General features: G+C 71.1%; 79 protein-coding genes (1 of these 79 cut by a window edge). 55 read left to right on the top strand and 24 right to left on the bottom strand.

Annotation, left to right across the window (positions count from 1 at the left end):
* Both carB and pyrF read left to right on the top strand, forming a co-directional pair.
* Window positions 1-1,985, top strand: the 3' portion of a protein-coding gene (gene carB / locus OOZ19_RS19215; protein WP_266091508.1) for a carbamoyl-phosphate synthase large subunit. Its footprint begins 1,333 nt before the window's first position; 1,985 of the gene's 3,318 nt are visible here — the last part of the coding sequence; its start codon lies beyond the left edge, outside the window; the stop codon is at window positions 1,983-1,985.
* Window positions 1,982-2,824 carry an orotidine-5'-phosphate decarboxylase gene (pyrF, locus tag OOZ19_RS19220; RefSeq protein WP_266091509.1) on the top strand — a complete coding sequence of 281 codons (843 nt, stop codon included), beginning with the start codon at window positions 1,982-1,984 and terminating at the stop codon, window positions 2,822-2,824. Before carB ends, pyrF begins: the two co-directional genes overlap by 4 nt.
* 69 nt (window positions 2,825-2,893) lie before the next feature.
* Here the strand turns inward: pyrF and OOZ19_RS19225 are convergent, their stop codons facing one another.
* The 7 genes from OOZ19_RS19225 to OOZ19_RS19255 all read right to left on the bottom strand — a co-directional run bounded on the left by OOZ19_RS19225 (window position 2,894) and on the right by OOZ19_RS19255 (window position 7,940).
* On the bottom strand, window positions 2,894-3,079 hold the full coding sequence (locus OOZ19_RS19225; protein ID WP_266091510.1) for a hypothetical protein: 186 nt from the start codon (window positions 3,077-3,079) through the stop codon (window positions 2,894-2,896).
* Between the two features lie 70 nt (window positions 3,080-3,149).
* On the bottom strand, window positions 3,150-3,821 hold the full coding sequence (locus tag OOZ19_RS19230; protein ID WP_266091511.1) for a hypothetical protein: 672 nt from the start codon (window positions 3,819-3,821) through the stop codon (window positions 3,150-3,152).
* A gap of 567 nt (window positions 3,822-4,388) precedes the next feature.
* Window positions 4,389-5,672, bottom strand: a complete 1,284-nt coding sequence (locus OOZ19_RS19235) for a WXG100 family type VII secretion target (RefSeq protein WP_266091512.1) — start codon at window positions 5,670-5,672, stop codon at window positions 4,389-4,391.
* Complete coding sequence (locus tag OOZ19_RS19240) at window positions 5,669-5,968, bottom strand: type VII secretion target (RefSeq protein WP_266091513.1); 300 nt, start codon at window positions 5,966-5,968, stop codon at window positions 5,669-5,671. Before OOZ19_RS19240 ends, OOZ19_RS19235 begins: the two co-directional genes overlap by 4 nt.
* Window positions 5,969-5,987: 19 nt before the next feature.
* Entirely contained in the window at window positions 5,988-6,398 is a 411-nt protein-coding gene (locus OOZ19_RS19245) for a YbaB/EbfC family nucleoid-associated protein (RefSeq protein WP_266091514.1), read from the bottom strand.
* Window positions 6,399-6,630: 232 nt separating this feature from the next.
* Window positions 6,631-7,560 (bottom strand): DUF6346 domain-containing protein, encoded by a 930-nt coding sequence (locus OOZ19_RS19250; RefSeq protein WP_266091515.1) that lies wholly within the window; start codon window positions 7,558-7,560, stop codon window positions 6,631-6,633.
* Window positions 7,561-7,727: 167 nt separating this feature from the next.
* Window positions 7,728-7,940: a hypothetical protein gene (locus tag OOZ19_RS19255; protein WP_266091516.1), complete on the bottom strand. Its 213-nt coding sequence runs from the start codon at window positions 7,938-7,940 to the stop codon at window positions 7,728-7,730.
* Window positions 7,941-8,098: 158 nt separating this feature from the next.
* Here OOZ19_RS19255 and OOZ19_RS19260 point away from each other — a divergent pair, with 158 nt between their 5' ends.
* Window positions 8,099-8,950 (top strand): helix-turn-helix domain-containing protein, encoded by an 852-nt coding sequence (locus tag OOZ19_RS19260; protein ID WP_416309464.1) that lies wholly within the window; start codon window positions 8,099-8,101, stop codon window positions 8,948-8,950.
* Complete coding sequence (locus OOZ19_RS19265) at window positions 8,947-9,174, top strand: DUF397 domain-containing protein (RefSeq protein ID WP_266091518.1); 228 nt, start codon at window positions 8,947-8,949, stop codon at window positions 9,172-9,174. The genes OOZ19_RS19260 and OOZ19_RS19265 overlap by 4 nt, the downstream gene beginning before the upstream one ends.
* A 102-nt stretch (window positions 9,175-9,276) precedes the next feature.
* On the opposite strand, the gene OOZ19_RS19270 is transcribed toward OOZ19_RS19265, so the two are convergent.
* Window positions 9,277-9,615, bottom strand: coding sequence for a hypothetical protein (locus OOZ19_RS19270; protein WP_266091519.1), 339 nt, complete (start codon window positions 9,613-9,615; stop codon window positions 9,277-9,279).
* Window positions 9,616-10,049: 434 nt separating this feature from the next.
* Between OOZ19_RS19270 and OOZ19_RS19275 the strand changes: the two genes are divergently transcribed.
* Entirely contained in the window at window positions 10,050-12,122 is a 2,073-nt protein-coding gene (locus OOZ19_RS19275; RefSeq protein WP_266091520.1) for an NACHT domain-containing protein, read from the top strand.
* 63 nt (window positions 12,123-12,185) lie between these two features.
* Here OOZ19_RS19275 and OOZ19_RS19280 read toward each other — a convergent pair whose 3' ends face one another.
* Window positions 12,186-12,926 (bottom strand): SDR family oxidoreductase, encoded by a 741-nt coding sequence (locus OOZ19_RS19280; RefSeq protein ID WP_266091521.1) that lies wholly within the window; start codon window positions 12,924-12,926, stop codon window positions 12,186-12,188.
* Between the two features lie 95 nt (window positions 12,927-13,021).
* Here OOZ19_RS19280 and OOZ19_RS19285 point away from each other — a divergent pair, with 95 nt between their 5' ends.
* The 13 genes from OOZ19_RS19285 (at window position 13,022) to metK (ending at window position 24,788) form a co-directional block, all read left to right on the top strand.
* On the top strand, window positions 13,022-13,582 hold the full coding sequence (locus OOZ19_RS19285; protein WP_266091522.1) for a TetR/AcrR family transcriptional regulator: 561 nt from the start codon (window positions 13,022-13,024) through the stop codon (window positions 13,580-13,582).
* Between the two features lie 100 nt (window positions 13,583-13,682).
* The gene (locus OOZ19_RS19290; RefSeq protein ID WP_266091523.1) at window positions 13,683-14,486 is read left to right on the top strand and encodes a glycosyltransferase; all 804 of its coding nucleotides are present in this window, start codon (window positions 13,683-13,685) and stop codon (window positions 14,484-14,486) included.
* Window positions 14,483-14,872 carry a glycosyltransferase gene (locus OOZ19_RS19295; RefSeq protein ID WP_266091584.1) on the top strand — a complete coding sequence of 130 codons (390 nt, stop codon included), beginning with the start codon at window positions 14,483-14,485 and terminating at the stop codon, window positions 14,870-14,872. Before OOZ19_RS19290 ends, OOZ19_RS19295 begins: the two co-directional genes overlap by 4 nt.
* A gap of 272 nt (window positions 14,873-15,144) precedes the next feature.
* A complete protein-coding gene (locus tag OOZ19_RS19300; RefSeq protein WP_266091524.1) occupies window positions 15,145-15,369 on the top strand; it encodes a hypothetical protein in 225 nt (74 codons plus the stop codon).
* Window positions 15,370-16,696: 1,327 nt separating this feature from the next.
* On the top strand, window positions 16,697-18,028 hold the full coding sequence (locus OOZ19_RS19305; RefSeq protein WP_266091578.1) for an amino acid permease: 1,332 nt from the start codon (window positions 16,697-16,699) through the stop codon (window positions 18,026-18,028).
* Between the two features lie 139 nt (window positions 18,029-18,167).
* On the top strand, window positions 18,168-19,229 hold the full coding sequence (locus OOZ19_RS19310) for a serine/threonine-protein kinase (RefSeq protein WP_266091525.1): 1,062 nt from the start codon (window positions 18,168-18,170) through the stop codon (window positions 19,227-19,229).
* Window positions 19,226-19,894 carry a hypothetical protein gene (locus OOZ19_RS19315; protein ID WP_266091526.1) on the top strand — a complete coding sequence of 223 codons (669 nt, stop codon included), beginning with the start codon at window positions 19,226-19,228 and terminating at the stop codon, window positions 19,892-19,894. The genes OOZ19_RS19310 and OOZ19_RS19315 overlap by 4 nt, the downstream gene beginning before the upstream one ends.
* 200 nt (window positions 19,895-20,094) lie before the next feature.
* Entirely contained in the window at window positions 20,095-20,403 is a 309-nt protein-coding gene (locus OOZ19_RS19320) for a hypothetical protein (protein ID WP_266091527.1), read from the top strand.
* A 584-nt stretch (window positions 20,404-20,987) separates the two neighbouring features.
* On the top strand, window positions 20,988-21,305 hold the full coding sequence (gene mihF, locus OOZ19_RS19325; protein WP_184484996.1) for an integration host factor, actinobacterial type: 318 nt from the start codon (window positions 20,988-20,990) through the stop codon (window positions 21,303-21,305).
* Window positions 21,302-21,904 (top strand): guanylate kinase, encoded by a 603-nt coding sequence (gene gmk / locus OOZ19_RS19330; protein ID WP_266091528.1) that lies wholly within the window; start codon window positions 21,302-21,304, stop codon window positions 21,902-21,904. The genes mihF and gmk overlap by 4 nt, the downstream gene beginning before the upstream one ends.
* 106 nt (window positions 21,905-22,010) lie before the next feature.
* Window positions 22,011-22,304, top strand: coding sequence for a DNA-directed RNA polymerase subunit omega (rpoZ, locus tag OOZ19_RS19335; RefSeq protein ID WP_184478180.1), 294 nt, complete (start codon window positions 22,011-22,013; stop codon window positions 22,302-22,304).
* 13 nt (window positions 22,305-22,317) lie between these two features.
* Window positions 22,318-23,571 (top strand): bifunctional phosphopantothenoylcysteine decarboxylase/phosphopantothenate--cysteine ligase CoaBC, encoded by a 1,254-nt coding sequence (coaBC, locus tag OOZ19_RS19340; protein ID WP_266091529.1) that lies wholly within the window; start codon window positions 22,318-22,320, stop codon window positions 23,569-23,571.
* Window positions 23,572-23,606: 35 nt separating this feature from the next.
* Entirely contained in the window at window positions 23,607-24,788 is a 1,182-nt protein-coding gene (metK, locus tag OOZ19_RS19345) for a methionine adenosyltransferase (protein ID WP_266091530.1), read from the top strand.
* Here metK and OOZ19_RS19350 read toward each other — a convergent pair whose 3' ends face one another.
* Window positions 24,789-25,220, bottom strand: coding sequence for an NUDIX hydrolase (locus OOZ19_RS19350; protein WP_266091531.1), 432 nt, complete (start codon window positions 25,218-25,220; stop codon window positions 24,789-24,791). It abuts the gene before it with no gap.
* 534 nt (window positions 25,221-25,754) lie between these two features.
* On the opposite strand from OOZ19_RS19350, the gene hisG reads away from it, so the two are divergent.
* Window positions 25,755-26,615, top strand: a complete 861-nt coding sequence (gene hisG, locus OOZ19_RS19355) for an ATP phosphoribosyltransferase (protein WP_266091532.1) — start codon at window positions 25,755-25,757, stop codon at window positions 26,613-26,615.
* Between the two features lie 53 nt (window positions 26,616-26,668).
* On the opposite strand, the gene OOZ19_RS19360 is transcribed toward hisG, so the two are convergent.
* The gene (locus OOZ19_RS19360; RefSeq protein ID WP_266091533.1) at window positions 26,669-27,127 is read right to left on the bottom strand and encodes a tRNA (cytidine(34)-2'-O)-methyltransferase; all 459 of its coding nucleotides are present in this window, start codon (window positions 27,125-27,127) and stop codon (window positions 26,669-26,671) included.
* 104 nt (window positions 27,128-27,231) lie between these two features.
* Here OOZ19_RS19360 and OOZ19_RS19365 point away from each other — a divergent pair, with 104 nt between their 5' ends.
* On the top strand, window positions 27,232-29,253 hold the full coding sequence (locus OOZ19_RS19365) for a primosomal protein N' (RefSeq protein WP_266091534.1): 2,022 nt from the start codon (window positions 27,232-27,234) through the stop codon (window positions 29,251-29,253).
* Window positions 29,254-29,528: 275 nt separating this feature from the next.
* On the opposite strand, the gene OOZ19_RS19370 is transcribed toward OOZ19_RS19365, so the two are convergent.
* On the bottom strand, window positions 29,529-30,557 hold the full coding sequence (locus tag OOZ19_RS19370) for a polysaccharide deacetylase family protein (RefSeq protein WP_266091535.1): 1,029 nt from the start codon (window positions 30,555-30,557) through the stop codon (window positions 29,529-29,531).
* A 247-nt stretch (window positions 30,558-30,804) separates the two neighbouring features.
* On the opposite strand from OOZ19_RS19370, the gene OOZ19_RS19375 reads away from it, so the two are divergent.
* From OOZ19_RS19375 to OOZ19_RS19410, 8 genes are all read left to right on the top strand, one after another.
* Entirely contained in the window at window positions 30,805-32,337 is a 1,533-nt protein-coding gene (locus OOZ19_RS19375) for a putative glycoside hydrolase (RefSeq protein ID WP_266091536.1), read from the top strand.
* A 287-nt stretch (window positions 32,338-32,624) separates the two neighbouring features.
* Window positions 32,625-34,013, top strand: coding sequence for a TrkH family potassium uptake protein (locus OOZ19_RS19380; RefSeq protein WP_266091537.1), 1,389 nt, complete (start codon window positions 32,625-32,627; stop codon window positions 34,011-34,013).
* Window positions 34,003-34,677, top strand: coding sequence for a potassium channel family protein (locus tag OOZ19_RS19385; RefSeq protein WP_266091538.1), 675 nt, complete (start codon window positions 34,003-34,005; stop codon window positions 34,675-34,677). Before OOZ19_RS19380 ends, OOZ19_RS19385 begins: the two co-directional genes overlap by 11 nt.
* A 124-nt stretch (window positions 34,678-34,801) precedes the next feature.
* Window positions 34,802-36,589 carry a gamma-glutamyltransferase gene (gene ggt, locus OOZ19_RS19390; protein WP_266091539.1) on the top strand — a complete coding sequence of 596 codons (1,788 nt, stop codon included), beginning with the start codon at window positions 34,802-34,804 and terminating at the stop codon, window positions 36,587-36,589.
* A gap of 271 nt (window positions 36,590-36,860) precedes the next feature.
* Window positions 36,861-37,406: a peptide deformylase gene (gene def / locus OOZ19_RS19395; protein ID WP_266091540.1), complete on the top strand. Its 546-nt coding sequence runs from the start codon at window positions 36,861-36,863 to the stop codon at window positions 37,404-37,406.
* A 2-nt stretch (window positions 37,407-37,408) separates the two neighbouring features.
* Window positions 37,409-38,335 (top strand): methionyl-tRNA formyltransferase, encoded by a 927-nt coding sequence (gene fmt / locus OOZ19_RS19400; RefSeq protein ID WP_266091541.1) that lies wholly within the window; start codon window positions 37,409-37,411, stop codon window positions 38,333-38,335.
* Window positions 38,332-39,756 carry an RsmB/NOP family class I SAM-dependent RNA methyltransferase gene (locus OOZ19_RS19405; RefSeq protein WP_266091542.1) on the top strand — a complete coding sequence of 475 codons (1,425 nt, stop codon included), beginning with the start codon at window positions 38,332-38,334 and terminating at the stop codon, window positions 39,754-39,756. The genes fmt and OOZ19_RS19405 overlap by 4 nt, the downstream gene beginning before the upstream one ends.
* Before the next feature lie 7 nt (window positions 39,757-39,763).
* Window positions 39,764-40,216: a nucleoside deaminase gene (locus OOZ19_RS19410; RefSeq protein ID WP_416309465.1), complete on the top strand. Its 453-nt coding sequence runs from the start codon at window positions 39,764-39,766 to the stop codon at window positions 40,214-40,216.
* 3 nt (window positions 40,217-40,219) lie between these two features.
* Here the strand turns inward: OOZ19_RS19410 and OOZ19_RS19415 are convergent, their stop codons facing one another.
* A complete protein-coding gene (locus tag OOZ19_RS19415; protein WP_266091544.1) occupies window positions 40,220-40,936 on the bottom strand; it encodes a zf-HC2 domain-containing protein in 717 nt (238 codons plus the stop codon).
* A gap of 64 nt (window positions 40,937-41,000) precedes the next feature.
* Here OOZ19_RS19415 and OOZ19_RS19420 point away from each other — a divergent pair, with 64 nt between their 5' ends.
* The 9 genes from OOZ19_RS19420 to OOZ19_RS19460 all read left to right on the top strand — a co-directional run bounded on the left by OOZ19_RS19420 (window position 41,001) and on the right by OOZ19_RS19460 (window position 48,770).
* Window positions 41,001-41,561, top strand: a complete 561-nt coding sequence (locus tag OOZ19_RS19420; protein WP_266091545.1) for a sigma-70 family RNA polymerase sigma factor — start codon at window positions 41,001-41,003, stop codon at window positions 41,559-41,561.
* A gap of 258 nt (window positions 41,562-41,819) precedes the next feature.
* Window positions 41,820-42,233: an OsmC family protein gene (locus OOZ19_RS19425; protein WP_266091546.1), complete on the top strand. Its 414-nt coding sequence runs from the start codon at window positions 41,820-41,822 to the stop codon at window positions 42,231-42,233.
* Window positions 42,234-42,345: 112 nt separating this feature from the next.
* On the top strand, window positions 42,346-43,761 hold the full coding sequence (locus OOZ19_RS19430; protein ID WP_266091547.1) for an amino acid permease: 1,416 nt from the start codon (window positions 42,346-42,348) through the stop codon (window positions 43,759-43,761).
* A 115-nt stretch (window positions 43,762-43,876) separates the two neighbouring features.
* Window positions 43,877-44,542: a ribulose-phosphate 3-epimerase gene (gene rpe / locus OOZ19_RS19435; protein ID WP_266091579.1), complete on the top strand. Its 666-nt coding sequence runs from the start codon at window positions 43,877-43,879 to the stop codon at window positions 44,540-44,542.
* 38 nt (window positions 44,543-44,580) lie between these two features.
* Window positions 44,581-45,576, top strand: coding sequence for a bifunctional diaminohydroxyphosphoribosylaminopyrimidine deaminase/5-amino-6-(5-phosphoribosylamino)uracil reductase RibD (gene ribD / locus OOZ19_RS19440; RefSeq protein ID WP_266091580.1), 996 nt, complete (start codon window positions 44,581-44,583; stop codon window positions 45,574-45,576).
* 11 nt (window positions 45,577-45,587) lie between these two features.
* Window positions 45,588-46,199, top strand: a complete 612-nt coding sequence (locus OOZ19_RS19445; RefSeq protein WP_266091548.1) for a riboflavin synthase — start codon at window positions 45,588-45,590, stop codon at window positions 46,197-46,199.
* Between the two features lie 143 nt (window positions 46,200-46,342).
* Complete coding sequence (locus OOZ19_RS19450; RefSeq protein ID WP_266091549.1) at window positions 46,343-47,632, top strand: bifunctional 3,4-dihydroxy-2-butanone-4-phosphate synthase/GTP cyclohydrolase II; 1,290 nt, start codon at window positions 46,343-46,345, stop codon at window positions 47,630-47,632.
* Window positions 47,629-48,105: a 6,7-dimethyl-8-ribityllumazine synthase gene (gene ribH / locus OOZ19_RS19455; RefSeq protein ID WP_266091550.1), complete on the top strand. Its 477-nt coding sequence runs from the start codon at window positions 47,629-47,631 to the stop codon at window positions 48,103-48,105. Before OOZ19_RS19450 ends, ribH begins: the two co-directional genes overlap by 4 nt.
* Before the next feature lie 95 nt (window positions 48,106-48,200).
* Window positions 48,201-48,770, top strand: a complete 570-nt coding sequence (locus tag OOZ19_RS19460; RefSeq protein ID WP_323055155.1) for a PH domain-containing protein — start codon at window positions 48,201-48,203, stop codon at window positions 48,768-48,770.
* Window positions 48,771-48,926: 156 nt separating this feature from the next.
* Here the strand turns inward: OOZ19_RS19460 and OOZ19_RS19465 are convergent, their stop codons facing one another.
* Together OOZ19_RS19465 and OOZ19_RS19470 are read right to left on the bottom strand one after the other, a co-directional pair.
* Window positions 48,927-49,187: a GlsB/YeaQ/YmgE family stress response membrane protein gene (locus tag OOZ19_RS19465; protein ID WP_184478201.1), complete on the bottom strand. Its 261-nt coding sequence runs from the start codon at window positions 49,185-49,187 to the stop codon at window positions 48,927-48,929.
* A gap of 158 nt (window positions 49,188-49,345) precedes the next feature.
* A complete protein-coding gene (locus OOZ19_RS19470; RefSeq protein ID WP_266091551.1) occupies window positions 49,346-50,542 on the bottom strand; it encodes an MFS transporter in 1,197 nt (398 codons plus the stop codon).
* 311 nt (window positions 50,543-50,853) lie between these two features.
* Here OOZ19_RS19470 and OOZ19_RS19475 point away from each other — a divergent pair, with 311 nt between their 5' ends.
* The 3 genes from OOZ19_RS19475 (at window position 50,854) to OOZ19_RS19485 (ending at window position 57,069) form a co-directional block, all read left to right on the top strand.
* Window positions 50,854-51,876 carry a beta/alpha barrel domain-containing protein gene (locus OOZ19_RS19475; protein WP_266091552.1) on the top strand — a complete coding sequence of 341 codons (1,023 nt, stop codon included), beginning with the start codon at window positions 50,854-50,856 and terminating at the stop codon, window positions 51,874-51,876.
* Between the two features lie 91 nt (window positions 51,877-51,967).
* Window positions 51,968-55,846: an AAA family ATPase gene (locus OOZ19_RS19480; RefSeq protein ID WP_266091553.1), complete on the top strand. Its 3,879-nt coding sequence runs from the start codon at window positions 51,968-51,970 to the stop codon at window positions 55,844-55,846.
* A gap of 143 nt (window positions 55,847-55,989) precedes the next feature.
* Complete coding sequence (locus OOZ19_RS19485; protein ID WP_266091554.1) at window positions 55,990-57,069, top strand: glycoside hydrolase family 172 protein; 1,080 nt, start codon at window positions 55,990-55,992, stop codon at window positions 57,067-57,069.
* Between the two features lie 153 nt (window positions 57,070-57,222).
* Here OOZ19_RS19485 and OOZ19_RS19490 read toward each other — a convergent pair whose 3' ends face one another.
* On the bottom strand, window positions 57,223-57,633 hold the full coding sequence (locus OOZ19_RS19490; RefSeq protein ID WP_266091555.1) for a DUF7144 family membrane protein: 411 nt from the start codon (window positions 57,631-57,633) through the stop codon (window positions 57,223-57,225).
* 251 nt (window positions 57,634-57,884) lie between these two features.
* On the opposite strand from OOZ19_RS19490, the gene uvrC reads away from it, so the two are divergent.
* Genes uvrC through whiA form a run of 4 tightly spaced genes read left to right on the top strand, consistent with a single transcriptional unit; the run spans window position 57,885 to window position 62,789 of the window.
* Window positions 57,885-59,933: an excinuclease ABC subunit UvrC gene (gene uvrC, locus OOZ19_RS19495; RefSeq protein ID WP_266091556.1), complete on the top strand. Its 2,049-nt coding sequence runs from the start codon at window positions 57,885-57,887 to the stop codon at window positions 59,931-59,933.
* Window positions 59,930-60,808, top strand: a complete 879-nt coding sequence (rapZ, locus tag OOZ19_RS19500; RefSeq protein WP_184478207.1) for an RNase adapter RapZ — start codon at window positions 59,930-59,932, stop codon at window positions 60,806-60,808. Before uvrC ends, rapZ begins: the two co-directional genes overlap by 4 nt.
* Window positions 60,809-60,849: 41 nt before the next feature.
* Window positions 60,850-61,812 carry a gluconeogenesis factor YvcK family protein gene (locus OOZ19_RS19505; protein WP_266091582.1) on the top strand — a complete coding sequence of 321 codons (963 nt, stop codon included), beginning with the start codon at window positions 60,850-60,852 and terminating at the stop codon, window positions 61,810-61,812.
* A complete protein-coding gene (gene whiA / locus OOZ19_RS19510) occupies window positions 61,803-62,789 on the top strand; it encodes a DNA-binding protein WhiA (RefSeq protein ID WP_266091557.1) in 987 nt (328 codons plus the stop codon). Before OOZ19_RS19505 ends, whiA begins: the two co-directional genes overlap by 10 nt.
* A 92-nt stretch (window positions 62,790-62,881) precedes the next feature.
* Here the strand turns inward: whiA and OOZ19_RS19515 are convergent, their stop codons facing one another.
* On the bottom strand, window positions 62,882-63,856 hold the full coding sequence (locus OOZ19_RS19515; protein ID WP_266091558.1) for a glycoside hydrolase family 16 protein: 975 nt from the start codon (window positions 63,854-63,856) through the stop codon (window positions 62,882-62,884).
* A 357-nt stretch (window positions 63,857-64,213) separates the two neighbouring features.
* Here OOZ19_RS19515 and gap point away from each other — a divergent pair, with 357 nt between their 5' ends.
* The 9 genes from gap (at window position 64,214) to OOZ19_RS19560 (ending at window position 71,583) form a co-directional block, all read left to right on the top strand.
* Window positions 64,214-65,224, top strand: a complete 1,011-nt coding sequence (gene gap, locus OOZ19_RS19520) for a type I glyceraldehyde-3-phosphate dehydrogenase (protein ID WP_266091559.1) — start codon at window positions 64,214-64,216, stop codon at window positions 65,222-65,224.
* A gap of 304 nt (window positions 65,225-65,528) precedes the next feature.
* Window positions 65,529-66,731: a phosphoglycerate kinase gene (locus OOZ19_RS19525; protein ID WP_266091560.1), complete on the top strand. Its 1,203-nt coding sequence runs from the start codon at window positions 65,529-65,531 to the stop codon at window positions 66,729-66,731.
* A complete protein-coding gene (gene tpiA, locus OOZ19_RS19530; RefSeq protein WP_266091561.1) occupies window positions 66,731-67,516 on the top strand; it encodes a triose-phosphate isomerase in 786 nt (261 codons plus the stop codon). The genes OOZ19_RS19525 and tpiA overlap by 1 nt, the downstream gene beginning before the upstream one ends.
* Before the next feature lie 225 nt (window positions 67,517-67,741).
* On the top strand, window positions 67,742-67,975 hold the full coding sequence (secG, locus tag OOZ19_RS19535; protein WP_184478213.1) for a preprotein translocase subunit SecG: 234 nt from the start codon (window positions 67,742-67,744) through the stop codon (window positions 67,973-67,975).
* 85 nt (window positions 67,976-68,060) lie between these two features.
* The gene (locus OOZ19_RS19540; RefSeq protein WP_266091562.1) at window positions 68,061-68,402 is read left to right on the top strand and encodes an RNA polymerase-binding protein RbpA; all 342 of its coding nucleotides are present in this window, start codon (window positions 68,061-68,063) and stop codon (window positions 68,400-68,402) included.
* 156 nt (window positions 68,403-68,558) lie between these two features.
* Window positions 68,559-68,900 carry a Rieske 2Fe-2S domain-containing protein gene (locus tag OOZ19_RS19545; protein WP_266091563.1) on the top strand — a complete coding sequence of 114 codons (342 nt, stop codon included), beginning with the start codon at window positions 68,559-68,561 and terminating at the stop codon, window positions 68,898-68,900.
* A 140-nt stretch (window positions 68,901-69,040) separates the two neighbouring features.
* Window positions 69,041-69,793 carry a hydrogenase nickel incorporation protein HypB gene (gene hypB, locus OOZ19_RS19550; RefSeq protein WP_507028816.1) on the top strand — a complete coding sequence of 251 codons (753 nt, stop codon included), beginning with the start codon at window positions 69,041-69,043 and terminating at the stop codon, window positions 69,791-69,793.
* A 188-nt stretch (window positions 69,794-69,981) separates the two neighbouring features.
* Window positions 69,982-70,455: a ribonuclease E activity regulator RraA gene (gene rraA, locus OOZ19_RS19555; protein ID WP_266091564.1), complete on the top strand. Its 474-nt coding sequence runs from the start codon at window positions 69,982-69,984 to the stop codon at window positions 70,453-70,455.
* Window positions 70,456-70,638: 183 nt separating this feature from the next.
* Entirely contained in the window at window positions 70,639-71,583 is a 945-nt protein-coding gene (locus tag OOZ19_RS19560; RefSeq protein ID WP_266091565.1) for a phosphotransferase, read from the top strand.
* 3 nt (window positions 71,584-71,586) lie between these two features.
* On the opposite strand, the gene OOZ19_RS19565 is transcribed toward OOZ19_RS19560, so the two are convergent.
* The 7 genes from OOZ19_RS19565 to tkt form a co-directional block, all read right to left on the bottom strand.
* Window positions 71,587-72,261 carry a pyridoxamine 5'-phosphate oxidase family protein gene (locus OOZ19_RS19565; RefSeq protein WP_266091566.1) on the bottom strand — a complete coding sequence of 225 codons (675 nt, stop codon included), beginning with the start codon at window positions 72,259-72,261 and terminating at the stop codon, window positions 71,587-71,589.
* Window positions 72,262-72,388: 127 nt separating this feature from the next.
* A complete protein-coding gene (pgl, locus tag OOZ19_RS19570; RefSeq protein ID WP_266091567.1) occupies window positions 72,389-73,153 on the bottom strand; it encodes a 6-phosphogluconolactonase in 765 nt (254 codons plus the stop codon).
* Complete coding sequence (opcA, locus tag OOZ19_RS19575) at window positions 73,150-74,142, bottom strand: glucose-6-phosphate dehydrogenase assembly protein OpcA (protein ID WP_266091568.1); 993 nt, start codon at window positions 74,140-74,142, stop codon at window positions 73,150-73,152. Before opcA ends, pgl begins: the two co-directional genes overlap by 4 nt.
* Window positions 74,139-75,674 carry a glucose-6-phosphate dehydrogenase gene (gene zwf, locus OOZ19_RS19580; protein WP_266091569.1) on the bottom strand — a complete coding sequence of 512 codons (1,536 nt, stop codon included), beginning with the start codon at window positions 75,672-75,674 and terminating at the stop codon, window positions 74,139-74,141. Before zwf ends, opcA begins: the two co-directional genes overlap by 4 nt.
* Entirely contained in the window at window positions 75,671-77,305 is a 1,635-nt protein-coding gene (locus tag OOZ19_RS19585; protein ID WP_266091570.1) for a phosphoglucose isomerase-related protein, read from the bottom strand. Before OOZ19_RS19585 ends, zwf begins: the two co-directional genes overlap by 4 nt.
* A gap of 158 nt (window positions 77,306-77,463) precedes the next feature.
* Complete coding sequence (tal, locus tag OOZ19_RS19590; RefSeq protein ID WP_266091571.1) at window positions 77,464-78,564, bottom strand: transaldolase; 1,101 nt, start codon at window positions 78,562-78,564, stop codon at window positions 77,464-77,466.
* A 14-nt stretch (window positions 78,565-78,578) separates the two neighbouring features.
* Window positions 78,579-80,678: a transketolase gene (tkt, locus tag OOZ19_RS19595; RefSeq protein ID WP_266091572.1), complete on the bottom strand. Its 2,100-nt coding sequence runs from the start codon at window positions 80,676-80,678 to the stop codon at window positions 78,579-78,581.
* Between the two features lie 643 nt (window positions 80,679-81,321).
* Here tkt and OOZ19_RS19600 point away from each other — a divergent pair.
* Together OOZ19_RS19600 and OOZ19_RS19605 are read left to right on the top strand one after the other, a co-directional pair.
* A complete protein-coding gene (locus OOZ19_RS19600; RefSeq protein WP_266091573.1) occupies window positions 81,322-82,266 on the top strand; it encodes a heme o synthase in 945 nt (314 codons plus the stop codon).
* Between the two features lie 96 nt (window positions 82,267-82,362).
* Complete coding sequence (locus OOZ19_RS19605) at window positions 82,363-83,355, top strand: DUF2157 domain-containing protein (RefSeq protein WP_266091574.1); 993 nt, start codon at window positions 82,363-82,365, stop codon at window positions 83,353-83,355.
* The last annotated feature ends 93 nt before the right edge of the window (window positions 83,356-83,448 follow it).

Consider the following 83,448-nt stretch of genomic DNA (forward strand, 5'->3'; position numbering starts at 1 on the left):
CGAGCGCGGCGCAGGTGCACGAGGCCTCGGGCATCGACCCGTGGTTCGTGGACCAGATCGCCGCGCTGGTGGAGCTGCGCGCGGAGCTCTCGGCCGCCCCGGTGCTGGACGCGGACCTGCTGCGGCGGGCGAAGCGCTCCGGCCTGTCGGACCGCCAGCTCGCCGCGCTGCGCCCGGAGCTGTCCGATGAGGACGGTGTGCGGTCGCTGCGGCACCGCCTGGCCGTGCGGCCGGTGTACAAGACGGTGGACACCTGCGCGGCCGAGTTCGCGGCCCGCACCCCGTACCACTACTCGGCCTACGAGCTCGACCCCGACGCGGAGTCCGAGGTCACCGAGCAGCGCGACCGCCCCAAGGTGATCATCCTGGGTTCGGGCCCGAACCGCATCGGCCAGGGCATCGAGTTCGACTACTCCTGCGTGCACGCGGCCACCTCGCTGCGCGACGCCGGGTTCGAGACCGTCATGGTCAACTGCAACCCGGAGACGGTGTCCACGGACTACGACACGGCGGACCGGCTGTACTTCGAGCCGCTGACGTTCGAGGACGTGCTGGAGGTCGTCGAGGCGGAGCGCGCGTCCGGTGAGGTCGCGGGCGTGATCGTGCAGCTCGGCGGCCAGACGCCGCTGGGATTGGCGCAGCGCTTGGCCGACGCCGGGGTGCCGATCGTGGGCACGCCGCCGGAGGCGATCCACCTGGCGGAGGAGCGCGGCGCGTTCGGCGACGTGCTGCGCAAGGCGGGCCTGCCCGCGCCGAAGTACGGCATGGCGACGTCGTTCGACGCGGCCAAGCGCATCGCCGACGAGATCGGCTACCCGGTGCTGGTGCGCCCGTCGTACGTGCTCGGCGGTCGCGGCATGGAGATCGTCTACGACGAGGCGTCGCTGGAGAACTACATCGCCCGCGCCACCGAGGTCACCCCCGAGCACCCGGTGCTGGTGGACAACTTCCTCGACGACGCCATCGAGATCGACGTGGACGCGCTGTGCGACGGCACCGACGTGTACCTGGGCGGCGTGATGGAGCACATCGAGGAGGCCGGCATCCACTCCGGCGACTCGGCGTGCGCGTTGCCGCCGATCACCTTGGGGCGCCAGGACATCGAGAAGGTGCGCGAGTCGACGAAGGCCATCGCGCACGGCATCGGCGTGCTGGGCCTGCTCAACGTGCAGTACGCGTTGAAGGACGACGTGCTCTACGTGCTGGAGGCGAACCCGCGGGCCTCGCGCACGGTGCCGTTCGTGTCGAAGGCGACGGCGGCTCCGCTGGCGAAGGCCGCGTCCCGCATCATGCTGGGCGCCAGCATCTCCGACCTGCGCGGCGAGGGCGTGCTGCCCGCGACGGGCGACGGCGCGGACCTGCCGATGGACGCTCCGGTGGCGGTGAAGGAGGCGGTCCTGCCGTTCCACCGCTTCCGCACCCCGGAGGGCCACGGCGTGGATTCGCTGCTGGGGCCGGAGATGAAGTCCACCGGCGAGGTGATGGGCATCGACGTCTCCTTCGGGCAGGCGTTCGCGAAGTCCCAGTCCGCCGCCTACGGTTCGCTGCCCACCTCGGGCACCGTGTTCGTGTCGGTGGCGAACAAGGACAAGCGCTCGATGGTGTTCCCGGTCAAGCGCCTCGCCGACCTGGGCTTCGAGATCCTCGCGACCGCCGGGACCACGGATGTGCTGCGGCGCAACGGGATTCCGGCGAAGGAGGTCCGCAAGCACAACGAGAAGGGCGAGGACTGCGACGTCATCGACCTGATCCGCGCCGGCGAGATCGACATGGTCGTGAACACCCCGTACGGCAACCCCGGCCCGCGCGTCGACGGCTACGAGATCCGCACGGCCGCCGTGTCGCGCGACATCCCGTGCATCACCACGGTGCAGGGCGCCGCTGCGGCGGTGCAGGGCATCGAGGCCGGGATCCGCGGCAGCATCGGCGTGCGCCCGCTGCAGGCGCTGCAGGCCGCGCTGCGCCAGGGCGGTGAGCGGCGGTGACGGTCCGGGCCGGTTTCGGTCGGCGGCTCGCCGAGTCGATCGCCGCGCGCGGCGCGCTGTGCGTGGGCATCGACCCGCATCCGGCGCTGCTCAACGCGTGGGGCCTGGAGGAGAGCCCCGCCGCGTTGGAGCGGTTCGCGATGACGGCGGTGGAAGCGCTGGCCGGTGAGGTCGCGGTGCTCAAACCGCAGTCGGCGTTCTTCGAGGTCTACGGTTCGGCGGGCGTGGCGGTGCTGGAGAAGGTCGTCGCCGCGTCCCGCGAAGCCGGGGCGCTGGTGCTGCTGGACGTGAAGCGCGGCGACATCGGCTCGACGATGACGGCCTACGCGAACGCCTACCTCGACGAGCACTCGCCGCTGGCGGCGGACGCGCTGACGGTGTCGCCGTACCTCGGTTTCGGTTCGCTGGCACCGGCGCTGGGCATCGCGGAGCAGACCGGCCGCGGCGTGTTCGTCCTGGCGCGCACCTCGAACCCGGAGGGCGCGGCGTTGCAGCGCTCGAAGGCGGAGGACGGCCGCACCGTCGGCCAGTCCATCGTGGACGCGGCGGCGGAGAACAACGCGGGCGCGGATCCCTACGGCTACGTGGGCGTGGTCGCCGGGGCGACGATCAAGCCGGGCGAGCTGGACTTCTCCCGCTTGAACGGCCCGATCCTGGCCCCGGGCCTGGGTGCCCAGGGCGCGACCGTGCAGAGCCTCCGCGCCACGTTCGGCGCGGCCCTGCCCTCGGTCCTGCCCGCCACGGCCCGCGACGTCCTCCGCCACGGCCCGTCGGTCGCGGACCTTCGCTCCGCGGCCCGCCGGGTGCGCGACGAACTGGGTGTGCTGCTGGAGGCCTGACCCGGGTGGTGCGGCCCGCTCTCGTTCAGGGAGCGGGCCGCACGGCCTCGTCGCACGGATGCGATCCGGTCAGCCCCGTGCCTTGTCCTCGAGCTCCTCGGTGGCAGCCACGAACTTGTCGTGTGCCTGGCCGCTCATGTCGTAGAAGTGGAACGGGCCAACCGGATTGGTCTTCGCAAAGCGCGTGACGTGGTCGTTCCCCATCCCCACGTAGCGGTAGGCGGAACTCGCCGCCCGTATCGCGTTCGCCTGCAAATGCTGCTCCCGCTGCTTCTCGAGTCGCTTCGCCTTGGTGTACTCGGCGTCGGGTGCAGCCGCGACGGGTTCATTCCCCCCCGGCCGCCCAGATGTCGTTGATGAAGGCCTTGATGTAGGCCATGAGCGCCTCTCGATGCTCGGCGAGGCCCTTCGCGTCGGCGATGCTGCGGCCGTCCTTGAGGCCTTTGACGAACTTCTCCAGGCCCTTCTCGTCCTGGTGCACAGCGATGAACCGCTTCCGCTCCGGCGCCATGTCGGAGCCGGGCTCCTGGCCGAGGTCCTTGCCGTACTTCCAAGCCAGCTTCAGGGAGCGTTGCAGTATTTCCCCCATGCGGTCGTCGAGGATCCCGACGTTCCGCTCTTCCAGGCGCGTGTACAGGATGTTCAGGGCCTGCGCCAGCTTGGGGAAGATCGATTCGCCGCCGTGCTTGCTCAGGTCCTGCTTGGGCACGCCGAACTTCTTCCGCATCGGCTCGGCGGACTTCTCGTACGCCTTGTTCATGCTGGGGAACGCGCTGAGGTCGTCCGAAGCGAACGCTTCGTAGACGAAGCTGCTGGAGCCGACCGCTGTGATGACGTGGTCGAACGTGACCTCCGCGTGGTTCTCGCCGAGCACGTTCGTTCCGGTGGGGGAGAACCGGACCCAGGTCCCCTCGCCGGGCTTGGGCAAGGTTCCCAAGTAATCGGTCTTCCCGTCCGCGTGCCCCGTGAACTCCGCGTCGTCCTCGTACTGGCGCACGGTGCGGTCGCGTGCGAACTTCTCCTGCGCCTTGCTCAGGCCCGGTCGATCCGGCTCGACCTTCTCCTCGCCGACGAAGGCGAGCGCTGGACCGCGGTGCGCGGCTCGGATCGCGGCCCCGATGAGGCGGGTCGCGGGCTCTTCGGCGGCGACTCGACGGGGGCGTGCTCCGCCGAGTTCCGGGCGCGCGCGACCAGCTGAGCCACCACCGCGTTCCCCACCGATCGTTGCAGTTCCTGCAGAAATCCGTGCTCCGGCACCGGTGGTGGCCGATGGGTGGCGTGCCGTGACTCGGGCTCGGCGCAATGATGGCGCGCGCGCATGGATACCTCCCCTCGGCGGCACGCCCCACCGGTCGAGAAGTGTGAGACGCAGCCGCGTCATCGGTTTCCCGCGCACCTCCGCCCGTCACCAGCACCTCCGCGCGGCGCCGGAGGCAGACCCGCTGCCCTGGCAGGCAAGGAGCGGTTCCCCGGGCGCCGCGCGCACGAGCGTGCGGCGATCTTCTGGCGAACGGTCTTGTCAGGCCGGCGCGGCCTGCCGTTCACTCCCGTCGGGAGCTCGACGTCACTTCGGGATGTGCTCTTCGGCGGTGGGGATGGTGCCGGAGAGGCGGTGCGAGGTGTCGTAGTAGTTCGTTCCGTTGTCCTCGTCGTAGGTCTGCTCGTGGTACTGCTCCGAGCCGAACGCGCCGCGCGCGATCTGGCTTTCCGCCTTGCGCACGTCGGACACGGTCTCCGCCGTTTCACGGGCGGCGGCGTTGTTGATGCCGCCGCCTTCCCGCCACAGCGTGGCGTCGTCGACGAAGGACTTGGTGGCGTTCTGCGCCGACCGGCCCAGGTCGTCGGCGTTGCCCATCATCCCGACGCCGCGTCCGCCCAGTTGTTCGGCGCTCTTGCCCAGTCCTGCCGCCGCGTCGGCGCCGCGCGTCCCGGCGCTGCCGAGCGCTTCGCCGCCCTTGCCGACGGCGCTCGCGGTGGAGCCCAACGCGTCCGAAGCGCGGGAGGTGGCCTGCCCGGCTGCGGTCGCGGCCCCGCCCAGCGTCGGCGAGGCCGGGAACGCCTTCGCGCCACCGGTGGTGAGCTTGGCGCCGACCTTCGCGCCCGCCTCGGCCATGTCGTCGAGGGCCTTGGCCAGGTGCGTTCCGGCTTTGCCGAGCTTGCCGAGCAGCTGGCTGATCTTCGTGGCGATCTTGGACAGGGTCATCCCGATCCGCCCGGCCGCGTAGCCGAGGTAGCCCGCGACGGTCGCGCCGAAGCTGATGACGGAGCCCGCGAGCGCGGCCAGCGCGCCCTTGATGAGTTCGGCGACGATGGCGGCGATGATGTCCCGGATCAGGCCGCGGCAGGTGGCGACCATGGTGCCCGCGGTCGCCATCGCGCCCGAGGCGGTGCCCGCGCTGACCGACATGGCTTCGACGCCTTCGGCGAGTTCCGCGGACCGCTGCCGGTAGGCGTCGCAGGCCTGGCCTTGCCACTCGGCGCAGTCCGACTGGACCTGACCGGGGATCTCCGCGGCCAGCTTCTCCAGGTCCGCCTTCACCTGCTGCCAGGTGTCCGCGCCCGCTTTGATCGCGTTCGGGTCGCCCGCGAGGAAGTCGAGCACTTCGCGCAGCGGCGCGAAGTGCTCCATGAGCCAGCCGACTCCGGCGGCCAGCGCGGAACCGATCGGGTCGATGGCGGTGATCAGCCCGTCCAGCGCGAGCACTCCGGCGCTGGCGGCGAATTCGCCCCAGTCCTCGTTGTTGAACGCGGTCCAGGTCGCCCGAGCGGAATCGACGATCCCGGCGCCCGCGGTCACCGCACCGGATTGGACCGCCGCGCTGTCGGTATCGGTGAACATCCCGGTCATATCTGCACCTGCCCGAGATCGTCGGAGTTCTTGTCGTCGATGTCCTGGTAGTCCGCCGCGGTCGCGCTCACCCGATCACCGAGGTCCGCGGTCAGCTCGGAGAACTTCTGGATCTCGGCGGCGGCCTGCTGCGAGGTCTGCCGGGCCTGATCGGCGAACAGCTGGCCCACCAGGCCGAAGCTGTCGGCGCCGAACGAGACTCCCGCGCCCTGCTGGCCCGCCGCGGCGATGTCGCCGGCGAGTCCGGCGAGCCACTGCGAATGCGTGGTCAGCCGCGATGGCATGACGTTGAACATGGTTGCTGCTCCCCAGTGATCAGCGAAGGTAGCTTCGCGGCGGCTCGTCGTCGAAGTCCGGATCGTCGTTCCGACTCGCGGCGCCCTCGTCTGGTTCCGCCGGGAGCTGAGTTCGCAGGAATTCCATCGCGGAGGCGCCCGCGAACGGCTCCACGGTCTGCGCGACCTTGTGCGCGACCGCGCCCTGCGCTTGCGCGGACAGCCGCAGGATCGCGGCGCGCAGCTCGGACGGGCCGCGCTGCATCGAGCTCCGGTCGAACTGCACGTCCTGGAGCGCGCCGTTGGAGCCGACGGTGACCGAGACGCCGTCCTCGGTGGCGGTCTCGGCGAGGGAACCGAGCTGTTCCTGGATCTGCTGGGACTGCTGGACCATCTCGTCGGCGCGGCTTTGCAGCGATTCGAGGAACTGCTGCGGTGACTGCTGATTCACGTCATTACCCCCAGGTGCGGTGCTTGGTGCGGCGCGGAGTGCGCGGTCTCGTGCCGGTCGAGATCAGACCGGGGCCACCGAGATCGACGATCCGAGGTGCCCGGACGGTTCCATCCGCATTCCCGGACACGAATCCTCGGAACTCTTCGCAGGAGGGCGAACCCACCGGCACGAGCGCCCCCAGCGCTCGCCCCCCATCTTCATGCCACGGCTGAACGGGCGTGCTCCGGGGTCAGCTCAGGTCGCGCAGGCGCCCGGCGACGAGTCGGCCGCGGACGCCGAATCCGGCGGCGACCAGGGGCAACGCGGTGAGCGCGGCGATCCCGGCCGGGGGCTGCCCGCTGAGCAGCCCGCCCACGACGCCTAGGACGCCGAGGCCGAGCAGCAGGTTCGCGCGCAGCAGCAGCCCGCCGACGGCGACGGGCGGTTCCCGGTCCGGGTAGCCGTGGCGCCGCCTGGCGATGGCGAACGCGGCGCCGACGGCGAGGAACACGTGACCGGCGACGATCACGACCACCGGGAGCCAGGCCAGGACGTCGAGCCGCCCGCTGCCCAGCCCGCCCGCGATGACCAGCCACCACCCGGCGGCGAGGATCGCGGGCGGCCAGATCCCCAGCCGCGCCCGCCTGCGGCGCTCCGGATCCGGGCCGCGCGGCGGGACGCCGGGGATGCGAACTCCGAGCAGGGCGAGCCCGAGCAGCGGGACGAACAGCGCCCAGCCCAGCGCGGCGGGCGCGGTGGGGTCGGCGATGACGACGTTGCTGCCGCGGTTGTCGAGCTCGCGGCGTTCGACCGGGGCCGGTGTCGTGCGGTTGTCCGGGGTGAGGTCGGAGAACTTGAAGGTGCGCTGCTCGCTGGAGCCGTCCTCCCAGGTGACGGTGGCGTCGCAGACCCACCACCAGCCCAGGCCGGACATGCTGACCGGGCCGACCTGCTCGCACCGGGTGGCCAGCGCCGTGCCGCGCTCGGTGGGCGTGCCGTCGGTCGTCGTGATCCCGGTGGCGCCCATGACCGTGTGGAACACCAGCAGCACCAGCAGCCGGACCACGATCTGCGAGGCGATGTACCCGAGGCGCGAGCCCCGCCCGGCGGAGCCGTCCGGCTCGCGCGGAGCGCGCCGGGGCTCGGTGTGTCCGGGCAGCATGTCGTCGGAAGGTGCCACGTTCGCGTCCTGTTCCCCCAGTGTCGCCTGCGGCGCGAACGTAGCAGGGCAGCGTCCGGGATCGGTGCGGGACCTGCGCGATCACCGCAGTGCGGGCTGGTCCGGTGGCGTTTCGGCGAGGCCTCCGCCGCACGCCGGGGCCCCGCCGAACGCTTTCGAGGACCGGATCAACGCGCGCAGAGGGCTTCGACGATCGTCTCCGCGTCGGCTTGGAACGCCATGTCGAGGAAGTAGAGCTTGTCGGCGACCTCGCCGAGCTGCTCCTTCATGATCTTGACCTCCGTGTCCCCTTGGGTGACCGAGATGCTCTGGCAGCCGAGCGAGATGGTGATGCCTCCCGCTTTCGCCGCCGCCGGAATCTCCCAAGTGGTGTCGGACATTGCGCCTCCCGATGAGTCGAATCCTGTTGGTGCGGAGGACTCTCCCGAGCCTCCGTGGCGGCACACAACGATTCTTTCGGGTGATCAGGGTGGTTTGCCACGGTGGAGACCCGGCACAGTCCTCCTGGAATCAACGCGATCGATCATCGGGGGTGAATGTGTTGGGGCACAAGGGAATGCCGGTCCGGGTCCGGCGCGTTTCCAGCGAGCTCAAGGAGCTCCGGCTGCGCAGTGGCCTGTCCGGTGAGGAGGTCGCTGCTGCGCTGGGCATGTCGATGAGCAAGCTCAGCCGCATGGAAACGGGCCAGCGCGGGCTGTACGCGGACGACGTGTCAGCGCTGCTGGGGCTGTACCGAGTACCGGCGAAGCGCCGCGAGGAGATCCTCGCGCTGGTGCGAAACGGGATGGACCGCAATTGGTGGCAAGTGCGGGACGGCGGATTGCCACGAATGTGGCAGGACCTGATCCGCTTCGAGAAAGAAGCCACGTCGATCTGCAACTACGAGTCGATGTTCATTCCGGGATTGCTCCAAACATCCGAGTACGCGGCGACGATCGCTGAAGCGACGGACCCTGACCTGACACCACCGCAGGTCGATTCGCTGGTCACCGCGCGCATGACCAGGCAGACGCTGCTCCACGCCGCCGGCCACCCGACCTTGGAGTTTTTAGTGGAGGAGAGTGTGCTCCGGAGGCCGGTCGGAACCGGCGGGCTCATGTACCGCCAGCTCCGGCACGCGATCACCGCGGGGAGCCGAGCGAACGTAGCGATCAGAGTGCTGCCCTCGGCAGCAGGCGCACATCCTGGGCTGGAAGGGCCGTTCGTGCTGCTGGATTTCGGCCAGCAGCCGTCGCTCGTCTACCTGGAGAACCGGTGGAGCAGCGCGTTCCTGGAAGAGGCCGAACACGTCGTCGCAGCGAGGGAGTCCTTTCGCTTGCTGCGGGACGTTGCCCTGCCGGAATCGGCTTCTCTAGAGTTCATGGCACGCGTAGCCGACGAGTTGGCATGACGACCGGCGAGGAGCACTTCGTGGCACAACCCGATTTCTCCGGCCTCCCGTGGCGGAAGAGCAGCCGCAGCAGCAACTACGGCAACTGCGTAGAGGTGGCCCACACCGGCCACGCCGTCGCGGCCCGCGACTCGAAGGCTCCCGATGACGAAGTCCTGCTGGTGAGTGCCACGTCTTGGTCGTCGTTCCTGCACGGCATCCGCGAAGGCCGCTTCGACGGTTGATCTCCCCGCTCGGGAGGCGGCGCTTCCTTCCACCTGGGCGTGCCCGCTCACCGGCGAGGCAACTGGGCGATCAGCTGCCGGTGCTGGTGCGGAGTTCGTCGGTCACTCGGAGCCCGGTTTCAAGCCGAGGGCGAGTTGGCCGCCGTCGAGGGCGACCAGCGGTGTGAACGGATCTTGACCGCCCGCCAGGCAGCGGGCGCAGTCGACGGGGGCGGTCACCGCCTCCGAGTCCCCGGCTACGGCCGGGGTGTCCAGCGGTTGGTGGCACGCGGGTCCGGGGAGCTTCAGCCCGCCGACCCAGTCCTGGAGCTCGACCCGGTGCACTCGTCGTCGGCGGCCCGGTTGGCGCAGGTTGCGGTTGCGGAACCGCGCGCACTCGCGTTCGGACAAGCCGCGCAGTGCCACCGAGGTCGGGTCGGTGCCGTGCTCGATCGCTGACACGCCTTCCAGCGTTCTGATCAGCGTGAACGACGCATACCGCAGGAGCGGTGATCCGACTGCGGCGAACGGGTGGGGTCGGCCGCGCACTCATCGGAAGAAGCGGGGGGTGGTGCCTGCTCCGGGCGGGTCAAGTGGAGGCGGACCAGAAGCGTGGCCGCGTCGTCGGTGCTCAGCAGACGGTCGGTCTCCGGATTGCCGGAGAGAAGGCGACATGGCAGGGCGGGACCTCCGCGTCGCTCGCCCCGTCCAGGCCTTCGCGATCAGCGAATCCGTGACCCCGCGCTGCCTCCTCCCAGAGCGGGCCGGGAGCTCCGCGAACGAGCATTCGGTCCGACCATACGTCGTCATCTGGTGTTGCGGAGATTTCATTGCTGGCACTTCGCTGGTAACTCACGCAGCCGTGACGACAGCCCGGCTGCGGCACACTGTCCTGGGTGACTGAAAACGAGACGCACAACTTCAACGAGTACAGCGGGTACGGTGCCGAAACAGTCGTTCAGGCCAACGTCTTGCACGGCGACGTGGTGTTCTTGCCGCGATCAGCGGCATTGCTGAGTGCGAGCGACGAACAGGTGTCCTGGGCGCGCCAACTTGCCCAAGAAGTGCAGGCACTCAGCGCGCAGGAAGTGAAGCAGCGGGGGATCAGCGGATCCGACGCTTTAGCGGTGAGGTGGAGTATCGCATCCGATGATCTCGTCGATCACTGGGAGAACGTTCATGGCTCCGCAGCAGGTACCTGGTCCCTTCCGCTTGCGGGCCATTTTACGGCCGTTCGGCAGACCTATCAGGCAATACACTCCAAGCGCTTGGTGATTCTAGGTCAGGCCGGTGCGGGTAAAACAGTGCTCGCACACCGCCTCATCTTGGATTTGCTTGAAACCACCGCGACCTCGGGTCCAGTGCCGGTGTTGTTCAGCCTCAGCGACTGGAATCCTTCCACGACACCACTTCAAATGTGGCTTGCTGACAGGCTCGCCCGGGACTTTCCTTTTCTGGGGGTGCCCGGGTCTTATCCACGTTCGAACGCCGCCAACTGGCTCGTGGACCACGGCCTGATCCTCCCGGTGCTCGATGGATTCGACGAGATTCCTGACAAGTACCACTCGGATGCTATAGACGAGATTACCGGAGCTGATTGCCCGCTCGTGCTCACGAGCCGCAAAACGGAGTACGCAAGAGCTGTACGTGCGGCCAAAGCGGTTGGCAGAGCTGCGGCAATCGAGATTCAAGATCTTGACCTGGCTGAAGCCAGGCGTTATTTGGTGCTCGGCACCAACAAGTCTCGCGCCGGGGCTTGGGGCGCGGTGTTCGACCACCTGAATGAAAGTCCCGATAGTCCGGCTAGTCGGAACCTCATCTCGGCCCTGACAGCGCCCCTCATGGTCATGCTCGTGCGCGTCATCTACGGTGCCAGTCCCGATCGCTCCCCGGAGGAGCTCCTTGATACTCGCATTTTCCCCACGTACAAGAGCTTGGAAGACTACCTGCTCGGCGCCTATTTGAGCGTCTCCTACGGGGCTCGTCGCAGAACGGTTTCCTGGCGCCCGAAGTTGAGTCCCGGTCAGGCTCATGACTGGCTAGGGTATCTCGCCAATCATCTATCTCGTCGAGACACGCATGACTTGGTGTGGTGGCGCTTGTCCAGATCGCTCCACCCGTATGGTCGTTTCTTCGTTACCACTGCAAGCTACGGATTTGCGTATGCTGTCGCATTTTGTGGGATGGACTGGATCCACCGTCAGGTCGTGGCTGGGCTCGTGTCCGGTGTAGTCGACGAGCTCGTGGGGGGTCGCGTGTCGATTCTTGCGGGTGGAATGATATTCGGGTTGACCGGTGGTATCGCGATCGGGATCGTTGTCGAATCCGGTTTCCGTTTCGGTCGTACCGGTCCGGAGCCCGAGCGATTTCGGCTGACGCTGCGTCGGAAACGTGAAGAAAGTTGGCTCGCTTCATCGCGGCTCAAGAAGCTTCTTAATTCTTTCGCCAAGGGGCTCGCGTTCGGTCTGATGTTCGGATTTTCCTTTGTTTTGGCGGTGAGTGCTTTAAATGATGCGAGTCGGCTGATTCTGGGGTTTGCGCCGGACATTGGCCTAGCTGTCGGATTGGCGGGCGGTTTTGGGAACCTGGTCATTTCGGGGTTCAGCGACAACCATCATTCGCAGGCCGCGAGTCCGTGGGGTCTCTTGAGGATCGATCGTGGGGTGGCGCTGCTCCGCGTGTTCGTCGTCAGTGCGTTCGTCGGGACATTTTTCGCGTTCAGGGAGTCGATCTTGGCTGCCATTCTTCTCGGGATTCTCACGGGTGCGGCAACGCTAGCGCTTTCGGCGTGGGGTCACTGGTTGCTGTACGTGCGTTTCTGGCTTGCCTTGACCGGTCGTCTGCCGTGGCGCCTGAAAGAATTTCTGGAAGATGCGTACGATCGTGGTGTGCTTCGTCAATCGGGTGCGGTCTACCAGTTTCGCCACGCGTATATTCGCGACTACCTCGTTCGGCGCCATCGATCCTAAGATCGCCATGGCGTTCCTCGGTGGAACAAGGGCGAAGTTGGGCGTCGGCCTCCCGCTCCTGGCCTAGCCCTGCCTGGTGGGGCGGATGGTCAGGTCGCCGATTTCGACGTCGTCGGGTTGCTCGATGGCGAACGCGATGGCGCGTGCCACGGCGTCCGGGCTGATGCCGAGCTCCGCCATCGTCCGCTGCACCTGTTCCCGCTGCTCGGGGTCTTGCACGTGGTCGACGAGCTCGGTGCGCACGAACCCCGGCGAGATCGACGTGGTGCGCAGGACGCCGTCGGTGGACTCCTGGCGCAGCGCCTCCAGGACCGTGCGCACGGCGTTCTTGGTGCCCGCGTAGACGGCCTGCGACGGGACGATCTTCAGCCCGGACGTCGACACGGTGGTGACGAGGTGCCCGCGGCCCTGCTCGCGGAACACCGGCAGCGCGGCGGCGATGCCGTGCAGCACGCCGCGCACGTTGACGTCGATCATCTGGTCCCAGTCGTCGACGTCGAGGTCGGCGACCGGTGCGACGCGGGCGACTCCGGCGTTGGCCACCAGCACGTCGAGACGTCCGAACCGGTCCACGGCCGACGCCACCAGTCGGTCGAGGTCGGCGCGGTCGGTGACGTCGACGTCCAGCATCTCCGCCCGGCCGCCCCCGTCCCGGATCCGCGCCACGAGCGAGCCGAGCCGGTCGGTGCGCCGGGCGCCGAGCACGACCGCCGCGCCGCGGTTCGCCAGCTCCAGTGCGGTCGCCGCGCCGATGCCGCTGCTGGCTCCGGTGATGGCGACGACTTTGCTGTCCAGTCCGGTCATCGGTACCACTCCTCTAAACTGACAACTGTCCGGTTACGACGTCGACTGTACCGGACAGTTGTCCGTTTGATTGCGGGGAAGGTCGAGGTGGCGTTGTGCCAGGTCGTGAACGCAGGTCGGACGCGGTCGCCAACCGCGACCGCATCGTCGAGGTCGCGCGGGCCGAGCTGAGCGAGGCCAACGGCGCGGTCGCCGACCTGAAGCTGCACCGCGTCGCCAAAGCGGCGGGCGTCGGGCAGGGCACGCTCTACCGGCACTTCCCGACGCGCGAACACCTGCTCGCGGAGGTGTACCGGCACGAGCTGACCCAACTCGTCGACGCGGTGGCGCCGCTGCTGGCGGAACACGCCCCGCTGCGCGCGCTGACCTGCTGGTTGCAGCGGCTGGTCGAGTACGTGCGGGTCAAACGCGGTGTCATGGCGGCGATCGAGGCGTCCGCGTGGCACGACCTGCACGCGGACCAGGGCCACCGGCTCGACGAAGCGCTCGAAGCGCTGCTCGACGCTGGCAGGAACTCCGGTGAACTGCGCGCCGAGGTCGACGCGGCCGACGTCCTGCTCCTGCTGGGCGCGTTGGCGCGCATCCCGGAAGCGGAGTGGGGCGCGCGGGCGCACACCGTCGTGACCGTCGTCGTCGACGGCCTCCGGCCCCGCTGACGCCTCGCACCGCCGGGGCGTCCGTTCCGGTGACCGGGCTCGTTCTGCCCACGGCCGCGATGGAGTCGGGCATGCTCGGTGACGGTGGGAGGAGGCTCGGATGCGGGTGTTGCTGGCGACCATCGGGTCGCGGGGTGAGGTGCAGCCGGTGGTGGCGTTGGCGCTGCGGCTGCGGGCGCTCGGGCACGACGCGCGGGTGAGCGTCTCGCCGGACTTCAGCGACTGGGCCGGCGATCTGGGGGTGCCGGTCGTCCCGCTCGCGCCGCGGATGCGCGCGGGGGAGTCCTGGGACCTGTCGTCGCCCGAAGGCAAGCGGCGTGCGGCGGAGGAGGCGGTGGCCGCGCAGTTCGCCACGCTCCGGGAGGCCGCTCGGGGCTGCGACGTCCTGGTGGGGTGCGGGGCGGTGATGGTCGCCGCGCGATCGGTGGCGCAACTGCTGGGGATCGGCCACGTGCACGCGCACTTCTGCCCCGCCACCTTGCCGTCACCTCGGCACGCACCGGCGCCGTGGCCCGGTTGGCCGCAGGACGAGGCCGGAGATCACCGCGACGCGTGGGCCGCCGACGCGCGGCGTTGGGAGGGCACCTGGGGAGCCGCGCTCAACGCGCACCGCGTCGACGCGGGGCTGGCGCCGGTCGAGGACGTGCGGGGGCACGTCCTGACGGATCGGCCTTGGCTGGCCGCCGACCCGTGCTGGGGCCGTGGTCCGAACCCGGTGATCCCGGCGTGTTCCAGGCGGGCGCCTGGCTCCTGCCGGGCGGCAGGGCGCTTCCCGCTGCGATCGAGTCCTTTGTGGACGATGGCGAGCCGCCCGTCTACTTCGGATTGGGCAGCATGCCCGCTCCCGGCGGCGACGTCGGGTAGGTGGTGCTCACGGCTGCGCGGGAGGCCGGGCGCCGCGTGATCGTGTCGCAGGGATGGGCCGAGCTGGACGTCGATCGCGGTGATGACCTCCTGGTGGTCGGCGAGGTCGACCACCAGGCGTTGTTCCCGCGGGTCGCCGCCGTCGTGCACCACGGCGGCGCGGGCACGACCACCACCGCCGCGCGGGCCGGAGTGCCGCAGGTCGTGCTTCCTCAGGTCTACGACCAGCACTACTGGGCCGGGCGCGTCGATCTGCTCGGGATCGGAGCCGGGCACCCGGCGGGGATGCCGACCGCCGCGTCGCTGCTCGACGCGCTCGAACGCGTGTCGAGGCCGAGCGTGGCCGCCCGCGCTCGTGCCGTCGCCGCCGAGGTGCGCACCGACGGCGCTCGGGCCGCGGCGGAGCGGCTGGTGGGCACGGGCTGACGTCACGCCCTGGTCGGGACGAACGGGTGGATCGCGCGGTCCTTCGGGTGGTCCGCCGCTTCGCGGCTGGATCTCCCCGCTGATTTCCGGGACTCCTGATGGGCCCTTGGCGCGGGGAACCCCGCCGGAAATCCGGTTCCCCGCGCGTTTCCGGAGGGCACGGCATTGCTTGCGCGATGTTCGAGGAGTACGAGAAGCACCGATGACGGTGCGGACGGCCACGCATCGGACGGTTCGAACCGTCCGATGCGGTGATCGGAAGAAGGACGTCGATGAAGAAGTTCGTGACCGGTGCGCTGCTCGGTTTCGGGATGCTGGTGGCCACTGCCACGCCCGCCGCGGCCGTCGGCTGGTACTACACGGGGTACTGGTACCCCTCGGCCGCCGCGTGCGAGCAGGGCTACCAGGGCCTCGTGAACAACCCGGGCGGCGCCGACCTGCCGCACGAGTGCAGGCACACCGGCGTCGGCGTGTACGAGCTCTGGCGCGTCGGCTGACACCTCGCGGTGACCGCATGATCGGCGAGGCCTCCGCGAACCGGAACGAGGCTTCGCCGAACTCCGCCATGATCTCCAGCGCGCATCCGTCACGGTTCTGATCTCGGCGAACGTGAGGAGTGATCCGTGCCCGCCACCACCGGATTCGAAGTGTCCGGAGAAGCCTCCGCTCGTCCTGCGTCCGGGCATGTTCCAGCTCGGTGAGCACTGGACCCGGTCCGGTTGCACCTCGCGGCTGGCGGACGGCCACACGGTGATCACCGTGGACCCGCTGGGCGCGGGACCTGGTGACGGGCCACGGGATCCAGCCGCGTGCTCAAGGGGCCTGCGTCGTAAGGCCGTGCGGAGCGCGTGGCAGCGGGGTGGTCACCGCAGCGATGCGGAGGGACTTCACGAGCCGCTGACTCTCCCGTTGGTCCGTTCGACCGTCCTTGAGGGGAACCTCGTCGTGGGCATGGCGAACCGGCGCGCGGGCGGGCGGTTCACGGTGCTCGCGCGGTCGCGTCTCCGGTGAGCCGGTTCGACACCCGCCGGGGCCGGCGGTCGTGGAGGGCGCCTGGATGAGCATCGCCCTGACCGGCGATCAGCGCACCGGGTCGCCGAGCTGCTGTCCACAGTGGCTTGAGGGGATCGGTGAGACGCTGCCGGTTTCTCGTCGCCGCGGGCGCATGTCCGCCCATCGGGAGCGCCCGCCGCGCCCGGCGCCGAGTTAAGAATTGATTTCGGCGCGTGCCGAGAATTGCTCCGGAGCGGATCTAATGGGCGTCCGGTATTCGACTCCCGCCGGATTCAACACCGCGCTGTCAGGGTTGACGCCGGGTGAACGGCTCGGATACCCAGTGTTTCGGGAAACCCCTCACCGGGCGGGGATTGGGCCTGTGGCCTGCGGGTTCGGCGACGAGTCCGTGACCTAGGGAAACATGCGCGGACTGCGACTTTCATTACACTTTCACCGGGGAAATACTGCTCAATTCGGGTGATGTGCTGTGGATCTTGACAACTCAGCGTGTGCGCTTCACCATTCCGTCCCAAGCATCGGAACGGGTTGTGCGGGCCGCTGAAACGTGGTTGCCCGGCCCGGTGCGCCCCGAGAAAGACCCTCCGCGCCGGCGACTCCGCGCATCGAGGCGAACCCCCGAGCGTCCGGAACGACGACCCTGAGGCGTCGCGAGCAACCACGCGGACTTCCGCGTGGACGAGCAGAACGGAAATTCCGGGCACCGTGAGCCAAGAAACCCTCCAGACCGGCGGCGACTCGGACGGGCAGCCGCCCGTCGACGCCGGGGACGCCGGCTACAGCAAATCGCTGAAAGCACGGCACATCAACATGATCGCCATCGGTGGCGCGATCGGCACCGGGCTCTTCCTCGGTGCGGGCGGCCGGCTCGTGCAGGCCGGGCCCGCCCTCGCCATCGCCTACGCGGTGTGCGGGCTGTTCGCGTTCTTCGTGGTGCGCTCGCTCGGTGAGCTCATCCTCTACCGCCCCTCCTCCGGCGCGTTCGTGTCCTACGCGCGGGAGTTCATGGGCGAGAAGGGCGCCTACACCGCGGGCTGGATGCACTTCCTGAACTGGTCCACCACCGGCATCGCCGACATCACCGCGATCGCGCTCTACGCGCACTTCTGGGCGATGTTCTCGCCGATCCCGCAGTGGGTGCTGGCGCTGATCGCCCTGGCGATCGTGCTCGCGCTGAACATGGTCTCGGTGCGGCTGTTCGGCGAGATGGAGTTCTGGTTCGCCATCGTCAAGGTCGGCGCGCTGGTGGTGTTCATGCTCGTCGGCATCTACCTGATCGTCACCGGCCACGCCATCGACGGCCACCAGGCCGGGTTCTCGATCATCTCCGACAACGGCGGCATCTTCCCGGCCGGGATCGTGCCGGTCGTGCTGATCATGCAGGGCGTCGTGTTCGCCTACGCCTCGGTCGAGCTCGTCGGCGTCGCCGCCGGTGAGACCGAGAACCCCGAGAAGATCATGCCGAAGGCGATCAACTCGATCATGTGGCGGATCGGGATCTTCTACGTCGGTTCCGTCGCGCTGCTGACCATGCTGATGCCGTGGAGCTCCTACAAGGACGGCGAGAGCCCGTTCGTCACCGTGCTGGCCAACCTCGGCGTTCCCTACGCCGGTGACGTGATGAACCTCGTGGTGCTCACCGCGGCCATGTCCAGCCTCAACTCGGGGCTGTACTCCACCGGCCGCATCCTGCGCTCCATGTCGCTGGCCGGGTCGGCGCCGAAGTTCACCGGTGCGATGAACAAGAGCCAGGTGCCCTACGGCGGCATCCTGCTCACCGCCGCGGTCTGCGTCGTCGGCGTCGGGCTCAACGCGGTCGTACCGGAGCAGGCGTTCGAGATCGTGCTGAACTTCGCCTCGATCGGCATCCTCGCGACCTGGGCGATCATCGTGCTCAGCCACCTGCTGTTCGTGCGCAAGGCCAACCGGGGCGAGGTCACGCGGCCCGGCTACCGGCTGCCGTTCTCCCCGTACATCGAGTACGTCACGCTGGCCTTCCTGGCTTCCGTGGTGGTGCTGATGGGCTTCGACGAGATCGGGCAGATCACCCTCATGTCGCTGCCGCTGATCCTCATCGCGCTGGTCATCGGCTGGTTCTGCGTCCGAGGGCGCATCGACATGTCCGCGATGGAGCGCGACTAGTTCCAAGCGGGTGCGCGGGCCGTCCGACCAGCAGGTCGGGCGGCCCGTCTCCATTTCGGGACGTTGCAGTGATCCACGGGAGGAACCGCTTCGGTTAGGGTTTCCGGCGGTTGATCGAGTGGACCGTTCGGAGGCCCGGATGACTGACGCGGCACCGCCGCTGCTGGCCGGTCGGTACCGGCTCGGCAGGCGCTTGGGACGCGGTGGGATGTCCGAGGTGTACCGCGCGGTGGACACCCGGCTGCGACGGCCCGTCGCCGTCAAGGTGTTCCGCTCCAACGCCGACGAGTCCTCCCGCCGCCGCTTCGAGGACGAAGCTCGGCTGCTGGCCCGGTTGAGCCATCCCGGCCTGGTCACGGTGCACGACTTCGGCGCGGAGTCCGGCGACGGCGAGCCCTTCCTGGTGATGCAGCTCGTGGAGGGGCGCACCCTCACCAACGTCATCGAGTCGGGTGTCGTCGAGCCTGATCAGGTGCGGGAGCTCGGCAGGCGGATCGCGGTGGTGCTCGCGTACGTGCACGAGAACGGCATCGTGCACCGGGACGTGAAGCCCTCCAACGTGCTGATCACGGAGGGAGGGCAGGTCTTCCTCGCCGACTTCGGCATCTCCCGGCTCGCGGACGCGGTGGGCCGGATGACGGACTCCGGCATCATCATGGGTTCCGCGCATTACATGGCGCCCGAGCAGGTCCGCGACGAGGAGATCGGCTATGCCGCCGACCTGTACTCGCTGGCCCTGGTGCTGCTGGAATGCCTCACCGGTCGCGCCGAGTACGACGGCACCAAGGCCGAGGCCGCGGTGGCGCGCCTGACCCGCAAGCCGCGCATCCCCGACTCGCTGCCCGAGCCGCTCGCCGGGACGTTGCGCGCGATGACCGCCGATGATCCCGACGAACGGCCCTCCGCGGTCCGCTGCGTGCGGCTGCTGTCCGGGGAGATCAGTCCGCCCGCGCCGCGCGCGGACAAGGTGGAGGCCAACCCGACGCTGCCCGTGCACGCTGCCGACGAGGAGCCCGCTCGGCGCCGGATCAGGTGGCCGTGGCTGGGATTGCCGGTCGCGGCGCTGGTCCTCGGTGCGGTGTTCCTGCTGCCGGTGGAGAGCGCGCCGGACCTGCCGATGCCGCCGCCCGTCACCGGCCCTCCCGGGGCGGACCGGCTGCCCGTCGATCTGGCCAACCTGAGTGAGCTGGTGGACCAATGAGAACACCGATGTGGACGGTGCTGGCCGCGTTGCTGCTCAGTTCGTGCAGCGGTGCTCCGCGAACGCTCGTCGAACCGGATGTGCGCGCCGAACTGATGGCCGCCGTGTCCGAAGTGGACGGTGCGGCGCGGCGGCACGACCGAGTGGCGTCCGAGTTCGCGCTCGCGGAGCTGACCAGGAGCATCGCCGACGCCCAGGCCCGCGGCCGGCTGGATCCGGCCTACGCCCGCAGCCTGCTGACGGCCGCCGGCCGCGTGGCCGAGGACGTCGCGACCCTCCCGCTGCCCGGGCCCCCGCCGCCGGTGGTGGTCACCGTGCCGGGGCCACCGCCCGTGCCAGGGCAGCCGCCCGCGCCGGGTCAGGTGGTCACGGTGCCCGGCACGACGGTCACGGCACCTCCGGGCGTGGCGCTGCCGCCGGGACAGGCCAAGAAGCAGACCGAGGGGGCCCAGGAGCCGGCGCCGTCGCCGAACTCGCCGGGGAGCCCTCCGGCGAACGAGCAGAACGGTCAGAGCGGGGACAACGTCGGCAACGACGAGTCGCAGAACGGCCAGGGCAATTCCAGCGGCCAGGGCAACGCCAACAGCCAGGGCAACGCCAACAGCCAAGGCGATGCCAGCGGCCAGAGCGTTCCGGGCGATCAGGGCTACTCCGGCGGCCGGTGAGGCGCCGGGCGGACCGAGTCCCGAAACACCGTTCCTCCGCGCCGATTCGCCTGCCCGTGAAGTCGATCTTCACCGGGATTGCCCGGGTTGTCGTGCTACGAAACGTTGTCGGCTCCGGCCGGTGTTGCGCCAACGTCGGGCGCAGTGGGACGGAGCTGCCGGCGGCGCAACGGTGCCCCGGCGACAGCGAGGAGCGGTCGGTGCACGACGACATGGGGGCATGGCGGGTACGAGGGCCGCGAGATCCGCACAGCGGCGAACCGAGGTCCTGCGTCGAGGCCGTGTGGGCGGAGGTCGTCCGGACCGCGACCGCCGGGGCGGAACCGAGGATCCCGGAGCAGTCGGCGTGTTCCCCGTTCTGCCTGGACGTGCCGGACGACGGTGAACCGGCTCATCTCGACGGTGCGGGCGAGGAGTGCTGGGCCGGTGCCATCAAGGGCGATCCGGGCTTCTTCGACGGCGATCTCTGGGGAGTCGTGCTGCCCGCGGCGGGCGAGCGCGAACACTGACGGGCGGCCGGAGCGCGGTGTTCGCGCTCCGGACGACGCGCCGGGTGGGGATCATCGCGGTGCGTCCTCCGAGGCGGTGCGGTGGTGGCGGGAGCGTGCCGATCGCGCGGCGACCTGCGCGGAACGGGCTCCGATCATGATCATTTCATTGCCGCCTCGGCGGGCTCGGGCCGGGCCCGGATGCGGCGCCGTTCGGCGGGTCGAGTACGAATTCCGGGCGGGATCGGTGAAAAAGCCCGGCAAGATCGAGGGGAAGTCGGATTCGATCTTGATCGACTTCCCGTCGCCGTGGTATCGGTCTCCCTGTGACCTGCGAGGACGCACCCAGCGTCGCTCAACCGCCCGGAAATCGGACAGATCGGAAGAGTTTTCTCCCAGGTTAGTGCACTTCAGCGCCATTGTTGGTAGTAGTTGCAGCGACCCGAGTGTTCGTGCACCCCTTGTACGAACCGTCCGAAGGGTCAGGCGGCGGGATCTTCCCCGAAACGTCCGCTCGACAAGCCGGACCCGCGTGGAACCCGGTGGGCGGGAGTCGGTACCGTCGCCGCACCGATCAAGAGAAACCCCACATCACGGAGGACATGGTGGCCCTTCCCCAGCTGACCGAGGAGCAGCGGGCAGCAGCTTTGGAAAAGGCGGCTGCCGCCCGTCGCGCCCGAGCCGAGCTCAAAGAGCGCCTCAAGCGCGGTGGAACCAGCCTGGCAGAGGTCCTGGACACCGCCGACAACGACGAGGTCTTGGGCAAGATGAAGGTGTCCGCGCTGCTTGAGGCCCTTCCCGGCGTGGGCAAGGTCCGCGCACAGCAGATCATGGAGCGGCTGGAGATCGCTAACAGCCGCCGGCTCCGCGGGCTGGGTGAGCGTCAGCGCAAGGCGCTGCTCACCGAGTTCGCCGCCGAGTGATCGACACCCGTACCGGTGTCGAGCCGGGGTCGGTCCGTCAGGACGGGCCCCGGCTCACCGTCGTTTCCGGCCCTTCCGGCGTCGGGAAGTCCAGCGTGCTGAACGAGCTGCGCGAGCAGGCACCGGAGATCTACTTCAGCGTTTCGGTGACCACCAGGCGCCCCCGCGCGGGCGAGGTGGACGGCGCGCACTACCACTTCGTCGGCGTCACCGAGTTCGAGCGGATGGTCGCCGCGGGCGAACTGCTCGAACACGCGCGGTACGCCGGCAACTACTACGGCACGCCCCGCGGCCCCGTCGAGCGCGCGCTCGCCGCCGGCCGCGACGCCGTGCTGGAGATCGAACTGCAAGGCGCCCGGCAGGTGCGCGAGTCGATGCCCGAGGCTCGGCTCGTGATGCTGCTGCCGCCTTCCTGGGAGGAACTCGTGCAGCGGCTCACCGGCCGCGGCACCGAAGATCCCGAGGTGGTCGAGGCCCGCTTGCAGACGGCGCGGGAAGAGCTCGCCGCCGAACCGGAGTTCGACGACACCGTGGTCAACGCCGATGTGCGGTCCGCGACCAGCGAATTGATACGATTGGTGACCGGTCGCCGGGTCTGAGCCCGTGCTCGGATGCCGGACCGGCGCCAGCCGTCGGCCGAGCCGAGTCGCCGCGGTCCACGCGCCGGCGCCCACCGCATTCTTCGTTCAGAGCAGGAGCCACCACGTGACCACGCCCAACGCGCTCGCCGCCCTCAACACCCGGTCCTCGCTGACCTCGCCCGAGGGCATCACCAACCCGCCGATCGACGACCTGCTCGAGCAGGTCAGCTCGAAGTACGCGCTGGCGATCTACGCGGCCAAGCGCGCCCGGCAGATCAACGACTACTACGCCCAGCTCGGCGAAGGCCTGCTGGAGTACGTCGGACCGCTGGTGGAGCCGGGCCCGCGGGAGAAGCCGCTGTCCATCGCGCTGCGCGAGATCCACTCCGGCGTTCTCGAGCACACCGAAGGCGAGTGAGCCGGGACTCTCCGTGACACAGCAACCTTCCGGGGAACGCCCTCGGGTCGTGCTGGGCGTCAGCGGCGGTATCGCGGCCTACAAGGCCTGCGACGTGCTGCGGCGGCTGACCGAATCCGGCCACGACGTGCGGGTGGTGCCCACCGAGTCGGCGCTGAACTTCGTCGGCTCCGCCACCTTCGAGGCGTTGTCCGGGCATCCGGTGCGCACCGGGGTGTTCACCGACGTCGACCAGGTGCAGCACGTGCGGCTCGGCCAGGAGGCCGAGCTCGTCGTGGTCGCGCCGGCCACCGCGGACCTGCTCGCGCGCGCCGCGCACGGCCAAGCCGACGACCTGCTCACCTCGACGCTGCTCACCGCGCGGTGCCCGGTGCTGATGGTGCCCGCGATGCACACCGAGATGTGGGAGCACCCGGCGACCCGGCAGAACGTGGCGACGTTGCGCTCCAGGGGAGTGGTCGTCGCGGAACCGGCCAGCGGCAGGCTCACCGGCAAGGACACCGGCAAGGGCCGGTTGCCGGACCCGGTGGAGATCGTCGACCTGGGCCGGTTGCTGCTGTCCTCGGCGTCCGCGCTGCCCCGGGACCTCGAAGGCCGCCGGGTGGTGATCTCCGCGGGAGGCACCCGGGAACCGCTGGATCCGGTGCGGTACCTGGGGAACCGTTCGTCCGGTCGGCAGGGCTACGCGTTGGCTCGGGTCGCCGCGCACCGCGGTGCCGAGGTCGTGCTGATCTCCGCGCACACCGCGGACCTGGTGGAGCCCGCCGGAGTTCGGGTGGTGCACGTGGGCACCGCCGAGCAGCTGCGGGAGTCCGTGCTGGCCGAGTCGCAGGGGGCGGACGCGGTCGTGATGGCCGCGGCCGTCGCCGACTTCCGGCCCGTCGACCTCGCCCAGCACAAGATCAAGAAGGTGGACGCGGACCCGGCTCCGGTGAAGCTGACCCGGAACCCGGACATCCTCGCCGAGCTCGTCGAGCGGCGCCGCGACGGCGAGCTCGACGCCGGTCTGATCGTCGGTTTCGCCGCCGAGACCGGTGACCCGGACACCCCGGTGCTCGACCACGGCCGCCGCAAGCTCGCCCGCAAGGGCTGCGACCTGCTGGTGGTGAACACCGTCGGCGACGGCAAGGCCTTCGAGATGGAGGACAACGCGGGCTGGCTGCTGTCCACCGACGGCACCGAGACCCCGCTGCCGCACGGCGCGAAGTCCCTGCTCTCGGCGCGGCTGTGGGATGCTGTGACCCGGCGGCTCGACGCGCGGAGCTGAGTCCGGGCCGCACCCGTTCTCCCAGGGGGTGGGTCGTGCGGCGGCTGTTCACCAGCGAATCGGTGACCGAGGGGCACCCGGACAAGGTCTGCGACGCCCTCAGCGACGCGGTGCTGGACGCGCTGCTCGCGCAGGACCCGCGGTCCCGCGTCGCCGTGGAGGCGATGGTCACCACCGGGCAGGTGCACATCGCGGGCGAGGTCACCAGCGAGGCCTACGTCGACATCCCGGCGCTCGTGCGGGAACGCGTGCTGGAGATCGGGTACGACTCCTCCGCGAAGGGCTTCGACGGGAACTCCTGCGGCGTGAACGTCGCCATCGGAGCGCAATCACCGGACATCGCCCGCGGTGTGGACCGCGGTTACGAATCCCGCCTCGAAGGACTCGACGACGAAGTCGCGCGGCAGGGCGCCGGAGACCAGGGCCTGATGTTCGGCTACGCCTGCGTCGACACCCCGGAGCGGATGCCGCTGCCCATCGCGCTGGCGCACCGGCTCGCCCGGCGGTTGGCGGGGGTGCGCAAGGACGGGTTGCTGCCACACCTGCGCCCGGACGGCAAGACGCAGGTGACCATCGAGTACGCCGGGGATCGGCCGGTGGCGCTGGACACCGTGGTCGTGTCCACCCAGCACGCGGCCGACGTCGATCCGGCCCGGATCGACGCCGAGGTGCGCGAACTGGTCGTCGCCCCGGAAGTGGCCGCGCTGGAGCTGGACGAATCGGGGATGCGGGTGCTGGTGAACCCGACGGGGCGGTTCGTGGTGGGCGGGCCGATGGGCGATGCCGGGCTCACCGGGCGGAAGATCATGGTGGACACCTACGGAGGCATGGCCCGTCATGGCGGCGGCGCCTTCTCCGGCAAGGATCCGTCCAAAGTCGACCGGTCCGCGGCGTACGCGCTGCGGTGGATCGCGGGCAACGTCGTGGCCGCGGGGCTCGCCGAACGCGTCGAGGTGCAGGTGGCCTACGCCATCGGCGCCGCCGCTCCTGTCGGGTTGTCGGTGGCGACCTTCGGCACCGAAACCGTTGCGCCGCAACGGATCCAGGACGCCATCGGCGTCGTGTTCGACCTGCGGCCCGCCGCGATCATCCGCGACCTCGACCTGCTGCGGCCGATCTACGCGCAGACCGCCGCCTACGGCCACTTCGGGCGCACCGACATCGACCTGCCCTGGGAACGCGCGGATCGCGCCGCGGCGTTGCGCGCCGCGGTCTGATCAGCTCCAGCCGTGGATCGAGAACGGGACTCCGGTGCGCAGCGCCCGGATGCCCAGCGCCGCGTACCCGATCATCGGTTCGGGCAGCGCGTCCACCTCGAACCAGTCGAGGCCGTGGCACTTGGCGGGTTCCCGGTTCGACGGCTCCCCGGTCCAGCGGGTGGTGCGGAAGAACAGCCCGAACCGCGGCTCCTGGCCGGGACCGGTGATGTGCACGGTGTGCACGTGCGCGAGGTCCACCGGGTCGATCCGCACCCCGACCTCCTCCCACGCCTCCCGGACGGCGGCCGAGAGCACGTCCTCGCCCGCGTCGACCTTGCCCGCGGGCAGGTGCCACCTGCCGTCGAAGGCGTCGCCCCGGCGCTTGCTGAGCAGGACCCGGTCCTCGCGCACCAGCACGATGTGGGCGTCGACGAGATGTCGATCAGGCATGGGCGGGAATCCTCACCATCTGTTTGCGAGAACTGGGTCTGCGTAGCGGGTCGGGTGGCGGAACCTCAGCGGCTTCCTCGCTGCGGGATCGATTTCTCATGCACGCCGTGCACGGCGACATGGCTCTCCGCGCGAGGAAGGCGCAGAGAAGCCGCCGGTGGTCGTCCTGCTCCAGCCGGTCGCTGCTCAGCGGCTTCGCCGCGGACAAGACAATGATCAAGAACACTGGTCACCTGGAGAAGACGACTTCACGGACAGGCTCCGAGGTTCCGCCACCCGGCCCCATCGCACCAGGAGTCGAAAGGCGGGTCGTTCGCCCGGCACGTGAGGACGGACATGCTCCCGGACCACGCGGCGCCTCGGTGTGCCACCATTCTGGACGTGCGAAATCCGGTCGGGGCGAGGAGGACGAAGTCGATGTGCGGTGGTCAGCGCCATAGCGGGTTCCGCCCGCAGCGTGCAGCGGGTGGAACGCCCCGCCGCCCCGCCTGAACCGGGGCCGTCCCGTCCACTGAACTCGGCAAAGGAACCACCATGCTTCGGGTCGCCGTGCCCAACAAGGGATCGCTGAGCGCTCCCGCCATCCAGCTGCTCTCGGACGCCGGCTACCGCGTGCACCGCGAGCACAAGGCCCTGTTCGCCATCGACACGGCCAACGACGTGCAGTTCGTCTTCCTCCGCCCCACCGACATCGCCCGCACAGTCGGCAGCGGCGTTCTCGACGTCGGCATCACCGGCCAGGACCTGCTGCAGGCAGCGGGCACCGACGTGAGCACGAAGGAACTGCTGCCGCTGGACTTCGGGGTGTCGCGGTTCTTCTTCGCCGCCCCCACCGGGCAGGTCGGCGCGCTCACCGAGCTCGACGGCAAGCGCATCGCCACCTCGTTCGCGCCGCTGGTGTCGGCCGCGGCGGCCGACCTGGGCATCGAGGTGGACGTCATCGAGCTCGACGGGGCGGTGGAGACCGCCGTCGAACTCGGGCTCGCCGACGCCATCGCCGACGTCGTGGAGACCGGGGCGTCGCTGCGCGAAGCCGGGCTGCAGACCATCGGGGAGCCGATCCTGCGCTCCGAGGCAGTGCTGGTGCGCGGTGCCCGCGATCTGCCGGAGGACAGCGAGCAGGCCGTGGAGGTGCTGATCCAGCGGCTGCGCGGCGTCCTGATCGCCCGGCAGTACGTGATGATGGACTACAACTGCCCCACCGCGGCCCTCGAGGACGTCCGCAAGATCACGCCCGGCATGGAGGCGCCGACGGTGTCCCCGCTCGACGAGCAGGGCTGGGTGGCGGTGCGCGTGATGGTGCCGCGCCACCAAGCCCAGGCGATCATGGACAGGTTGTGGGCGGAGGGCGCGCGCGCCATCCTCGTCACCCCGCTGGAAGCCTGCCGGCTGTAGAACGTCCAGGTGAGCGCCTCCTCCACCCGGTCTTGCCGGGCGGAGGGGGCGTGCTACATGGCGTAGCCCTGCTGGCGCCAGGCCTCGTAGACGGCGACGGCCGCGGAGTTCGCGAGGTTCATCGACCGGATGCCCGGCAGCATCGGGATGCGGACCCGGTCGGTGATGCGCTCCGAGTCGAGCACCTCCGCGGGCAGGCCGGTGGCCTCCGGGCCGAACAGCAGCGCGTCACCGGGCCGGTAGGCGACCTGCTCCAGCGAGGTCGTGGCGCCGGTGGTGAAGGCGAACATCCGCGGCGGCGCCACCTCGCGCAGCATCGAGTCCCAATCCTCGTGCACCCGCAGCGCGGCGCGGTCGTGGTAGTCCAGGCCCGCTCGCCGCAGCCGCGCGTCCTCCACGCTGAACCCCAACGGCCGCACCAGGTGCAGCACGCACCCGGAACCGGCGGCCATCCGGATCGCGTTGCCCGTGTTGCCGGGGATCTCGGGGTGGTAGAAGACGACGTCGAACACGCGGGGTCCTTTCACGAATGCTGCCCGACGCATCGTAGTGACCGGCTCGCTCGGCGCGGACCGGGTACGCGGTGCGGCCGACGGGCTCTGGTAGAGAAGTAGGCATGGCGGCGGGCGGGTCCAAGACGACGAAGAACACGGAGCGCACGGCCGCTCCGTCGCTGCCGGTCGCCAGCGTCCTGGTGGAGGTGTCGCTGCCCGCGCACTTGGACCGCGCCTTCGACTACCTGATCCCGGACCGGTTGCACGACGCGGCGGTCGCGGGCTGCCGGGTGCGGGTGCGGTTCCGCGGCAAGCTCGTCGACGGGTATCTGCTGGAGCGCAAGGAGAACTCGGACTTCGCCGGGACCTTGCAGTGGGTGGACCGGGTGATCTCCTCGGAGGTGGTGCTGCCGCCGCGGCTGCTGGAGCTGTGCCGCTCGGTCGCCGCGCGCTACGGCGGGATGCTCGCCGACGTGGTGCGGCTGGCCGTGCCGCCCCGGCACGCCCGCGCGGAGAAGCAGACCGCCGAGTCCGCGCCGCCACCGCCGAAGCCGGAGGTCGAGGCGTGGTCGCGCTACCAGCACGGCCCGGCGCTGCTGGAGGCGGTGCACGCGGGCAAACCGGCCCGCGCGGTGTGGCAGGCGTTGCCGGGGGAGCAGTGGACCGACCGCCTCGCCGAGGCCGCCGCGATGGCCGCCTCGGGGGGCCGGGGCGCGTTGATCGTGGTGCCCGACCACCGGGACGTGACGCGGTTGCAGGCCGCGTGCGCGCGGTTGCTGGGCGATGACGGGGTCGTGGCGCTCACCTCGGAACTGGGGCCGGGGGAGCGCTACAAGCGGTGGCTGGCGGTGTTGCGCGGCACGGCGCGGGTGGTGCTGGGGACCAGGGCCGCCATGTTCGCCCCGGTGCACGACCTCGGGCTCGCGGTGGTGTGGGACGACGGCGACACCATGCACAGCTACCCGCAGATGCCCTACCCGCACGCGCGCGACGTGCTCACCCACCGCGCGCACTCCGCCGGGGCCGCGCTGCTCGTGGCCGGGTTCGCGCGCACGGCGGAGGCCGCGCTGCTGGTGGAGACCGGGTGGGCGCGGCAGGTGGTGGCGCTGCGCGATCAGGTCCGGGCCGCCGCGCCGCACGTGGTCGCGATCGGCGCCGACGACACCCAGCTCGCCCGCGACCCGGCGGCCCGTGCCGCGCGGCTGCCGTCGGTGGCGTTCGACGCGGCCCGCGCGGCGCTGAGCAAGGACGCCCCGGTGCTGGTGCAGGTGCCGCGCCGGGGTTACGTGCCCGCGCTGGCCTGCGGGGATTGCCGGGAGCAGGCGCGCTGCCGCCGGTGCGCGGGACCGCTGGGGTTGCCCGGCGGCACCGAGGACGGCGCCCCGAAACCCGCCGCGTGCCGGTGGTGCGGTGCGGCGGAGGCCGCGTTCCGCTGCGGTTCCTGCGGGTCGCGGCGGCTGCGCGCGATCGCGATCGGCGCGGGGCGCACCGCGGAGGAGCTGGGCAGGGCGTTCAGCAACGTCACCGTGCGCACCTCCGGCGGCAAGGAGATCTTGTCGAGCGTCCCGGCGAAACCGGCGCTGATCGTGTGCACGCCCGGCGCGGAACCCGTCGTCGAAGGCGGCTACGGCGCGGCGCTGCTGCTGGACGGGCGCACCTTGCTGTCCCGGCCGGAGCTGCGGGCCACCGAGGAGACGTTGCGGTTGTGGCTGGCGGCGGCGGCGATGGTGCGGCCGGCGCGGGACGGCGGGCGGGTCGTGGTGATGGCCGATTCCACGTTGCAACCGGTGCAGGCGCTGGTGCGCTGGGACCCGGCGTGGCACGCGCAGATCGAACTGGCCGGGCGTGCCGAGCTCGGCTTCCCGCCAGCGATGCGGGTGGCGGCGGTCGACGGCTCGCCGGACGCGGTGAACGACCTGCTGGACTGCCTGGAGCTGCCGGGCACCGGCGAGGTCCTGGGCCCGGTGCCGCTCGGCGAGGTCGACGAGGACGGCAATTCCGAGCAGGAACGGGCGCTCGTCCGCGTCTCCCGCGCCGAGGGGCGCGAGCTCGCGGCGGCGATGCACGCGGCGCAGGCGGTCCGCGCCTCCCGCCGCCCGAAGGAGACCATCAAGATCAGAGTCGACCCGCTCGAACTGCTCTGAGCCCGACAGCGGCGAAGCCTGCGAAGGCCGTGCCTTGCGGCCGAAGGCCGTGCTTTGGGCGAGCGAAGCGATGCCTTGCCTTGCGGCCGAAGGCCGTGCCTGTAATCGCGCAGCGATTAGCCCACGTCGAAAAGCCGCTCACCGGCGGGTTCTCAGTTGTCTTCTCGCGAGGACAGCTTTTTCCCTCGTGGCGGAGCCACTTGGGAAAAAGATCCCGCAGCGAGAAGACAACTGAGGTTCCGCCACCCGACCCCCAAAGCAACAAGAGCCGTGAATCAGTACAGGTAAACCCCAGGGACGCCGGCAGCGACCGTGCCAGCGGACCGAGGCGCAGAAACCCGCCCGGAATCCCCGTCGGAGGTGTAGCGGGAGTCCGGGTCGGCGGCGAGCTTGTCGAGCCACTGGGTGGATCCGTACTCGGCCTCCTCCCCGGTGGCGGCCTGCGAGCGGATGCGCGGGATGTTCTCGCGGTCGAAGTCCGCGTCGAACGGGGACGGGGCGGGGTTGGAGCCGACGAGGAACACGCTGTCGTGGTGGTAGGTGATCCCGTCGGCGCTGCCGTCGGCGGCGAGCGCCTCGTCGTCGGGGTGCATGCCCAGCGGCAGCGCCAGCGAGCGCACCGGCACGTCCGGCAGCGCTTCGTTGATGACCCGCTGCATGGAGGCGATCTCCTGCTGCGCCTCGGCGGAGCCGACCTGGCCGAGGTTGGGGTGGTCGAGCGTGTGGTTGCCGATCTCGAACCCGTGCTCGTGCAGCCAAGGCAGCGTGACGCGACCGCCGGGGTCCTCGAACGGCGGGTTGAAGACGAAGAAGGTCGCGGTGGCGCGGAACTCCGGGTGCGCGGCGGCGGTGTCGAGCATGATGCGCACCGCGGTGTCCGGGGCGGGTTGTCCGGTTTCGTCCACAGTGAACTGACCGGTGGATCCGTCGTCGAAGGTGAGCACTACGGGATGCCTGCCCGCCGGGATGTCGATGCGGCCGTCGGCGAACTCGCTCGCCGTGATCGGCGTGTACTTCTCGGCGTTGAGCCGTTCCAGTTCGGCGCGGAAGTCCTGCGGCGTGCGGTCGTAGACGCTGCTCGGGTCGGTGGTGATCCGGTGGTACATGAGCACCGGAACGTCGCCGAGTTCGTTGGCGTGAACCGATTCCGGAGCGGGCGGTGGCGGCGGTGGAGGTGGCGGTGGAGGTGCGGCCGCGACGTTGGGGGCTTCTGGGGCGGGGGCTTGTGCGCTACATGCGGCGCCGGACAGGGCGAGCAGCGCCACCGCCGTCACGGCGCAGGTGCGCTCGATCACGCTCAACATCGGTTCGCACGTTAGTGGAGTCAGTGCCCGATGTGGATACTCCAAGTGACTTGTTGATCTGTTGGTTATTACCTGGAAGGGTGGCGCGAGCATTCGACCGGCAACGTAACGTGTTTGGTTGTCCGGGTTCGCCGACGTCGGGGAGGCGAAAGCTGTGACCGATCCTGCGCCCGAAGGGCCTTCAGGAACCACAAAGACCAGCCGTGGCAACGGGTTGGGCGGTATCCCGCAGTGGGCCGTCGTAGCCGTGGCCACACTCGTGCTGCTGATCGCGGGGTACTTCGTGCTCCGCATGTTGTCCACAGAGGACGTTCGGGTGGGCGGATTGCCGTCGCACCCGGTCCGTTCCGAGACGACCTCGGATGGATCCATTCAGATCCGCTCCGAAACCACTGCATCGACGCAGATCCTGCTCGACGGACGCCCCGTCCCCACATCGGAGCAAGGCGGCGCGCTCGCCGTGCACGCTCCGTCGGCGTCCGACGGCACCCACGTGCTGGAGGTCGTCACTCCGCGGGCGGTGTCCTGGCTCGGCTCCTCCAGCACCACGCAGGAATTCACAGTGGACAGTGCGGCGCCGGAGCTCCGGGTCGAGGATTCGCTGCGGCCGAACAAGCTCGGTGAGCCGGTGACCGTGCACGGCAAGGCCGCCGGTGCCGACGAGGTGACCGTGGCGGGCAAGGCGGTCGAGCCGGGACCGGACGGCGCGTTCTCCGCCGTCGTGGACAAGCCGGAACGCGAAGTGCAGGTCGTGGCCACCGACCTCGCGGGCAACCGCACCGAGCGCACGATGACCGTGCACATCAAGCACCCGGGCATGCGCGCCGTGCACATGACCGGGCTCGCCTGGACCAGCGACACCCTGCGCGAACCGGTCCTCGACATGGCCAGGCAAGGCCGGATCGACACCGTCGAACTCGACATCAAGGACGAGAGCGGCGAGATCCCCTACGGCTCGGCGGTGCCCGAGGCGAACCGGATCGGGGCGGTGAAGAACTACTACGACGCCCGCGAAGCCATCGACCAGCTGCACGGCATGGGCGTGCGGGTGGTCGGCCGCCTCGTGGCGTTCAAGGACCCGGTGCTGGGTGAGGCGTCCTGGCGCGAAGGGCACCCGGAACGGGTCGTGCAGACCGCAGGCGGACAACCGTGGAGCAGCGGCTACGGCGACTTCGCCTTCACGAACTTCGCCGACCCGGCGGTGCAGAAGTACAACATCGACATCGCCGCCGAAGCTGCCTCGCTGGGCTTCGACGACATCCTGTACGACTACGTGCGCAGGCCCGACGGCGGCATCGAGAAGATGCGCTTCGCCGGGCTCACCACCACCCCGGAGACGGGCATCGCGGAGTTCCTGCGCGAATCGCAGGCCGCGGTGCGCTCCCAGGGCGCGCTGCTGGGCGCTTCGGTGTTCGGCATCGCCGTGGACCGGCCCACGCAGATCGCCCAGGACATCCCGCAGATGGCGAAGTACGTGGACTACATCGCGCCGATGGTCTACCCCTCGCACTGGGGGCCGGGCGAGTTCGGCGTGGCCGATCCGAACACCGCGCCCTACGACATCGTGCGGCGGTCCCTGGACAAGTTCTCCCAGGCCGTCGCCGGGACCGACGTGCAGATCATCCCGTGGTTGCAGGACTTCAGCCTCGGCGCCAGCTACGGGCCCGCGGAGGTGGGCGCGCAGATCGATGCCGCCCGCGACGGCGGCATGCCGTCGTACCTGCTGTGGGCCCCGAACTGCCGCTACCACGGCGAAGCACTGGTACCGCAGAAGCCGTAGCGGTTCGTCCGCGACGACCCGCGCTGCTGGTCGTGCGGCGGAACCTCAGCGGCTTCGCCGCTGACAGGGGGCAGACGAAGAACGACGCTGCTCACCTGGAACGACAAGTTCAGGACCGGCACTTCAGGTGCTGCCAGGAGCGCCGCGAGCTCAGTGCTCGCGGCGCTCGTGTGCGTGCGGTCACCGCCGGTCGGGTTCGGAGTTGGTGGCGGGCGGCCTGCGAGGTAGGTTCTCGCCCTTGTGACCAGGAAGGCGTGCGCGCGTCCCGCTCGGAGGACGCGATGCGGATGACCGCGCGGGACCAGGTGCGGACCGCGTGGACGGCGCTGCGGCGCACCGACCGCTCCCGCTCGCGCACGCGGCACCCCGCCCGGCTGGTCGTGGCCGGGTTCGGGGGCGTGATGCTGCTCGGCACCGTCCTGCTGATGCTGCCGGTGGCGAGCGAGAGCGGCGCGGCCACGTCGTGGAACCTGGCGCTGTTCACCGCCACCTCGGCGGTGTGCGTGACCGGGCTGGTCGTCGTCGACACCCACGCGCACTGGTCGGCGTTCGGCGAGGGGGTCGTGCTCGGCCTCATCCAGGTCGGCGGGTTCGGCATCATGACCCTGGCCTCGCTGCTGGGACTGCTGGTCACCCGCCGGTTGGGCCTGCGGATGCAGCGCGGCGCGCAGGCCGAGACCAAGAGCTTCGGGCTCGGAGAGGTGCGCAGGGTCCTCGTCGGCGTGGTGGCGCTGAGCCTCGTCGTCGAAGCGCTCACCGCCCTGGTGCTGGCGGCCAGGTTCGCCGCGCACTACGGCGAGCCGCTGGGGCGCGCGATCTACCTGGGCGTGTTCCACGCCGTGTCCGCGTTCAACAACGCGGGGTTCGCGCTGTTCTCGGACAGCTTGATGCGCTACGCGACGGACGCGTGGGTGTGCCTGCCGATCGTGGCGGCGTTCGTGCTCGGCGGACTCGGATTCCCCGTGCTGTTCGAGATCCTGCGCCACGCGCGCGGACGAGCGCGCCGCTGGACGCTGCACACCCGCATCACCCTGAGCACGTACGCCGCGCTCGCCGTGCTCGGCACGGTCGCGGTCACCGCCATCGAGTGGGACAACCCGGACACGCTCGGCCGGTTCGGCTTCGGCGGCAAGCTGCTGGCCGGGTTCTTCCAAGGCATGTCGCCGCGCACCGCGGGCTTCAACAGCGTCGACACCGGCGAACTGCACGGGGCCACGCTGCTGATCACCAACGTGCTGATGTTCATCGGCGGCGGCAGCGCGGGCACCGCGGGCGGGATCAAGGTGACCACCTTCGCGCTGCTGGCGTTCGTGATGCTCGCCGAGATCCGGGGCGAACCGAACGTGCACATCGCCGACCGCAAGCTCCCGCGCGAGGTGCACCGGCAGGCGCTGACGGTGGTGCTGGGCGGCGTCGGCCTGATCTTCACCGCCACCCTCGCGCTGCTGGTGCTCACCCCGTTCTCCCTCGACGCGGTCCTGTTCGAGTCGGTCTCCGCGTTCGGCACCGGGCTCTCGACCGGCATCACCGATGAGCTGCCGGTCGCCGGGCAGCTCATCCTGGTCGTGGTGATGTTCACCGGCCGCGTCGGACCCGTCACCCTCGCTTCCGCGCTCGCGCTGCGCGAGCGCCTCCGCCGCTACGACCTCCCGGAGGAACGACCCATTGTCGGCTAGGAAACCCCGCGCCAACGCCTCGCGCGTGGTCGTCATCGGGCTCGGCCGGTTCGGCGGCTCGCTGGCGATGGAACTCATCGAACGCGGCACCGACGTGCTGGCGCTCGACAACCGCCCGGACGTCGTGCAGCGGTATGCCGACTCGGTGACGCACGCCGCCGTCGCCGACAGCACCGACCCGGGGGTGCTGCGGCAGCTCGACGTGCCCGAGTTCGACCGCGCCGTCGTGGCCATCGGGGACGACCTGGAGGCCAGCATCCTGACGACCTCGCTGCTCGCGGAGTTCGAGGTCGGCCACATCTGGGCCAAGGCCGTCAGCCGCCAGCACGGGCGCATCCTCGAACGGGTCGGCGCCCACCACGTGGTGCTGCCCGAGCACGACATGGGCGAGCGGGTCGCACACCTGGTCACCGGCCGGATGCTGGACTACATCGAGTTCGAGGACGACTACGCCATGGTCAAGACGCGGGCTCCCACGATGGCCGCCGGGCACGCGCTGGGGGAGAGCAGGCTGCGCAGCAAGTACGGGGTCACCGTCGTCGCCATCAAGCGCCCCGGTGAGGACTTCACCTACGCCACCCAGGACACGCGGCTCCACGAGGGCGACATCCTCATCGTCTCCGGACGCTCCCGGGACGTCGAACGCTTCGCCGATCTGACCTGACGCGGCCCCGGCCGAGCGCGGCGCCTCCGTTGATGATCTCGGTCCGCCAACGATGGGCGGATCGTGTTGTCCGGCGGGCCGTCGCTCGGCACAGTGACGGGCACGTTCTGATCGGAGGCGCGCGATGGTGGGAGCAAGGCCCGTTCGGATCACGCTCGCGGCGGTGACCTCGTGCGCGTTGATCACCCCGATGGCGCAGGCGGCGCCGCAGCCGCCGAAGAGCGCCGAGGCCGTCGGCTACGGGGGCGCGGTCTCCAGCGTCGACCCGGACGCCACCCGCGCGGGCATCGAAGTGCTGCGCCGCGGCGGGACCGCCGCCGACGCCGCCGTCGCGGTGGCCGCCGCGCTCGGCGTCACCGAGCCCTACTCCGCCGGCATCGGGGGTGGTGGCTACTTCGTGCACTACGACGCCGACACCGGCGAGGTCTCCACCATCGACGGGCGGGAGACCGCTCCCGCCGCCGCGCACCCGGAGATGTTCCTGGAGGACGGCGAGCGCATCCCCAGCGCGGAGGCGATCACCAGCGGTCTCGGCGTCGGCGTCCCCGGCACCCCCGCGACCTGGCAGGAGGCGCTGCGCGAGTGGGGCCGCCAGGACCTCGGCGACGTGCTGCGCCCCGCCGAGCGGCTGGCCCGCGACGGCTTCGTCGTCGACGACACCTTCCGCGAGCAGACCGCCGACAACCAGGAGCGCTTCGCCGCGTTCCCCGCCACCCGCGACCTGTTCCTGCCCGGCGGGCAGCCGCCGGCCACGGGCACCGTGTTCCGCAACCCCGACCTCGCCGAGACCTACCGCACGTTCGCGGAGGAGGGCTTCGACCCGCTGTACCGGGGCGAGATCGGCGCGGACGTCGTCGAGACCGTGCGCAACCCGCCGGTCGACCCGGCCGCGGGACGCACCGTGCGCCCCGGCGGCATGACCGAGGCCGACCTGCGCGACTACCGCACCGCCGAGCCCGCTCCCACGCACGTCGAGTACCGGGGCCTCGACGTGTACGGGATGGCGCCGTCGTCCTCCGGTGGCACCACCGTCGGCGAAGCGCTCAACATCCTGGAGCGCACCGACCTCGGCGACCTGGACGAGGCGCAGTACCTGCACCGGTTCCTGGAAGCGAGCAAGATCGGCTTCGCGGACCGCAACCGCTGGGTCGGCGACCCCGCGTTCGGCGACGTGCCCACCGAGGAGCTCACCGGCCAGGAGTTCGCCGACTCCCGCGCCTGCCTGATCACGCCGGACGCGGTGCTGCCCGCCCCGGTAGCGGCGGGCGACCCGCGCGACCCCGCGCCGTGCGCGCCGCAGGAGCCCGCGCGCGGCGGCGTGCCCTACGAGGGGCCGAACACCACGCACCTCACCGTCGCCGACGCCGACGGTGACGTCGTGTCCTACACGCTGACGATCGAGCAGACCGGTGGCAGCGGCATCACCGTGCCCGGCCGCGGGTTCCTGCTCAACAACGAGCTCACCGACTTCTCGTTCGAGCCCACCACTCCCGGCGAGCCCGATCCGAACCTGCCCGGCCCCGGCAAGCGACCGCGCAGCTCGATCAGCCCGACGATCGTGCTCCAGGACGGGCGACCGCTGCTCGCGGCGGGCAGCCCCGGCGGGTCCACGATCATCACCACCGTGCTCCAGGTGCTCACCGGCAGGCTGGACCGCGGACTGTCCCTCGTGGACGCCATCGCGGAACCGCGCGCTTCGCAGCGGAACTCGGCGGCCACCGAGGCAGAACCGGGATTCCTCGCGAGGCCCGAAGCCGGCAAGCTGCGCGCCCTCGGCCACGAGCTCGCCCCGAGCGAGGAGATCGGCGCCGCCACCGGCGTGGAACGACTGCCCGACGGCCGCTGGATCGCCGCAGCCGAGCGAGACCGCCGCGGCGGCGGCTCGGCAGCGGTCGTGTCCCCGTCCCCGTGAGAGCAGTCGATCTTCATCTCGCCGGCGGCGAAGCCGCTGAGCAGTGACCACCCGAGGGCGGTGACCACCCGCGGGTTCTCGGTGGTCTTCTCGCGAGGGTGGCGATCGTGCGCGCGGCGGGGCCGCTCGGAAAGTGATCCCGCGGCGAGAAGACCGCTGAGGTTCCGCCACCCGCTCCACCGCGCAGATCAATGTGAAGGGCCCCCTCGCGCCGGGTAGGCGGCGACTAGACTCGGCGGGTCAGCCTGCCGAGCCCGACCCGGGAGCCCGCGTGACCGTCCAGCCCGTCCGACTCTTCGGCGACCCCGTCCTGCGGACGCGCGCCGACGAGGTCGTGGACTTCGACAAGGAATTGCACACCCTGGTCCGCGACCTGTGGGACACGATGCACCAGCAGGGCGGCGCCGGGCTGGCCGCGCCGCAGCTGGGCGTGGGGCTGCGCGTGTTCACCTACCGCTGCGACGGGTTCGAAGGCCACCTGATCAACCCGGGCTGGGAGGTCGTCGGCGAGCAGATGCAGGACGGCCCCGAGGGCTGCCTGTCCATCCCCGGCATGACCTGGGACTGCCTGCGCCACCAGCACGTCGTGGCCCGCGGCTGGAACATGCACGGCGACCCCGTCGAGGTCGAGGGCACCGATCTGCTGGCGCGGTGCATCCAGCACGAGACCGACCACCTCGACGGCGTGCTGTTCGTGGACCGGCTCGACGCGGAGACCCGCAAGTCCGCGCTGCGCGAGATCCGCCAGGCCGACTGGTTCGACGGCCAGGTCCCCGTGGTGAAGGAAAGCCCGCATCCGTTCTTCGGGAAGCGCTGATCATGCGGCTCGTCTTCGCCGGGACCCCGGCGCCCGCCGTGCCCTCGTTGCAGGCGCTCATCGACTCCGAGCGGCACGAGGTCGCGGCCGTGATCACCCGGCCGGACGCGCGCGCCGGACGTGGCCGCAAGGTGCTGCGCTCACCGGTCGGCGAGCTCGCCGACGAGCACGGCATCGAGGTCCTCACGCCGCCGCGCGCCACCGACCCGGACTTCCTGGCGCGGCTGGACGAACTCGCCCCGGACTGCTGCCCGGTGGTGGCCTACGGGGCGCTGCTGCGGCAGCGGGCGCTCGACGTTCCCCGGCACGGCTGGGTCAACCTGCACTTCTCGCTGCTGCCCGCGTGGCGCGGCGCGGCGCCGGTGCAGTCCGCGATCCGGCACGGCGACGAGATCACCGGCGCGTCCACGTTCCACCTGGTGCCGGAGCTCGACGCCGGACCGGTCTACGGCGTGGTCACCGAGGACGTGCGGGACACCGACACCTCGGGCGACCTGCTGGACCGGCTGGCGATCTCCGGGGCGAAGCTGGTGGTCGCCACGCTCGACGGCATCGAGGACGGCACGCTGCAGCCGCAGCCGCAGCCCGCCGAGGGCGTCAGCTACGCGCCGAAGGTCACCCCGGAGGACGCCAAGGCGGACTTCACCGCGCCCGCGCTCGCCGTGGACCGGCTGATCCGCTCGGTGACGCCCGATCCCGGCGCCTGGGCGTGGTTGCGCGAGGAGCGGTTCAAGCTCGGTCCGGTGACGCGCACCGAGGAGACCGGCCTCGCCCCCGGCGAGATCAGCGTGCAGCGCCGCCGGGTGCTGGTCGGCACCGCCACCGAGGCGGTCGCGCTGGGCGAAGTGCAGGCGCAGGGCAAGAAACGCATGGCGGCCACGGATTGGGCGCGCGGAACCCGCATCGAGCAAGGAGAACGTCTGCAGTGAACGACCACCGTCCCCGCCGCCCGTCCCGGCCTGGCGGCAGCCGCCCGCCGCAGCGCGGCAAGACTCCCGCCCGGCCGCCCGAGCAGGACCCGGCGCGGATGGCGGCGCTGGAAACGCTGCGCGCGGTGCGCGAGCGCGACGCCTACGCGAACCTGACGCTGCCGGGCCTGCTGCGCAAGCGCAAGCTCGACGGCAGGGACGCGGGGCTGGCCACCGAGCTCGCCTACGGCACCTGCCGCGCCACCGGCCTGCTCGACGCGGTGATCGCCGACTGCAGCGGGCGCGACGTGTCCGAAGTGGACCCGACCACGCTGGACGTGCTGCGGATGGGCGTGTACCAGTTGCTGCGCACCAGGATTCCGGACCACGCCGCCGTCGCGTCCACCGTGGACATCGTGCGCGGGGAGGCGGGGTCGAAGCTCGCCGGGTTCGCGAACGCGGTCATGCGCCGCGCCAGCGAACGCGACGAGCAGGAGTGGGTCGAGCGCCTCGCGCCCGCCCGCGACACCGACCCGGTCGGGCACCTCGCGCTGCGCCACGCGCACCCGCGCTGGGTGGCGCAGGCGTTCGCCGACGCGCTCGGCGACACCGGCGGCGGCCTCGCCGCCGCGCTCGCCGCCGACGACGCGCGGCCCGCGGTGCACCTCGCCGCGCGGCCCGGCGAGATCAGCAACGAGGAGCTCGCCGCCATCACCGGTGGCGACGAAGCGCCGTACTCGCCCTACGGCGTGCACCTGGAGGCGGGCGCCGGCGACCCCGGTGACCTGGAACCGGTGCGCGAAGGGTTCGCCGCCGTGCAGGACGAGGGCAGCCAGCTCGCCGCCCTCGCCCTCACCAAGCCCGAGGTGACCGGCTCCGACACCCGCTGGCTGGACCTGTGCGCGGGCCCCGGTGGCAAGGCCGGGCTGCTCGGCGCGCTGGTCACGCTCGACGGCGGCACGCTCGACGCCGTCGAGCAGTCCGAGCACCGCGCGGAACTCATCCGCAAGGTCACCCGCGACCTCGCCGTCACCGTGCACGTCGCCGACGGCCGGGAACCCGGCCTCGAACCCGGCTACGACCGGGTGCTCGTCGACGCGCCCTGCACCGGGCTCGGCGCGCTGCGCCGCCGCCCGGAGGCCCGCTGGCGGCGGCAGCCCTCGGACGTGGCGGAACTGGCGAAGTTGCAGCGCTCGCTGCTGCTGTCGGCCGTCGGGCTCACCCGCTCCGGCGGTGTCGTCGCCTACGTCGTGTGCTCGCCGCACCTGTCGGAGACCGACGGCGTCATCTCCGACGTGGTGCGCCGCAGCGGCGCGGAACTGCTCGACGCGCGCGAGGCGTTCCCCGGCGTCCCCGACCTCGGCGACGGCCCCACGGTCCAGCTCTGGCCCCACCTCCACGGCACGGACGCGATGTTCTGCGCCTTGCTGCGGGTTCCCTGAGCCCGTGGTGGAAGGGGAGCACCGGCGGTGGCTGGAGGTCGCCGCGGCGGAGGCCCGGGCGGGTGCCGTTGAAGGCGGGATTCCGATCGGGGCCGCGCTCATCGGAGCGGACGGTTCGGTGCTCGGGAGGGGGCGCAACCGGCGGGTCCAGGACGACGACCCGTCGGTGCACGGGGAGACCGCCGCGTTCCGCGCCGCGGGCAGGCAGCGCGGTTACGCGGACACCACGATGGTCACCACCCTGTCGCCCTGCTGGTACTGCAGCGGACTCGTGCGGCAGTTCGGCATCGGCACCGTCGTGATCGGCGAGGCCCGCAACTTCCACGGCGGGCACGACTGGCTCGCCGAACACGGGGTGCGGATCGTGCTGCTCGACGACCCCGAGTGCGCCCGCATGATGTCGGAGTTCATCACCGCGCACCCGCGCCTGTGGCACGAGGACATCGGCGAAGCGGACTGATCCTCACGCCGCCCGGCGGTACGCCGTGGGGCGCAGGTGCGGCGGCGCCTGGTCGGGGGCGAGTTCCGGTGCCGAGCCGTCGCCCGCCGTGCCGGAGCCGCCGTCGTGGCCCGCGTCCGCCGGGGCCGGGCCGCCACCGCCGCGCCGGTGCACCGCGAACAGCAGGCCCAGGCCCACCAGCAGCAGGGCGTGCGAGGCGACCCGTTCGACGGTCGCGGCGCCGACGATCAGGTCGTGCACCGAGAAGCCGGCGAGCGCGGCCACGAACGCGCTCAGCACCGGCAGCACGCCACCCGCGGTGCGGTCCCGCCACGACGCCCACAGCATTCCGACGCCCAGCGCGAGGTTCCAGGCGGTGCTCTCGTTGAACAGGTGCTCGGTCATCCCGCTGTGCCCCGCGTGCCCGTGCAGCCCGACCACTCCCACCATCTGGGCCAGCGCGAGCAGGATCTGGGCGGTCGCGGCGACCGCCAGCGCCCCGCGCAGCACGCCGCGCACCCGGTCCCGGCGCGGCACCCGCGCCAGCACCGCCCCCGCGAGGTCCGGAGTCGGTGCGACCAGCCGAACCCGCAGGTGGCGCGTCAGCTCGCCCGCCTCGGCCTGGAAGGCCCGGCAGGCCGCGCACGTCTCCAGGTGGGCGTCGACCTCGGCTTCGGGGAACTCCGGCGGCTCCCCGTCCAGCATGGCCGACACCGAGTTCCGGCAACTTTCACAGTTCACGGTCAGATTGTCGGCCGAGCAGGGGGAGGAGTTCCCGGCGGGGTTTCGACTACTCTCAGGCCCCGTGACGCACTCGGAGGCCGAAGACACTCGTGTGACCGAGCTCGCGCTGGCCGCCGGGAAAGGTGATCGACGCGCCCTGGAGGAGTTCGTCCGGGCCACCCAGCGAGACGTGTGGCGGTTCCTCGCCCACCTCGCCGGCGTGCCCGCCGCCGACGACCTGGCCCAGGAGACGTACCTGCGCGCGATGCGGGCGGTGCGCACGTTCCGCGGCACCGCCACCGCGCGGACCTGGCTGCTGTCCATCGCGCGCCGCGTCGTCGTCGACCAGATCCGCTCCGAACGCGCCCGGCCGCGCACCGTCGCCGCCGACTGGGTGCGGGCCGCGGAGAGCGGTGGCCGCGCGGGCCGCGGCTTCGAAGAACTCGTCGAGGTGAACGTGCTGCTCGACGCCCTCGCCCCGGACCGGCGGGAAGCCCTCGTGCTCACCCAGGTCCTCGGCCTGTCCTACCAGGAGGCCGCGGAGGTCAGCGGCTGCGAGCTGGGCACGGTCCGCTCCCGAGTGGCCCGAGCCCGCGAAGACCTCCTCGCCCGCAGCCGCGGCCAGGACACCGGCACCGGCTGACATCTTGCCGTTGGCGAAGCCCGCGACCGACGAGTGAAGCCCGCCCAACGGCCGAAGGCCGTTCCCGCCGATCGCGGGAGCGCTTCAGCCCGCGCACGCAGGCCGATCACCGGCGGGTTCTCGGCGCCCTCTCGCGAGGACCGCGATTTCCCTCGTGGCGGAGCCGTTCGGGAGAGTGATCCGGCAACGAGAACAACGCAGAAGTTCCGCCACCCGACCACCGAGCCCGCTCACCCCTGGCGAGAGAAGAGGACGAACATGGCTGGTACTCCGGTAGAAGTGCACCGCACCGGCGAGCACACCTTCACCGCGAGCAACGGGCGCGGTGGTGAGGTGGCGATCGGCGGCGACGGTGCCCCCGACTCGTTCACGCCGGGCGAGCTGCTGCTGGCGGCGATCGCCGGGTGCTCCGCGGTCACCAGCGAGAACCTGCTGGTGCGCCGCGCCGGGCAGGACGCGGACATCGTGGTGCACGCCGACCGGGACAAGACGGCGGAGGACCCGAACAAGTTCTCCGAGGTGCGGGTGCGGTTCGACGTGGACCTGGGCGCCGTCGAAGGGGTGGATCGGGCGAAGCTGCTCGACGCGGTGGAACGCGCCATCGAGCGGTACTGCACCGTGAGCCGCTCCGTGGCGGAGGGCACCCCGATCACTCTCGAACTGCCCCGCTGATCCCGGCCGCCGCTCGATTCGGGCGGATGCGCACGAGACTGTCGCAACTCTCCTGATACCGGCGCCGTATTGTGCTGTGCGCGCGAACGCGTGCACAGCGAGGAGGCGTCGAGTGGATCAGGCGGGCGGAACCGGACCGGGGGGCTCACCGAGCGGTGGCGGACTGCGGCGCGACCTCAGCGGCCGTCAGGTCGGCATGATCGCGATCGGCGGTGCGATCGGCACCGGGCTGTTCCTCGGCTCCGGGCTCGCCATCAACATCGCGGGCCCTGCCGTGATCATCGCCTACGCGGTGGCCGCGTTCGCCGCGCTCGCGCTGGCCTACGCGCTGGCCGAGATGGTCGTGGTGCATCCGGAAGCGGGCGGCTTCGGCCCCATCGCGCAGCGCTACCTCGGTGGCCTCGCCGGGTTCGTGCAGCGCTGGATCTACTGGGCCGCGCAGGTCGTCAACATCGGCAGCGAGGTCGTCGCCGCCGGGCTCTACGTGCAGTTCTGGTACCCGCAGCTGCCGCTGTGGCTGCCCGTCGTGGTGTTCTCCGTGGTGATGTTGGCGATCAACGCCTCGGCGGTGAAGTACTTCGGCGAGTTCGAGTACTGGTTCGCGCTGATCAAGGTCGTCACCATCGTCGTGTTCGTGCTGCTGGGCATCACCTACATCGTGTTCGGCCTGCCCGGCCGCCCCGCCACGGGTGTGGGCGCGCTGACCGAGCACGGCGGGTTCCTGCCCAACGGCATCGGCGCGGTGTGGCTGGCGCTGACCGTCGTCACCTTCTCCTACCTCGGCACCGAGGCCGTCGCCGTCACCGCCTCCGAATCCCGCGACCCGCGCCGCGACGTGCCGCGCGCCGCGCGGAACATGGTGCTGCGGCTCGGCTTGTTCTACGTGCTCGGCATGCTGGTGGTCGTCTCGATCCTGCCGTGGAACCAGGTCTCCACCGAGGAGGACGTGACGGAGAGCCCGTTCGTCGCCCTGTTCGCCACCGCGGGAATCCCGGCCGCCGCCGGGATCATGAACTTCGTCGTGCTCACGGCCGCGCTGTCGGCGATGAACACGAACCTCTACGTCACCGCTCGGATGACGTACTCGCTGGCCGTCGACGGCTATGCGCCGAAGTGGTTCGCGGGGCTGAGCCCGAACGGGGCGCCCCGGCGGGCGCTGCTGCTGTCGGCCGGAGGGCTGGTGCTGGCGGCGGGCATCTCGGTGTCCGCGGAGTCCACGGCGTTCCCGCTGCTGCTGGGGTTGGCGCTGTTCGGCGCGCTGATCACCTGGCTGATCATCTTCGCGAGCCACCTCGCGTTCCGGCGCCACCGCGCCGCGCACGACCTGCCCGCCTCGCCGGTGCGGCTGCCGGGGGCGCCGGTGACGACGCTGCTGGCGATGCTGTTCGTGGCGGCCGTGCTGCTCACGACCCCGTTCACCGAGCAGTTCAACACCGCGTGGAAGGCCGGAGTGCCGTTCCTGCTGGTGCTCTGCCTGGCCTACTACCTCCTGCGCCGCCGCGCGGCCCGCACCGACGCCTCCGGCTGAGGAGAGCTCCAGTGCGTTCGGTGGTAAGAACGTCCGAGGTCGGAGTGGCTCCGGCGGGTGGTGGGCTGCGGTTGCGGGCGTGAGATTTACACTCCCGCATGTGTCGAACCAGCCGATGATCGCGCCCTCCATCCTGTCCGCGGACTTCGCCCGCCTCGCCGCCGAGCTCGACGCCGTCAAGGGCGCCGACTGGGTGCACGTGGACGTGATGGACGCGCACTTCGTGCCGAACCTGACCTTGGGGCTCCCGGTGGTGGAGTCGCTGCTCAAGGTCACGGACATCCCGCTGGACTGCCACCTCATGATCGAGGACCCGGACCGCTGGGCGATCGGCTACGCCGAGGCGGGCGCGCACAACGTCACCGTGCACGCCGAAGCCGCGCACGACCCGATCAAGGTGGCCAAGGACCTGCGCGCCGCCGGCGCCAAGGCAGGCCTGTCGATCAAGCCGGGCACGCCGTTCGACCAGTACGTCGAGGTGCTCAAGCACTACGACACGCTGCTGGTGATGTCGGTGGAGCCCGGTTTCGGCGGCCAGAAGTTCATCACCGAGGTGCTGGAGAAGGCCCGCGCCGCGCGGAACCTGGTCGACACCGGGCACCTGAACCTGATCGTGGAGATCGACGGCGGCATCAACACCGCCACCATCGAGCAGGCCGCCGAAGCCGGTGTCGACTGCTTCGTGGCGGGCTCCGCGGTCTACGGGGCCGAGGACCCGGCGCGCGCCATCGAAGCGCTGCGCTCCCAGGCCGCCCCGAACTTCGCGCACGCCCGGCAGTGACCGGACCGGGCTCCGCGCCGGACCCGGTGCGCACCGCGATGCTCACCGCGCTCGCCGCGAGCGAGCGGGTGCGCGGCACCACGAGCCCGAACCCGCCAGTGGGCTGCGTGGTGCTCGACGCGGCGGGCGACGTCGCCGGAACGGGAGCCACCCAGCCCCCGGGCGGCCCGCACGCCGAGGTGATGGCGCTGGCCGCGGCGGGGGAACGCGCTCGCGGCGGCACCGCCGTGGTGACCCTCGAACCCTGCACGCACACCGGCCGCACCCCGCCGTGCACCTCGGCGCTGCTGGCCGCCGGGGTGGCCCGCGTGGTGCACGCGGTGTCCGACCCCAACCCGAAGGCCGCGGGCGGCGCGGAAGTCCTGCGCGCGGCCGGGATCCAGGTCGAGTCGGGACTGCTCGGAGACCAGGTCGCGCGCGGCCCGCTGCGGGCGTGGCTGCACTTCGCGCGGACCGGCCGTCCGCACGTGACCTGGAAGTACGCCGCCAGCTTGGACGGCCGATCGGCCGCCGCCGACGGCAGCAGCAAGTGGATCAGCTCCGCGACCTCCCGAGCAGAGGTGCACGAACTGCGCGGCCGGGTCGACGCGATCGTCGCCGGGACCGGCACCGTGCTCGCCGACGACCCGCAGCTCACCGCCCGGGAGGCCGACGGTGGCCCGCGCCCGCGCCAGCCGTTGCGCGTCGTCGTCGGCGACCGCCCCGTCCCGGACGGCGCGCGGGTGCTCGACGACTCGGCGGCCACGATCGCCCTGCCCGGCGGCGACCCGGTCGCGGTGCTCGACGAGCTCGCGCGACGCGGCGTGGTGGACGTGCTGCTGGAAGGCGGACCGACGCTGGCCGGGGCGTTCGTCGCTGCCGAACGCGTCGACCGGGTCCTGGCCTACCTCGCGCCCGCGCTGCTGGGCTCGGGGCCGGCCGCGCTCGGCGACGCCGGGGTGGCGAGTGTCTCGCAGGCATGGTGGTGGGACATCGAAGAGACCACGATGAGCGGACCGGACGTGCGCGTCAGCGCCGTGCCGGCTCGTCGCTGAGGAGGAGACCCATGTTCACCGGGATCGTCGAGGAACTCGGCACGGTCGTGTCCGTCGAGGACACCGGCGACGGGGTGCGGCTGGCAGTGGACGGCCCGCTGGTGACCTCCGACGCGAAGCGCGGTGACTCGATCGCGGTGAACGGCGTGTGCCTGACCGTGGTGGAGTCCGGCGGTGGCCGGTTCACCGTGGACGTCGTCCAGGAGACGGTGCGCCGCAGCGCGATCAGGAACGTCGGCGCCGGGGACCGGGTGAACCTGGAGCGCGCGATGGCGCTCGGCGACCGGCTCGGCGGGCACATCGTGCAGGGCCACGTGGACGGCACCGCGGTGCTGCGCGGCTCGGACGGTGACCTCACCCGCTTCGAACTGCCCGCGGAGCTGTCGCACTACCTGGTGGAGAAGGGCTCGATCACGGTCGACGGGATTTCGCTGACCGTGGTGGACGCGGGACCCACCGAGTTCAGCGTCGCCCTGATTCCCACCACTCGGGAACTCACCACTTTGGGGGTGCGCCAGCCGGGTGAAGAGGTCAACATCGAGGTGGACGTGCTGGCCAAGCACCTGGAACGGCTCGCCGCCGCGCAGCTCGATCAGTTCCGCGCCGGAGCATCCGGGTCCTGACCCACGGCGATCTCGCCCGAGCGGACCACCAGCATCCGGGCGGCGAGAGGACAATGACGGTGCCGGGCACGTTCCCGGCAGGCCGAACCGAGGGCCGGCGTTCCAGTCGCGCCGCCGCCCCAGAGCGAGAGAGACCGGACACGGTGAGCAACAGGTTCGACGACATCGAGCGCGCCCTGGCCGACATTGCGGCGGGCCGCCCGGTGATCGTGGTCGATGACGAGGATCGCGAGAACGAAGGCGATCTGATCTTCGCCGCCGAGAAGGCGACGCCGGAACTCGTGGCGTTCATGGTGCGCTACACCTCCGGGTACCTCTGCGTCGGCATGACCGGCGAGGACTGCGACCGGCTGGACCTACCGCCGATGTACCACTCCAACCAGGACCGCAAGGGCACCGCCTACACGGTCGCGGTGGACGCCGCGGAAGGCGTCACCACCGGCATCTCCGCCAGCGACCGCGCGCGCACCCTGCAGGTGCTGGCCAGAGCCGAGTCGCAGTCCGAGGACCTGCACCGGCCGGGCCACGTGGTGCCGCTGCGCGCCCGCGACGGCGGGGTGCTGCGCAGGCCGGGCCACACCGAGGCGAGCGTCGACCTGTCCCGGCTCGCCGGGCTGCGGCCGGTGGGCGCGCTGTGCGAGATCGTCAGCCAGAAGTCCGAGGGCGACATGGCGCGCCGCGACGAGCTGGAGGTCTTCGCCGACGAGCACGACCTGCGGCTGATCACGATCGCCGACCTCATCGCCTACCGCAGGCGGTTCGAGAAGCAGGTGGAGCGCGTCGCGGAGGCCCGCATCCCCACCGCGCACGGCACCTTCCGCACCTTCGGCTACGACAGCACGCTCGACGGCATCGAACACCTGGCGCTGGTCTACGGCGAGATCGGCGACGGCGAGGACGTGCTGGTGCGGGTGCACTCGGAGTGCCTCACCGGTGACGTGCTCGGCTCGCTGCGCTGCGACTGCGGGCCGCAGCTGGCGGCGGCGATGGAGAAGGTCGCCGAAGAGGGCCGCGGCGTCGTGCTCTACATGCGCGGGCACGAGGGCCGGGGCATCGGCCTGATCCACAAGCTGCAGGCCTACCAGTTGCAGGACGACGGCGCCGACACCGTGGACGCCAACGTCGCGCTGGGCATGCCGGTGGACAGCCGCGACTACGGCCAGGGCGCGCAGATCCTCTGCGACCTCGGCGTGAAGTCGATGCGGCTGCTGACGAACAACCCGGAGAAGCGGATCGGGCTGGAGGGCTACGGGCTCAAGGTCGTGGGCCGGGAGTCGCTGCCGATCCGCCCGAATCCGGAGAACCTGCGCTACCTGCGCACCAAGCGGGATCGAATGGGGCACGAGTTGAACCACCTCGACGACGGCGAGGACTCGTCCATCACGGGCGAGGGCGACGAGACGGGCTTCGGCCAGCCCGGAGTCACCGCATGAGCGGCGAGGGCAGGCCCCGCGTCGAGGTACCGCGGGCGGACGGGCTGAAGCTGGCCATCGCGGGCATCCGCTGGCACGAGAACCTCACCGACCGGATGCTCGAGCGGGCGCTGGCCGCCGCCGAGGAGGCCGGGATCACCGATCCGACCGTGGTGCGGGTGCCGGGCTCCATCGAGCTCCCCGTGGTGTGCCAGGAGCTGGCGCGCGGGCACGACGCGGTGGTGGCGCTGGGCGTGGTGATCCGGGGCGGGACCCCGCACTTCGAGTACGTGTGCGACTCCGTCACCAGCGGGTTGACCCGGGTGGCCCTGGACGAGTCGACGGCCGTGGGCAACGGCCTGCTCACCTGCGACACCGATCAGCAGGCCAGGGACCGCGCCGGGTTCCCCGAGTCGGTCGAGGACAAGGGCTTCGAAGCGACCGCGGCGGCCCTGGAGACGGCTCTGGTGCTGCGCGACCTGCGTTCGCGCTGACGCCGCCTCCGCGGGCGGGCTCCCGCCCCGCCGTCCGGGACGGCGAGCGTGAGGGCTGCCGACGGCTCCTCTGCGAGGACGGGCAAACTGGACACATGCAGTCAGGCGAGGCGCGCGAGGAACCGGCCGGTGCGGAACCGGCGGACGCGGCGGACACAGCGGCAGGAAGCGTGACGACGGTGGACGAACGGCCCGAGGGCGCGGCCCGCACCTTGACGGTGCGGCCGGTCAAGATCCGCCGGGTGGCGATCCCGGTGGCGATCGTGCTGGTGGTGGTGTTCGTCGTGGTCGCGGTGCTGCTGCGCAACACCCCGACGGGCGTGTACTTCCGGATCTCCGACCAGGTGGCGATGGCGGGGCTCGGCGTGCTGCTGGCCTGCGGCGCCCTGCTGCTGACCCGGCCGCGGCTGCGCGCGGACCTGGACGGGATCGAAGTGCGCAACATCATCAACACCCAGCACTACTCGTGGGACGAGGTGCAGGCGATCAGCTTCCCCGACGGCGCGGCATGGGCGCGGCTGGAACTGCCCCAGGACGAGTACGCCTCGGTCATGGCCGTCCAGTCCACCGACGGGGCGCACGCCGTGCAGGCCATGCGCGACCTGCGGGACCTGCGTCGCGCGGTCGACGCCCGGCGGGACGCGGACGGTTCCGCCGCGGAGTGACGCAGCGGTCCGGTGGACCCCCGCAAGCGGGTCCTCGACCTTCGCCGTCTCGGTGGCGAGGCCGTCGAGCGGCTACGCGGTTCACCGCGAAGATCCCCGAACGAACGGTGCCCGGAAGCCGAGGGCTTCCGGGCACCGTCGTGTCGGGTCTTGAGGTCAGGACCGCGACTTGTTGAAGACCAGGCGGTAGGCGATCAGCAGGATGAGCGAGCCGATCACTGCCCACACGAAGCTCATCAGGCTGAAGTCGTTCACACCGGCGCCGCCGAACTTGCTGCTCAGCCAGCCGCCGAGCAGGCCACCGACGATGCCGATGAGGATCGTGACGATGATTCCGCCCGGGTCCTTGCCGGGCAGGATGAACTTCGCGATCGCGCCCGCGATCAGGCCGAAGATGATCCAGCTGAGGATGCCCACAGCGTCTCCTTCCGATTAGCGCGCCGAACTCCGGCGCGCTCAGCACAACGCCCGCTCATCGGACTACCCGCGGCGACGTCGATCAACCAATGATCCCCGCCGGTCGCGTTCATCCGATCAAGCGTCCCGGAGGCTACGCCGTTACCCCGAGTGCGTGATCACGCCCGTCCGGACGCCGGTTCGCCGGCGGGCCGCGGGCGCACCGCGTTCGCCGCGACCGCGACCAGCAGCGCCAGCGCGGCGGGCACCGCCAGTCCCACCGACAGGCCGAAGCCCTGCGCGAGCAGGCCGATGAACACCGGGCCCGCGAGCAGACCGCCGTAGGACAACGTGCTGACCTGCGCCAAGTCCCGTCCGCTGCGGGCCGGGTCGCGGTGTCCGGCGGCGCTGAAGATCTGCGGCACGATGCACGAGAGCCCGACGCCGAACAGCGCGAACCCGGCCAGCGCCGCCACCGGGTGGTGCAGCAGCAGCGCCACCCCGAGCCCGGTGCCCGCGATCACGCCGCAGACCCGGACCAGCGGCACCGGTCCGAACCGCCGCACCAGGCCGTCGCCGAGGAACCGGAACAGCCCCATCGTGGCGGAGAACACGGCGTAGCCCAGCGCCGCGAACGCGAGGCTCGAACCGAGCTCGTCGTGCAGGTACACCGAGGACCAGTCGGCCATCGACCCCTCGCCGACCGAGCAGAAGAACCCGAGCACGCCGAGGAACACGATCGCCATCGGGATGCCGCGGGCGCGCGCGCCCGACTCGGCGGGCGGCGCCGGCTCAGGCGGCAGCAGCGCGGCCCGCGCGACCAGGGACAGCGCCACCAGGCCCACCCCGGTGAGCGCGAAGTGCACGGCGGGGCTGAGGCCGAGCTGGGCGGCCAGCGCGCCCGATCCGGCGCCGAGCAGGCCGCCGAGGCTGAACGTGGCGTGGAAGGTGCTCATGATCGGCCGCCGGTAGCGCTGCTCGACGCGCACCGCGTGCGAGTTCATCGCCACGTCGATCGTCCCGTGCGCGGCGCCGAACACCAGCAGGCCCGCGACCAGCGTCGGGAGACCTCCCGCGAGCCCCGGCGTCACCCCGGACAGGGCGACCAGCACCCCGGCGGGCGGCATCACGCGGGCACTGCCGAACCGGTCGGTGAGGTGTCCGCAGACCTGCATGGCCAGCACCGATCCGGCGGCGACCGCGAACAGCGCCAGCGTCACCCCGGCGTCGTCGAGACCCAGGTCCCGCTTGATGGTGGGGATGCGCGCCGTCCAGGACGCCAGTGCGAAGCCGCTCACCACGAAGTACGCGGTCACCGCCCAGCGCGCGCGCCGCAAGGTCGCGTCCGGCTCGACCGGGGTAGTCGTCTCGGGCACCGGTTGTCCTCTCCTGTCCGCCTGGTGGCGCTCGTCGGCCCGCGGTTCCCGCGCTCGCCGTGGATTCCCGCCTCGCCGCACATCCCACACAGCGCCACGGCCGGGCGAGGAACGCGGGTGGACGTCCGGCTCGGACCGAGTCGTCCGCCTGTTCGACTCCAACTGATCACCGCGGCACCGCGCCTGTGAAGGGGACGAACGGGTGAGGGACAATGGTGGCGGCATCGAGCGCCGGAGATCCCGGCACGCGCACCGAGACCGGCGGGCACCGGAGGCGGCGGTGCGGCCGGGCGGCGATGGAGGAGGAGACCGTGAGCGTGGCCCAGGAGCGAAATCTTCGGGTGGTGCGGGACGAACCCCGTGCGCCCGCCGTCCGGCTCGGTGACGTCCACCTGCGCAACCGGCTGGTCACCTCGTCCAGCCTGCTGGGCTACGGCGTCGCGAACGCGAGCCTGGTGCCCTACGGCATGAGCCCGATCTCGAAGTTCGTGCCGCTGGACCGGTTCGGCGCGATCACCACCCGCACCGTCACCGTCGAGCCGCGCGAGGGCCACTTCACCACCCAGGACGTGTGGCCGCTGCACGAGCTCCCGGCGCTGCTCAAGCGCTACGGCGAGGCGCTGCGGCAGGTCGACGGCGGCTGGTTGAACGCGTTCGGCTGGTGCAACGTCGGCATCGACGCCTACCTGCGCGACTACTACCCGCGCACCCGCCGCCAGAACACGATCATCTCGGTGGGCGGGTTCTCCCCCGAGGAGTTCGTCACGCTCGTCGACAAGGTCAACAAGGCGGTGCCCGCCGGGGACATCGCGGCCGTCGAGTTCAACGTGTCCTGCCACAACGTGAACTTCGACTTCAACGCCATCATCGAGCAGGTGCTGGCGCAGGCGGTGCCGCGCAGCAACCACCCGGTGATCCTCAAGCTCTCCTCGGACTACGACTACATCGGCCACGCCAAGCTCGCCGCCAAGCACGGGGTGTCCGCGCTGACCGCGATCAACACGGTCAAGGGCCTGCGGCTGGACCCGAACACCGGGCAGCCGCTGCTGAAGAACGGTTTCGGCGGGCTCTCCGGGCGGGCGATCAAGCCGATCGGGCTGCGCGTGGTGAAGGAGCTGCGCGACTCCGGCTCGAAGCTGCCGATCATCGCCACCGGCGGCATCCGCAGCTTCGACGACTGCCGCGAGTACTTCTGGGCGGGCGCCGACGCCGTGAGCATGGGCAGCGCCAGCTGGTTCGCCAGCTACCCCGGCTACGCGCTCTCCCCGGTGCACGCCGCCCGGATCCGCAGCGTCCTGCGCCGCATCGAGCACTACCGCCCGCCGAACGGCTGATCGGGTGGTCCCTCCCCGAAATCCGGGGATGGCGGGCCCGCTGCACCGCTAACTTCCGTGGTTCGACGTCGTCGGATCGGGGAGGTGCCGGATGGCGGGTCTGGACGACGACGTGGGTCTCGTCGGCCGGGAGACCACGGCCGAGCTGATCGACCACTTGGTGCTGCACGTGCGGGACCGGCCGATGCCGATCGTGGTGCTGCACGGCGCGGGCGGTGTCGGCAAGACCGCCGTGATCGAGCACGTGGAACGGCGCTACGACAAGGCCGTGCCGATGGCGCGCGTCGACTTCGACGAACCCCGCTCCAAGAGCACCTGGGACGTGCTGGAGGCGGTGTACCGGCAGCTCGGCGCCGAATCGCACCGCGAATTCGGCAGGCTCGTGCTGCCGCGCTACGAACTCGCCCGCACCGTCCACGCCACGCTGCGCTCGCCGGAGCACGGACCGGTCGCCGAGGGCGAAGCCGAGCGCGGCGAACCGGCCGAGGTCGCGACCTCCGCGCAGCGCCGCCGCCAGGTCCGGGAACAGCTCGCACGACGGCTCGCCAGCGTGGAGCTGATGACCGACGTGGTGGGGGAGGCCGGTGACTCGGCCCCGGCGCCGGTCGCGGGCCTGCTGCTGCGGATGGCGCGCCCGGTCCTGCACCGGCTCACCGCGATCGGGGTGGGGGCGCCGCGCTGGGCGCGGTGGTTGCTCGCCGGGCCGCGCAGCGCCGCCGCGCTGAGCTGGTTCGAGGCCGCGGCGGCCGAGCCGCAGCACTTCGAGGGGATCAGCGACCGGGTCCGCATCGACGACGTGGTGCTGCACATCCAGGGCCGGTTCGAGTCCTCCGACGCTCGCGCGGCCGAATCCGCCGACAAGTGGCACCGGCTCGCGCTGGCGGCGCTGCTGGCCGATCTGCGCGCCGCCTACCTGCGCAGGCGTACGCGCACGGTGAACTGCGTGCTGCTGCTCGACGACGCGGACCTGCTCTCCCCGGACAAGGCGGAGCGGGTGGCGCTGAGCACGCCGCCCACCGAGCCGGGCGGGGACCCGGACTTCCTGGACCTGCTCGCGGAGGCGATGCGGGCCGACCCGCGGATTCCGCTGCTGGTGGTGGCGACCAAGCAATCCGGTGCCCCGGCGGGCGCGGCCGTGGAGCCCGCCGCACCGGGAACCGACCCGGAGCGGACGTGGCGGCGCCGGTACGACGAGTGGGCGGAGCAATTCCGCGGTGACGGGCCGCGGACGCCCGAACTTCCCGTTCAGCTGACGAACTTCGGTCTGGAGGACACCCGCCGGTTCTTCATCGAACGCAGCCGCAGCGAAGAGGCCACCGTGCTCAGCGAGCGGTACGTGCGCGAACTGCACTGCGCCACGCACGGCCACCCGCTGGCGCTGACGCTGGTCAGCGACCGGATCGACTGGAGCTTCCGCCGGGACCGCCGGGTTCCGTCGGCGCGTTCCACCCTGGGCATGCGGGTCCCGCCTGGCTTGCGCGGCGCGGACCTGGAGGACACCGTCCGCGGCTACCTGCTGATGCGGATGCTGCACCGCTTCAGGACGAACGCGCCGTCGGAGGACGAGGACGTGGACGACGGGGTGCGCGACCGCACGGTCACCCTGTTCGCCAAGCTGGCCGCGCCGCTGCTGCTCGACGAGCCGGTGGTGCGGTTGCTCGCCGGTGACCGCGGTTCCGGCGGCGTGCGGCAGATCACCGAGGCGCTGGACATCCTGAGCTTCGTGCGACCGGGACCGGTGGAACCGGGCGGGAACCGGACCTGGACCCTCGATCCGCTGCTGCGCGACCTCCTGGTGCGGGAGCTGCTCGACAGATCCGACCACTCCTACGAGCAGGTCCACCGGGACCTGGCCGAGCACTACGAATCGATCGAGCGGCACGACCCGGCGGCCTACCTGCGCGCCCAGTACCACCGGCTCGCGCTCGGGGAGGTCGGCCGCGTCGCCAAAGTGCTGGCCAACCGCGCCGGCAGCGGTGACGTGAGCTGGCAGCGCGACTTGGCCCGAGTGCTGGCGTGGGCGCCGGTCGCGGTGTTCCGGCGGCCGTACCAGGTGCGCGACCTGGTGCAGCGCGCCTGGTCGCCGGTGGCGCGCGGCGAGAGCGCCGAGGCCATCGCGGACCTGCTGCGGGCCGTGCAGGCGCTGTGCTCCTGCACGGTCGTGGGGCCGTGGGACGACAAGGCGTTCGCGGAGGTCGCCCGCGCGCAGCGGGAAGCTCCCGGCACGGTGGGCGTCGACCTGGGGAAGTGGAACTCCGCGTTCGCGCGGCTGCGCCCGCTGAACTCGCAGGACGAACGGGGACTGCCGGACAGCTCGGCGGCGAACCGCAAGTTCGGCTACCCGGTGGTGTGGCCGCGGCGGGGCACGATCCCGCGGTTCACCGCGGTCGCGCTGGTGCTGGCGCTCGTCGGCTACGGCTCCGCATTCGCCGTGCATTCGGTGTGGGACTGCGACGAGGACGGCAGCCCGTGGGACGTGGCCGGGATCGGCCGCTCCGCCCTCCGCGATCCGCTGCGGCTGACGAAGGCGGGTACCCAGTGCATCGGCGTGACCGACCGCCCCAGCTCGTTCACCGCGGCGGCCGAGGAACCGTCCGCGGCCACCGAGGAGATCGCCGCGCTGACGGCCGAAGCCGTGGCCGAGAACGGCAGGGTCGCTCGCGAGAAGGACCCGCACCGCCGCCGGCCGCTGGTCAAGATCGTCGTGGCGACCATGCTCAGCAGCACCCAGGAGGGCGAGCGCCGGGAACTTGCCGTCGGCGTCAACGAATTGCGCGGGGCGGTGCTCGCGCAGCGGGAGTGGAACGGCGGGGAGCTGGTCGACAAGCACACCCCGGACGTGAAGGTGCAGTTGCTGTTCGCCAATCTCGGTGGCAGCTCCGAGCACGCCTTCGACGTGGCCGGTGCCGTGCGCGCGCTGGCGAAGCGGGACCCGTCGATCGTGGCGGTCACCGGGCTCGGGCAGAGCCGCACCACCACGGTCGACGCGGTCGAGCGGCTGGGCGCTCCGCCAGACGACGCGGGTGCGCCGGTGCCGATGATCGCCTCCGCGGCCTCGGGCACCGCGTTGACCGGCAAGCCCTGGTTCTTCCGGATCGCCGCGACCAATCAGCGGCAGGCCGAGGTCGCGGTGCGGTACGGCTCCGAGGAGTTCCCGGATCGCGCGGTGCACGTGCTCAGAGATGACGACGACGCCTACAGCGAAGATCTCTCCACGTGGCAGATCAACGAGCTCGTGGCTCGCAAGAAGTGGCCCGACATCAAGAGGTTCACCCCGTCGTCGGACTCGCTGAGCACCAGGATCGAGGAGATCTGCGGGCAGGACCGGCCGTTGATCTACTACAGCGGTCGCGCCAACGACTTCCCGGTGATGCTGAACAAGCTCAAGGACGTCGACTGCGCTGAGCGCGCCGTGGTGATCGCCGGGGACGACCTCACCCAGTTCGCCAACGGGGAATGGGAGGACGCGAATTCGGTCCCCGGTGGTTATCCGCCGGAACGGCTGTTCTTCACCAGTCTCGGCCCGAGCGCCCCGGCGCCGGGCGATCCGGGGTGGGCGCAGGGGCTGTGCGATGGGCCGGAGCCGATCCGAGGTCACCAGCGGTGCCGCTTCTTCGTGAGCTACGAGCGGCTCGAAGCGGAGCCGAGCCCCCACATCGCGGGCACCGGCCCGAACGGGCACGTGCTCGTCGCCTACGACGCGGTGCACCTGGCGCTGCGGTCGGCGGAGCGGGCGCAGGGGGCCGAGGGCGCCGCTGTGCCGTCGCGCCGCGGTGTGCTGGAAGAACTGCGCGGCACCAGCGGCTCGGAGGCGTTCGCGGGAACGGCCGGGCTGGTCGATTTCGGCGTGCCGTCGCCGGGACGTGGTGGGGCCGACCCGCAGCGGAAGCTGATCGTGGTGCAGAGCATCGACATCGCCGGGGACGAGGTGGCCGGTGCCGAGGTGGTCGACCACGACGGGCAGCCGTGAACCGCCCGAAAACGGTGATCTTGGGAAATGCCGATCGGATGAATGATCTCGACACGAACGGGTTGAAGATCGTTGACTTTGCGAGGCGGTATCTCACCGGCCGAATTCGGTGACGCAGCAGCGTGGTGATCGGGGAGGGGCGCATGTCCGGGTACGGGACGTTCGGGAGCAGCTTGCGGGATCTGCCGAGGCTCCGGCAGTCCAGGCGGGGGCGGGTGTCCAGCTGGGACCGGACCGGGGGCAACACCGACAACATCCGGCTGCAACCGGGGGAGAGCCGCGAACTCGCGCGCCTCACCGGGCCGGGGGCGGTGACCCACGTCTGGTGCACCGTGGCGGTGGAGGACGGGCCGCACAAGCCCGAGGTGGAGGGCGACTACCTGCGCAGGCTCGTCCTCAAGATCACGTGGGACGACGCGGCGCACCCGAGCGTGCTGGTGCCGCTGGGGGACTTCTTCGGCATCGGCCACGGGCGCACCGAGAACTTCGTGTCCGCGCCGCTGCAGATGAGCCCGCAGGACGGCAAGGGGTTCAACTGCTGGTTCGCGATGCCCTTCGCCGAGGGCGCCCGGTTCGAGCTGATCAGCGAGATGAGCCTCAAGCCGGTGATCTTCTACTACTACATCGACTACGAGCAGTACCAGCAGGTCGACCCGGAGCTGGGCTACTTCCACGCCCAGTGGCGCCGCGAAGACCCCACCGACGGAGTGGAGCAGGGCGACCAGACCAACGACGAGTTCCTGTTCGGCGGCATCAACCTCGACGGGACCGGCAACTACACGATCCTGGAGGCGGAGGGCCGCGGGCACTACGTCGGGTCGGTGCTCAACGTGCACAACCTGCGCTCCACGACCGACTGGAACTGGTACGGCGAGGGCGACGACATGATCTTCATCGACGGTGAGCCGTGGCCGCCGCGGCTGCACGGCACCGGGACGGAGGACTACTTCAACACCGCCTGGTGTCCCAGCCAGCCGTACCACGCCCCGTACCACGGGCTCACGTTGCCGGGCGGGCGGAACTGGAGCGGGCAGGTGTCCTACTACCGGTTCCACGTGGAGGACCCGATCACCTTCGACTCCTCGATCCTGGTGAGCATCGAGCACGGGCACGCGAACAAGCGCAGCGACGACATCTCCTCCGTCGCCTACTGGTACCAGACCCTCCCGTCGAAGCCCTTCGGCCTCCTCCCCGTCCACGACCGCCTCCCCCGCCCCCTCTGACGCTGCCCGCGGACATCCGCACCGTCGCGAAGCGAGGATCACCGCGAAGGCCCTGACCTGGTGTCCTGGTGACGATCGGCGAGCGCCCCCGCAACTCCTCGCGAGATCGCGGGGGCGCGAGCAGGGTTCGGCCGGGACTCGGGGTCGCGATCGTCAGTCCTGCTCCGGGTGGCCGTGCACGGCCAAGGCCCAGATGACGGCCACGTCCACGGCGACGATCAGCAGGGACCACAGGGGCTGGTACGGGATGAACAGGAACGCGGCGAGCGCGCTCAGGACCACGACGATCATGGCCGACGCCCGGGTCCCGGGCAGGCCCGCCAGCAGCACCGTTCCCGCCACCGCCGCCACCGCGCCCAGCGCTAGGTGCACCCAGCCCCACACGGTCACGTCGTAGCTGAAGACGTAGCTGTTGAGCACCACCGCGAACGACTCCTGGAACAACGTCGCCGTCGCCACCCCCGCGTGGAACACCCCGATGAGCACCATGACGATCCCGGCGAACACCGCGAGCCCGTCCTCCCGGCGCACGGCGTGCGCGCTCCCGCGCCCGGCCTGAGCCATCCGTATCATCCCCTCCGATCCCGCGCCCCGGCGCTCCGCCGGGTGACCGTCCGTGCACCCTCCGCCGGAGTTCGGCCGGGTGCGCGAGCGCCGCCGAGCCCGACCCCCTCCGGCTCGTGCCGCGCTGCGCACGAGCCCGAAGTCGGACACTCAGGACAACGCGCCCGGCTCCGATGACCAAGGGGCGAAGGTCCCCGCGCAGGCCGCGATGCCGTGACGGGGAGTGTCGGTCGCGCACGTAGGGTGGAGCCGTGGCCGACCCGTCGACGTACCGCCCCGCACCCGGAACCGTTCCGGACGCGCCCGGCGTGTACCGCTTCCACGACGCCGAGGGGCGGATCATCTACGTCGGCAAGGCGAAGAGCCTGCGCAGCCGGCTCGCGAACTACTTCGCCGACCTCTCGGGGCTGCACCCGCGGACCCGCCAGATGGTCACCACCGCCACCGGGGTGCGCTGGACGGTGGTCGGCACCGAGGTCGAGGCGCTGCAGCTGGAGTACTCCTGGATCAAGGAGTACGACCCCCGGTTCAACGTGCGCTACCGGGACGACAAGTCCTACCCGGTGCTCGCCGTGACCCTGCACGAGGAGTACCCGCGGCTGCACGTCTACCGCGGCCCGCGGCGCAAGGGCGTCCGCTACTTCGGCCCGTACGCGCACGCGTGGGCGATCCGCGAAACCCTCGACATGCTGCTGCGCGTGTTCCCCGCCCGCACCTGCTCCAGCGGCGTGTTCAAGCGCCACGGCCAGATCGGGCGCCCCTGCCTGCTCGGCTACATCGGGAAGTGCGCCGCGCCGTGCGTGGGCCGCGTCGACGCCGACGAGCACCGGGCGATCGTGGACGACTTCTGCGACTTCCTCAGCGGTCGCACCGACACGTTGACGCGCAAGCTGGACCGCGAGATGAAGCAGGCTTCCGCGGAACTCGAATTCGAACGCGCCGCCCGGCTGCGCGACGACCTGGAAGCGCTGCGCCGCGCGATGGAGAAGCAGGCCGTGGTGCTCGGCGATGGCACCGACGCCGACGTGATCGCCTTCGCCCAGGACGAGCTCGCCGCCGCCGTGCAGGTCTTCCACATCCGCGGCGGCCGGGTGCGCGGGCAGCGCGGCTGGGTCATCGACCTGGAGGCGGAGGCCGGCCTCGGGGAGCTCACCGGCCGGTTCCTCAGCCAGTTCTACGGGGAGCAGGCCGCGCTGGCCGACCAGGCCGACGCGGGCGGAACCCCGGTGCCGCGCGAAGTGCTCGTCCCCGAACTGCCGGAGGACGCCCCGGCGCTGGCGCAGTGGCTCGGCGAGCTGCGCGGCAGCCGGGTCGACCTGCGGGTGCCGCAGCGCGGCGACAAGCGGGCCTTGATGGACACGGTGGAGCGCAACGCGAAGGAGGCGTTCACCCAGTACAAGCTGCGCCGCGCGGGCGACCTCACGGCGCGCTCCGCGGCGCTGCAGGAGCTGCAGGAGGCGCTGGACCTGGACACCGCGCCGCTGCGGATCGAATGCGTGGACGTGAGCCACGTGCAGGGCAGCGACGTGGTGGCCTCGCTGGTCGTGTTCGAGGACGGGGTGGCGCGCAAGTCCGAGTACCGGCGGTTCTCGGTGCGCGAGGGCGCCGAAGGCGGCGACGTCGGCTCCATCGACGAGGTGGTGCGCCGCCGATTCGCCCGCTACCTCAAGGAAGTGGGCTCGGACGAGTCGGAGTCCGAAGTGGACGCTCCGAACGTGGCGGCCTCGCACGGCACCGGCGCGGACCAGGCCGAGACCACCGGCGACGGCGGAACCGCGCCCGGCATCGACCCCGAGACCGGCAGGCCGCGCAAGTTCGCCTACCCGCCGAACCTGCTGGTCATCGACGGCGGCGCACCGCAGGCGAACGCGGCGGCCGACGCCCTCACCGAACTCGGCATCACCGACGTTGCCGTGATCGGCCTGGCCAAGCGCCTCGAAGAGGTGTGGCTGCCCGCCGAACCCGACCCGGTGATCCTGCCGCGCACCAGTGAGGCGCTGTACCTGCTGCAACGGGTGCGCGACGAGGCGCACCGGTTCGCCATCAACTACCACCGGCAGAAGCGCTCCAAGCGGCTCAGCCGGTCCGTGCTCGATTCGGTACCCGGACTTGGGGAGGCCCGGAAAACCGCTCTGCTCAAGCACTTCGGTTCGGTGCGCAAGCTGAAGCAGGCGGGGATCGAGGACATCATGGCGGTGCCCGGCTTCGGCCGGCGCACCGCCGAGACCGTGTGCGCGGCCCTGGCCACTGAGGCCGGGGCAGGCGGGGGAGACACCAGCACTGAAGGGGAGAATCAGTGAGCGAGGAGAAGTCGGGCATCGAGGTCGCCGTGGTCAGCGGCCTTTCCGGCGCCGGGCGCAGCACCGCCGCCAAATGCCTGGAGGACCTGGGCTGGTTCGTCGTGGACAACCTGCCCCCGGAACTGATCGCGACGATGGTGGAGCTGGGGGCGCGCTCCAGCGGCGCGATCACCCGCGTCGCGGTCGTGATGGACGTGCGCAGCCGCGCGTTCACCGAAGACCTCGGATCGGTGATCAAGGATCTGGACGCCCGCGGCTACAAGCCGAAGGTGCTGTTCCTGGAGGCCACCGACGAGGTGCTGATCCGCCGCTTCGAGCAGGTGCGCCGCGGCCACCCGCTGCAGGGCGAGGGGCGGCTCGCCGACGGCATCGCCAACGAGCGCGCGCTGCTGTCGCGGCTGCGCTCCGAGGCGGACCTCGTGGTGGACACGACGGGGCTGTCCGTGCACCAGCTGCGCACGAAGATCGAGGACGCGTTCGGCACGGAGGCCGAGACCCGCACGCGGGTCACCGTGCTGTCCTTCGGCTACAAGTACGGCCTGCCGATGGACGCCGACCTGGTGATGGACTGCCGCTTCCTGCCCAACCCGTTCTGGATCCCGGAGCTGCGCGAGTTCAACGGCCTCGACGAGGAGGTCCGCAACTACGTGCTCGGCCAGGAAGGCGCCGAGGAGTTCCTGGAGAGCTACCAGGGACTGCTGCGGCTGGTCGGCGCGGGCTACCACCGCGAAGGCAAGCGGTACCTGACGCTGGCGCTGGGCTGCACGGGCGGCAAGCACCGCAGCGTCGCGCTCGTCGAGGAGATGGCCCGCAGGCTCGCCGATGACGAAGGGATGATGGTCAAGACCGTCCATCGGGACCTGGGGCGCGAGTGAGCCCGGCCGCACCACCGAACGACCCGCCCGCCGAGCGCCCGCTGCGCGCGGTCGCGCTCGGCGGCGGCCACGGCCTGCAAGCCACGCTCGCCGCGTTGACCCGGCTCACCTCCGACGTCACGGCGGTGGTCACCGTCGCCGACGACGGCGGATCCTCCGGGCGGCTTCGCCGCGAACTCGGCATGCTGCCGCCCGGTGATCTGCGCAAGGCGCTCGCCGCGCTGGCCGCACCGGACGACAACGGCAGGCGCTGGGCGCAGGTGTTCCAGCACCGCTTCGGCGGCAACGGAGCGCTGGCCGGGCACGCCGTCGGCAACCTGCTGCTGGCCGGGCTGCTCGACGTGGTCGGCGATCCCGTCGACGTCCTCGACGAGGCCTGCCGGCTGGTCGGCGCCCGCGGCCGGGTGCTGCCGATGTCCATCGAGCCGCTCGACATGGAGGCCGAGGTCGTCGGCCTCGACGCGGATCCCGATGCGGTGCGCACCATCCGCGGCCAGGTCGCCATCGCGAGCACGCCGGGCCGGGTCAAGCAGGTCCGCCTCGCCGCCGCGAACGGCGAGCAGGGCACCCCGCGGGGCTGTCCCCAGGCGGTGCGGGCCGTGCTCGACGCGGACGTCGTGCTGCTCGGGCCGGGTTCCTGGTTCACCAGCGTGCTGCCGCACCTGCTCGTCCCGGAACTGCACGAGGCGCTCGTGACGACCGCCGCGAGCCGCGTCGTGGTGCTCAACCTGATCCCACAACCGGGCGAAACCGCGGGGTTCTCCCCGGAACAACATCTCGACGTACTCTCGCAGCACGCACCCCGGCTGACCGTGGACGCTGTTCTCGCGGACGCCGGATCGGTGCCGACACCTGATCGGCTTCGTGCTGCGGCGACCGGGCTGGGTGCGCAAACTCTGCTCGACACAGTCGCCTCGCCCGCCTCGCCGGGCAGGCACGATCCGGAGGCGCTCGCGGCGAGCCTGGAGGCCGCGTTGGAGAGGAGGAGTGACCGGTGGCGATGACCGCGGCGGTCAAAGACGAACTGAGCCGGTTGCCGGTGACCAAGACCTGCTGCCGCAGATCCGAGGTCTCCTCGCTGCTGCGGTTCGCGGGCGGGCTGCACATCGTCGCCGGCCGCGTCGTGGTGGAAGCCGAACTCGACAGCGGTTCCTCGGCCCGCAGGCTGCGCAAGGAAGTCCACGAGCTGTTCGGGCACCACTCCGACGTGCACATGATCACCTCCGGTGGCTTGCGCAAGGGCACCCGGTACGTGGTGCGCGTGGTCAAGGACGGCGAGAGCCTCGCCCGCCAGACGGGCCTGCTCGACCCGCGGGGACGCCCGGTGCGCGGCCTGCCCGCGCACGTGGTCTCCGGCGGATCGTGCGATTCGGAATCCGCGTGGCGCGGGGCGTTCCTCGCCCACGGCTCGCTCACCGAACCGGGCCGCTCCTCGGCTCTGGAGGTGACCTGCCCCGGACCGGAGGCGGCGCTCGCCCTCGTCGGGGCGGCGCGCAGGCTCGGCGTGCAGGCGAAGTCCCGCGAGGTCCGCGGCGCCGACCGCGTCGTGGTCCGCGACGGCGACGCCATCGGCGCGCTGCTGACCAAGCTCGGCGCGCACTCCAGCGTGCTGTCCTGGGAGGAGCGGCGGATGCGCCGCGAGGTGCGGGCCACCGCGAACCGGCTCGCGAACTTCGACGACGCGAACCTGCGCCGGTCCGCCCGCGCGGCGGTCGCCGCGGCGGCCCGCGTGCAGCGCGCCCTGGATCTGCTCGGGCCCACCGCACCCGATCACCTGCTGGTCGCCGGTCGGCTCCGGCTCGCGCACCGGCAGGCGTCGCTGGACGAGTTGGGGCAGCTCGCCGATCCGCCGATGACCAAGGACGCGGTGGCGGGCCGCATAAGGCGTCTGCTGGCGATGGCCGACAAGCGGGCGAGGGAGCTCAACCTCCCCGACACCGAATCAGCCGTCACTTCAGAGCTCCTCGAAGCCGAGGTCTGAAGGAACCCGAGCGCTGAGCGAGCGGACCGTTCGCCCGAGGTGGGCGAACGGTCCGCTTTCCGTTCCAGCGCCCGGATCACCGGGCGGTCAGGTCACTTGTTGTAGACGGCGATGTAGTCCACGAGCATCGGGTGACCGCCCTCGGTGGCCTCGGTCGGCGTGGTGATGCCCGAGTTCTTGTCCGGGAACTGGCCGCCGATCGCGACGTTGAGCAGCACGAAGTAGCCCTCGTGCGAAGTCATGTTCGTCCACGCGGTCGGGTTCACGTCGGTTTCCTTCACCGAGTGGTACTGCTGGCCGTCCACGTACCAGCGGAGTTCCTCGACGTCACCGGTGCGGTCCCATTCGAACCGGTAGGTGTGGAAGGCCTCCTGGCAGGTGCTGTCCGGGCATTCCCGGCTGTTGACCAGGCCGTCGGTCTCCAAGCAGGAACCGCCGGGGGAGACGTCGCAGTGCAGCACGCCGTACACGCGGTTCTCGGCGTTGACGTTCTCCATGATGTCGTACTCGCCGATGCCGGGCCAGCTCCAGAGATCTTCGCGGTACGGCGATCCGAGCGCCCAGAACGCGGGCCAGTACCCGAGCGCCTTGTCCGCCGCCACGTCCGGCATCTGGATGCGGCCCTCGATGCGCATCACGCCGCCTTCTTCGGCTTTGAAGTCGCCGCGCTGCGTCTCGATGCGCGACGACGTCCAGCCGCCCGCGTCGTCCTTCTGCGGGGTGATCACCAGGTTGCCGTTGCCGTCCTGGCCCAGGTTGGAGGGGTCGGCGGTGTAGTTCTGGATCTCACCGGTGCCCCAGTTGCCGGGGCCGCCGGGGTAGCCGTGACCGGTGTCGACCTTCCAGTCCTCGCCGGGAGGCGCACCGGCTTCGCCGGTGAAGTCGTCGCCGAAGCTGAGCGTCCAGCCCTCGTCCGGCGGCGGGACGTCCGCTCCGGCAGGGGCGTTGACCAGGCCGGTGAGGCCGATGCCCGCGGCGAGCGCGACGGCGGCCACGCGGCCTCGCCGCCTCGGCGCGAGTGCGGTCGCGCCCTCGTTGGTGTGCCGCGACTTTCCGGGCAGCGCCATTCGGAGTCCTTCCTCCAGTCGAATCCGGCCGGGTGCCGGACTGCGCCGGACCGCTGCGGCGATCTCCGCGCCGGGAACGGTGCAGAGATGCCGATCACGGTCGACGTGCACATTCTTGAGAGCGCTCTCATGGCCGGTCAACCGACGGATGTCGCACGTCGTGGCACCCGAAAGGCAGAACGAGCGGTTCGTGCGGGTGATCTTTGCCGGGCCTGCGGCGACCGCGACCAAGATTCGCCTGAAAGGCGTGCGCCCGGCCGTCTGTGCAGATGGCACGGACCGATAGGGTGCGAGTGAGTCCATCAACCGCTCACCCGTCGCGTCGAGGCGGCAGGGTCAGTAACCGAGGAGATAGGCGTGACCGTTCGCGTAGGCATCAACGGCTTCGGTCGCATCGGGCGGAACTTCTGGCGTGCGGCGACCGCCAGTGACCACGACATCGAGATCGTGGCCGCCAACGACCTGGGCGATGTCGCGACCATGGCCCACCTGCTCAAGTACGACAGCGTCCTCGGGCGCCTCGAGCAGGACGTGAAGGTCACCGGCGAGGGCATCGAGGTGGGCGGCAAGCCGATCAAGATCCTGGCCGAGCGTGACCCGGGCAAGCTGCCCTGGGGCGACCTGGGTGTCGACGTGGTCGTCGAGTCCACCGGGTTCTTCACCAACGCCGCCGACGCCCGCAAGCACGTCGACGAGGGTGGCGCCAAGAAGGTCGTCATTTCCGCGCCCGCCAAGGGCGAGGACCTGACCGTGGTGCTCGGCGTCAACGACGACAAGTACGACGGTTCGCAGACGATCATCTCGAACGCCTCGTGCACCACGAACTGCCTGGCCCCCATGGTCAAGGTGCTCGACGACACCTTCGGCATCGAGCACGGCTTGATGACCACGGTGCACGCCTACACCGCGGACCAGAACCTGCAGGACGGCCCGCACAAGGACCTCCGCCGCGCCCGCGGTGCCGCGATCAACGTGGTGCCCACCAGCACCGGTGCGGCCAAGGCCATCGGCCTGGTGCTGCCGGAGCTCAACGGCAAGCTCGACGGCTACGCCATGCGCGTGCCGGTGCCGACCGGTTCGGTCACCGACCTCACCGCCACGGTGGGCAAGGAGACCTCCGCCGAGGAGGTCAACGCCGCGTTCCGCGCCGCCGCCGGCGAGGGCAAGCTCAAGGGCGTGCTGCGCTACAGCGAGGACCCGATCGTCTCCAGCGACATCGTCACCGACCCGGCCTCGACCGTGTTCGACGCGCCGCTGACCAAGGTGCTCGGCAACCAGGTCAAGATCGTCGGCTGGTACGACAACGAGTGGGGCTACTCCAACCGCCTCGTCGACCTTTCCGCCTTGATCGGTTCTAAGCTTTCCTGACGGGCTCGTTCTGCTCTGAGCTCGGGTGGCGGAACCTCAGTGGTCCTCCCGCTGCGGGATCAATTTCCCAAGTGGCTCCGCCACGAGGGAAATTGCTGTCCTCGCGAGAGGACCACTGAGAACCCGCCGGTGGTGCGGCTGCGTGCGCGGTCACTGCTCATCGGCTTCGCCGCTGACAGGACGATGGGCGGTTGTGGTCGGACGCTCGGACGGCGGGATCACGAGTTCGGATGGTCGGAAGCTTTGTGAAGGTCCCGCATGAGCCGTGCTCGTGCGGGACTTCTCTTTCATGTGAGGAGCAGACGTGAACAACCTCGACGATCTGCTGTCCGAAGGGGTCCGGGGGCGACGCGTGCTGGTGCGCGCCGACCTCAACGTTCCGCTGGACGGCGACAAGATCACCGACGACGGCCGGGTGCGGGCGTCGCTGCCGACGATCGAGAAGCTGACCGGGGCCGGTGCGCGGGTCGTCGTGACCGCCCACCTCGGCCGCCCGAAGGGCGAGCCGGACCCGCAGTTCTCGCTGGCCCCGGTGGCGCGGAGGCTCGGCGAACTGCTGGGCACCGAGGTGCCGGTCGCCGGTGACGTGACCGGCGACTCCGCCCGCTCGGTGGTGGACGGCCTGGCCGACGGTTCGGTGGCGCTGCTGGAGAACGTGCGCTTCGACGCCCGCGAGACCAGCAAGGACGAGGCCGAGCGCGGCGCGTTCGCCCGCGAACTGGCCGACCTCGTCGGCGATGGCGCGGCGTTCGTGTCCGACGGATTCGGCGTCGTGCACCGCAAGCAGGCCTCCGTCTACGACGTGGCGAAGCTGCTGCCGGGTTACGCGGGCGGCCTGGTGCTGTCCGAAGTGGACGTGCTGCGCACGCTCACCGGTCACCCGAAGCGGCCGTACGTGGTGGTGCTGGGCGGTTCCAAGGTCTCCGACAAGTTCGGCGTGATCGAGGCGCTGCTGCCGAAGGTGGACAAGCTGCTCATCGGCGGCGGCATGGCCTACACCTTCCTGGCCGCCCAAGGCCACCAGGTCGGCTCCTCGCTGCTGCAGAACGACCAGCTCGACGCCACCCGCGAGCTGCTGGCGAACCACGCCGACAAGCTGGTGCTGCCGGTGGACGTGGTGGCCGCAGATGCTTTCGCGGCCGATGCGAAGACCCAGGTGGTCGACGCCGACGCGATCCCCGAAGGCTGGATGGGCCTGGACATCGGCCCCCGCAGCGTGGAGCTGTTCGCCGAGACGCTGCGCGCGGCCAAGACCGTGTTCTGGAACGGGCCCGCGGGCGTGTTCGAGTTCGAGGCGTTCGCGGCGGGCACCCGCGGCGTGGCGCAGTCCATCGTCGACTCGGACGCGTTCAGCGTCGTCGGCGGCGGCGACTCGGCGGCTGCGGTGCGCAGCCTGGGCCTGCCCGAGGACGGCTTCTCGCACATCTCCACCGGCGGCGGTGCCTCGTTGGAGTTCCTGGAAGGCAAGGACCTGCCGGGCGTCGCGGTGTTGGAGGGGAACGACTGATGGCCAGAACTCCGCTGATCGCGGGCAACTGGAAGATGAACCTGAACCACCTCGAGGCGATCGCCCTGGTGCAGAAGGTCGCCTTCGCGTTGCCGGAGAAGTACTTCGCGAAGGTCGAGGTGGCGGTGATCCCGCCGTTCACCGACATCCGCAGCGTGCAGACCCTCATCGACGGCGACAAGCTGCTGCTCAAGCACGGCGCGCAGGACGTCTCCGAGCACGACTCCGGCGCCTACACCGGTGACGTGTCCGGACCGATGCTGGCCAAGCTCGGCTGCAGCTACGTGGTCGTCGGGCACTCCGAGCGCCGCGAGTACCACGCGGAGACCGACGAGGTCGTGAACCGCAAGGTGCGGGCGACGCTGAAGAACGGCATGTCGCCGATCCTGTGCGTGGGCGAGCAGCTCGACGTCCGCGAATCCGGCGGGCACGTCGAGCACTGCACCGCGCAGTTGATCAACGCGCTCAAGGGCCTCAAGGCCGAGCAGATCCGCGAGGTCGTGGTGGCCTACGAACCGGTGTGGGCCATCGGCACCGGCAAGGTCGCCACCGCCGACGACGCGCAGGAGGTGTGCGCGGCGCTGCGGGCGGCGCTGGCCGAGAAGTACGGCAAGGAGATCGCCGACGAGGTCCGCGTGCTCTACGGCGGCTCGGTGAAGTCCAGCAACATCGGTGAGCTGATCGGCCAGACCGACGTGGACGGCGCACTGGTCGGCGGCGCGAGCCTCAACGGCGACGAGTTCACCAAGCTCAGCGCCATGGCGGCGGGCGGCCCGCTGCCGTGATCGCGCACCGGCGGTGACCCGGTCCGCGCGGCGTCGTCCGATCGACCCGCGCGGACCGGTACCCTCACCACCCGTGCCCGCCCGGGGAGCGGGTCCTGCGCGGCCGGAGCGGTCGTCGCACCGACCCGAACTCGATGGAACACCGGCGCTAAGGCGGACGGCGGTCCACCGGATGAACGCCACCCGGTACTCTCGGTGGCGAACCGCTGTGTGAACGAGGACGTGATGAATCTAATCCTGCAGATCGGCCTGATCCTGACGAGCGTGCTGCTGGTGCTGCTGGTCCTGCTGCACCGGGCCAAGGGCGGCGGGCTCTCCTCGCTCTTCGGCGGCGGCATGCAGTCGAGCCTGTCCGGTTCCAGCGTGGCGGAGAAGAACCTGGACCGGATCACGATGGTGGTCATCGCGGTCTGGGTGATCTGCATCATCGGAACCGGGCTGCTGATCAAGATCGGTTGACGGTCCGGCGAGCTGGCAGCGGTCAACCAACAGCGGCCGGCCGGTGGGCGGCCGGTCCTCCGTGCGGCTTGGTGGGTGAGAGTGCATGACTGGCGGTAACGCGATCCGGGGCACGCGCGTCGGCGCGGGCCCGATGGGCGAGACCGAGCGAGGCGAGTCTGCCCCGCGCAGGCGAGTGGACTACTGGTGCGCCAACGGCCACCACACGCGGCCGTTCTTCTCGATGGACGCCGAGGTACCGGACCAGTGGGACTGCCCCCGTTGTGGTCTACCCGCGGGCCAGGACGAGCAGAACCCGCCGGAGGCGCGGCGCAACGAGCCGTACAAGAGCCACTTGGCGTACGTCAAGGAGCGGCGCAGCGACTCCGACGGCTTGGCGATCCTCGAAGAGGCGCTGACCAAGTTGAAGGAGCGCCAGGGGCGCTGACGACGTGTCCGCACGGGCGGGCCGGAGATCTCTCCGGCCCGCCCGTGCGCTGTTGCGAGGGCCACGGAGGGGTGGACATCGAGTTGTGCCCCGCGGCGGCGCGGTCTTAGCTTGGTCGCACCGCGTCACGGCGTCGTCGCAGGAAAGCAGGACCGTATGGTGTCGTCCGAGGTTCATCCGCCCGCCGAATCGTGGGTGGACGTGCCGGGAGTGTCGGACCTCGCGCAGGGGGAGATCGTGACCACCCGTGCCGCCGGGGAATTCATCGCGGTCTGCAATGCAGACGGTGTGGTGCGCGCCTTCCTCGACGAATGCCCGCAGTGCGGATTGCCCATCGGGGGTGGGCGGTTGCTGGGTGATCTGTTGTGGTGCGCCGGATGCGTGGAGCCTTTCGACGTGCCCGCGGGCGGTGTCGGCAGGAAGCGCGCGAGGCTGCGCCTCACCGCCAGGTCACTGACCGTTTCCGGCGGCACGGCGCGCATTGCTCTGTCCGCGTGATGTGTGCGCGATGCGCGTTTCGCAGGCCTTTCCGGTATGGAGAACCGCCGGGTTCTCTGCAACGATGAGATGATCTTTACCGCGTTGGGACGGATCCGCCGGAGTCCGCCTGGACGCCACACCTGGAGGTGGAAGTGACCATGCGCGGTGGGTACGCAGCGGCGGGCCGCGCCGGGGTGCGGGTGTCGGGACCGGACTTCCCCGAGCCCAGCGGCGGGGCCGGGCAGTCCTGTTCGGACGGTTCGGTGCCCAGGCAGCGGATCGCCGACGCGCTGGCCGAGCGGACCAGGGACTCGTTGGCACGCCGCAGGATTCTCGCGTTGAACCTGATGAGCTCGCCCGGTTCTGGGAAGACGACGCTGCTGGAGCGCACGCTGCGCGAACTGGGAGCGACGATGTCCATCTCGGTCATCGAGGGTGATCAGGAGACCCACCTGGACGCCGATCGGCTGCGCATCGCGGGCTGCCGGGTGGTGCAGATCAACACCGGTGCCGGCGGACACCTGGACGCCGACATGGTCGACGAGGGATTGCGTTCGCTGCAGCCCGCCGGACGCTCTCTCGTGTTCATCGAGAACATCGGAAATCTCGCGGCTCCCGCGTTGTTCGATCTAGGAGAACATCATCGGGTGTTGATCGCCTCGGTCACCGAGGGCGAGGACAAACCGTTGAAATATCCGCACGTATTCCGAAGCACCGATCTGGTGCTGCTGAACAAGACGGATCTGCTGCCGCATCTGGATTTCGACGTCGAGCGTTTCATCGCGCACGCGCAGCGGATCAATCCGCGGATCCGGGTGTTGCAGTTGTCCGCGAAACGCGGTGACGGGCTAGCCGATTGGTGCGGATGGTTGCGCGCGCACCACGGCGACGCCGCTTCCGTTTCCGCCTGAGCTCGCCCGCCCGCGCGGGCTGTGGTGTTGCTCGCGTGTTCCCTCCCTCCCGATGATCAGGCGATACGCTCTGCCGAATCATGGTCCGAGCGCTTCGCCGCGTCCTCCGCGGCGGCGGTGTCGCGCCGGCAACGGTTCGGCGTCCGGGGCGGCTCGCGGCGCCGAAGGCTCAGGCGAGGGAGATCGAAATGGACCTGTCGACCGCCGACCTCGCGGACCGCGAAGGCCCGGCCATCCGCAGCTGCGACGTGCAGTTCCGGCAGTACGGCGGGCGCGAGGCGTTCGCCGGGCGGATCCGCACGGTGACCTGCTTCCAGGACAACGCGCTGCTCAAGAAGATCCTCTCCGCGCCGGGGGAGGGCCAGGTGCTGGTGATCGACGGCGCGGCCTCGGTGCACACCGCGCTGGTGGGCGACCTGATCGCCGAGCTCGGCCGCTCCAACGGCTGGAGCGGGATCGTCGTCAACGGCGCGGTGCGCGACACGGCGGTGCTGGCCGGCATGGACTTCGGCGTGAAGGCGCTCGGCTCGAACCCGCGCAAGAGCACGAAGAACGGTGACGGCGTCGTCGACGACCCGGTGGAGATCGGCGGGGTGCGCTTCGTGCCGGGCGAATACCTCGTGAGCGACCATGACGGCGTGGTCGTGCTCGCCGAACCGTGATCGGCGCGGAACCCCGGGCGATTCCGCCCGGGGTTCCGGTGCCCGCCCGGTGCGGATCGCGGAATGTCCGATCCGGTTACCCGCGCGACATCTGAGCGCCACCTGATAACCCGCCGGAAACCTGAACGTCTCGGGTTCGGCCACTCCCGGTCCTACCGTCCGGGGAGTGGGAAACGTGGCCGGATGAGCGCTGTTCGAGAGACACCGAATCCCGGCGAACCGCGGGTCCGGCGCGCGGTGGACGCCGTCACCGGACGCCGGGAGGCCGGGTTCGAGCGAGCCGTGCGACCGGAGCTCGGGCGGACCCGGTGGGCGGCCGAGCACGACTGCCTGGTCCTCGTCGGCGACCCGGACGACCTGTTCGTGACGGTCCTGCTCGACGTGCTCACCGACCTCGTCGACACCGAACAGGTGGCGAAGACCGCCGCCGTCGCGCATTCGGCCGGACCCGCACCCGCCGTGCGCGGCGTCGCCGCCGAGGCGGGTGCCATCGCCTACGAGCGGCTGCCGAGCACCTACCACCCGTTGCAGCCGCACCACCTGCGCGAACCCGAGGTGCTCGGCGCGGTCGCCGCCGTGAAGCGCGCACTGCACCGCGGACCGGCGATGCCGGTGGACCGGGACGTGTTCGACGAGGCCGAGCAGTGGGCGGAGCTCGCGACCGAGGCGGGCGCGGACCTGCCCGCGGACTTCAGCTGGATGCGCGCTCGGGTCCGCCGGATCGGCGCGGTGCTGCGCGCGGCGGGCCGCGACGTGCGGCCCTGCCACCGGGACGGCAGCCCGTCGAACGTGCTGCTCGGTCCGGGCAACGACGTGCGGCTGGTCGACTTCGACATCGCGGGCAACGCCGATCCGCACCACGACATCGCGACGATGCTGGTGGAGACCTGCCAGCTCGACGACGAGTGGCGACGGGCCGCGGAGCTCATCGACGGCCGGCCCGACGAGCAGCGGTTGGCGCGGTACCGGCTCAACGCCATCGCAGACGACCTGGCCGTGGGCACCTGGGCGATGCTGATCGGCGCCCGCGGCACCGCCGGGTTCACCGGGCACGGCCAGTGGCGGCTGCTGCGCTGCCGCTACGCCCTGCGGCACCGCCTGCTCGACACGTGGCTGCGCAAGGCGTGAGCGTCAGATCCGGCGCTCGGTGATGTGCGGTGGGGCGGGGACGTCCGCGGCCAGGTCCGGTGCGGGAACCGGGGTGCCCCATTGCTGGTGCAGCGGGAGCAGGCCCGCCCAGGCACGTGAGGAGAGCTCCGCCGGATCGTCGGTGGGCGGGCCGGTTCGCGCTTTCACCGAAGCCTCGTCCAGCGGCAGCGCCAGCACCGTCACCGCCGCCAGCTCCTTGCCGTTCGGGACGCGGGCGTGGTCCCACGAACCGGGGGCGAGGTGTTCGGAGATCACCCGCAGCCCGTGCTCCTTCTGCGCCGGGTCCGTCACCAGGCGCGGCCTGCCGTAGATCACGGCGCTGCGGTAGTTCATCGAGTGGTCGTTGAGCGTGCGCGAGTACACGACCGCGTCGAGCAAGGTGACGGTCACGCACACCTCGGGTTCCGCCCCGGCGGCGAGCATGCTGCGCGCCCCGCTGGAACCGTGCAGGTAGAGCACCTCGCCGTCCCGGCCGTACCCGGTGGGCAGCACTTGCGGGTGCCCGTCGAGGACCAGGCCGAGGTGGCAGATCAGGGCGGCGTCGAGGACTTCGTGCAGGCTCGCCCGGTCGGTGCCCGCGCGGTCCCTCTTGCGTCCCAGGGTGGTGCGGGGCGTGGTGGACAGCGGCGGAGCGGGGGAGGCGGTCGGTTCGGTCATGCCGACCATCCTGCGACCTGGAAATGGCCGTCCCCAAGGTCCAATTTCCGAAGAAATGGGAAGGCCACTTACGACGACGGGCCGTTCGCCTCGATCGAAGCGAACGGCCCGTCGTCGTGGGACGTGCTCAGCTCCGGTGCGGAACCTGCGCCGCCGCGGCGGTGTCCAGCAGCCACACCGTCCGCTCCCTGCCGAGCGCTCCGGCGGCCGGGATGGCGTCCGGTTCGGCCCCGCCGAGCGCCTCGGCCACCGGTTCGGCCTTCGCCGCGCCCGTCGTCATCAGCCAGACCTCGACGGCCGAGCGGATCGTCGGCAGCGTCAGCGAGATCCGCGTCGGCGGCGGCTTCGGGCAGTCGTGCACGCCCACGACCGCACGCTGCTGCTCCCGGACGTACGGCGTGGCGGGGAACAGCGAAGCCGTGTGCCCCTCCTCGCCGACGCCGAGCAGCAGCACGTCGAACCGCGGCACCGGGAAATCGGCGGCGGGCTCGGCGGTCGTGGCCAGCAGTTCCGCGTAGTGCGCGGCTGCCGCGTCGGCGTCCGCGCCGAACTTGCCGTCGGACGGGGCCATCGGGTGCACCCGGTCCGGGTCGACGCCCACGTGGTCGAGCAGCGCCTCGCGGGCCTGGGTCTCGTTGCGGTCCGGATCGCCGTCCGGCAGGAACCGCTCATCGCCCCAGTACACGTCCACGTTCGCCCAGTCGACTGCGTCGCGGGCAGGGGAGAGCCGGACCTGGTCGAGCACGCCGATGCCGGTGCGACCGCCGGTGAGCACCACCGAGGCCGTCCCGTGCGCGGCCTGCGCGTCCACGATCCGGGTGATCAACCTGGCGGCGGCGGACGCCGCCAGGACTTCGCCGTCGCGATGCACGACGACCTGGTGCCTGGTCATGCGTCGCCTTCCGCCTTCTCCTGGGCCGAACCGTCCTGCTCGGCCTGGGGCGGCTCGGGGTCCGGTTCGTCGGTGCGCCGGATACCGCTGAGCCCGCCCAGGGTCACTTCGTAGATCTCGTCCGGGTCGAGCCGCCGCAGCTCCTCGGCCAGGCAGTCCCGGACCTCCCGCCGGTGCAGCGCGACCCGGCGGTCCGGCTGGCCCGGCTGGGTCAGCGTGCCGACCTTGCCGTCCGGGCGGACGATCTTGACCGAGCCGGAGGGGCGCCGCAGCTCAGCCGAGACGATGCCCGGCCCGCGCGGGTGCTCCACCCGCTGCACCGGGACCTCCAGGTAGGCGCCGAGCCACCCGGCCAGCAGGTCCGTGGACGGCGAATCGGCGGCGCCCGTGACGACCGCGCTGGTCACCGCCTCGTACGGCGGCAGGTCCAGCGCGGCGGTGAGCATCGCGCGCCACGACGTGAGCCGAGTCCACGACAGGTCCGTGTCACCGTCCACGTAGGACTTGACGCGGGACTGCAGGAACCGGATCGGGTCGGGTTCCGCGGCGGCGTCGGTGATCCTGCGGTGCGACAGCAGCCCGATCGGGTCCTTCGCGGGGATCTCCGGCGCCTCGGTGGGCCACCAGGCCACGACCGGCGCGTCCGGCAGCAGCAGCGGCACCACCGAACCGGCGCCCTCGTCGGCCAGCGCGCCGTAGAGGCGCAGCACCACGACCTCCGAGGCGCCCGCGTCCCCGCCGATGCGGATCTGCGCGTCCAGCCGCGGCGCGGCCTCCTTCGAGCCCCGCGCCACCACGATCACCCGCGCCGGGTGCTCCCGGCTGGCGTCGTTGGCGGCCTGGATGGCCTTCTCGGTCTCCGTGCCGTCCCCGGTGACGATCACCAAGGTGAGGACTCGGCCGAGCGCGACCGCACCACCGGTCTCGCGCAGCTCGACCATCTTCTTGTTGACCTGCGAGGTGGTGGTCGAGGGCAGGTCGATGATCACGGTCGCCTCCAGACGCGTCCGGTGCGGGCCATCATGGCGTCCGCGGAGGGCGGACCCCACGTCCCGGCCTTGTAGTTCTCCGGCGCTCCGCGCGCCGCCCAGTGGTCCAGCACCGGGTCGAGGATCTTCCAGGACTGCTCGACCTCGGCGTTGACCGGGAACAGCGACGGCTCGCCCAGCAGCACGTCCAGGATCAGCCGCTCGTAGGCCTCCGGGGACGACTCGGTGAACGCGTGGCCGTAGCCGAAGTCCATCGTCACGTCCCGCACCTCCATCGAGGTGCCGGGGACCTTCGAGCCGAAGCGCATCGTCACACCCTCATCGGGCTGAACCCGGATGACCAGGGCGTTCTGGCCCAGTTCCTCGGTCATGGTGTCGTCGAAGGGCAGGTGCGGGGCGCGCTTGAACACCACGGCGATCTCCGTGACGCGACGGCCCAGCCGCTTGCCGGTGCGCAGGTAGAACGGCACCCCGGCCCAGCGCCGGCTCTCCACTTCGAGGGTGATCGCCGCGTAGGTCTCGGTGATCGAGTCGTCGGCGAAGCCGCCCTCCTCGTGCAGGCCCGGCACCAGCGAACCGCCCTGCCAGCCGCCGGTGTACTGCCCGCGCGCCGTCGTCTCGTCGAACGGGCCGACGGGCTTGGTCGCCGAGAGCACCTTCAGCTTCTCCGCGCGCAGATCCTGCGGGGCGAAGCTCACCGGCTCCTCCATCGCGGTCAGCGCCATCAGCTGCAGCAGGTGGTTCTGGATGACGTCGCGGGCGGCACCGATGCCGTCGTAGTACCCGGCCCGGCCGCCCAGCCCGATGTCCTCGGCCATCGTGATCTGCACGTGGTCGACGTAGTGGGCGTTCCACAGCGGCTCGAACAGCTGGTTCGCGAAGCGCAGCGCCAGGATGTTCTGCACCGTCTCCTTGCCGAGGTAGTGGTCGATGCGGAACACCGAGTCCTCGGGGAACACCTCGTTGACGATCTTGTTGAGGTGCTGGGCGCTCTTCAGGTCGTGCCCGAACGGCTTCTCGATGACCACCCGGCGCCACTGATCCGGGGACTGGTCGGTCAGCCCGGAGCGGGAAAGCTGGGTCAGCACCGTCGGGAACGCCGACGGCGGCACCGACAGGTAGAAGGCGTGGTTGCCGCCGGTGCCGCGCTCCTTGTCGAGCTGCTTGACGGTCTCGGCGAGCCGGTCGAACGCCTCCGGGTCGTCGAACGAGCCCGGCACGAAGCGGATGCCCTCCGCCAGCCGGTCCCAGACCGACTGGTGGAACGGCGTGCGCGCGTGCTCCTTGACCGCCTCGTAGACGACCTGCATGAAGTCCTGGTCCTCCCAGTCCCGGCGGGCGAAGCCGGTCAGGGCGAACCCCGGCGGCAGCAGCCCCCGGTTGGCCAGGTCGTAGATCGCGGGCATCAGCTTCTTGCGGGACAGGTCCCCGGTCACGCCGAAGATCGTCAGGCCGGACGGCCCGGCGATCCGCGGCAGGCGCTTGTCGCGCGGATCCCGCAGCGGGTTGCGCGGCAGGTCTCGGGAGCTCACGCTCCACCCCTCTCTTCGTGCAGGTCCTGGACGGCCTTGACCAGTTCGACCAGGCCGGCGGCCCGATCGGTCAGGTGCAGCCGCAGCACCGGGCGGCTGTGCTGCACCAGCACCTGCCCGTCACCCAGCGCCTGGGCCCGTTGCAGGCCGGCCAGGGTGTAGGGCCGCTCCGGGACGTCCAGGTCGTCCTCGGGCTCACCGGTGATCTGCAGGAACGCGCCGTTCTGGTGGCCGCCCTTGTGGTACTGGCCGGTGGAGTGCAGGAACCGCGGCCCCCAACCGAAGGTGGTCTGCAGCCCGGTGCGGCGCGCCAGCTCCGGGCGCAGCAGTGCGGCGGAGGCGTCGTCGAGGCGGTCCAGGTAGGCGTGCACCGCGAGGTAGCCGGTGCTCGGCGCGGACTTGACGAACGCGCGCAGCGCCTCGGCCACGGTGCCCACGCCCGCGCTGAACCAGTCGCCGGAGGCGTAGACCTCGATGGAACCCGCCACCAGCGCCGGGGTCACCACCGGACCGCCGTCGGGACCGTCGAGCAGCGCGCGGGCGGCCTTCTTCGCGGCCTCCACGTCGGGCTGGTCGAACGGGTTGATGCCGAGCAGCTTGCCGGCCAGCGCCGTGGCGAACTCCCACAGCAGGAACTGGGCCCCCAGCGGGCCGGTGGTCACCAGCTGCGCGCCGTCGACGGCGCCGCCGACGGCGATGGTCGTGGCGTCGCGGCCCGCGTCGACGAAGCCGGGGGCCTGCGGGTTCTCCACGACCACGGGCAGCAGGCCGGTGCCCTGCTTGCCGGTGGATTCGGCGATGAGCTGCTCGGCCCAGTCGCCGAAGCCGGGGATGCCGGAGCCGCCGTCGGCCAGCACCAGCTTCTCGGCGCCGCGCTCGTGCGCCGCGGCCCACGCCGCGGCCAGCTCGATCGCCGGGTTCGTCTCGGTGTCGGCGCTGACCAGGTCAAACGCGGCAGCGGCCTCGTCGAGCAGGCCCGCGATGTCCGCGCCGGCCAGCCCGGTCGGGACCAGCCCGAAAGCGGTCAGCGCGGAGTAGCGGCCACCCACGTTCGGGTCGGCGGTGAACACCCGCCGGTAGCCGGCCTCCCGCGCGGTCGTCTCCATCGGTGACCCCGGGTCGGTCACCACCACGATGCGGGTAGCCGGATCGATTCCGTTCGCGGAAAAAGCGGCCTCGAAGATGCGGCGGTGGCTGTCGGTCTCGACGGTGTTCCCGGACTTCGACGACACGACCAGCACGGTGCGGTCCAGGTCGCCGGACAGGGCGTCACCGACCTGACCCGGATCGGTGGTGTCCAGCACGGTCAGCGGCACGCCGGCGGTCGCGGCGATCACCTCGGGCGCCAGCGACGACCCGCCCATGCCCGCGAGCACGACCCGGTCCACGCCGTCGGCGTGCAGCTCAGCGCGCAGCGCGTCGATCTCCGCGAGCAACGGGCGGGAGCTCTCGTGCAGCGTGGTCCAGGAAAGCCGGATCGACGCTTCGCTCTCGGCGTCCGCGCCCCACAGCGTGGCGTCGCCGGCCGCGAGGCCGCTCGCCGCCTTGCCCGAGGTCAGCCGCTCGGCCAGCGGACGAGCCTCCCCTGCCAGCCCCTCGTCTGCGATCTCGACTGAAGTTTCGGTTGCCATCTGCTTCCTTGTGTCTAGGGGATAGGCGGCGTTGGCGGTGAGCGGTCCGGCCTCCACCGCGGGGGCACCGACCGACCGCAGCACCCGGGGCACGCGCGTTCCGCAGAACGACGCGTGCCCCGAGTCAGCGCGGGGCACACCCGCGGTGGAACAGCCGGTTACTTGGCCTGGTCGAGCTGCTCGCGCACAGTGTCGAGCAGTTCCTCCCAGGATTTCTCGAACTTCTCGACGCCTTCGCGCTCCAGCACCGCGAACACGTCGTCGAGGTCGATGCCCGCCGCGGTCAGCGAGTCGAACACCTGCTGCGAGGCGTCCTTGGTGCCGCTGACCTGGTCACCGTCCACCTGAGCGTGGTCGGCGGTGGCGAACAGCGTCGCCTCCGGCATGGTGTTGACCGTGTTCGGCGCCACCAGCTGATCGACGTAGCGGGTGTCGGAGTACGACGGGTCCTTCACGCCGGTCGAGGCCCACAGCGCGCGCTGCGGCTTCGCGCCGGAGGCGGCCAGCGCCTGGAACCGGTCGGAGCCGAAGACCTCCTCGTAAGCCGCGTAGGCCAGCCGGGCGTTGGCGATGGCCGCCTTGCCCTGCAGGTCCTGGCCGCCCTCGATGCCCTCCAGCCGCTTGTCGATCTCGCTGTCCACGCGGGACACGAAGAACGACGCGACCGAGGCGATGGTGCTCAGCTCGTGGCCGTTGGCCTTGGCCTCCTCCAGACCGGCCAGGTACGCGTCCATCACGTCCCGGTAGCGGTCCACGGAGAAGATCAGCGTCACGTTCACGCTGACGCCCTCGGCCAGCACCCGGGTGATCGCGGGCAGGCCCTCGACCGTCGCCGGGATCTTGACCATCAGGTTCGGCCGGTCCACGGCCTTCCACAGCTCGAGCGCCTCGGCGACCGTGCGGTCGGTGTCGTGCGCCAGCCGCGGGTCCACCTCCAGCGAGACCCGGCCGTCGTCGCCCGCCTCGTAGACGTTGCGGAAGACGTCGGCGGCGTCGCGCACGTCCTTGGTGGTCAGCTCGCGGACGGTGTCGTCCACGCTGGCGCCGCGGGCGGCGAGCTCGCGCACCTGGTCGTTGTAGTCGGCCGCGTTCGACAGCGCCTTCGCGAAGATCGTGGGGTTGCTGGTGACTCCCACGACCGCGTAGTCGTTGATCAGCTCGGTCAGGTTGCCGGACGTGATCCGCTGGCGGGACAGGTCGTCCAGCCAGATCGCCACGCCCGCCTGGCTGAGCGCGGTGAGGTTCTGGTTGTTCGTCACTGGAATACCTCCACTCACGCGTGGGAGCGCGCGTTCTCCAGGCTTCGCCGGGCGGCGTCGACGACCGCCTCGGTGGTGAAGCCGAACTTCTCGAACAGGGTCTTGTAGTCCGCCGAGGCGCCGAAGTGCTCGATCGAGACGTTCTCGCCGAGGTCACCGGTGAACCGGTGCCAGGACTGGGCGATCCCGGCCTCGACCGAGACGCGGGCGCGCACCGACGGGGGCAGCACCTGCTGGCGGTAGGCCTTGTCCTGCCGGTCGAACCACTCGACGCACGGCATCGACACCACACGAGTGGCAACGCCGTCGGCCTCCAGGATCTTCCTGGCCTCGACGGCCAGCTGGACCTCGGAACCCGTGGCGATGATCACCAGCTCCGGGGTGCCGGAGGAGGCCTCGGCCAGCACGTAGCCGCCCTTGGCGACGCCCTCGGCGTCGGTGCCCTCCAGCGTCGGCACGCCCTGGCGGGTCAGCGCCAGACCGGCGGGGGCGCTGGTGTCCTCCAGCACGGCCTTCCACGCGAACGAGGTCTCGTTCGCGTCCGCCGGGCGCACCACGGACAGGCCGGGGATGGCGCGCAACGAGGACAGCTGCTCGATCGGCTGGTGCGTCGGGCCGTCCTCGCCCAAGCCGACCGAGTCGTGCGTCCACACGTAGATCGTCGGGGCCTTCATCAGCGCCGCGAGCCGCACCGCGGGACGCATGTAGTCGCTGAAGATCAGGAAGGTGCCGCCGTAGGGGCGGGTGCCGCCGTGCAGCGCGATGCCGTTGAGGATCGAGCCCATGGCGTGCTCGCGGACGCCGAAGTGCAGCGTCCGGCCGTACGGCTGGGCGTTCCACGAGTTGGTGGAGATGTGCGCGGGGCCGAACGAGTCGACGCCCTTCATCGTGGTGTTGTTGCTCTCCGCCAGGTCGGCGGAACCGCCCCACAGCTCCGGCAGCACGTCGGCCAGCGCGGCCAGCACCTCACCGGAGGCCTTGCGGGTGGCGACGCCCTTGCCGTCGGCCTCCCACGTCGGCAGCTTCTCGTGCCAACCGGCGGGCAGCTCGCGGACGCGGATGCGGTCCAGCAGCGCCTTGCGCTCCGGGTTCGCCGCGGCCCACGCGTCGAAGCCCTGCTGCCACTCGGCGTGCGCGGCCTGGCCGCGGTCGACGACCTTGCGGGCGTGCGCGAGGACCTCGTCGGAGACCTCGAACGTCTTGTCCGGGTCGAAGCCCAGCGCGTTCTTGATGCCGGTGATCTCGTCGCCGCCCAGCGCGGCGCCGTGCGCCTTGCCGGTGTTCATCTTCGTCGGCGCCGGGAAACCGATCACGGTGCGCAGCACGATCAGCGTCGGCTGGTCCGGCTTGCCCTTGGCCGCGTCCAGCGCGTCCAGCAGGCTGGCCACGTCCTCGCCGCCGTCGACGGTCACCACGTGCCAGCCGTAGGCCTCGTAGCGCTTCGCGGTGTCCTCGGACAGCGCGATCTTGGTGTCGTCCTCGATGGAGATCTCGTTCGCGTCGTAGATCACCGTGAGGTTGCCCAGCTGCTGGGTGCCCGCCAGCGACGACGCCTCGGAGGTCACGCCCTCCTCGATGTCACCGTCGGAGGCGATCACGTAGATCTGGTGGTCGAACAGGCTCTCGCCCGGTGCCGACTCCGGATCCAGCAGGCCGCGCTCGCGGCGGGCGGCGATGGCCATGCCGACGCCGTTGGCCAGGCCCTGGCCCAGCGGGCCGGTGGTGGTCTCGACGCCGGGCGTGTGCCAGTACTCCGGGTGACCGGGGGTCTTGGAGTCCCAGGTGCGCAGCGCCTTGATGTCGTCCAGCTCCAGCCCGTACCCGGACAGGAACAGCTGGAGGTACAGCGTCAGGCTGGAGTGGCCCGCGGACAGCACGAAGCGGTCCCGGCCGATCCAGTCGGCGTCGGTGGGGTCGTGCCGCATGACGCGCTGGAACAGCGCGTAGGCGGCGGGGGCCAGGCTCATGGCGGTGCCTGGGTGCCCGCTGCCGCATTTCTCGACCGCGTCGGCGGCCAGCACCCGGACCGTGTCCACGGCGCGCTGGTCCAACTCGGTCCAGTCTGCGGGCAGTCGCTTGGTGGTCAAGCGGGCAAGATCGTCGGTGACGGACACGGACGCAGCTCCAAGTTTCAATCGAAGCGGTCCTTCGCGGCTCCGGCGCGTCGCCCGCTGACCCGGACCGATTCGGACCGCAGTTATCCCTCGTCCAGCGGGCAGCCTAGCCGTGACCCCGTAGGCACGCGGCGGCCCGCCTGAATTGATGCGGTCCCCCACCGGAGTGAGAGGATCGCGGGTCGGCCGACCATCGTGGGCGGTGACCCCTCGCCGTTCGCCGGATCGCCGTCCGCGCGGCTCACCGGCGCCGGCTCCGCGCTCGTTGCCGAGCCCCCGGCAAGCGCCCCGTGCGGTGCGCGGGAGCGGAGCCGTGCGCTGCGGTTCTCGCCGCGCTAACGGCGAACCCCGACCGGGACGACGCGGCGCCGATGACCAACGTTTGCCCGCGCTGCGCGTCCGACGGCCCACCTCACGGTACCGGCGCGGCGCGCCGCTCGGGCGAGGGCGGGACCCTGCGGGGGCCGTGGGGCGTAGCGCGCCTACTATTCAGGACGGTCGGCCGCCGTCGTTCCGGCCGGTCACCCGAGCTGACTAGGAGTCCCATGCCTTCGGTGCGCTTCGCTTTGGGCGGACACCCCGGCGCGGCCTCGGCCGCGCTCCCCGGCGGCACGGCGCTCGGGGTGGCGTGCGGAGCGGCCTCGTGACCAGCACCGACACCGCCGCGGCCGAGCCCCGGCAGCACGCGTCCCGCCCTGGTGACCTGCTCAAGGCATACCTCGGGCTGCTCAAACCGCGCGTCATCGAACTGCTGCTGGTCACCACCATCCCGGCGATGCTGCTGGCCGAACGCGGCATCCCCTCGCCCTGGCTGGTGCTGTCCACGCTGATCGGCGGCACCATGGCCGCGGGCAGCGCCAACGCGCTCAACTGCGTGGCCGACGCCGACATCGACCAAGTCATGCAGCGCACCCGCGCCCGGCCGCTGGTCCGCCACACCGTCTCGAACCGGCACGCGCTGATCTTCGGCATCGTGCTGGGCCTGGGATCGTTCGGCTTCCTCTGGGCCACCACGAACCTGCTGGCCGCGGTGCTCGCCGTCGCCACGATCCTGTTCTACGTCCTGATCTACACCCTGGTGCTCAAGCGCCGCACCGCGCAGAACATCGTCTGGGGCGGCGCCGCGGGCTGCATGCCGGTCGTGATCGGCTGGGCCGGGGTGACCGGCCGGGTGGACTGGCCCGCGCTGGTCATGTTCGGGATCATCTTCTTCTGGACGCCGCCGCACACCTGGGCGCTGGCGGTGAAGTACAAGGCCGACTACGAGCGCGCGGGCGTGCCGATGCTGCCCGTCGTGGCCGAACCGTCCTACGTGTCCCGGCAGATCGTCGCCTACAGCTGGCTGATGGTGCTGTGGACGTTGCTGCTGGCCCCGGCGACGGGATGGCTCTACGCGGTGTTCGCCGTGGCCTCCGGCGCCTGGTTCCTGTGGCTGGCGCACCGGCTGCACTCCGCGACCAAGCGCGGTGAGCCCACCAAGCCGATGCGGCTGTTCCACATGTCCAACACGTACCTGATGATCGTGTGCGTGGCGCTCGCGGTGGACTCCGCGCTCGGCCTGCCGGTCCTGGGCTGGCCCTGGCCGTGACAACCCGGCGCCGCCCCGGTGCCGTCCCCGAAGTGCGAGTGCACCCGACCGTGCTGTGAGACGGTCGGGTGAAGATCACCGACGGAGGGATGGACGATGAGCGCGGAACTGCCCCCGCGGCAGCGGCGGGCGTTGGAACGCCTCGTGGAACGCGGCACGCTCACCGCTGAGCAGAGCGAAGCGGTGACAGCGGAGCTGTCGGCCGAAGCCGCGCCGCAGCGCCCCGGTGGTCTCTGGGAAGTGCTCGGGTACGCCGGCGGAGCCCTGGTGCTGGGCGGCGCGTCCCTGCTGCTCGGCATGTCCTGGGAGGACCTCTCCCAGGCCGCCCGGGTGGGGCTGCTGGCGGCGGCCACCGCGCTGCTCGTCGCGGCCGGGATCTTCATCGCCGGTTCGCCGCGCGGCGTGCGCGAGCTCGCGGCGGCCGAGCCGTCCCGGCGCAGCCGCGTCGTGGCCGTGCTGTTCGCGCTCGCGTCCGGGACGACGGCCATGGCGGTCGGCTCCGGGCTCGACCACCTCGGATCGCTGGACGTGGCGATGGTGGCCACCGGCGCGGGGCTGCTGGTGGCGGCCGTCGCCTGCGCGGCGCTGCCCACGGTGCCCGGACTGCTCGCCACCGGCGGTTTCGCGTACGGGTTCGCGCTGTCGCTGCCCGGCGAGTGGATCGGCGGCGAGCGGATCCCCGAGATGGTGCTGCTGATCGCGCTCGGCGCGGCCTGGGCGGCGCTGAGCGCGGGCGGATTCCTCGAACGTCCCGCGCGGGACCGCGCGGGACGGATCCGGCGCGAAGTGGGCTTCGGGATCGGCGCGGCCACCGCGCTATCCGGCGCGCAGTGGACCGTCGTCGGACACCAGTCGTGGAGCTACGCCACGACCTTCGTGCTGGCCGTGGTGTGCTTCGCGGCGTTCCTGCGGCTGCGCTCCACCGTCCTGCTCGTGTTCGGCGTGATCGGCGTGACGGTCGCCGTCCCCGAAGCGCTCTACCACTGGACCGGAGGAGCCCTGGGCGGCCCGCTCATCGTGCTGCTCGTGGGCGCGGTCTTGCTGGCCGCCGGCGGCTTCGGCCTACGCTTGCGCAACCGGCTTGGTTGATCTTCGACGGCTCTTGTTGCTTTGGTGGTCGGGTGGCGGAACCTCAGCGGCTTCCTCGCTGCGGGATCTTTTTCCCGAGTGGCTCCGCCACGA

The organism is Saccharopolyspora sp. NFXS83 (assembly GCF_026241095.1).
In the GTDB taxonomy this organism is placed as follows: Bacteria; Actinomycetota; Actinomycetes; order Mycobacteriales; family Pseudonocardiaceae; genus Saccharopolyspora_C.

Excerpts from the sequence above, each read along its gene's own strand:
- OOZ19_RS19235 (WP_266091512.1), bottom strand. The coding sequence starts at position 5,672 with ATGACCGGGATGTTCACCGATACCGACAGCGCGGCGGTCCAATCCGGT.
- OOZ19_RS19240 (WP_266091513.1), bottom strand. The coding sequence starts at position 5,968 with ATGTTCAACGTCATGCCATCGCGGCTGACCACGCATTCGCAGTGGCTC.
- OOZ19_RS19255 (WP_266091516.1), bottom strand. The coding sequence starts at position 7,940 with ATGTCCGACACCACTTGGGAGATTCCGGCGGCGGCGAAAGCGGGAGGC.
- OOZ19_RS19265 (WP_266091518.1), top strand. The coding sequence starts at position 8,947 with ATGACGACCGGCGAGGAGCACTTCGTGGCACAACCCGATTTCTCCGGC.
- OOZ19_RS19280 (WP_266091521.1), bottom strand. The coding sequence starts at position 12,926 with ATGACCGGACTGGACAGCAAAGTCGTCGCCATCACCGGAGCCAGCAGC.
- OOZ19_RS19290 (WP_266091523.1), top strand. The coding sequence starts at position 13,683 with ATGCGGGTGTTGCTGGCGACCATCGGGTCGCGGGGTGAGGTGCAGCCG.
- OOZ19_RS19300 (WP_266091524.1), top strand. The coding sequence starts at position 15,145 with ATGAAGAAGTTCGTGACCGGTGCGCTGCTCGGTTTCGGGATGCTGGTG.
- OOZ19_RS19305 (WP_266091578.1), top strand. The coding sequence starts at position 16,697 with ATGATCGCCATCGGTGGCGCGATCGGCACCGGGCTCTTCCTCGGTGCG.
- OOZ19_RS19310 (WP_266091525.1), top strand. The coding sequence starts at position 18,168 with ATGACTGACGCGGCACCGCCGCTGCTGGCCGGTCGGTACCGGCTCGGC.
- OOZ19_RS19315 (WP_266091526.1), top strand. The coding sequence starts at position 19,226 with ATGAGAACACCGATGTGGACGGTGCTGGCCGCGTTGCTGCTCAGTTCG.
- OOZ19_RS19350 (WP_266091531.1), bottom strand. The coding sequence starts at position 25,220 with ATGCCTGATCGACATCTCGTCGACGCCCACATCGTGCTGGTGCGCGAG.
- hisG (WP_266091532.1), top strand. The coding sequence starts at position 25,755 with ATGCTTCGGGTCGCCGTGCCCAACAAGGGATCGCTGAGCGCTCCCGCC.
- OOZ19_RS19365 (WP_266091534.1), top strand. The coding sequence starts at position 27,232 with ATGGCGGCGGGCGGGTCCAAGACGACGAAGAACACGGAGCGCACGGCC.
- OOZ19_RS19370 (WP_266091535.1), bottom strand. The coding sequence starts at position 30,557 with ATGTTGAGCGTGATCGAGCGCACCTGCGCCGTGACGGCGGTGGCGCTG.
- OOZ19_RS19380 (WP_266091537.1), top strand. The coding sequence starts at position 32,625 with ATGACCGCGCGGGACCAGGTGCGGACCGCGTGGACGGCGCTGCGGCGC.
- ggt (WP_266091539.1), top strand. The coding sequence starts at position 34,802 with ATGGTGGGAGCAAGGCCCGTTCGGATCACGCTCGCGGCGGTGACCTCG.
- fmt (WP_266091541.1), top strand. The coding sequence starts at position 37,409 with ATGCGGCTCGTCTTCGCCGGGACCCCGGCGCCCGCCGTGCCCTCGTTG.
- OOZ19_RS19425 (WP_266091546.1), top strand. The coding sequence starts at position 41,820 with ATGGCTGGTACTCCGGTAGAAGTGCACCGCACCGGCGAGCACACCTTC.
- rpe (WP_266091579.1), top strand. The coding sequence starts at position 43,877 with ATGATCGCGCCCTCCATCCTGTCCGCGGACTTCGCCCGCCTCGCCGCC.
- ribD (WP_266091580.1), top strand. The coding sequence starts at position 44,581 with ATGCTCACCGCGCTCGCCGCGAGCGAGCGGGTGCGCGGCACCACGAGC.
- OOZ19_RS19445 (WP_266091548.1), top strand. The coding sequence starts at position 45,588 with ATGTTCACCGGGATCGTCGAGGAACTCGGCACGGTCGTGTCCGTCGAG.
- ribH (WP_266091550.1), top strand. The coding sequence starts at position 47,629 with ATGAGCGGCGAGGGCAGGCCCCGCGTCGAGGTACCGCGGGCGGACGGG.
- OOZ19_RS19460 (WP_323055155.1), top strand. The coding sequence starts at position 48,201 with ATGCAGTCAGGCGAGGCGCGCGAGGAACCGGCCGGTGCGGAACCGGCG.
- OOZ19_RS19480 (WP_266091553.1), top strand. The coding sequence starts at position 51,968 with ATGGCGGGTCTGGACGACGACGTGGGTCTCGTCGGCCGGGAGACCACG.
- OOZ19_RS19485 (WP_266091554.1), top strand. The coding sequence starts at position 55,990 with ATGTCCGGGTACGGGACGTTCGGGAGCAGCTTGCGGGATCTGCCGAGG.
- OOZ19_RS19490 (WP_266091555.1), bottom strand. The coding sequence starts at position 57,633 with ATGGCTCAGGCCGGGCGCGGGAGCGCGCACGCCGTGCGCCGGGAGGAC.
- OOZ19_RS19515 (WP_266091558.1), bottom strand. The coding sequence starts at position 63,856 with ATGGCGCTGCCCGGAAAGTCGCGGCACACCAACGAGGGCGCGACCGCA.
- tpiA (WP_266091561.1), top strand. The coding sequence starts at position 66,731 with ATGGCCAGAACTCCGCTGATCGCGGGCAACTGGAAGATGAACCTGAAC.
- secG (WP_184478213.1), top strand. The coding sequence starts at position 67,742 with ATGAATCTAATCCTGCAGATCGGCCTGATCCTGACGAGCGTGCTGCTG.
- OOZ19_RS19540 (WP_266091562.1), top strand. The coding sequence starts at position 68,061 with ATGACTGGCGGTAACGCGATCCGGGGCACGCGCGTCGGCGCGGGCCCG.
- OOZ19_RS19545 (WP_266091563.1), top strand. The coding sequence starts at position 68,559 with ATGGTGTCGTCCGAGGTTCATCCGCCCGCCGAATCGTGGGTGGACGTG.
- hypB (WP_507028816.1), top strand. The coding sequence starts at position 69,041 with ATGCGCGGTGGGTACGCAGCGGCGGGCCGCGCCGGGGTGCGGGTGTCG.
- rraA (WP_266091564.1), top strand. The coding sequence starts at position 69,982 with ATGGACCTGTCGACCGCCGACCTCGCGGACCGCGAAGGCCCGGCCATC.
- OOZ19_RS19560 (WP_266091565.1), top strand. The coding sequence starts at position 70,639 with ATGAGCGCTGTTCGAGAGACACCGAATCCCGGCGAACCGCGGGTCCGG.
- OOZ19_RS19565 (WP_266091566.1), bottom strand. The coding sequence starts at position 72,261 with ATGACCGAACCGACCGCCTCCCCCGCTCCGCCGCTGTCCACCACGCCC.
- pgl (WP_266091567.1), bottom strand. The coding sequence starts at position 73,153 with ATGACCAGGCACCAGGTCGTCGTGCATCGCGACGGCGAAGTCCTGGCG.
- OOZ19_RS19585 (WP_266091570.1), bottom strand. The coding sequence starts at position 77,305 with ATGGCAACCGAAACTTCAGTCGAGATCGCAGACGAGGGGCTGGCAGGG.
- OOZ19_RS19605 (WP_266091574.1), top strand. The coding sequence starts at position 82,363 with ATGAGCGCGGAACTGCCCCCGCGGCAGCGGCGGGCGTTGGAACGCCTC.